Genomic DNA, 97,380 nt, shown 5'->3' on the forward strand with positions numbered 1-97,380 from the left:
GCGGCATCAATCAAGCGACCTTGCAGAGCGTGGATGGGGCGAAACAGTCCGAATCCGCTGCCAGGAACTTGCACGAACTGGGGCAGAAGTTGCGGCAGTTGGTGACGCGCTACAAATTGCCGCAGGAGTTGGATGCCCGACCTTTCGCCAAAGGAGCAACGCTATGAAGCAGAATCAAGAATTACCGCAAGGGAACCAGCAAATAGACTGGAGCAAGGTTCATCGCCGCATAGCCGCCGCGCAGCAATCGCTTGATGCGAACCTTTCCGCAAGCGCAGCGCAAAAGAAAAAGATTCTTGACGAACGCGCCCGCGCACTGGCTATGGAGGCGGAACCCGACGCGCTTGTAGAAGAACTTGAGGTATTGGAATTTGTGCTGGCTTATGAACGCTACGCTGTTGAATCGGCATACATTCGAGAGGTCGTTCCGTTTCAAGGACTGACGCCATTGCCTTGCACACCGCCGTTTGTCGTAGGCATCGTGCAGGCGCGTGGGCAAATCCTCTCGGTCATCAACATCAAAAAGTTCTTAGGTTTCCCACAAACCGGCATCGCCGATCTGCACAAGATCATCATTCTTCACTTTGAGAACATGGAGTTCGGGGTGTTGGCAGATGACATCATCGGCGCGCGTCGCCTGCCAACCGATCAATTGCAAACGTCTTTGCCTGCATTGATACAGATGCAGGAAGCCTATTTGAAAGGCATTACCAGGGACAGAGTGGTTGTCCTCGACGCCAGGAAGTTGCTGTTGAGCAAAAACCTTCTGGTCAACCAAAAGGCGTCTCAAAAGTAGCATTGGGCGGCAAGAGAAACGCTGCCGGAAGAAGCAAGGCTACGCGCAGGTAACCACCGATAGGGATAGAGTAAAATGAGCAGCAGAGAGGAAGAATTTCTCAAACGGCTTTGGGCGACCTTCAGAATTGAAGTTGACGATCACCTTCAAGCGATGTCAGCGGGACTGCTGGAATTAGAAAAGACTGCGGACGCGCAAAAGCAGAAGGAGATTATCGAGGCGGTGTTCCGCGAAGCGCACAGTTTGAAAGGCGCGGCTCGTGCCGTCAACAGCGCGGAGATTGAAGCGGTCTCGGCCTCTTTGGAAAGCGTGTTCGCTGCTTTGAAAGGGAATGAAATCGCGTTGTCTCCGGCGCTGTATGATCTGCTGCATCAGGGCTTGGACAGCATACGGCAGTTCCTCTCGAATAACGAGATGGAAGGCAGCAAATCCGTTAAGCCGAAAACCAACGAACTGATGGCGCTGCTTCAGCGGGCAGCAAAAGGCGAGGCGTTGCCCGAAGCGAAACCTTTGCCCGCTTCACCAGTTGACCGCTCTGCCGCGCAGGCAGAAGAAACGGCTGAAACGCCAGCGCCAACAGATGCAGTGACGAGCGTATGGGGTCAGCCCGAAAGAGCCGAGACTTCAACTTCTGAAGCGATAGCGTCAACGGGAATGACGGAAACGGCTGCGCTGGCGGAAACCGTGAGAATCTCGACCGCCAGGTTGGACGCCCTCTTGCCACAGGTGGAAGAGATGCTCTCGGCAAAACTGGCGCTCGGGCAGAGAGCAGCCGAACTTTCAGAAATCAATGTCGCGCTGGCCTCTTGGAAAAAGCAGTGGTCAAAAATCCCGCCAGTCTTGCGCAAAGTCCACCCGCTGGTTGAACGCAAGACAAACGGAAATTCGTCTACCGAAGCAACCGAATACTTGCCAACGCTCACCGAGTTTCTCGAATGGAACGCCGCTTTCCACCAGTCGCTGGAAGCAAAACTTGCGGCGCTGACCAAAGCCGTCCGCCACGACCACTATGCTCTCAGCAAACAGGTTGATGGGCTGCTTGGCGATGCCAAAAAGATGTTGATGCTTCCCTTCTCTTCGCTTCTGACGGGGTTTCCGAAACTGGTCAGAGACCTGGCGCGAGACCGAGGCAAAGAGGTGGAATTAGTCATTGAAGGCGCGGAGATAGAGATTGACCGGCGCATCCTGCACGAAATCAAAGACCCGCTCATTCACCTGGTTAGAAACGCCGTAGATCACGGCATTGAAAATCCCGACAAACGACAAGCGCGCAACAAACCGCTTCGCGCCCGGCTGCGCATAGCGATCTCTTCAGAAGAAGGCGGCAAAGTTGAAGTCCTGGTTTCCGATGACGGCGCGGGCATAGACTTTGCGGCGGTGCGAGCGGCGGCGCTCAAGAGCGGGCGCTTTGCCAAAGAAGAACTGCAAGCTTTGAGCGCGCAGGAAACATTGTCGCTCATCTTCGACTCAGGCGTTTCCACCAGCCCGATTATCACAGACCTATCGGGGCGCGGACTGGGTCTGGCGATTGTCCGCGAAAAAGTCGAAAAGCTTGGCGGCGGCGTGGCGATTGAAACGCAGCCTGAGGCCGGAACGGTTTTCCGCCTTCATCTGCCCATCACGCTGGCGACCTTTCGCGGCGTACTCATACGCCTGGGCGACCGTACCTTCGTGGTTCCCACAACCAATGTCGAGAGAGTGGCGAGAATCCCTTTGGATAATATCAAGACCGTTGAGAACAAGGAGACGATTCAGCTTGACGAAGAGACCATTTCCTTTGCGCGCCTTCAGGAAGTGCTGGAATTGCCTGGCAATGGCAGGAGAGCGGAAAACGCTGCCTTCATCCCCGTGATGATTCTGTCCTCTGCTGGCAAGCATATGGCATTTGGCGTTGACGAGATTCTCAACGAACAGGAAGTGTTGGCAAAAAGCCTGGGCAAACAACTCTTGAGCGTTCGCAATCTTGCGGGAGCAACCGTGCTGGGGTCTGGTCAGGTCGCGCCGATTCTGGACGTGGCGGATATGATGAACGTTGCGGCGCGCGCGGTCACTAAATCGCTTGCCGCACCTGTTGAAGAATCCGAGGCGAAGCAGGGAGCCATCTTGGTTGTGGACGATTCCATAACCACCAGAGCTTTGTTAAAGAACATTCTCGAATCAGCCGGATACCGCACCAGCACGGCAGTTGACGGCATAGACGCTTTCACCCAACTCAAGACGGAAACCTTTGATCTGGTGGTGAGCGATATTGAGATGCCGCGCATGAATGGCTTTGACTTGACCGAAAAGATTCGCGCCGACAAGCAGCTTGCCGAAATGCCTGTGGTGCTGGTAACGGCGCTGGAAACGCGTGAGGACCGTGAAAGAGGTATAGACGCGGGCGCGAATGCCTACATCGTGAAATCGAGTTTTGATCAGAGCAACCTGCTGGAGGTGATTCAGCGATTGCTCTAGTTGCTGCAACCCGGAGGAAATAAATGATCAGCGTTCTCATCGTCGAAGATTCACCCGTTCAAAGAGAGGCTCTGGCTTACATCCTGAACTCGGCTCCCGATATAGAAGTAATCGGCTATGCCAGCAACGGCGAAGAAGCTGTCGAGGCGTCAAAGCAATACCAACCCAAGGTCATCACGATGGACATTCATATGCCCGGAATGGATGGCTTTGAAACCACGCGCAGAATCATGCGCGAGTCGCCCACTCGCATCGTGATTGTGAGCGCGAGTTGGCAATCTACGGAAGTGGAAAAGTCTTTTCAGGCTATGCAGGCGGGAGCGCTGGCGATCATTGAAAAGCCTCCGGGGTTGGGGCATCCAGATTATGAAAGAGCGGCTCGCGAATTGGTGCAAATCGTCAGACTGATGTCGGAAGTGCAGGTCATCAGACGCCGAGCGCAAAGACCTGACGATGCCAGCACTCCGCTGGTTAGTTCCCAAAGACACACACCGGCTCAGGCGACAAAGAAAATCAAGCTGGTAGCAATTGGCGCTTCAACGGGCGGGCCGCCTGTGCTACAGACGATTCTGGCAGGGTTGCCGAAGAATTTCGCCGCGCCGGTGCTGATTGTGCAGCACATCGGAACGGGCTTTGCTCAGGGGTTTGTCAACTGGCTCACGCACGCCACCGATTTTCCAGTTCATCTGGCAAGCGCAGGCGACACGCTGTTACCCGGTCACGCTTATGTGGCTCCCGACGGGTTTCACACCGGGTTGAATGCCCAAGGGCGGATATCCCTCAGCAAGGACGCGCCTGAAAATCATCTTCGACCTTCCGTGTCCTACAGCTTCCGTTCTGTGGCGCAGATCTGCGGCGGCGAGGTGGTCGGCGTGCTGCTCACCGGCATGGGCAAAGATGGCGCTGAGGAGTTGAAGTTGTTGCGAGAACTAGGGGCTATCACTATTGCGCAGGATGAAGAAAGCTCTGTGGTTTTTGGTATGCCGGGAGAGGCGGTCAAGCTAGAAGCCGCACAGTATGTACTTTCGCCAAATGAAATCATCGCGCTGCTCTGTGAGTTGATTGGCAAAACAACCGTCTAAATCAGACCGCAAGAGATTGGTGCACTGTTCACAGGGCGCTACATATCAAAGTAACGCAAATTTTTTGGCGGTTTTGCAGAGTTCGCAATTGATATTTGTACCAACCTCATAAGTTTCGATTTAGCAGCGTCTTGTTATAAGGGCTTTCGCCTGCTTTTTGCGCTGAAACCTTAGAAGCGATTTGAACAGCTTCTGATTCCTGACGGGAAACGAGGACTTATCATGAAACCGCATAACGAATTCAAGAAAGATACCGTAGAAATACTAATTGCCGAGGATAGCCCCACACAGGCTGAACAATTGAGATACATTCTGGAGAGCCATCACTACAGCGTTGCCATTGCCCGCAACGGCAGAGAAGCGATTGATAACATCACCAATCACAAACCGACGATTGTCATCAGTGACATCACCATGCCGGAAATGGATGGTTACGAGCTTTGTCGGCGCATCAAGGCGAATCAACATCTCAAGGATATTCCGGTCATCCTGTTGACTGCGCTTTCTGATCCGCTGGATGTGTTGAAGGGTTTGGAATGCGGAGCCGACAACTTTATCACCAAGCCCTACGAAGAACGTTACCTGCTCTCACGCATCAACTACCTGCTGGTGAATCGGGAAATGCGCCGCAATCAGTCGCCGCAATTCGGATTGGAAATCTTTTTTGGCGGCGAAAAGCGACTCATCACCGCTGACCGGGCGCAAATCTTAGACCTCTTCATCTCCACTTATGAAGTGGCGCTGCAAAAAAATGAGGAGATGACAGCGGCGCAGGCCGATCTACAGAAATTGAATGAACAACTCGAAGAGAAAGTAAAAGAGCGCACCGCCGCGCTTGAGATTGAAATCGCCGAGCGGGCGCGGGCGCAAGAGGCGCTGCGGCAGGCGGAAGAGAAATATCGCAAAATTTTTGAGAGAGCGGTGGAGGGCATTTTCCAAATCTCGCCGCAAGGCAGATTTATCGCCGCCAATCCGGCGATGGCGCGAATGCTTGGTTACAACTCGCCCGAAGAGTTGCTCGCCTTACCGACCGGCGTACAAGAGCAGTTTTACATAGAACCTGAATCTCAGGAGCAAGTGCGGCACTTGCTGACAGAACAGGGAGTCGCACAAGGAGTAGAATTGCAGATTCGCCGCAAGGACGGAACCAGCATATGGGTGGCAGGCAACGCCCAAGTGGTGCGTAGCGAGAGCGGAGAAGTCATGTACTTTGAAGGCGCGATTGAGGACGTGACCGAACGCAAGGAACTTCAGGAGCAGCTTCTGCATTCGCAAAAGATGGAAGCCATAGGCGTACTCGCTGGTGGCGTGGCTCACGACTTCAATAATTTGTTGACCGTCATCGTCGGCTACGGGCAACTGGCGCTACAGCGACTTAGACCTACAGACCCGTTGTACGAAGAACTCAGCATTATTCTGAACGCCGCCGACCGCGCTTCGATGCTAACCAGGCAATTGTTGGCATTCAGCCGCCGCCAGGTCTTGCAACCGAAAGCGATTGACCTCAACGCCGTGATTGGAGACGTTGAAAAAATGCTGCGACGACTGATCGGCGAGGACATTGATTTCGTTACCCTACTCGATCCGGAAGTGGGGCAGGTTTATGCCGATCCGGGGCAAATCGGACAGGTGTTGGTAAACCTTGTGGTCAACGCCCGGGCGGCAATGCCTGATGGCGGCAAGCTCATCATCGAAACGAGTAATGCTTACCTCAACGAAGAATATGCCCAACATCACGCAGAGGTCACTCCCGGTCAATATGTGATGCTGGCAGTCAGTGACAACGGTATCGGTATGAACGCTGAAACCAAATCCAGAATCTTTGAGCCTTTCTTTACCACCAAACCATCAGGCCAGGGAACCGGTCTCGGACTGGCAACTATCTACGGCATCGTCAAACAGAGCGAAGGGCATATATGGGTCTATAGCGAACCCAGTCAAGGAACCACTTTCAAAATCTATCTGCCCCACTTGCCGGAGACGATTGCGGAGGTAGAGCCATCCGAGCAACCCGCTCAAACTTCGGCAGGTCAGGAAACTATTTTAATTGTCGAAGACGATGATTCCTTGCGGGTGCTGGGGCGCAAAATCCTGACGGCAAGCGGCTACAAGGTGCTGGAAGCCATGAATGGCAATGAAGCGCTGGCACTGGTTGAGGAGTTTAAGGAATCCATTGACCTCGTGGTAACCGATGTGGTCATGCCACATATGAGCGGGCGCGAACTGGCTCATCGTATCAATGCGCTAGCTCCCAAAATCAAAATCCTGCATACTTCAGGTTACACTGATCACGCGATTATGCAGCACGGCGTGCTGGGCAAAGGAACCTTTTTCTTACAGAAACCTTACACCATCGAAAGCCTGACTCGAAAAGTGCGCGAGGTGTTGGATGATAACGAGGGAACGTCTGCGGTTATTTTCCCGTCTGAACTTTCATAGGCGCGTCTCGCGTTTTGCGGAAGCCCAGGGGAAACTGCGCCCCCTCACGGTTGAGCTACTGACCGGCTCATCTCCATTAGCAGCAGGTGTGAGTAGGGGCAAGCTGGTGCCGTGCGACAAGCCGACTGTGCACCTAATGTTTGCTTGACATCATACATTGGCAAAGTAAATAATCGCGGCGCTTTTGCGTTCACAACACAAGACCAAAACGAGGACATCCGGCACATGGATACAAAACAGGAGACACAGCAAAAAGCTGCCTTGAGAGAATGGTTCCGCACTAAATCGCTCGACGCAATTTTGGGTGATGCCGAAGAACCTGAACATAAATTGAATCGCGCATTGGGTCCCGTGCAACTCACGATGTTCGGTATCGGCGCAATTATCGGCGCAGGCATTTTCGCCACCATCGGCACCGCGGCAGCGGGCGATGCCAATCGTCCGGGCGCGGGACCTGCCTTGATGGTTTCCTTCATTATCACGGCTATCGTATGCGGATTCACGGCGCTCTGTTATGCCGAATTCGCTTCGATGGTGCCGATTTCCGGTTCGGCGTACACCTATTCTTACGCGACACTCGGCGAACTCATAGCCTGGGTCATCGGCTGGGATTTAATCATTGAATACGCAGTCGGCAATATCGCCGTCGCCATCAGTTGGGCAAATTATTTCAAAACCTTGTTGAAGGGATTGCACATTCCCGGACTTGCGCCCGATGGCATCAGCATTCCCGACTGGCTGTCGATGGATTATCGCACCGCCGCGAAAATTGTTGACGAAAACGGCATTCAAACGGTGTATCGCGATGCGCCTCATCTTTTTGGACAACCGATTATTTTAAATGTTCTGGCAATTTTCATCGTCGCCGCCATCACCATTATTCTGGTCTGGGGGGTGAAAGAAAGTTCCAGATTTAATGCCATCATGGTTGCCATAAAAATCGTCGTGCTGACTTTCTTCATCGTCGTTGGCATGTTTTATATTCAACCCGCGAACTTCACACCCTTTGCCCCGAATCGTTTCGTCGGCATCAGCGCCGGCGCGGCGATTGTCTTTTTCTCTTATATCGGATTCGATGCGGTTTCGACGGTTGCCGAAGAGACCAAAAACCCGCAACGCAATTTGCCCATCGGCATCATCGCATCGCTGATTATCTGCACAATTTTTTATATCATCGTCGGCGTCGTCTTTTCAGGATTGATTTCCTATCCAGACCTCACCCAAAAACTCGCTACCGAACAGGCGGAACCGTTGACTATGGCGCTTGAACACGCAATGCCCAAAGGCACATCCAACCTCGCCGTCGGTATCGTCGCTTTCGGCTCGGTCATCGCCCACACCGCTGTGTTATTGGTGTTTCAACTCGGACAACCGCGCATCTTCTTTTCGATGGCGCGTGATGGATTGCTGCCCAAAGCCTTTTATAAAGTCCATCCGAAATTCCGCACCCCGCACGTCGCAACCATTTTGACAGGTTTATTCGTCGGCGTGTTCGCTGCTGTCGCCAGCATCGACGAGATGGTTGATTTGACCAACATCGGCACACTGTTCGCCTTCATTTTGGTGTGCGCCGGGATTTTGATTTTGCGCGTGAAAGAGCCTGAGCGGAAACGCCCGTTCCGCGCGCCGGGCGGCATCATGACACCGATTCTCGGCATCATTTCCTGTTTGTATTTGATTTACTTTTTGCCGCCGACTTCGTGGCTTCGCTTTGCCGCGTGGTTGAATTTCGGGTTTGTGATTTACGTTGCATATGGTTCGGTTAAAAGCCGATTAACGGGTATCGAAACCGCAACCAATCCGGCGGCTCACGATGCGAATACGGCGTACACCGGCGCATGGCTTGGCGTTATCGGCACCTTGATGTTGTTATTTATGCGCTGGTTCGATTTGTGGTTGATTGCCAATAAAGACAGTGAACTGCAAGGCTCGCCATTTGCCGCTTCGTTTAATGGTGATGCGTGGTTGGAAAAATCATTGTTTATGATATTACCGCTTACGTTGAATGCCCTGGTGCTTTGCCCAATCGTCATTCGTCGCGCTTTGAATGCCAAACGCGATGCGGCACAATCCGGCAAAGTGACGATGGCTTTGGGCATTGCAGGCGGGTTAGCCATCTTGACGATTATTTATTTGTTTTTAGTCTTCACACATAAACCATAATTCCAGGAGGTAAAATTTTATGGCTTACACTTATGAAGAACTGAAACCCAAAACCCTTGCCGAGCTGCGCGATATTGGCAAAGACATTGTGCAGGGTTATTCGCAAATGAACAAAGAGCATTTGCTCAGGGAGATCTGCAAAGCCCTGAACATTGATATGCACGCTCATCATCAGGTTGTCGGCATCAACAAAACTGACATCAAATCGCATATCAAAGAGTTGAAGGCAAAACGCGATGAAGTCATTGCCGAAGGCAATCACACCGAACTCAAAAAGGTTCGGCGGGCAATTCATCGCCTGAAAAGACAGATTCACAAATCGACGGTTTAGCTTCGCCAGTATTGAAATCCTTTCAAAAGGATAATCGCCAAGTCACCGGATTTGCCAAAGCAGAGGTTGAACAGTTTGGCGCATTTGGCGGCTTGGCGATTCAAAAAATCAAGATGTCGTATTCAGTCCGCAAAAGCTTGCGAATCGTTTATCTTTTGCTAATCGCGGGCATTTTGCTTGTCAGTCAATCAGCCACCGCAACGCTGTCTTTCGCTCAAACCCCGGCAAAAGCCGAATTATCGAAAACCGAATTTGAAATTATCGAAGGCAAATTCCACGACGGACTTGGCACTTTCGCTGAACTGAGTCTCGCTAATGAAATCATCAAAGCCGCGAAACTCGAACAACAACTTTTTGCCACCGCCCGCGCTGAATTGAAAATGCGCGAGGCGATCAATGCGCTTCCCGCATCGCACGCAAGCCGGTCAGTTTTTCCCCAAGAGATTGCCAGCATTCAAAAAGCCACGCGGCAAGGCGCAGCACTTTTACTCAATAAAATCGCGCCTTTTCGCCTGCTCCAGGTTCGTCATACGGCACACGAATTTGCCGATGCCAAAGCCGGGGATTTGCGACTGGAATTCGCCGACCGCGAAGCTTTGCCGGTATCAGTCAAAACCGATAAATCAAAAAAGGTCGCGGTCGCCGAAGGTCAAACGCCGCTCTTTGAAGAGAAATGGGCGAAGCGTTATTTCAATGTTTCAAACGACGAATTGCATCAACTGATTGGCGACCTCGGATTCGAGTCGATGAGCGAGTTGAAAAAATATTATTTGAATGTATCACGCTTGGTTGCAGAAATTCTGATTCGCAAATTGCAACTCACGGATTGCACGCCGACCGATTTTCGCAAAGCCAGACTCGGCGATTTGCAAGCCATGAAATTTCTTCTCAGGCAATTACGCTTTTACAAAAGCGGCAATGACCGAAGCCAGGTAATCATCCTCGACCGCTCGACCGGCGAGGTGAAATGGGAATCGCTTGTCGATGAAATCGGTATTGAAACGCTAACCGCCGATAGAATCTCTTTTTTGCCTGGGCGTCCGCGTGGCGGCAAGCTTATCGCTTCGGAATTCGGCATCAAAATTGACGGGCGCACGGTTGTGTCTTTTCAAATCAAACACCGGCGCGGCAAATATCGCAACACCGCGCAGCAATTTGAATTTTCCGACATCACCACGCGACTCAGGATTTGACCACCCGGACATAATGCAGGTATTCGACGGTTTCACCGCGTTTATACTGGCGTCCGTTGTCGGCTTTGAAACGATTATATTTTTGCGAAAAGGTTTGCGGCTCGCCGCGCAAACTCAAAAGTTCGCGAATATCTTCGAGGCTCATAATCCCTTCGTCGTTATAACTCACCAGAATATGTTTGGTTTGCGCTGCGGTTATCAATTCGCGCATCGCCTCAAGGGCTTCAAGCGGTTTGCAATAACGACTGCGCGGATAATCGCGCATCCCTGTGACGCCGCGAAGTTGTGGCGCATCATAAGCCGCGATGGTTTCCAAAACGTGATAATTTGCGCCGTATTGACGGTGATTATAAGGCGGGTCCAGATAAAGCACATCGCAGGTAATCTGTTTAATCAATTGATTGGCGTCCTGGTTGTAGGCTTTGCAACCCCTAACCCCATTCGTCAGTTCCAGCGGTTTCAACTTTAGCGGCTTGCGGGCGCTGGCTTTGAATTTTTTGAGATACGCGCCATAGACGCTTGCGGTATTGGCGACCTGATCGATGGCTTCAAGCAACGAACAAAGCAGATAAAAGTATTCTCGTTCGTTGATAATTTTTTCCTTGCGCCACCGTTCGAGGGTCTGACGGATGGCGTCAGCGCGTTCGGCATTGTCCTGGGTGTAATAAAAACGATTGCCGCAAGGCGCATAATTTTCGGTAATAAATCCACGTTGCGGCGCAATCTGGTTGATAAAGGAAAGAATCGCTTGAACGCTGTCAACAGCGGGGTTGCGATACCCCATCAAGACTTTTGCATATTGTTTTTCCAGGTTTTTAAATGGCGGCGGTTGATTCAATTCAAGGTAGGCTTTGTTTAAAACATAGGCGTAGTATTGCAAATCATTGGCAATCACCCGCAAACCTTTACGCTTAAAAAATCGTCCGACGGCTGCGGTTCCGGCAAACAGGTCGCAGACAACTTTTTCTTTGCCATCCTGAATTCGACAAAAAACTTTTTCGATGAAGGGTAAGAGCGAAAATTTGGAGCCGATGTAATTCACTGATGGTTTATCTGGTTTGCGATATTGCACGAAGAAGATAGCTTGAAGACGCGAGGGGTTCAAGCGCGTACAGATGCAAATCTACGCTGAGCAACATCCACAGGAGTATTGCTCACCGTAAAAATCATTTTTATTTACGGCTCCTTTGTTGACGGGTTTTCGCGAGACGATTACCATGTTGGCGATTTACAAAGCACAATGAAAGGATTCAGCCTCATGGCACAGATAAACACCATTCTGTTTGCAACCGATTTTTCAGAGAATTCCAACCACGCATTTCCTTATGCTACAGCTCTGGCAAAGGCGTTCAAAGCGAAAATCGTTCTCATGCACGTTGAAGAACCCGGTGAGTCCGACCCGGCAAATCCCGAACACAGCTTTAAATCGTTGGAAGATTATGATGGTGAGGTAGAAACCGAGCGCGTCGTGATTCGCGGTCATGCGCCTTACAAACACATCCTGGAATTATCGCGCAAAAAAAATTGCGATTTGATTGTCATGGCAACGCATGGGCATTCGGCGCTTTCGCAATTTTTTCTCGGCGGCAGCACTGCCGAAGAGGTTTCGCGGTTTTCAACGATTCCGGTCTTTATCGTCAAGACCGGAGAAGATGCAACGCCTGAAAATTACACCGGCAGATTGAAAGAGATTCTCTTTCCCACCGATTTTTCAGAGGCTGCGAAACAGGCGTTTGCGCCTGCGGCAACCTTTGCGAAAAAATTTGGCGCGCATCTGTTCGTGCTGCATTCCATTGAAGAAGACAGTCAGGATTTTTATGCAGAATTAGGTCTTGCGGGCGACAACCTGAAAGCCGATGTCGGAGCCTACCTGCAATCTCACATTGCTTCCCTTCCAGATGCCGATGCAGTCACTTCTTATCACGTCACGGAAGGCAAAGCCGAAAGCGAAATTCTCCAGTTTATCGAAGCCCAGGGCATTGACCTCGTCGCCATCGCCACGCAGGGGCATTCGGGCATTCAAGAGGATTTGATCGGTTCAACCACCGACCGCATCATTCGTCAGGCACCCTGCCCGGTGCTGACGGTTCGCGGATATAACCAATAAGCGGCGCTGAACGAGAACAGGTGGTTTGGCAGATTTCCAGCATAAACTTTCTGACAAGGCACATTCTTATTCAATCGTTCATTCAAGCGATTTCATTGACGACAGTCAAAGTCCGTGTGTAGTATTGCGCGGGTCAATTCTTAGGCAACACAAACTTAAAGACGTTATTAAATTCAAGGTGAACAATAGCTGTTTAAGTACAGGAGTGTTGTTAAACCATCATCAACCAATAAGCAATCAGAGAATTGAGATTGGTTAAACCTTTCTACCAGGAGATAACGGCTATGGAGAGTGAAACCAAAACGGCACCAGCCACACGCGAAGGTTGGGGTTCGCAAATCGGATTGGTGCTGGCAATGGCCGGTAATGCTGTCGGTCTGGGAAATTTTTTGCGCTTCCCGGCGCTTGCCGCCAAAAACGGCGGCGGCACATTTATGATTCCTTACTTCATTTCCCTGCTACTGCTTGGGATTCCGCTAATGTGGATTGAATGGGGAGTCGGGCGATACGGTGGCAAATTCGGTTATTCAACCGCGCCCGGCATGTTTGAAAAATTATGGAAGCATCCGCTGGCAAAATATCTGGGGGCGCTCGGAGTTTTCATTCCTCTGGCGTTTGTCATCTATTACACCTATCTGGAATCGTGGACGCTCGGCTATGCCGTTCTGTCTTTCACCAATCAGATTCCGAGTATCGAAGGGCAGACCCCGCAACAAGCTTTCGATACCATGGGAAATTATCTGGCGACCTATCAGGGCACCAATAACACCTTGCCGTTTTCCGGCACCGTGATGAGTGTGACGTTTTTTATTCTCACCCTGTTTGCCAACATCTTTATCATTTCACGCGGTCTTGCGGGTGGTATTGAAAAGATGGCGAAAATCGGTATGCCGCTATTGATCCTCTTTGCGATTATCGTCGGTATCCGGGTGCTGTCGCTGCCGGGCGCAATGGATGGCGTAGCGTTCGTCTGGAATCCCGATTTTTCAAAAATCACTGATGGCGCGGTCTGGCTTGCCGCCGCCGGTCAAATCTTTTTCACCTTGTCACTGGGCACTGGTTCGATTGAAACCTATGCCAGTTATGTGAAAGAAGATGAAGACATCGTGCTCACCGGACTTGCGACCTCATCGATGAATGAATTCTGCGAAGTCATTCTCGGCGGTTCGATTTCGATTCCGGCAGCCGCAGCCTTTTTCGGTCCCGGCGCGGCAACCGCGATTGCCAACAGCGGCACCTTCAATCTCGGATTTCAAACGATGCCGGCGGTCTTTTCGGGATTGCCAGGCGGCTTTCTTTTCGGCGGTCTGTTTTTCACTCTGCTCTTTTTCGCAGGTATCACCTCGTCGCTTGCGCTGGCGCAACCGGCAATGGCTTTCCTGCAAGATGAACTGAGGATGACCCGTAACAAAGCGGCATTATTGGTTGGCGCGATTATGCTGGTTGCGGCGATTCCCATCATCATGTACCTGCAATATGGTTTCCTTGATGAGTTCGATTTCTGGGCGGGGGCGTTTTTCCTGTTAATTTTCTCGCTGATTGAAACCATTCTGTTTTTCTGGATTTTCGGCAGCAAGCAGGCGTGGTCAGAGATTCGCAAAGGCGAGCAGATGAAACTGCCGCAGTTTTTCTACCCGATTATGAAGTATGTAGTGCCGATTTTCTTAATCATCATTCTCATCAAAGGCGCGATTGATGATATGTTGCCGCGCATCTTCTTTAAAAAATGGGAAGATATGCCGGGTTGGAGCAAAGCCGCCGCCTCGGCTGGCGACCGCCTCGCTTACGAATTCGGATTGGTGGGTCGTCAACTGGTTCCCAATCATGAAGAGGCAGCCAATTTCTGGTATCACTGGGGCGCGCGTATCGAGATGATTGCGATCTATTTCCTGTTTGTTTATCTGGTTTATTACGCCTGGAAAAAATATCGTCGTCCGAGTCCGGAGGGGGTATAGCTTATGGAAATGTTGACAAATACACCGGGGTTCTTTTTTCAGGAAGTCGCGCGACCACAGATGACCACCGGGGGGTGGGTCTTTATCGTCTGCGCATGGTTATTTATTTTGACGCTCACCTTTTACACTTTCTCAAAAATCTTGAGGCAGAAAAAATGAACGGGCGTTAATTGGCTGCGCGATTCGAGAGCATAGTTTTTTCAATCCACAATATGTCGGTATTAAAATAAAAACTGCGGATTGAAAGCACTATGCTCTTTGATTTCATCCCTGCGTCTCAATCTCAAAATGGCAAACGCAAAAACCAAATCCCACAAGAAAAGTGAAACGCCTGCGGCACCTGATGATGTGCGCCAGCTTCTGGAATTGATTATCGGCGAAATCGAAGCTCCGGTTGATATGCAGAAGCTCATCGTCAAAGTGCCACCGACGACCAATTGCATTGCCGAATTGCGCGATTTTTTAAAAGCCAAAGATCGCGCCCATCGTCGCGAAGCTTTCATCAAAACCGAGCCGATGTGGTTTCGTAAATACGGCTGGTTTATGGCAAGAATCGTCATGGTGTTTGGCATACTGGTGATTGTGTATTCGATTATCACGCGCAATACCTCAGCCAACTTTATTTCTGCATTGGTTCTCGGCGCGGCATTTTATTATGGTTTATTGGTTACTTTATCGAACTGGCGCTATCGCGATAAAAATAAACGCCGTCAGCGCCTGCTTGACGAAGAGGGCAAAAACTATCAGCGCGAGATTATTGTGATTGCCGCTTCACTCCTGACGCAGTTCAAAATCGATGCCAGAAATTACCCGATTGCTAAACCGAAAAGCAGCGCCGGTCTTGAAAACCTTGAAGGCAAATATTTTATTCCTCTGCCTTCGGAATAGCTTTTTTGTAGTCCGGTTGCGATATAAAAAAACCACGATTATGCGAGCCTTAAATAATAAAAAAATTTTCGGAATGATTTTAGTGGGCGGATTGCTCATCACTACACAAACGGTTTTCGCAAGCGGTGAACCCGCAGCGGCAGAAGGCGGTCATGGGTTGAACCCACTGGTGCTTGTGGGGGTGGCGCTGATGTTGGTAGTCGCCAAACTGGGCGGCGAAGTATTTGAACGCTTCAAACAACCGGCAGTGCTTGGCGAACTGGTTGGTGGCATCCTCGTCGGCAATCTGACTTTGCTTGGACTGACTTCCATTGAACAACTCAAAAGCAACGAAGTAATCGGCGCGCTGGCTGAAATCGGCGTCATCATTCTGTTATTTGAAGTCGGCTTGGAATCGAATTTACAAGAGATGAAGGAGGTTGGCTGGTCGTCTTTGTTTGTCGCTGTGGCAGGCGTCATCGCGCCGTTTTTTTTGGGCTGGGGAGTTGCCGCCTATTTTCTTCCCAACGAAGCCACGCTCGCACATATTTTTATTGGCGCGACGCTTTGCGCAACCAGTGTCGGCATCACTGCCCGGGTGTTGAAAGATATGGGTAAATTGCAAACCCGCGAATCGCGCATCATTTTGGGCGCGGCAGTGATTGATGATGTACTGGGGTTGCTGATTCTCGCGGTGGTTGCCGGTTCGATTAAAGCCAGCGCCAACGGCGGGGCGCTTGCTGTAAGCGATGTGGCGTTGATTGCCGGAAAATCGCTGGTCTTTCTGATTGGTGCGATTGCGGTTGGTCACTATCTGATTCCGCAGGTGTTTCGCGGCGCGAGCCGTTTGGAAAGTCGCGGTGTGCTGCTGGCGCTTGCCATCGCTTTCTGTTTTTCAATGGCTTGGGTTGCAGCGCTCGTGGGACTTGCGCCGATTGTCGGCGCGTTTGCCGCAGGGCTGGTTTTAGATGAAGCCCATTTTGAATCATTCAATCAACAGGGCGAACGCGACCTCGAAGATTTAATCGCGCCGATCAGCACGGTGCTGGTTCCCATCTTTTTTGTGTTGATGGGACTTAAAGTTGATTTGAAGGCTTTTGCCCGGGTTGAAGTCCTGGGCTTTGCCGCGTGTCTGACCGTAGCAGCGATTATCGGCAAACAGATTTGTTCACTGGCAACTCTGGAAAAAGGCATCAACCGCTTATCCATAGGGCTTGGCATGATTCCGCGCGGCGAAGTCGGACTGATTTTCGCGGGCATCGGCGTCACCTTGATGCTTCCCAACGCGGAAGGCGTCGCCGAACCGGTAATTGGTTCGGCAACCTTTGGCGCAGTGGTGATTATGGTGATTGTCACGACATTGGTCACGCCGCCATTTCTCAAATGGTCGCTCGGCAAGCAGAAAAACTCCCCTAACCCGACGCCATCCGGGGCTTTGGATGAAGTCATCGAAGATAGCATCGAACGAACTTCGAGATAACCAAAGCACTGCAATTTTCAACCCCATACCATTGATTGAACGTCAGCAGAAAAGTTGTAAAAACAACGTCGTAAATTAGCACTTTCTTCCCGCCTTGTTGACTTGGAAAAATTCGCTGTGTAGTATAGCCCACGCCAATTTTCAATGCATTTTATTGAATCCAGCTTTGCTATTGATGTTCATGGTTCGGAGTTTTTATTTCATCGGATAGCTGCGTCCGGCATATTTAATCCCGTGTTAAAAAGGCTGGCAAATTGTTGACTGAACAGCTTCGACTGCACAGCTTCAATCGGTTGTCTAATCGGGAATTCGACAGTGATTGCAGTATTTGGTTCAGGCAAAGAATAGGGGTGTTTCTTAATATATTTTCATCCTGAATCCCGAATAAAATTTTGAATCCAAAATTGGAGGTCATTGAATGGCAAATCAATTGTTTGCTAAAAAACCGCTTGATGTATTGCTTGAGGAGATGAAAGGCGAGCATCGGCTCCGTCGCGTACTTGGTCCAGTACAATTGACTGCGCTTGGCGTCGGCGCGATTATCGGCGCTGGTATCTTTGTTGCAACCGGCGCGGCGGCTCATAACGTCGCCGGTCCGTCATTAATGTTGTCTTATGTGGTTGCCGGTATTACTTGCGTGTTTGCGGCATTGTGTTATGCCGAATTCGCTTCGATGGCTCCGGTTGCCGGTTCGGCGTTTACTTATGCTTACGCCACGCTGGGAGAACTGTTCGCCTGGATTATCGGTTGGGATTTGGTCCTCGAATACGCCGTCGGTTCGGCGACTGTGGCAAACGGCTGGTCGAGTTTTTTCCAGAGTCTGTTGCCGAAAATAGGCATACATTTGCCGGAGGTGATAAGTCGCGCGCCGATTATTTATGATGCCGAAGCTGGGCATTTTGTCAGAACCGGCGGCATTGTCAATCTTCCTGCGGTTATCATCGTACTCATCGTCACCGCCATTCTGGTTAAAGGCATCCAGGAAAGCGCCTCGTTTAACGCTACGATGGTCGCCATCAAAATCGCTGCGGTCTTATTCGTTATTCTGGTCGGCGCATTTTTCATCAATTCCGACAATTGGAAACCATTCGCGCCTTATGGATTCGGCGGGCTGAATATTTTCGGCAAAACCGTTTGGGGCGAAACCGTCGGCGGCAGACCTGTTGGAATGCTGGCGGGAGCCGCAATTATCTTTTTCGCCTATATCGGTTTCGATTCGGTCTCAACCCATGCTGAAGAAGCAAAACGACCGAACCGCGATGTTCCTATCGGTATCGTCGCCTCTTTGCTCATTTGCACAGTGCTTTATGTATTGGTCGTCGCGGTTCTAACCGGCATGGTGAAGTACACCCAGATTGATACGGGAGCCGGTGTTTCAATGGCATTTCAATCAATCGGAATGCAATGGGCTGAGGTCATCATCGCCATTGCCGGTGTTGCCGGTATCACTTCGGTGCTGCTGGTTATGATGTTATCCGCGCCGCGCGTTTTTCTGGCGATGGCGCGGGACGGATTGGTTCCGGCATCGTTTTTCGCAGATATTCATGAGCGATTCCGCACCCCCTGGAAAAGCACGATTCTCATCGGCATTTTTGTGTCAATCGGCGCGGGGTTGCTGCCCATTGACGCTTTGCTTGAAATGACCAATATCGGAACTCTCTTTGCTTTCGCGGTGGTTTGCGCAGCCGTGTTGATTATGCGAAGAACGAATCCTGATGCCGAACGACCATTCCGTTGCCCGATGGTTCCGGTCGTTCCCATTGCAGGCATCATTATGTGTCTGGTGTTGATGTTTTCGCTGCCGTGGCCGAACTGGCTGCGCTTGATTGTCTGGATGGCAATCGGTTTGGTTATCTATTTCCTCTACAGTCGGCATCACAGTTTCATGAAAAGTTATCTCGCGCATGAAATCTCCGCGCACGGGGTTTCCCCCGCCGGGCAACCGATTGATGATATTGTCACCAAAGACGAAACTCATCCCGACGCCAAATCTGAATAACCAGTTGATAAAAGGCAACGAGAGATAAAGGCTCGTTGCCTTTCCTAAAACCTTTCTCGCCTGTCAGGCAAAAACTTACAGAAATTGAACCGGCGGTTGACGCGCCTTTGTTTTGGCGGCTACAATGACGCTTTCTTTGAAACACCTCATTCAAGACAAGGGGAAGTGGCGGAACAGGTAGACGCGATGGTCTCAAAAACCATTGGGATAATCTCCCGTGTGGGTTCGAGTCCCACCCTCCCCACCATCAAACACCGTAGGCAGTCGGCAGCATTTGACTCCTCCGATTTTTATCGGCTACCGACTACCGACGACCCACAACCGCCCTATGAAGAAGTCCGAAATCAGTTTCGATTCCATTCCGGGTTCAGCGCGTTCGGAAATCAGTTTAACCATTTGCCTGAAATGCGCCTTTGATTTTTTTACTAAACAACTCAATCTCACGCCGCGCACAGCCTACTCGGAACTGAAAAAACACCTTCCCGAAGAGACCGATTTCACCGGCGCATCAACTGCCCGCCCGCACTTTTTCAAAACCGCTGAGACCAAAAAATGCCCTTATTGCAAAGCCGCGAAAAAATGGTTTGCAGACTTTCGCGCCATTCGCATTGACGCTCACCCTTCGTTTGAAAAAGAGCGCAAAAAATTGTGGACGGCATTAAAAAAAGCGTCGGAGCGATTCGCCCTGTGGCACCCCGAACGCACTACCATGCAAATTTTTTCCGAATGGCTTGAACGCCTGAACCGGCGCATTGATTTCGCGAATAATCAATGGCTTCTCGACATTGGTATTGAAACCGTTAAACGCTATGCCCCGTCAAACAGTTGGGATGAGGTTTTAGCGGAAGGGGTGCATCGCCTGCAGCTTTCTCATCAGGTAGATGACGAATGGCATTATGAACGGCAATGGCTTTATGTTTCGCCCAGGCTTTACGGCAATGCCTTGATGGTGCAACATCTACTGTCGCGTTCACACTATCATGGCGGGCGCACCTTTGAAGGTCATTTAACGTTGCATGAATTCGTCAATCGCCTGCGAAAAACCGGCTATCTCGCCGTTCAAGACATCACCACGCACGACGCCCAGGAAGCTTTTGAACAGGCGATTGCGCGATTGGTTGAAACCGGCCCGGTTGCTGTATATTATGCCGTTGACCGCAATGATTATCTGGCGCGGCTCAAAGAACTTTACGAAAAACAATTCAAGAATTAGAAAGTCGATATGAAAATCAAATCACTCATTTTTGCAATCATTTTTTCAATTTCCGTATCCGTGCTGGCAATCGCACAGGAAGGGCAACCGGGGTTTGTCATTTTACTCAAAAACGGCAGCGCCGTTCGCGGTCGCACCTTGACGCGCGAAACCTCAGGGCAATTGCGGCTGGCGATGACCGAAACGGCAAGCGGCGAACCCAAAAGTTACGCCATCATTGATGTCGAAGATACGGAATCCATCCGCGCTTCATCAAGCGATACCGATTCGATTCTCATCAAATTACATGGCGGCAGCGAACTCCGCTGCAAAGAGTTTTCCCTGAACGGCAATTCGGTGATTGTAAAACTAGGCACCCAAAGCCGCATCGAAGTCCGTTGGGAAGACATTACTTCCATCAGTTTCAACGGATGATAATTTGCAGAGGCTTGCAAGAATGCCGAATGCTTACTCAAAAACTTCATGCGCCGGACAGTGAAATTGCGGTAACAGCGGCGTGGTCAGCATATCATTTAAGGTGAGAAGCTTTGCTTGATTAAATTTCGGCGAACGATAAATTTCGCTGGTTGTTGTTTCAGGGTCAACCAACCAGTATTCCTGCACACTGTATTTGCGATAAAGCTGGCGTTTGATTTGCCGGTCGCGTTTGGCATTTTCCGTACCGGGCGAAAGAATTTCAATAATCAATTCAGGAGCGCCACATAACTTTTCATCTTGAGATATTTCCGCCAATCGCTCATAGCTGATAAAAACCAAATCGGGAATCACCGCGTCGAACACACTAAAAATAACGCCCGGTGTGGGATAAATTTTTCCTTCAGGAAATTTTTTCAAGTGATTCCCGAAAGCCAAAATCAAATTAGAGGTTATCCCCTGATGATTCAGTCTCGGCGCTCTTGTCACAAGTAATTCCCCTTCTATTAACTCGTAGCGATTGCCGTCATCCGGCAAAGCATCCAAATCATCTACAGTTAATCGCGGGTAAATTTTTGCGACCGTATCTTAATACTCCCAACCTGAACCTATCACAAAAGCGAGTGTGACAAAAGCTGTCGAGCCAGGCTATTCCTTGCATAATCCACTTAAAGTTTCATTCAATTCATCCCATGCCAGCTTGATGGTTTCGTGTGATGTGCGGATATTGCCAATCGCTAATCGCAAGGTAAATTTGCCATTCAATTTAGTGTGCGATAGAAAAATTTTGCCGCGTTCATTGACCCGCGCCATGAGTCTTTCATTCAAGGATTCTAATCCGGCTTCATCACCCTGCAACTCAGGCGGGCAGGCACGGAAACAAACCAGACTGAACGGCACCGGCGCAAGCAGTTCAAATTTATCGCTATCTTTTACCCACGCAGCGAATTCCTGCGCATATTGCAAATGCTGGCGAATTCTTTGCACGACGCCTTCAACGCCGAAATAGCGCAGCACAAACCAGAGTTTGATGGCGCGAAAACGCCGACCGAGTTGCGGGCCATAATCCATGAAGTTTTTAACTTCGTCTTCGCCTTGCGCGGTTCGCAAATATTCCGGCACCAGCGAAAATGCCTGCTTTAAAATATTCATTCGTCGGCAAAACAACACGCTTAAATCCACCGGCGTGAATAGCCATTTATGCGGATTGACGACAAATGAATCGGCACGTTCGCAACCTTCGAGAATCCATTTCATTTCGGGAACAATCGCGGCGCTTCCGGCATACGAAGCATCGACGTGCATCCAGAGGTTTTCTTTTTCGCAAATCTCGGCAACCGCCGCCACCGGGTCAACACTGGTTATTGAAGTCGTGCCAATCGTCGGCACCACACAAAACGGTCGCCAACCTGCCTGGCGGTCTTCTTCAATTGCCGCAGCGAGCGCCTCGGGCAACATTCTGAACTCCGCATCGCAGGCGATTTTTCTGACACTGCGATGTCCGAGTCCCAAAGTGATTGCCGCTTTATCAATCGATGAATGCCCGTGTTCCGAGCAATACAAACGCAGTTTCGCATTTGCGCCATAGAGTCCGTCTTCGCGCACATTCAAATCGGTCACGGCTTCACGCGCGGCGGCAATTGCACACAGGGTTGAAATCGAAGCCGTATCATAAACCACGCCGGAAAAACTACCGGGTAAGCCAATCATCTGACGCAACCAGTTGGTGGTTACTTCTTCGAGTTCAGTTGCCGCAGGCGAAGAGCGCCACAACATGGCGTTGACGTTGAATGCGGCAGCAAACATTTCGCCGAGAATGCCGGGCATAGAACCCGTGACGGAAAAGTAAGCGAAAAATCCCGGATGATTCCAATGTGTCACCCCTTGAACCAGGTGTTTATCAATATCCGCAAGAATATCAGCCATCGGTTCGCCGGTGGTTGGCGCGGCTTGCGGCAGGGCATTTTTTAAAAAATTCGGTTCGACCTGCGCGAGCACCGGATAGTTTTCGGGATGCGCCAAATAGTGGGCAATCCAATCAACCACCTGATGACCGTATTGGCGAAATTCTTCGGGATTCATATCTCCGAAAAAATCGCTTTGAGGTGCAGAGTTTTCAAGCATTTCTTTACTCATTGTTCACCAATAAAAATGAGGACGGTGAAGCGAAAACCTTCAGTCCTCAAAAGCTGAAATCTGATGTATTGACATCAACGGCTGCGTTGCAAAAATTGCAATAGGTTATCATCCGGCTCGCTGCCACTGATGATATTGGCAATCTTCCAGAGGTTTTTATTTTTTACGAGTTCAACATCGACCGGGCGTTCGTCGATGACCTTGCCCTGCTCTTTCCAGATGAAGATGACTTGAATCGTGGCTTTGGCGGCTGATTCGTTGGTATTGCCTATGCGAAAAGTGGTCGGGTATTCCTGCGAATTGGTAAACGGGTCGCCGTTCATCTCCGGCGCTTCATCCGCTTTTGTCGGTTTGCTGACTTCGGCAACCAGTAATTTATAGAGCGTGTCATCCAACCACTTGCGCCTTTGTAAAAGCCCGCGTTTTGAATAATCGAATTTATGCGCGAAATGATAAGCATAAAACGCTTTCACGGTTGCCGTCGCACCGGCTTGAACGGGGTTTGATTTTCCTGAAATCGCAAATGAGAAAAATATTACCAGTAGCAAAGCCCGAATCGTTTTGTGTGTCATTCTTTTTTCCAATTCATTTAACGCGCGAATCATTCACAGCCCAGAAAAGTAACGCCAAAAACCAACCTCCGCCAATGCCGAAAGTAACGATAAAAAAAATAAAAAGCGCAAAATCATCGCCAGTTATTCCTTTACCCGATTTAATAGCAGGCAATATCTGATTGACCATAAGCCAGCCAGTGGCAACCATCACCATGAAACCTATTCTTAAAATCAAAAACCGGATGAAGCCGCGCGCGTTGATTTTTTTCCAATCCTGATTGTTATAAATCACAATCTCACCTTATGCGGTTTCTACTTTTTCAATCCGCGTGTAATCGGCTTTGCGTTTGACAGGCGTAAAACCTTCTTCAATCACCACGTCGCGTAACATCTTTTCGGTCGCTTCGTGATGCGCCCCGGCTTTGGAAATCACGTTCTCTTCAATCATCGTGCTGCCGATGTCGTTGGCTCCATAATGCAACCCCATTCGTCCGACATCCAAGCCTTGCGTGAGCCACGACACCTGTTCATTGGGGATGCTACTTAAATAAAGCCTGCCGATTGCCAACCACCGCAAGTATTCATCCGGCTTGACGCGCTCCGGGTAGAGTTTGCCAATCGCCGTGTTATCGGGTTGCAAGGTCCACGGAATGAACGAAACGAATCCCGGATTGCGCTCCTGCAAGGCGCGGAGTTTTTCCAGATGCAGTAAACGGTGATCACGGTTTTCGCCCATCCCGAACATCATCGTCGCCGTGGTCGCAATCTTCAACAAATGCGCCGCGTCCATCACATTCAACCACTCTTCGCTGTTGCAATGGGTGCGACGTTTGCGGCGAATCTCATCAACCAGGATTTCACCGCCGCCGCCGGGAATCGAATCGAGTCCCGCGTCTTTGAGTTCGCGCAACACGCCTTCGAGTCCAAGTCCGGTGATTTTCGCGAGGTTGTCAATTTCCGGCGGCGAAAAACAATGCAGGTGAATGCCGTAACGTTGCTTGAGTTCGCTGAGCAATCCGGTGTACCAACTGAGCGGCAGGTCTGGATGCAAGCCGCCCTGCATCAACACGCCGCTGCCGCCAAGCGCGATCATCTCTTCGACCTTTTCAAAAATGGTCTGGTAATCGTGAACGTAGCCTTCCGATGAGCCGGGTTTGCGATAAAAGGCGCAGAAATTACACACCGACACGCAGACATTTGAATAATTAATATTGCGGTCAACCACATAGGTGACGACATTATCGGGATGATATTGTTGGCGCAGCGCGTCGGCAAGTTTCCCAAGCGCTTCGGTAGGCGCAAAATCGTCAACGATTCGCCATTCTTCCATCGTTAATCGTTCGCCCGCTGCAATGCGGTTTAACAGTTTTTCAGTTTCAAGGGTTTCGGTAGTTGTTGCACTCATAGATTTCCTCAACGGGATTATATCCAAAAGCCGGAGGTCGGCAAATCGCTGTTCAAATTTTGTTGGACTTGTTGAGAAGCCGTGTGTTAATGATGATTCGCGGGATACTGATTAGAACTTGAGATAATTACGAATGGTTGAATCATACACGCAGGTACACAATGTTTCGCTCATCGTCCAGCCCGGCGACAGTTTTTTTCCGCTGGTTGATGCCATTGACAGCGCGACGCGCTCAATTAAAATGACCATTTTCAGAATGGATGATCCGATTGTCAAAGATGCTTTGAAAAGCGCCGTCACACGCGGCATCAAGGTGCAGACGCTGGTCGCCATCGATTCCAAAGGGTGGATTAAACGCAATAAAAAATTGTCCGACGATCTCGGCAAACTCGGCGTTGAAGTCAAAGCCCAGCGCGCCGAAAAAAAGATTAAACGTTATCACTACAAAATGATGATCGTTGATGAACAAACCTCGTTGATTTTGACCTTCAACCCAACCCAGAAAAACCTGCATTATGCGCGGGATTTCGGCGTGTTGATAAAAGATCAAGGGGTTGCGGCGGAACTCACGCGGCTTTTCGATGCGGACTGGCATGGCGAGAAATTCAAGCCTGCCGATTCCCCGCTGGTCATCAGTCCGCATAATACCCGCGCTCGATTGATTGACCTGTTACGCTCTGCCGAACATACGATTCGCATACTCGATGCCAAGGTCGAAGACCAGCAGGCGCTCGGCGTGTTAATCAAACAGGCGGCAAACGGCATTGATGTAAAAATCATCAGCCGCGATAACGATTACAACCGCCTGATGCCCAATTTTCGCGTGCGGAAATTGGCGAGATATAAACTGCACGCCAAATGTATCGTGGTCGATGGCAAACGCTTTTTTGTCGGCAGTCAGAATTTACGCGAAGTCAGTATGGATTCGCGTCGCGAGGTGGGCATCATCATCGAAGACCACGCCATCGCCCAGAAAATCGAACGAGTTTTTGATGAAGATTGGGCAAACGCCACAGAACGTTTAGCTCCCACGATGGTGAAAGGATTTGACCTGTCAACGTTGTAAAATCAAGATGGTCGAACAGAAGCGCAGTTTTCATAAACAGCGCAAATGGATTTGTCCGCAATGCGGCAAAGCGCGTATGCAAACGCAAAAGCCTTTGAAAATCAAAAGCAGTAAAGGAATTTAAATTTATGACTAAACCCTCAACCGTAAAATATCGCATCGGTGATGAAATCTCTTATGCGCAAGGTTCAGGCGTGCTCTACGGCGAAATCGTGCGCTTGATTGGCGAAGGCGAATCCGGCGCAGTCGAAATTCAATTTGAAAACGGACGCAAAGAGATCAAACCCATTAAAGACAAGGCGCTTCATTTGTTGCGTCGCGCATCGGGGGCGAGCGAAGAGGAAGAGCGCAATAAAAATCGCTCGCGGTTGCGCGATTATGATATTGATGAAGTCATCCGCAGCGAACGTCGCCGCCGCTGGTAATGTGCGCGACCTGCAAAATCAATCTTTAACTGGAAATTTTCCGCTCCCAAATTCATTATTACGTTCGGACAAAAACTGACGTCAGTACGAAGTTCGCAGGCAATCAAAATAAATAAACAATTTTCCCATTACAGGTTTGATGGAATGAGACCTTATTACAGATTTATCTTGACGCTCACAGTTATTTTATTCGGTTCATTTTCGGTTTTTGCCGATAGCATTTATTTGAAAAACGGCGACCGCATCAGCGGCTCAATTCTCAGAGCCGACAATAAATCTCTGGTCATTAAAACCGAGTTTGCCGGAGCCATCACCATTCAAATGGATGCCATTGATAAAGTCGTCACCGACAAAACCCTGCACATCACCTCAAAAGAGGGACAGGCATTTGCCGGGAAGGTGCAATTTCAAGGTCAGAATTTTCAGATACAGACCGCTTATTCGGGCGCTTTTACCTTAACCAGAGATAAAATTTCAACCATTCGCTCCGAAGAAGAACAGGCGAATTATCTAAACGAACTCTATCGTCAAGCACATCCGCGTTTCACCGATTTATGGTCGGGGTCAACCGATTTCGGCATCAGTTTGTCGCGCGGCAATGCCGATGTGACGACGTTTACCACCGGACTCAATGCCTCACGCAAGACTGCCGATAATAAACTCACGACCTATTTCAATATGTTGAAATCGCGCGGCAAATTTAACGGACAAGCGAAAATCGCGGCTGACTCAAACCGCACAGGTATTCGCTATGAAAGCAATCTCACCCCACGAATTTTTTCTTTCGCATCGGCTGATGCTGAAAACAATAAATTACAACGGCTCAATTTGCGTGTCGTTTCATCAGGCGGGTTCGGATTGAAGGTTTTAAAAAATGGGGCAACCAATTTCGATATGTTTTTAGGCGGCGCTTTCAATCAGGAACGTTTTGAAAACGGCATTCGTCGCAAATCCGCCGAATTGAATATCAGTGAAGAATCCTTCCATAAAATTGCCAGTCGCACTTCGTTCAAACAAAAGGCGACCATCTTTCCGAATTTAAAAGACGGCGGCGAATATCGTTTCGCCTTCGATTCAACGATTGTCACGTCATTAACCCGCGTCATCAGTTGGCAGGTGACGCTCAGCAATCGCTACATCAGCAATCCACCGCTGGTTACGTTGAAAAAAAATGATGTGTTGATGACCACGGGATTGCGGGTGAATTTGATTAAGGGGAAATAAATTTTTAATCAGGCAGGTCGATGAGGGTTAATGATGTCGATAAATGACTCATCATTAACGCCCAAACGTCAGATGGTTCATCAGTAGATTGAAAAAATTTCAGCCCCGAGATTTTTCAATCAGAAGGTAAACGATACGCCCGACGCCATAAACCGCAAAAGCAATTGCCAACCAACGAATGGGTTTTAAATAGGTGGCAAGTTTATCGAGGCTTAATGCCCAGTCAAATCGTTTGATCAAGATAAAAATCGCTTTCAACCAGACGAAAATCAGAAAGATAAACAGTGGAATCCCCATCCAGTTCCACTGCAAGGCGCTTTGAACGTTGCCCTTCCCCAGTTCACAAAACGAATGGGTCAGCCCGCAGCCCGGACAAGGGTAGCCGGTTAAATTTTTAAATCCGCAGATCGAAAAATAATCGCCGTTTGGCGTTGCCGGTGCCGGTTTATAAAATACGCTCAAGAGAAAAACCAGGGTCAGTCCGACGAAAATCGTCGTCGCCAATTTCCGGTTCCATAAATCACCTTGCGGTTGGTAATTTTGCGGCTCACTTGATAATGGCAGGTTTGAAATCTCGCCGCTGAGGTTTTCCTGAGCAATCGGGTTGACCGGTATATCCATAACTTAAACTCTCACTTATCCTTTAATTATTTGGCAAACCTGAATAGACCTTGCTATCCGTAAGGTTCTATAAATCTCCGTAAGCGCATCAGTTTCGCCGAATCATTTTTACGCTCGCGGCAACCGCGCTTTCGGCAAAACTTTCAATCAATCTGGCAAATTGCTGCGGATATTCGAGCATCGGCAGGAATCCGCAATCTCTGAGGGTTGCAAGTTTTGCATCATCAGCCAAGTCAAATAGTGTGCGCGCATGGGCGAGAGCCTTTTTGTCTTCGTCACCACAAACCAGGAGTATCGGCAGTTGATTGCCTTTGACAAATTTTTCGAGTGGTGAAGTTTCATAACCTTCTGACGCCGAAAGCGCCGTTTCATATGCGGCGCGCGGACTGAGTTCGGCAAAATCATTAAACAACTGGTCGCGATACTGCGGCGGAGCCTGACGAAATCTGAAAGCCACAAAATTGCGCACCACCGGAAACGAAGCAATGTCGCGAAGCATCAACGATGCCGGGGTAAACACCGCCAAACTTTTAATCGTGTCTTTTGAAAAACTGGCGCGCGGGCTGACAAAAACCATCGCAGCAACATCCTGCGGATGTTTGGTGGCGCAGGCTTCGGCAATCAGCGCGCCCATTTCGTGCGCCACAAATATCGCATCGAAAATATTTTCAGCTTGCAAAATGGCATGTAAATCATCGACGTGGTCTTCGATATTGAATCGCGCCTCAATCGAAGCCGGTTGCGAACGCGCCATTCCGCGAAGGTCGTAAATCAAACAACGATGATTTGCCGCAAGGCTTGCGACTGCCGGTCGCCAGACATCCGCAGACATCGCCCATCCGCTGATGAACACCAGCGGTGCGCCATTGCCTGTCACTTCGTAATAAAGATTGCCGGTCGCGGAATTTAAAATCATCTGGTCATTCATCACCCGGTGTCGATTGTGAACCCTTGAAACATTAAGCTGCCAAAATTCGTTTGGTCAAGCAATCCCTTTAGTGAAAAACTAAGCAGGCACAGAAAATTAAATGGTCACAGGAGAGATGGCGATGACCCGCACATTTAAAATTATCGGATGGGTGTTGATGGCAACCCTGGCCACCGCCGTCACACTGGTTTCTTTGAGATACTTTTTCTTCACGCCTGAAAAGGTTACTGACGCGAATTTTTCAGTGCATTTTTCTGAGCACATCTTCATGTTTTTAACCCATGTTTTCGGCGGCACTATCGCTTTACTCCTTGGCCCGTTGCAATTTTGGGGGAAATTCAGAAACCGGCGATTGAGCGCCCATCGCTGGCTGGGGCGGATTTATTTAATGGGAATTTTGATTGGCGGCAGCGGCGGGCTGTATATGGCATTTGTCTCTTACGGCGGTTTGCCAACCCATATCGGTTTCGGAATGCTTGCTTCACTCTGGTTGACGACGGGGTTTCTCGCTTATCGAACGATTCGTCGCGGCGATACTCAAGCGCATCGCATATGGATGATTCGCAATTACAGTTTAACTTTTGCCGCAGTTACTTTGAGATTATGGATTCCGACTTTTATGGCATTGGGCTTCAGTTTTCTGGAAACCTACACGACTGTCGCGTGGATTGCCTGGGTTCCGAATTTATTAATTGCCGAAATCTATATCAACCGTCGCCAACCTCAAAGTGTAAAAGACCTTTCAATGAGAATCGCGAAAGAGCCATCGGTGACGGTCGAGATTTAAACGCGATATTCTTGACAGCGTTTAAGCCAAATGGCTAACATTCGGGTTCTTTTTTTTCGCTATGACGGTAAGCGATGAAGCATATATGAAAGTGGCGCTTGCCGAAGCCCTACAGGCAGCGGCGGAAGATGAAGTGCCGATTGGCGCAATCGTCGTCATTGATGGTGAAATCAAGGGGCGTGGTCATAACCGGGTAATTCAAAACCATGACCCGTCAGCACACGCCGAAATCGAAGCCCTGCGGGATGCGGCGCGCGCCACTGGCAATTACCGGTTAGTCGGCGCAACGCTCTTTTCAACCATTGAACCCTGCGCGATGTGCGCCGGCGCGATTGTCCAGGCGCGCGTCAATCGCCTGGTTTATGGTGCGATTGATGAAAAAGCCGGGGCGGTTGAAACGCATTTCAACATCTGCACCACAGATTTTTTGAATCATCGGGTCAGCCTGCAAGGGAATGTTCTTGAGGATGAATGTCGTCAGGTGATACAATCCTTCTTTCGCCAAAAGCGGGAAAAGCTGTCAGGGCAACCAACTGAGTGAAATGGCTCTTTGTTAATTAAAAATTTTGCATGCGGAGAGGTGCGAGAGTGGTTGAATCGGGCGGTCTCGAAAACCGTTGTGCTCTTACGGGTACCGTGGGTTCGAATCCCACCCTCTCCGCCACGTCAATTGCGAATTGCAGATTGCGGATTGCGGATTGAAAGATGTTGAATGGTTTTAATCCGCAATCCGCATTTTACAATCCGCAATGGGGAGAGGTGCAGGAGTGGTTGAACTGGCAGCACTGGAAATGCTGTGTACTGGAAACGGTACCGTGGGTTCGAATCCCACCCTCTCCGCCACTCATTGAAGGCAAAAGGCAAAAGTGGCAAGGCAAAAGGCAAAAAGAGGTTTGCTTCTTTAATTGGTTAAAGAGTAATCATACTTTTACCTTTTGATTTTTGCCTTTTGCCCTTTGCCTTCATACTAAAGGTTTGATTCATCTGGCTTCGGACACCGTGCAATCTCGTGGGCGCAAACCCCGCCAGGCCGGGAACGGAGCAACGGTAGCGCTTCACGGATGTGCCGCGGTTACTCCGAAGCCTGATGAGTCAAACCTTTTTGCTTTTAAGCGTTCGGCAAATCCGCCTGCTCAGCCCAGTCCGAAGATAAATTTGAGAATTTAGCGGTTGTTCATTCAGTTTTGGGGATAATTTCTGAAAACCGAGGTCAATCATGAGGCGGTAAATCCTTCCCTTTTTCTTGCAAGCCAACACATCAAACCTTAGACTACAGATTCATCTCGAATAACAATCGTTGCGGGAACTTATGTCTGATTCGCAGGTCATCGCCAGAAAATTTCGCCCACAAACTTTCGACCAGATGGTTGGGCAAGAAGCCATTCGTCGCACCATCGAAAATTCCATTCAATCCGGTCGCATTCATCACGCTTATCTGTTTTCCGGCGCGCGCGGCGTAGGCAAAACCACCACGGCGCGCATCCTTGCCAAAGCCTTGAACTGCGTCAACGGTCCGACGATTGACCCCTGTGGCGTCTGTCCTTCGTGCGTGGAAATCGCCGGTTCGCGTTCGATTGACGTGATGGAGATTGACGCTGCCTCAAACACCGGCGTTGATAATGTGCGCGATGTCATCATCAACACGGTACAGATTTCTCCGGCGCGTGACCGCAATAAAATTTTCATCATCGACGAAGTTCATATGCTCTCGAATGCGGCATTCAACGCGCTGTTGAAAACCCTTGAAGAGCCGCCGCCGCGCGTTATTTTCATTATGGCAACCACGGAACTCCACAAGGTTCCCGAAACCATTCTCTCGCGGTGTCAGGTCTTTGAATTTCGCACCATCACGCTGAAAAAAATTTACGACCAACTGAAAAACATCGCTCAGGAAATGGGCGTCGAAATCAGCGAGAAAGCTTTGCTGGCGATTGCCCGCGCCGGTGAAGGCTCGATGCGCGATGCGCAATCGGCGCTTGATCAAGTCATCAGTTTTGCGGGCAAACAGATAAAAGATGAAGATGTTTCGCTTGCCCTCGGCTTAGTCGATATTGAAACGCTGCATGAGACCATGCTGGCTGTAGGCGAACAAGAGGCGCGAAAATTACTCAACCTGGTTGATGACATGGTCACTCGTGGCTATGACCTGAGAAACTTTTCTCGTGAACTGATGAGCTATATTCGCGGCTTGCTGGTCGTCAAAGTCACAGGCTTTGACGCGGAACTCGTGCAAATGCCCGCAAGCGAAGGTGAAACGCTTACACGCATTGCCGAACGATTTTCCGAGCAGGATTTGATTCGCTTCTTTTCGATTCTCACCAAAACCGAACAAGACATTCGCACCGCTTCGCAACCGCGATTCCAACTGGAAATCGGTTTGATGAAGATGCTGCAATCGCGTCGGCTCTTTTTACTCGAAGATGCAATAAAACAACTCGAAGACCTGTCGGCGCGTCTGGGCGGGCAAGGTTCAAGCGGCATCGGTTCCGCGTCGGGTGGCAAGAGTTTCAGCCCGCCTGCGCCGTCGCGTTCTGCCTCGCCGAGCAAACCATCATCGGGAAGCAAACCGCCGACCAGCTTTGCCAATACGCTTTCGCCACCGGCACAAACCGCAAGCAATTTGTCGGCGGCGCGTCCGCAAACCGCAATCAGCGAAAGCGATTCGCCATTTGCAAATCCTCGAACAACTGAGCCGGTAACTTCGAGCAAACCAACAGCCGTTCAACCACGCGCCGCATCGCTGCCGCCCTGGGAAGATTCCGCGCCCGAAATTAATGATGCATACGAAGATGAATCGGAATCGCTTGCGCAGGATTTTGCGCCGGTAGAAAACGGCAATGAACAAAATGCCATTACTCGATTCAAACATCTGCTCGAAGAGAAAAAGAAGATGATGTTATTGTCGGTTATCAACCTGGCAGAACGCATCAAGGTTTCCGGCGATACGCTTACGATTGTTTATAAACCATCGGACGGTATCTATAAAAATCAGGTGACCTCACGCGACAACAAAAAATTGATTGAAGAGATTTGGCGAGAGATATTGGGCAGGCAGGTAACGCTCGTGGTTTCAGTCGGAGAACCCTCAACAAAGCCTTCGACCGAATTCACCGCACAACCGAAAACCTCTGCGCCGGCTACCCCTTCTGCGGAAGAGCATCCGAAACTTCGCGCGATTGCTGATAAATTCAAAGGCAAGATTGTTGAAATCGTTCCCATTGAAAATAAAAGTTGATGCGCGACCGGTTAATCGTCAAAATAATTATTCACAAAAAATAAATGAAAGGTTCTTAAACTTATGAAATTCCCCGGCGGATTTGATTTAGGCAACATCGGTGAAATGATGAAGCAAGCCAAGCAGATGCAGGAAGACATGAAACGCGAAATGGCGCAGGTGCGTGTCGAAGCGAGCGTCGGCGGCGGCATCGTTTCCGTTTCCATGAACGGCGCCAAAGAGGTGCTTGATGTCAAACTCGACCCCGAAGCTGTAAAAAACGGCGACGCTGAAATGCTCCAGGATTTAATTCTGGCAGCGGTCAACGAAGCCGGTCGCAAAGTTGATGAAGCGATGAAAGGAAAACTCAGTTCAAAACTCGGCGGCATGGGGTTGCCGGACGGACTATTTTAACAAGAATTCGGGATTGGGGGTTCAGTTTGAGCCACAAACTTTTCCTGAATCCTCAATCCCGAATCCTGAATCCTGAATATGCTTGATTACGCTGAACCGGTTACCAAGTTAATCGATGAGTTGAAGCGCTTGCCCGGCGTCGGTCACAAATCGGCGCAACGTATCGCCTTTTATATTCTGCGCGCTGACCGCATTGAAACCGATAAATTGATTGCCGCAATCAATGAAGTCAAAGAGCGCATCGTTTTCTGTTCGGTATGCAACAACCTCACAGACATCGACCCCTGTCGCTATTGTTCAAGCCCGACGCGCGATAAATCAACGATTCTCGTCGTCGAAGAACCCTACAATATTGTGACCTTTGAAAAAACCCGCGAATATAAAGGGCTTTATCACGTGTTGCATGGCGCATTGTCGCCGATTCGCGGCATTCACCCGGATGATTTGAAGATTAAAAATCTGCTGGAACGATTGCGCTCCGATGAAGTGAAAGAAATCATTCTGGCGACCAATCCGAATACCGAGGGTGAAGCGACAGCCAATTATTTGTCGCGGTTGATTAAGCCGCTTGGTGTGCGCATCACGCGCATTGCAATGGGGGTTCCGGTGGGTTCCGACCTCGAATATGCCGATGAAGTGACCATGCACAAAGCGCTCGCTAATCGCCATGAAATGTAGCCTGTCTTCGCTTATCAACCATAAAAGCGCCGCCGGGTTATTGATAACCTGGCGGCGCTTTCCGGTTTAGAACCAGGCAGCGGAGTTATTTAGTCTCTTTAGCAAAGAGGTCTTTGTTCTCATCCTGAATTTTTTTGGCTTTGGCTTCCAGGTCGTCGGCATCTTTTTTGACGGCATCTGACTTTGAAACGACATCCTTCACTTTCGCTTGATAATCGGCTTTGCTTTCGGTATCAAGCAATGCCTTCGGTTCGCCAATCACCACATCAACATACTCGGCGCGTTTTTTCATTTCAGCGCCTTTGGCTTCGAGATACTCTTTGTATTTATCCTGAAGTTTGAATTTGCTGGCTTCAATGAATTTTTCACCGCTCTCTTTATATTTATCTCTGGCTTTTTCAAGTGTAGCGATGGCTTCTTTAGCCTGGGCGCGTGCCGCTTCCAGGTCCTGGTCTTCCTCTATACTGGCAACCGCCTGTTCCATTTTTACTAAAAGCTGTCCGCCTTTCGTCAGGTTTTCATTGGCATCTTTGATTGCGGCATTGGCGACATCAACAACTTTATTGGCTTTGTCGGTTTCATAAAATGTGCAACCAACCAACAGACAAACACCAATCATCGTCACTAAAAACGGTAGTTTTCTTTTCACGACTGGGCATCTCCTTATTTTTAAAGTATGGGTTTATTTTGCGGCGAAGCATCATACTCTGCCAGATGAGATTCAACAAGGTGATTTTGATAGTCAAAGGGGGCGTAGATTTTTGCTTGGTGATTTGCGCCTTTGCAAGCTAAAAGTCATAATAGCGTCTCTGAATTTAGCTGAATCAATCGCTGCACTGGCATCATCCGATTAGCGTTCGGTTCAATTCTAAAAGCTCTTCACCATCCCGTTGAGCCAATCCCTAATCAACCTCATCAAAAGATTAGGATAAGCCTATTGAAAGGCATCACAAGCAATCGAAAAGGAGAAAACTCATGTTTTTGCAAAATATTTTAAACGAACAACTGAGCGGCGACACCATCGGTCAGATGAGTCAGACGCTGGGCGCCGACGAAAGCGCCGTCGGCAATGCCATTCAGGCAGCCTTACCGATGTTAATCGGGGCGCTTGCGCGCAACAGCGCCAATGAAGAAGGCGCGAATTCCCTGCACACGGCTTTATCCAATGACCATGATGGCGGCATCCTCGACAATATCCTCGGGGTTATCGCCGGTGGCGGCACGGATTCTTCGGCAGGCATTCTCGGACACATTTTCGGCGGCAGGCAACAATCGGTCGAACAGGGCATCAGCCAATCAAGCGGTCTGGATGCCGCAACCGTCGCCAGGTTGTTAATGATGCTTGCGCCAATCGTCATGGGCGCGCTTGGCAAGACGCAACGTCAACAAGGATTGGATGCACAAGGAGTCGCCGGTTTGCTTGACCAGGAAAGGCAGCAACAGGAGAGTTCGTCCCCTTTGATGGGCATGTTAGGTCAGTTGCTCGACCGTGACCACGATGGTTCCGCCGTAGATGATATTTTCGGAATGGTCGGTGGACTGTTAAAAAATCGCGGCTAGTTTTTTATTTCAACAGGGAGACGAGAAAATACAAGGGCTTGCAAAAACGCAGGCTTTTTCCCTATGCGAAGTTGTGATTTTAATCTGGGGTTTCTCTCTCCCTCATCTTTTCTCTCAAAGCTTTTTTCTATTCGGGAGCCTCATTCAATCGTTCATACAACAACCGCTTCGCACCTGAACGCCAGTTTTCATTAATGCCGATGCGATAGAGCGGAACCTCTTTTGAAATCGACTCGGCAATCAATTTTGTGGTGGCGTGGAATCGAAATAACGGCGCAACCAGATAAAGCAAGGGCGGCGCATCCTGTATTGCTAACCCTTTGAAGTAACCGCGCCGTTCAAAATCGCCGCGCCGCCTGTGCCAGTCAATGCGAATCCAGTAATCCAACCCTTGAAATGGAAATTCCGCATCTTCACTTATTTTCAGTTCAATCACCACCAATCGCCCTGTGCGGGTTGCGGTGAGTAAATCGATATATGAACGTTGTTCGCCGCGATAGGCAGGCACCTGCGAGTAGACAAATCGCCCATCCAGCGTCGGGTCAATCGCCGTGACCGCTTGGCGAAGGAGGGATTCCAGCCAGCGCTCGCCTTGCAGTCGAAACCGTAAATCATCAAACGCTCTGGCATCAGCGGTGCGCATGTGCGAAATCCCGGCGATTAACTCAAGCAATTCAGGGTAATTTTTATCCGAAAGTTTTTTCCTCGGCAACGATATGCCAAATTCGACTTTCAGTTTTTGCGGGGCAATCCGGGCAAAGGTTAATCCATGAATTGCGAGATATACCCAGCCATTGCGCCGACGGGTGTCGATAGGTTGTAAAGTTTGCTCTTGAAGATTCGCCAAAAAGTTTTGCACCCCTTCGTTGAGCGGTTTACCGTGCGACCAATCGGCGCTTTGCGAAGCGCGTTTGAGGTTATCGAATAAGTCCGCCTGGGCAAATGAGGAAATGGGTTTGATCATTCGTTGTGATTCACCGATTTCAAAAAGCGAAATCGGGATGCCTGCGATTTGCACGTAAACCAATCGTGAAGCAATCGTGAAGGCACGCCCCGCGGGAACCAATAACATCAACCGGTTGATGAGGTTTCCGGTTTGCCGTAAATGATCGAGCCAGATCAACCCGGCGCTCAGGGTTGCATCAACGTGAGAAGATGATTCGTTACTACCAATGGCGACGGCTGCATATCGCTGATGGTTTTCTCTAATGAGCAACCGCGTGTGAATGCTTGAAAAATGCCGCGGGTCATTTCGCTGGGTGATCGTCTTGATAACTTTGAATTCGGGGAAATTCGCTTCAATTAAATCGCCAATCGATTGTGCAAATTCCTGTCGGGTTCCGGCAATTTCTCCCTGTTGATGGTGGCGTTGCATTTCAACTAAACACTCGACCCGACCCAGTTGTTTTGCGCATTGGAATCGTAAGGCATTTGGCGAGATTTCAGCGGACAAGATACGCCAGGAACGCGACCAGCCATCTCCCCAACTTGACAGGATTAACTTTCCAAAAAGCAGTTCAATCTGAGCCTGAGAATTTTTCATTTCTGCGATGAACCGCTGATTTTCATATAATTCAAAATCGCCTTCCAGGAGAAATTTTTCAACATCATATCTGATTTGCGCGAGGTCTTGAGTGGTGGTTTGAGGATACGGTTTTTCCATCATGAAGATTTCAGGGTTATAGTTGACGCTGAGAAAGTCAATTTGTTACTATCACGGTGCATTTGATAAATCAACTGGGGCTATAGCTCAGCTGGGAGAGCGCATGACTGGCAGTCATGAGGTCATCGGTTCGATCCCGATTAGCTCCACTTTAATAATCAACAAGTAAAGGCTACCGAATCGGTAGCCTTTACTGTTTTAATAAGCCTCATACTGATTTTTTTTCTGAACGATCTTTTTAATCATTGCCGGTCGCTGAGATAATGAGTAAAAACGGATGCTTATAGCCGTTTGCAAAACGATTTACTCATGTTGAGGAAGCAGTCTTTGACCGCGTTTCCCGTCATACGCAGTCAAAGACCGCTTCCTCAACAGCGGCTGAGTAAACTCAATCGCAAACCGCTCTAATAGCGGCACGGTTCTCAAGCCCTATCTGGTGTATTTATCGGCACCTAAAAAATGCAGTGACACATAGGGTTCATCACCGATTACCCAGCTGTCATGGGCAATCGGCGGAATATAAAAAACGGTTCCGGGTTCAAGTTCATGCACTTCGCCATTTTGCATCGCAGCCGTGGCTTTGCCGTAGAGCACCATTCCAAGATGCTCTACTTCACAAAACGGCGTACCCGCTATAGGACTGACATCTATTGACCATTTCCATCCCGGCTCATAGGTTGCCTTACCAATCGTCATGCCACCGATATGGATAATTTCAAATCGGCCTTTCTCAAAGTGGCGCACTTCATCCGGGTGTTCAAATTTTTTTAATATTACCTCAAGCATGGGAAGCCTCTCCTTTATCGCAATCCTTGTTCGTGAATCCAGGTTGGATTATGCCTGACGCATTTTAGGTTTATCCAAACAATTTCCAGTTTTCTCCAGGGTTAGGCATCTCGCGGACGTTTCCCTTTTATCGAAGGTTAGATTTTGGAATTGAATTTTTCGGCGTGAATCACGGCAAATAATTGCAAGGTTAAACAGGGGGAAACCGTTTTGCTTTGGTCTGGCAAACTGTCATTAGAAAATTGCCCGCAATGCAGGGATTGATAAAACCTAAATGAGATTTATCAACTGCACCGCTAAAAGCTTGGGGTTTAAAGTCAGCCGAGACATTTTTTATGCGCCCGGCTTATGACGCAATCGAATTGGTTTTCCCCTTCAAAACGTCACGCACTTTGCGCATCAATTCGCCGGGCAAAAACGGTTTCTGCAAAAATGCCAACCCCTCTTTCAACACCCGGTTCAATACCACTGCGTCATCCGTGTAACCGGAAACATAAAGCACTTTGATATCCGGTCGGGTTTTGACGACCTCATCGGCTAAATACCTGCCGTTCATGTAAGGCATGACGACATCGGTTAATAACAGGTTGATGGTTCCGGGATGGGTTTTAGCGATATGTAACGCTTCGACCGTATGATTGGCAACCAGCATGGTATAACCGCTGGCTTCCAGAATTTCGCGGGTCAATTCCCTAACCGCAACATCATCTTCCACAAGTAAAATCGTCCCCGAACCATTTTGCGGCGTCGAACGGATTGCCGCCTGCCGCTCCTGTTCTCTTTGAATCGCGGCAACCGGAAAGAAAATCTTAAATACGGTTCCCTGACCGCATTCACTATCGACTTCGATAAATCCGTTTACCTGTTTGACGATTCCATAAACTGTCGATAGCCCAAGCCCTGTGCCTTTGCCTAAATCTTTGGTGGTAAAAAACGGCTCAAAAATGCGCTTCAATGTCGCTTTTTCCATGCCCATGCCGGTATCAGCAATCTCTAAAACCACATACCTGCCAGCCTCAACCTGAAACGATTCCTTCACATAATTTTCCGTAATCATCAGGTCGTAAGTTTTAATCGTCAAATGACCGCCTTCGGGCATAGCATCACGCGCATTGACTGCCAGGTTCATAATCACCTGTTCAATCTGTCCGGGGTCAGCAAAAATGTTCACCAGATTTTCTTTGGGATTGATATGCAATTCAACATCTTCGCCAATCAATCTGCGCAACATCTTTCCCATCTCAGCAAGCAACGTATTGATGTCGATGACTTTGGGTTGGACGATCTGTTTTCGGCTGAACATCAGCAGTTGTCTGGTGAGTGAAGTCGCGCGTTGACCGGCTTTTTCAATCTCAACGATGTGTTTTCGATTCGGGTCGCTGCTATCAACCCGGCTCAATATCAACTGACTGTAGCCGATCACCGTGGTCAGCAGGTTGTTAAAATCATGCGCTACGCCGCCTGCCAGCACCCCCAAGGCTTCCATCTTTTGCGATTGCCGGAACTGGTCTTCCAATGACCGGCGTTCACTAATATCTTCGGCTATAGTCTGGAGGATTTCCTCGTTATCATCAGGCGAATAAAACGCCATTGCGCTCAGTCGTACAGTCAAGGTTTTCCCGTTGGGGTTCTGCCAATCAACTTCAAAGCCTTGTACTTTTTGTTGTGATTGACAGATTTCGAGCAATCGTTTGTGGTCGTCCGGGTTGCAATAAATATCCTGCAATTTCACCTTCATTAAGGCTTCACCGGATTCATATCCCAACATATCAACCAACGCAGGATTAACGGAAATAAACCTGCCATCAAAGGTTGTTAGAAAAATACCGTAAAGCGCATTCTCATAAATCGAACGGTAGCGCTCTTCGGCTTGCGCCAGCGCCTTTTGCGTCGCTTGTTGTTTGGCATTAGCCTGTTTGAGAACTAAAAACAGGACGAGTCCGGTGATGCCGACAAACAACAGCCCCTTGCTAATTTCAATCATTTTATTCGACCAGATTTCATTCGCTAAAACGCCGTGAACCATGTCGGAGAGAATAATCCATAAACCTCCAATCATTAGATAAATGATTAGTATTTTCGCTGGCGAAAAAGAATTTTTAATGTATCCAGTCATACCGGTATCCCACTTTTAAGTTTGGAGGCGTGAGGCTAGGCAAGTACACAACACCCATCAACTTACGAAAAAATTGAAATGGAAGCCTGTGGGGAGTTATTCGTTTTATAATTTATCAGCGGAAATGCAGATTGCTTGTTCGATGTTTAGTGATGAGCGGAGGTCGATCCATCATTAGACCAGCAACAGATTAACAACCAAAGAAACCAACTTTATTAATCTGCATTCCAAAAACCTATTCAAACACAACTGTGAAATAGAAAATCTTAAAATTTCACAATTGGTTCTCGATTTCCCCAAATATCTAGGTTCTTTTTAATCCTTCCGATTAAAAATTGCAAGACTGATTACAGAAAAACGGCTGGCTGGGAGTTTCCCCTGGATTGACAATCACAATCGCTCCCGGCAATCCATTACACATACGCCCTTTGGCAATAATGGTTGAAAAACCTCCTACAACAGTATCCGGGTCTTTGAATTTTAATTTTTTGGGACTCACACCGCCGACGGTTATCTGCGCGTTAGCCTGAAAGCGGATTCCTTTGATAATCAAACTCAAGGCTCCGGTTTCACTGCGTTCCAAACGGCACTGGTTAATGATGGCTACAGGTGGTGCGGAATCTCCTTCACCGGGAGTTGTCTGGGTATTTCCACAGGTAAACGTAACCTGCACACCCTGTTCATTGCCGAGCGGACAGTTGGCAGGAGTTCCCGGAGGCAAACTCGTCAAATTGCGGCTTGTTCCATTTGGTCCCGTCACATAAATCAAAAATTTCTTTCCGGCATTGGCGTTGCCAAAAGCGAATAACCCATCAATCAAATTTGGCGTCAGCACCACGAAGCGTTTGGCTTGAATAATATTACCCGGATTGCCGACTTCAACGGCGTACACGTCCGTGACATTGATCGTCGTTCCGGTTGAATAGCTTACCTCGCCCGCGCTATCCGTCGAAGCCACAAACGGCAGACTGAAACACGAACCGGGAATCTGAATATTCTGTTCAATCGCGCAATCGCCGCCAGAAGGTGTAGCCGATACCACAACCGGCGCGCGTATGCCGACATCTATCGGACAAGTGGTCTTTTGCGTGTAATCACCAAAGATATTGTCATCACTCGCATTCACTTTTTTAACCAGCGTGAGGCTGACCACGCCGCCGCAACAGGCAAACGGGAAAGCCGTTCCCGGCAATTGCGGACTGAGCGCAGGAATCGTCACCTGGGTGAGCAGACTGTTGACGTGGTTTATATCTTTGAGCGCAATGGTAAAATCCTCTATGCCATCGCCGTTGCTGTCGCAGGAAATAAATCCGCCATTGGGAAAAAACGGACAGCTCACGATGTTCAACTTTACATCGCAAAGCGCATTGATAATGCCACGAGTTGAATCCGGTGAAACCGCTGGCTGATTGGGCGCGACATTGACGGTTCCCGCCGGAAGAATGATTAAGGATGAATCCGGCGCAACCGTTTGTCCATAACTTTGTAAAGTGGAAATACCGAGAACTGAAAAAACCAAACCGAATAGGATGATAGCGACTTTACTTCTCATATTATGAATCTCCAAATTTTCGGTGAGCCGCGCGCATAGACTATGCCATAAAATTCCTCGGTTTGCGATAATTCATTTCCATCTAAAAACGGAATATTATGAAATCATCAACTCAACTCATCGACGCCCTGCGCGATAAAACCCTTGAACAAATCGAACGTCTCGATTCGCTCATTGTCAAAATCCCTGACGACAAACCGGAATGGCAGCCTGTCGATTCGACATTGCCCTTGACCGATTTACTCGGTCATTTGCTCGAATGCCTGGCTGGTTTTTGTGCTGTGCTGTATGCCCTCCGCCCGCGCCAGTTATCGCACTTTCCACATTTAAGAGCGCTTCCGGTCAATCAACCGCGCAAAGCAACCGACGCGCGACAGTTAATGGAAATCTATCGTCAACACCTCGAACAAGGTTTTGCATTGCTCACCGATGATGATTTATCCATCAAAGTATCCACGGTTTTTGTTCCCGCAGGCGAAAGCGTTTTGACCTTACTGCTCGGCAATCTCGAACATCTGCTCAACCACAAGTACCAACTGTTTTTCTATTTGAAAATGCTTGGCGTAGCGGTTGCTTCTCAAGACCTTTATCAATTTCGCGGGGAATGAACCGATGGCTATTTCAACTTTGTAAAAAAACAACTGGGTTCGCCGGTGTGACAGGCTGGACCCGCAGGTTCGACCTGGATTAACAACGTATCGCCATCGCAATCAATGCGAATTGCAACGACGCGCTGGGTGTTGCCGGAGGTTGCGCCTTTGTGCCAGAGTTCACCACGCGAACGGCTCCAAAACCAGGTCTCTGCGGTTTCAAGAGTTTTGGCAAGCGACGCGGCATTCATATAAGCCATCATTAAAACCTCGCCGCTCGCGGCGTCCTGCACGATTGCCGGCACCAAGCCGCGCTCGTCAAATTGCACTGCGGTTATCAGATCATCAGTCATCATCTATCACTCACCCTCCGGGCGATTTGTAAAAAGATGTTAAAAATCCAGGTTGTGCAACCTTCTATCTTTAGTAACCGTTTCCTACACCGTAAAATTCATGTCGTTTTTTGAGTTTGACAGCGGAACCTGATGCAGCTTGTATTAACCATTTCCTGCAAGCAAACTTATTGCCCGAATATCTAAACAGAAAATAGGAGGATTGCGAAATTGAAATTTCTCAACTTAGTGTTTGCAGTCGTTTTATGCGCCGCTGCCGCCTTCGCGCAAAGCGGTAAACCCGAGGTGCAGGCTTTTGGCGGCTTGCTCCCCGATGAACGCGGCAACACCCGTGTGCTTTACTGGCACTCGGTTAAAAATGTTCCCCTCGGACAGTTTGCCATTGATTACGGTCGCCCGCTCTGGAAAAAAGCCTATGACCTGGGATTTGACGCCACCACCAAAGGCAAAACCTGGCGTTTCGGTAACAATTTCTGGACAACCCTCGACACCGCGCTGCCTTTGAAAATCAACGGCAAAGATGTCGCGCCAGGATTTTATTATCTGGGACTGAGTCGTTCAGCCGATGGCGCAACCTGGAATCTGGTCTTCATTGACCCGGCAAAAGCCCGCCAAGCCGGACTCGATGCGTTTATGATTGATAAAGCGCCGGTTGAATTTTCGGTGCCGATTAAATTTGAAAAAGTAACTGATTCAATCGAAAAACTGACCGTCGTCTTACTCGCCTCAAAAGACAACATCAAAGACGTGACATTGAAAATCAACTGGGGAACCTTACAACTCACTGCCCCGATTCAAGTCATTATGTAGTTGGCAACTGAAGGCAGGTTGGAGCTTTTGCTAAAAACAAAAGGCAAATGGTGAACGATAGGCTCTCACCATTTGCCTTTATCATCTGAATCATCTACCCGACCATCAATAAATCACTGTAGCGGTTTGCAAATAAGTTTACTCAGTCTTCGTTGAGAGAGCGGTCAAAGACTGCTTGGTCAACCTCAGTAAATCGTTTATAAACCGCTATAGGGTTATCAACGGCTGCCCGATGAATAATCAATTACCGCACCGGCAAGCCCCGCGCTCGCAAAAAATCTTTGGCGTCGCCGATGGTAAATTCACCGAAATGAAAAATCGATGCGGCAAGCACCGCCGAAGCTTTGCCTTCGCTTAACGCTTCGTACAAATGTTCAAGCTTTCCTGCGCCGCCCGAAGCAATCACCGGAATCGCAACCGCTTCACTGATGGCGCGGGTGAGGTCAATGTCATAACCGTCCTTCGTACCATCAGCATCCATACTGGTAAGCAATATCTCTCCCGCGCCTAATTTTTCTACCTGCTTTGCCCATTCAATTGCGTCTATACCGGTTGGCGTTCTGCCGCCATGCGTGTAGACCTCCCAACCGATAGATTGCGGATTGCGGAGCAGGTTTAAGCTTCCTGCGGATTGCGGATTGTGAGTTGACTCGCTGCCTTCGGTAGATTGCGGATTTATATTTGCCACCGGCGAACTTTCCTGACTGGTAACGGCTTGCGGACTACTTGCCGATGACTCCTGACTCCTGACTCCTGACTCCTGACTTCTTCTTCTTGCATCTATCGCCACAACGATAGCCTGCGAACCGAAGGCTTTCGCGCCTTCGGTAATAATCGCGGGATTTTTGATTGCCGCGGTGTTGACCGAAACCTTATCCGCGCCCGATGCCAGTATGTCGCGCATATCTTCGACGGTGCGAATGCCGCCGCCAACTGTAAAGGGAATAAACACCGAATCAGCGACGCGGCGAACCATATCGCGAACGATGTCGCGACTGTCGGATGATGCGGTGATGTCGAGAAAGACCAGTTCATCCGCGCCTTCGCGGTCATAACGTTTGGCTTGTTCAACCGGGTCGCCCGCATCAATCAAATCGACGAAGCGAATGCCTTTGACGACGCGCCCGGCGTTCACATCAAGACAGGGAATAATTCTTTTTGCCAGCATAGTTGGTTATTCGGACTTTCTTGCAAAGAGATAGGCGCGGCGGCTTTGATATTCGACATCCGGGTAGGGGTCGCGTTCGATGACCTCTTCGATTTGAAATCCCGCAGATGAAAGATAGCCACTCACTTCATCAGCCGTGAACAGATAGAAATCGAGATTGATTGGATTCCCCCACAATTCTTCGACGTGCAACATCTCGTCGCCAACATGAAACGCCAGCAACAATCGTCCGCCGGGTTTTAACACACGATGCATTTCAAATAAAGCTTGCTGGACATCTCCACGCGATAAATTGACGATGGAATAAAATGCCACAAGTCCTGCAAAAGTATGGTCTGCAATCTCAAGCGCCAGCATATCGCCGGTTTGAAAATCGATTGCGGGATTTAATTTTCGCGCCTGCTCGATCATCGCGGGCGACAGGTCGATACCACAGACGGTCACGCTTTGTTCAGATAAATACTTCGCGACGTGCCCCGGGCCGCATCCCAAATCACAGATCAGCCCTGAACCTTTTACCTCCTCGGCAAAGCGGTTCAGCAATTCGCGGTCGAGCGGTTTGTTGTCGAGTTCTTTGAATAAATGTTCGACATAAGTTTCGGCAAGGATGTCGTAACTGGTCTGTACAGCGTCGTGTTCTGGTTTATCCATTGTTTGTGCCCTTCTACTCTATTGCCTCGGAAGCGGCTGCCAGCGCCGCTTTCAGGGTGAAGCGGTTTTCGTAAAGCGCTTTACCGATAATCACCGAATCAACCCCATCGCTTTCAACTTCGCGCAACCGGCGAATGTCATCCAGTGTAGCAACCCCGCCCGAAGCCGTCACCTGCGCGCCGGAAACTCTCGCCAGTTCTGCGGTCAGTTCGACATTCACGCCCGCTAATTTCCCATCGCGCGTGATGTCTGTGTAAATGATGCGCTCGACGCCTTCATCAGCCATCTGTTTAGCAAGTGACATGGCGTCAACTGAGGTGGCTTCTGTCCACCCGCGAGTCGCCACTTCTCTACCCCGCGCATCAATGCCAACAACAATCGCATCGCCGAATTGTTTAACCGCCTGGCGCAAGATCTCAGGGTGTTCTACGGCAAGGGTTCCCAAAATAACAAACCGCGCCTTGAGGTTGGCAATCAGGTTTTCAATATCGGCAAGTGACCGCACGCCGCCGCCGACTTCGACAGGCACAGAAATTTCTTTAGTGATTTGTTGAATGATTTTTTGATTGTCAGAAGTCGCGCCCAAAAACGCGCCATCAAGGTCAACGATGTGAATCAAGGTCGCGCCATCGCGTTCATAATTTCTCGCCACCTCGACCGGGTCGCGGTCATAAACTTTGGCGCTCGCTTCACGCCCTTCAACCAGACGAACACATCGTCCGTTTTTTAAATCTATTGCAGGTATGATTTTCATCATTATTTAATCATCAAGGCGACTCAGGAGGTCATCATATTTATTCATAACATCGAGAGATATTTCCAAAATTTTTGAGTCGATACTGGTAGGAGACATTGTTGCAAAGTTTTTAAGCAACCGCAGACCGGCGTCCTGACTTTTTTCAGGATGAAATTGTACGCCGCACACCAAGCCGCTTGCGCAAATCGACGGGTAGCGAATGCCGTATTCGGTCTTTGCCAAAACAATCGCTTCATCATCGGTTTCGATGTGATAGGAATGCACAAAATAAAAATAAGTGCCTGCGGTCAAGCCTTCGAGCAATGGATGCGGGCGCAAATCTTCAATCTGATTCCAACCGATTTGCGGCACGTGCAAGCCTTCGGGAAAACGCACCACACGCCCGCGCATCAAACCCAGACCTTCATGCACACCGAATTCATGCCCTTCATCGAACATCAATTGCAAACCGACACATAAACCAATCAACGGCTTTTGTTGCCGGGCGGCATCCAAGACCAACTCGTCAAGCCCCGAAGCACGCAACCGATTGGCACACTCGCCAAATGCGCCGACACCGGGCAGCACCAGTTTTTCGGCTTCGCGAATCAATCCTTTATCGCTGGTCACACGGGCATCTGCGCCGACCGCCTGAAAAGCTTTTTCGACGCTTCGCAAATTACCAACTCCGTAATCAATTATCGCTATCATAACTGGTAGTCGGCAGCCAGTAGTCGGTAGTCGGCAATAACTCTTACATCAATCAACTGACTACCGGCTACTGCTAGAGTGTTCCTTTCGTGGACATCACGCCGCTGATGCGTTCGGAAATTCGCGTCGCTTCGGCAAGCGCGCGGGCGGCGGATTTAAACACCGCTTCGATGATGTGATGTTGATTTGCGCCATACAGAACTTCGATGTGCAGGTTGCATTTCAATTCACCGGCAAACGACCGCCAGAAATGCTCGACCAGTTCAACCGATAAATCGCCAATGCGTTCGCGGGTGTTTTGTACACGGTAAACAAAAAATGCCCGCCCGCTTAAATCCACCACGGCTCGCGCCAAGGTCTCGTCCATCGGCACATAAGCCGCGCCATATCGCGCGATGCCTTGTTTATCACCGATGGCTGCCGTAAAGCTTTGTCCCAGAGTGATGCCGATGTCTTCGATGGAATGATGGTCGTCGATGTGCAAATCGCCTTCGCAAGTTACCTCAAGGTCAAACAACCCGTGACGCGCAAAGAGTTCAAGCATGTGGTCAAGAAAGCCGACACCGGTTTTGACATTGGCTTGCCCGCTACCATCGACATTGATTTTCACAACAACATCGGTCTCTTTTGTGGTGCGGCGATTTTCTCCAACTCTAGTCATCATTTCACCTTCGATACAGGTTGGTCATCTGCAACTTGTTCCTCTATTATTTCTAAACCCAACTGCTTGACTACAAATGCCGGTAAAACGGAACGTACCGCGCTTGTGTCAATCAAAGCATCCGCTTCGTAACTTTGCACTTTTTCAGGCGCGAGTTGTCCACGGCGAACCAGCGTCTCATCCGTTGCATTTGTGAATTGTGTTTTCACTCTTACTTCTCCCATCATTTTCAAAACTCCGTTTCCTTTAACGAATGACATTTAATCTTACTACAAGCTCGATTTCATCACTTCTTTAAGCGCAGTAAGCAATCGCTGATTCTCGTCAGGCGTACCCACCGATATTCTTACATAATCCGCGAGCATTGGATATTTGCTCACATCGCGCACCAGAATGTCATGTTCCAGAAGCGCTTCAAAAAGTTCTTTCGGTTTTATGGCGGTTTTTACCACGATGAAATTCGCCTGTGATGGAACCGGCGTTAAGCCTTCGATAGTCGCTAACTCGGCAAACAGGCGTTCACGTTCATTGATAATTTTATCAATCGTCGGTTGAATCAACTCGAAATGTTCGCAGGCAACTTCGGCAGCCGTAGCCGAAAAGAAATTCAAATTATAAGGCAGCGTCGCTTTATGAATTTCGGTTGCGAGTTCCGGTGAAGTGAGTAAATACCCGACGCGAAGCCCTGCCATCGCCATCGCTTTGGAAAAAGTCCTGAGCACAATTAAATTGGGCAATTCTTCAAGCAGCGGCACCACGGTTTTGCCTGAGAACTCCTGATACGCTTCATCGACGACAACCAGCCCGTTGAAATTTTTTGCGAGGTACAGTAAATCCGCTTCATCAACCCGCGAACCCGTCGGGTTATTGGGCGAACAGAGAATCATCACATCCACATCTTTCGATGCGCGATAAATCGCCTCAATATCGAATTGCAACTGATCATCCAACGGCACACTGATTACTTCGCCGCCCATCACTGTGACGATTTGCCGGTAAAGCGTAAAGGTCGGTTCGCAAAGCAACACGCGGGTTCCCTGCCTGACCGATACCATCAAAATCGCCTGAATCAATTCATTCGAGCCATTCCCGGCAAGCGTGCCCTCAGCTTTCCAACCGGCATGTTGGGCAAGCGTTTCCAGCAATTTCGCGGGAACGAAATCGGGATAGCGCGACCAGGCTCTTGCTTGTAATCGCTGTTCGACTTCGCGTTTGATTTCAGCGGGCATATCATAGGGATTTTCATTTTGATTCAACTTCGTGGTTGCCCGGTACGGCGCAAGCGTATAGGCGGTGATGGCGCGCACCGCCGGTTTAATTTTATCAATTGCAGATTGCGGAGTATGCAATTGCGGATTGCGGATTGCGGATTGCGGATTTGCAGATTCGGTTAAGGGCGATTCTTGTTCTTGATTGGCAAATTGTGACGCTGCGCTTTGCGAACTCTCTGTCGAATCAATCCGCAATCCGCAATCCGCAGGAGGCTTAAGCCTGCCCCGCAATGTGATGGCTTGCTTGTGCGCCGTGAGTCCTTCGGCATCTGCCATTGCGGCAATCGCTTCGCCGTTTTGTTTAATCGCCGATTCAGTGTACTCGATGACCGATTGACGTTTGACGAAATCATAGACCCCGAGCGGCGATGAAAAACGCGCCGTGCCAACGGTTGGTAAAACATGATTGGGTCCTGCGAAATAATCGCCGACGGGTTCAGATGACCACGCGCCATAAAATATCGCTCCGGCATTTTCGATTAAGGCGGCGGCGCTTTCGTTATCTGCGGTCATCAGTTCAAGATGTTCGGGCGCAAGTTGATTAATCAGTTCACAACCTTCGGCAAGCGAATCGACCACGAAAATTGCGCCGTAATTGTTGATGGAGGCGGAAGCGATTTCGCATCGTTCGAGTTCGGCAAGTTGCCGGGCGATTTCCTGTTCGACTTCATGGGCAAGCGCAAGGCTCGTGGTCACGCAGATAGCCGAGGCGGCTTCGTCGTGTTCGGCTTGCGCCAGTAAATCCGCTGCCACGAATTTCGGATTCGCACTATCGTCAGCAAGCACCACGACTTCGCTTGGTCCCGCGATGGAATCGATGCCAACGCTGCCGTAAACCAGTTTTTTAGCGATGGCAACATAAACATTGCCGGGACCTGTAATTTTATCGACGCGAGCGATGGATTCAGTACCGTAAGCGAGAGCCGCAATCGCCTGTGCGCCGCCGACGCGATAGACTTCCGAAATCCCCAGCGCATCAATTACCGCAGCGACATTGGCATTTTCCTCAAAGGTGGCGGGCGGCGTGGCAATCGCAAGTCGTCGAACCCCCGCGACCTGTGCGGGCACGACGTTCATGACGACAGATGACGGATAAGCGGCGCGACCGCCGGGAACATATAGACCGGCTGCGGCAATCGGCAAAATGCGTTGACCGAGTTTGGAACCTTCCGGGGTGGTGATGTGCCAATCGTGTTCTTTCTGATGCTGGTGAAAGGTTCTGACGTTTTCAATCGCCTGTTGAAAAGCGGCAACGGTTTTTGCATAAGCTTTTGCGGCTGCCTGTTTGATGAATTCCGGTTCAACACGCAAGGTCGCAGGCGTCAGTTCGCGGTTATCGAATTTTTTAGTGAAATAGATTAACGCCTCATCGCCGCCGCTTCGCACCCCGTCAACGATTTCAGTTACGCGAGCCACCAGTTCAGGATTCAATTGCAGCGCCCGTGATTGAATGCGCGCCAGTGTCGGATTCGCTTGATTCGATTGGTAATTGACGATTTCCATGAATTTTCACTCGAATAGAAAATTGGATTTTAACGAGGCAGGCTCATTTATGCGAGTAAGGATTAGCTGACGGGTTGAATAAAATCACTCCCCCTTTTTTTCATTACAACCCAAAGGCTTTGCTCAGGAATCATAAAATTGTTCATCAACGAACAATTTATCAGGAGGATTTTTAAGGATGCGTGTGTTGGAGTGTGCCCGAAAGCAATTCAATAAAGAATGGCAGATAGCCCTGGCAATCCTTTTCAGTTTATTTATCGGTGGCGTTGCCAGTGCCAAACCTGCAAACAATTTTTCAGCGATTCAAATCAAAAATTTCGGACAAATGGATGAGCGATTTTATCGTGGCGCTCAACCGAAACAGAAAGATTACCAATCGCTTGCCGCCCTCGGAATCAATACCGTCATTGACCTGCGTGATGACCCGGTCAGCTACGAAAAAAGCGCCGCTGAATCGCTCGGTTTAAAATATGTCAACATTCCGATGAGCGATAGCCGCTATCCGAGCGAAGCGCAAATCGAACAATTTTTGAAACTGGTTAATGACCCGACTACCGGAAAATTCTATGTTCACTGCGCGGGCGGTCGCCATCGCACGGGAGTCATCGGCGCGGTCTATCGTTATAATTTTTACAATTGGAATTACGACCAGGTTTACAAAGAGATGAAAGATTACGACTTTTATACACGCTGGGGACACGGCGCGATGAAAGATTATGTGCAGGATTATTGGCAGCGTATACAGACCGGCGCTGTGCATACGCTTGTAAGTCATAATGAAATTTCTTTCTAAACCGGAAACCAAGATATTGGCACACTCAAGGTTGCGAGAATACCCATAAACAAGGCTTCATCACAATATGGAGTGTGCCAGGCTCCTGCATTCCGGTTTAGGCGGTGACCGAAGTGGCAATTTGGAAGAATAATTTCAGGCGGACTGAAATCGGGGAGCAAATTAAATCGAAGGTTGTAAGCCCTGACGAAGCGTGTTGATTAACCCGGCAACCGCTGCACGTTTCAAATGATAACTGGCACGATTGATAATCAACCGGGCAGTCGATTCGGCTATCGTGTCCATCACCACCAGACCATTTTCTTTTAAGGTGCGCCCGGTTTCGACTAAATCGACAATGTGGTCGGAAAGTCCGAGCACCGGCGCAAGTTCGATTGAACCCGACAGCGTTATCAATTCCACAGGCACGCCGCGTTGTTGAAAATAATCGGCGGTAATGCGTGGATACTTGGTGGCAACCCGCGCCGTCGCCAGCAGGTTATAACCCCGTTCGGCGGTTTCTTGTTTTCCGGCTACCACCAGACGACATGCCCCGAAGCCCAAATCGAGCGGCTCGTGAACGTCGGCTGCCGATTCCATCAATACATCGCGTCCGCAAATGCCTGCGTCGGCGACACCGTATTCAACATAGACCGGAACATCTGTGGGTTTGACCAGAATAAAATGATACTGTCCGGTTTCATCGCTGATTAATAATTTGCGTGAATTCAGCGATGCCTCGGAAACCCCGATACCCACCCGCGAAAAAACCGCAAGCGCCGTATCCTGTAATCGTCCTTTGGCAAGCGCGATAGTCAGTTGTGTCATATCTGTAAAGCAAGTGACAGTCGAATTGGTTTATTCCGACTGCTTATTTTTATCTTCCGAATTTCGGATTAAAATTTTTCGCCCTTTTTCGCGGAAGAGATTGGCTTCTTTAAAAGCGGCAATGATGTCGCGACCGGCTTCAATACCGGCCACTTCTTCGGTTTGCGAATCCAGTTGGTCGCGCAACTTTCTGCCAAGCAATTGCGCCAGCCAATCCAGACAAAGCGAAAAGCCAACTGCCGGTTCCGAGCTTCCGAAATTCGCCAGTAAATTGTCGTAACGCCCGCCGCGTCCGAGTTCGGTTCCCAACCCCTGTGCATAAATTTTAAAGGTCAGCCCGGTGTAATAATCGAGTTCACCGACATCGCCCAAATCAATATCAATGCGCGAGTCGATATTCAGGGCTTCGGCAATTTTATAAACCCGTTCGAGGTCATCAAGCGCCGCAACCGATTGTTCATTGGTTACACAGGCTCGCGCTTCGTCAATAATCGTCCCTTTACCGGCAAGCGTCACCAGCTTGCAAAAGATTTCGCGAACCGAGGGTTCGGCATAAGGCGCAAGAAACCTATCGAGGTGTTCGACCTCTTTGCGGTCTATCATCTCACGCAAACTTTTTCGGTTCGCCTCATCCAATGCCAGATTTTCGGCAATGCCTTTGAAAAAATCGACGTGGCTCAAAGTGATGGTGAAGCCTTCCAGTCCCAAACGATTCAAGGCTTCGATCACCATCACCAGCGCCTCGGTGTCGGCTTCCAGGCGATTCGAGCCGATGTGTTCGAGTCCGATTTGATGAAATTCATATTGGCGACCGCCGCGCGGTTCATCCCAGCGAAACACTTCACCCGAATAACAGAGTCGTATGGGGCGCGCAGCGTCGCGAAACCGCGTGGCAATGGTGCGCGCCACCAGCGAAGTCAAATCGGGGCGCAGCGCCAGGAGTTTGCCGTCGCGCCCTGTGAAACGATAGGTCTTTTCGGCTTGCTCTTTGCCCATACCGAGCGCGAACAAATCGGCATAATCGAATATCGGCAAAATGATTTCCGCATAAGACCAGCCTTCAAACACCGCCATGATTTCGCGTTCGATAAAGCGGCGCAAACGGACTTCGCCGTCGAAGATGTATTGCACCCCTGCCGGTATTTTAGAAAGTGATGAAGTCATAAATGTTTATGAACTTTGTAGCATAACAATCCTGAGCGCAAAGGTACAAATCACTGCATTCGCTAAAATTTTCCCGCCACGCCATTCACCTACTTCAGGTTCGGATTCATCGACGCAATGATTGCGTTGAATTTAAACACACCCTGCCCATTCAGTTCACCAATTTAAACAGGGGCTGAACGATATGAGAAAAATAGCCGCACCAGGCGCGGAACCAGGAAAAAATATAATGATAAATGGGCAGGTTGAGCAGGGTTATTGTTTGGCAATGACGCTGCCGAAATTTGATTTTAGGAGTGGAGGTTATTTTTTTCTGTCGCTCCAATAATTTCGCTTTGTTTAAAACCCAGAAGAATTTGTCTCACCCGATTTGCCTGCTTATGCGCATCTTGTGCCTTTTGCAGTAACGTTTCGGTGTATTTTGTATCAACTCCTTTTTCGCCGCTGAGATGTACGCCGAGATGGCGCAGCAACATGGCGCTCTCTTCGATGGCACGCATGGCATTCCACATGGCGTCTTCAACTTTTTCGATTAAATCACCGAAAAGACTATGAAGGGTATAAGCGTGTCCGGTATGACATCGAAATCGTATGGGGTTATTGCCGCTTAATTGCAGCAAAACGCCATGACACTCCGGGCAGGTGAATGAAGAGAAATTTCCCAATTTCAGCACTCCGGCGTCTATCGGATTTACCTCTCTGGAAATGCGATTTTCAATTTCCAGCGCTTCAGGAATCGGCGTCTCCTCGCTTGTTTGTCCGGCGGTCTTCACTAATCGAGCCAACAAGCCAGCCATTTCTGACAGCTTAACGCAATGATCCACCTCGACATTGCTCAGGGCGCTGAGCGGCATTGACGGCGCATAAGCCTCTTCCGGGTTTTGCACGATAGTGGTGCCGCCCATTTGTTTAATCGCTCGCAACCCTGCCGTCCCATCATCCAACCCCCCGGTCAACACGATGCCAATCACGCTTGCGCCAAAGCTTTGCGCAGCGGAACGAAATAAGGGGTCAATCGCCGGACGAAAACGGTTTTCTTTCGGTCCGTGTGAAAGGCTCATGGTATTGGGCGATTCAATCAACAGATGATAATCTGCCGGTGCGACATAGACCTGTCCCGGTAAAAATTTTTCCCTGTGTCTGGCACTGATAACCGGCAAGGCTGCTGCGCGGTCAAGAATTTTTGCCAAAACATTCGGGCTTTGCGTGCTCTGGTGCAGCACGATAAAAATCGTTGCAGGAAAGTTTTGAGGTAAGCCGCCAAGCAATTGATGCAAGGCTTCGATTCCTCCTGCGCTCGCGCCGATGACCACAATATTTTTGTTCATCAAAACTCCGGGCAGGTCAAAATAATTGGAAGAGAGTGAGTAGATTGTTCCAATCGTCAGGGGAACCGTTTTCATTCTAATTAAGAATTGTCTCGGATTCAATTGCCGGGATAGTTCCGAAAAGGCTTTTGCTGTACAGCGTTTCGGGATTGCTTTAAACTGACTTTCATCGTCTTGCCTGAGCTTGAAAACTTCAAGTCGTAAAACAACACCAATGATTCAGGCGATTGTTTTCATTTAAGGAAATTCATATGCCGGAAACTTCCAAAAGTAATAATCGCTCGAAACGCAAAAATAACCGCGACCTTTTTGTCGTCGGACTTGGCGCATCGGCAGGCGGCATTCCCCCCCTGGAAAAATTTTTTGAAAGTCTGCCGCCGGTTCCCGGCATGGCATTCGTGGTTATCCTGCACCTGTCGCCGGAACATGAAAGTAATCTTGCCGCCGTGTTGCAGCGCAAAACTCAGATGCCGGTGATTGAGATTAAAGCGAAAACCAAAATTAAACCTAATGAGGTTTATGTAATTTCACCAAACCAATATCTGGTGATGAATGACGGGTACATAGACCTGAAAACCCCTGAAACCGAAAAGGGGAAACGGGCTGCCATTGACCTCTTTTTTCGCACTCTCGCGGAAGCTTATGACACCCACGCCATCGGTATCGTGCTTTCCGGCACCGGCACAGATGGGACGGTAGGACTTCGCCGGATTAGAGAAAAAGGCGGCATCTCTATCGTTCAGGAACCCCAGGAGGCACAATACAACAGTATGCCGCGAAGCGCCATTGAGGCGGCGGCGGTCGATTTCATTCTGCCGGTTGAACAAATGGCGAACACCTTGGGAACTCTCCGTGAAGCTTCGCGAGAGATTAAAATATTTCCTGAAGGGGATAAATTGCCACGCGCCGCAGAAGCCGATGCGCTTCGTGAAATTCTGGCTTTCCTGCGCGTCCGCACCGGGCATGATTTCAACCACTATAAAGAATCCACCGTGTTGCGGCGCATCACTCGACGAATGCAGGTCAATACTCAGGTGACGCTTGCCACTTATCTGCGTTTTGTTCGTGAACACCCCGCAGAAATTCAGGAACTCCTCAGCGATTTGCTGATTACGGTCACCAATTTCTTTCGCGATGGGGATGCCTTTGAAGCTCTTGAACAAGAGGTCATCCCCAAACTATTTCAGAATAAATCACCCGATGACCCGATTCGCGTATGGGTAGTCGGTTGCGCCACCGGTGAAGAAGCCTATTCCGTTGCCATTCTGCTGATGGAATATGCCGAACAGCATAACCTTGACCGCAACCTACAGGTTTTCGCCACAGACATCGATGAAGAATCAATTAGCAGCGCCCGCGATGCCACTTACCCCGATTCCATTGAAGCGGATGTTTCGGCAGAACGCTTGAAACGCTTTTTTTATAAAGAAGGTCAGCATTACCGCATTCGCAAAGAGATTCGTGAAATGGTGCTGTTTGCGCCGCATAATGTGTTGCGCGACCCGCCATTTTCAAGGCTCGATTTAATCACCTGTCGCAACCTGCTTATCTATCTCAATCGCGAAACTCAGGACCGGGTATTAGAGGTATTTCATTTCGCCTTAAATCCCAACGCCTATCTTTTCTTAGGCTCTTCCGAATCTGCCGATAATCTGCCGGAACTGTTTATTCCGGTGAATAAAAAATTCCGCATCTTTATGCGCAATGTGGTTTCCCACACGCCTTCGCTCGTTCCGCTGATGCCTTTACAAGGACGCTGGGAAATCAAGATGCCGGAAAGTATTCTGCCAAGACGCGGGCAGACTTTTTCATACGGCGATTTACACCAATATATTATCGAACAAACCTCCCCGCCCAGTGTGCTGGTCAATCCGGTCTATGACATTGTGCATTTGAGCGAAAACGCCGGGCGTTTCCTGCGCTTTACCGGTGGCGAACCGTCGCGCAATCTGCTCAAAGTGGTGCATCCCGATTTGCGCCTCGATTTGCGTGCCGCGCTGTTTGCTGCCTCACAGGGACAAACCGCAGAAACCCGACGGGTTCCGATTGCCCTCGACGGGGTCAATCAGTTCGTCAACATCGTCATCCGTCCGATTACCAAACCGGATGCCATACGCGGATTCAATCTGGTGATTTTTGATGTCGATCATGAAGGCGTGGCACTCAAAGAAGAAAAACCGAAAGAGGTTCCCACCAATGAAATGAACACCGTGGTGCGTCAACTCGAAGACGACCTGCAACGCACCAAAGAGCAATTGCGAACCACCATCGAACAATACGAAACCTCGAACGAAGAGTTGAAAGCCTCGAACGAAGAATTACAGGCTATCAATGAAGAGTTGCGCTCAGCCACCGAAGAACTCGAAACCAGTAAAGAGGAGATGCAATCGGTCAATGAAGAATTGACCACCGTCAATCACGAACTCAAAGACAAGGTTGACGAAGTCAGCCGCGCCAATAGCGATTTACAAAACCTGCTCGCTTCAACCGACATCGGCACCATTTTCCTTGACCGCAGACTTTGTATCAGCCGTTATACACCGCGAGTGATGGATTTATTTAACATCATTCCTTCGGATGTCGGGCGTCCGTTTTTTCATCTCACTCATAAACTGGAAAAGAATATTTTGCCGGAAAAAGCCGAACAGGTACTGGAAACCCTGATGCGCGTCGAAGAAGAGATTCGCAGTCAGGGTGGACGTTATTACATTGCCAGAATATCGCCTTATCGCACCCTGGACGATAAAATCGATGGGGTCGCGTTGACCTTTGTTGACATCACCGAACGCAAAAAAACCGAAGAAGCCTTGCGCGAATCCGAACAACTCTTTCGCGCTATCGTCAGTCGAGCAAGCGCAGGAATTACGCGCAGCAATTTAAATGGCGAGTTGACTTTCGTTAATCAGCAATTTTGTGAAATGCTTGGCTACAGCGAAACCGAATTGCTCGGCAAAACCATGTGGCAATTAACCTGTCCAAATCATGTTGAAGAAACTATTCGCTTGTTTAAACAACTGGTCGCTGATGGCACGTCTTTTCAAATCGAGAAATGTCTGCTGAGCAAGGATGGCGCGGAAATCTGGTGCAACGTCATGGTATCGGCAATTCGTGATTCTCAGGGCAAACCGCAATCCGCTGTGGCAGTCATCCACGATATTAATACTCGCCGGAATGCTGAAGAAGCTTTGCGCCTCAGCGAAGAACGCCTGCACCTGATTTTGGATAGCATCACCGACTATGCGATTCTCACGCTCGACAATCAACGCCTTATTAAAAGCTGGAGCACGGGCGCAGTCGCTATTTTTGGTTACACGGATGCGCAAGCTATCGGACAATCTGTCGATATGATTTTTACTCCCGAAGACCGGGAAAATAATATTCCGCAAAAGGAGATTGACGAAGCCTTGACCAGAGGACGCGCTGAAGATGAGCGTTGGCATCTGCGTAAGAATGGTTCGAGGTTTTACGCCAGCGGAGTGATGACGCCGCTTCGTGACAGCGCGAGCGGGGATTTGGTGAAAATTTTGCGCGACCTCACCATTCAGAAAAAAGCCGAAGAGGTATTACAACGTTCGCATGATGATTTGGAGGAACGGATTAAAACCCGCACAGGGGAATTGGAAGATAGCAATCTGGCGCTGAAAAATGAGGTGCAACAACGCATATCCGCCGAACATCAGGTCAAAGGTTTATTGCGCCGCAATATTAATAGTCAGGAACTTGAACGCCAACGCCTTTCTCGTGACCTGCACGACACCCTCGGTCAGCAATTAACCGCTTTGCGTTTAACCATCGAATCGCTGAAAGAACACCTTCAACTGAATCCTGAAATTAAAGGGCAAATCAATCAAATTGAGACCATGCTCCGGCGCTTGGATGCCGAGGTCGATTTTCTTGCCTGGGAATTGCGCCCGGGACCGCTTGTCGAATTGGGATTTGTGACTGCCCTCGAAGGTTTTGTACAGGACTGGTCGAAACATTTTCAAATTCAGGTTGAGTTTCATGCAACCGGACTTACCGGCGTCGAGTTATCCACGGAAATCGAAACTCACCTTTACCGCATCGCTCAGGAAGCCTTGAACAATATCGCAAAGCATGCGAATGCCAGCTATGTCAATGTCCTGCTTGAACGCCGCGACCAATTTGTGGTTCTGGTGATTGAAGATAATGGCATCGGGTTTGATGTCAATGAAAAGAGCACGCTACAGGAAGGGTTGGGACTTTTAAGTATGCGCGAACGGACAGTGCTCATTGGCGGAGAGTTGGATATTGAATCCACTCTCAATGAAGGAACCACGGTTTTTGTCCGTGTCCCTGTGGCATTGAGTTGAGGTGACCGGATGGACAAACTTCGTATCGTTATTGCGGAAGACCACGAAATCGTTCGCGAAGGTTTAAAGGCATTGGTCAATGCGCAACCCGACATGCGGGTCATTGGCGAAGCCAATCATGGATATGAAGCCATTCAAGCGGTAAAAAATTTACAACCGGACATCATTATTATGGATGTCACCATGCCGAAATTGAACGGTCTGGAAGCCACTAAAAAACTCAAGCAGATTTGCCCGCAGGTTAAAATCCTGACCTTAACCCGACACGCCGAAGCCGGATTCATTCAACAACTCCTGCGCGCAGGCGCGGAAGGCTATGTGTTAAAACAGAGCGCCTCTGCGGAATTAATTCGCGCGATACGGGCACTCGGCGCGGGAAATAATTATCTCGACCCGGCGATTACCGGAAAAGTGATGACCGGTTATGCCGGAAAAGAGGTCAAGATTTCGGTTGACCCCAAAAACGCCATAAGCGACCGCGAAGAAGAGATTATTCGACTGGTCGCCTGGGGCTATAGCAATAAAGAGATTGCCAATCGCCTTGAAATCAGCGTGAAAACTGTCGAAACCCATAAGACCAATATCATGAAAAAGCTGAACTTTCGCGGGCGCATCGACATGGTTCGGTATGCATTATTGCGAGGCTGGTTAAAAGATAATTAATACCGCGATAAGCTGCTTACCTTAATGTATCTCTCAGGGAAATCCCTGAGAGACGGTTTATTTCCCTCATAGATTTTTTGTCATCAATGTACGACTATATAGTCTTCTGCCGATCATCATAATCTCCAAATTGAAGTACATCTACGTATGTAGGGGTAGATATCTAAATGCGTAGCCACCGACGAGCAAGGGATATTTTACTGGGTAAATAAAGAAATTCTACCCCTGCGCCACCTAAACCGGAGATTACTAATCATTCATCAGCTAATTGAATTAATGCGTTACCCTGATTTATACAAAACGGAAAGAGATACTAATTCACCCATGACGATAAAAAATTTCAAAGGGCGAATCCTTTTTGTCAATCCTGATTTGGAAACCCAGGAGATGGTTGCGTTGATTGTCAAAGATGCCGGATACGAAATCATTTCGGCATTAAATATTGGCGAAGGGCTGGCGTTGGTCAATCAGGCAAATTTTGATTTAATTCTGCTTGATTGGTTTTTTGAAGATGGGCATGGCATTGATTTATGTCGGCAAATCCGCACCCAGGATCAACACACGCCGATTTTTTTCTATGCCAGCGAAGGGCGACAATCTGAAATCAAAAAAGCGATTAATGCCGGCGCTCAAGGCTTTTTTCTTAAACCGGTGGCGGTTGACCATTTCTTAACCACACTCTCGGAATATCTTGAACGGCGGATAATTTAACTGTAGGTCAGGAAAGCATCTCGCGAATCATTTGGGTGAGTTTTTCTATTTGCAGAGGTTTTTGAATCGCGGCATTGGCTCCGACTTCAAGCGCCTGACTCACCATACCCGTAAGAAACGCCGTCATGACGACGATGGGAGTATGTTTCAGGTCTGGTTGCGCGCGAAGCCTTTTGATCATTTCGATACCATCAATAACTGGCATCTGAATGTCAGTAATAATCAAGTCGGGCTTATCAACCACTGCCAACTCAATGGCGATCTTGCCGTTTTCGGCGCTCAGTACCTCGAACCCTTCGACCTCTAATAGATAGACCAGCAGATCACGCGAATCTATCGAATCTTCTACGACTAATATTCTGGTAGCCATGGTTTAACTTCCCGATTCCCTTGGCTGCGCGTTGCGAAATTATCCACACTTGCGGAATTAAAATTAATCGGATTTAACGAGAGCAAGATGAATGCCAGTAAAAAACGGTCTAAAAGCTGACAATAGGGGGCTAAAATTTTTTACTGGGAAATTAAGCGAGAAAATTTACCGAAAGGGTTGCCTGAAAAACATACGTCGCGATGTATGTTTTAAAAGCAACGGGGCAGTCAATTTTTTAACCTGAATCGGTGATTATTGCGCCAATCGTTTAACCGCATAACGGTCATTGAGTGCCGCCAGCAATTCCGCGCAGGTTTTCTTTAGAACCGGATGAACCATTTCAGGAGCGATTTCGCATAAAGGCTCAAGGACGAATCGTCGCAAGTGCATACGCGGGTGAGGAATCGCCAGACTTGACCGAACCTCCGGGTAAAAATCTTTAATCGCCGTTGAATCGAGCGATTGAAAATGGGCATTTCCGAACAACAACAGGTCAATATCAATTTCGCGCGGCCCATTGATAAATTCCCGTTTGCGTCCAAGGCTTTCTTCAATCTGATGCAATAAGGGCAGGGTCGCATCAGCCAGTATCAATGAAGCCAAATCCACCAGATGATTGCTAAAGCAGAGGTCAATCTGGGTGCGTTGAGATTCACTTAAATTTTTAAAGAACTGTTCGGTGAGCGCCACTTCGATGACCTGATTTAAAAACCAGCCCTGATTTTGGTAACCGACGGGTTCGGTCTCATATTTCGAGGAGGCGGCAACCAATCTAAATCCCAGTTGTATAATCCGCTCGAGGGCTTGGCTGAGGTGGGCTTCGCGGTCGCCCAGGTTGGAACCGAGTGCAATAAAAATTCTGATGTTTGTTTTATCACTCTGCATATTTTCATCCGTTGCAGCTATATTACTAGGCTTATGACGACAATTACAGTCAATAAACGTGGTGTAGAACGTACTCAAAAACGTCACCTGTGGATTTATCGCAGTGACCTCATTGATACGGGTAATGCCGAGTCAGGCGACATCGTTTTAGTGAGCGATACGAAGGGGAAGCTTCTCGGTCAGGCGCTTTACAGTTCGACTTCACAAATTGCTTTGCGATTTATCAGTTTCGACCAGTTAATCATAAACCGTGATTTCTGGCTTGCAAGACTAATCAGCGCCGAACGCCTGCGCCAACAGGTCGTCACCGATGCCAATGCTTACCGGTTGGTTTACGGGGAAAGCGATTTTTTGCCGTCGCTCATCATCGACCGTTTTGCTGATTGTTTCGTTATGCAAACGCTCTCGCAAGGGATGGAGGCGCTCAAACCTTTGTGGGTTGACCTGTTAATTGAGCGTTACCAGCCACGCGCGATTATTGAACGCAATGATGCCAGGGTGCGCGAACTCGAAAGCCTGCCGCGTCAGGTGAGTTTACTTTATGGCGAGTCGCCGGATGAGTTAATTATTTATGAGAACAGGGTGAAATACGGCGTGAGTTTGCTCGAAGGTCAAAAGACCGGCGCGTTTTTAGACCAGAGAGAAAACCGGCTGGCAACAGAAAATTATGCGCGAGGTCGCGCCCTCGATTGCTTTACTTTTCAAGGCGGTTTCGCTCTGCATATGGCAAAGCAAGCCGAGCAGGTAATCGCCGTTGATATTTCCGCAGAAGCAATCAAACAAGCCCGGTGCAATGCCGAATTGAATGAGACTAATAATATTGAGTTCCTTGAAGCCAATGTTTTCGATTTGTTGCACGATCTGGAACGCGCCGGTGAAAAATTCACCTGCATCAATCTCGACCCACCGGCTTTTGCCAAAAATCGCAAAGCTTTGGAAGGCGCGATGCGCGGTTACAAAGAAATCAATTTGCGGGCGATGAAAATGATTGAACCCGGCGGCATCTTAATCACCTCGACCTGTTCACATCACATGAGCGAAGAACTGTTTTTAGCAGTGCTCGCCGATGCAGCGGCAGATGCCGGGCGCAACGCCCAGATACTCGAAAAGCGCGCGCAATCACGCGACCATCCCATTTTGATTGCCATGCCTGAGACCTATTATTTGAAGTGTGTGATTCTGCGGGTTGATTAAGGTCTGTCGTTTTGATTGGCGTGCGAATTTTCCGCCATCATTTTCGCTTCGGGAAATTTTTCCAAGGCTTTCAAAAGCTGGACATCTTCGGCGAGATAAACCTGGTCGCCAGCCTCAGGTCCATAAGCGGCGGTGATAATTTCGCGACGCAGTTGCAGGATGATGTAATTTTTCCGCTCGTTGAATTGCTCTTCGGAAAAATTGAATTGCGAATTGGTGGCGATGAATTGCCGGTAAGCCGCCAGGACTTTTTCATCAACCACAAAATGATTGATGTCATCCTGAGTCAAGTGGCTTTTGTTTTGTGATTCGTTGATTTTGTACTCGCGAAGGTTGGCAATTTGTCCGGCAACCAGTTGGCGAACGAACATGAAAATTCCGTTAAAGATTCGCCCGTTGACCGAATTCTGCGAAAACGATCTCGGCTCTTTGGATTTCACTTCGACATCCGGGGTGATGCCGCCGCCGCCATATACAGACCTGCCGCTATCCGTATAAACCGTGTTTGATTTTTGTGCCGTGGTATTTTCCTGAGCCGTCTCTTTCGGGTGATAGTAATAATCGTAAAAGCTGACGTTGGAATAATCGCGTTGAATCAATCGTCCGGTCGGCGTGTGCCAGCGTTGGGTGGTAAGCGTCAGTCCCGCGCCGTATGAAAGGCGCGTCACACTTTGCACCAAACCTTTTCCGAAACTGGTTTCGCCGACAATCAAGGCGCGGTCATGGTCTTGCAATGCGCCGGCAACCACTTCGGAAGCCGACGCGGTGTTGCCGTTGACCAAAATCACCAGCGGCATGGTTTCCGGTTCATTATTATCGGGCACTTCAAAAACGCGGGTCGGGAAACGCCCTTCGCGTCCGCGCACTTCGAGAATTTTTTGCCCGCTGCGCAAAAATTTCTTGGCAACTTCAATCGCCTGGTCAAGCAAGCCGCCGGGATTGCCGCGCAAATCCAGCACCAGTTGTTTCATTCCCTCTTGTTTGAGTTTGGTGATGGCGGCGGTCAACTCTTCTTCGGTTTTCGCGGCGAAACCTCCTGTGAGTCCGATGTAACCGGTGCCCGGTTGTGAAGTCATAAATGCCGTGCGCACGGTCGGCAATTTCACTTCATCGCGTTTGATTTTTACGGTAATGGGACTGGCGACACCGGCGCGTTCAACGGTTATCTTAACCTCTTCGCCTTTTTCGCCGCGCACATTGTGCAAGACTTTATCCTGATTCCAATCTTCTGCGCTTTGTCCGTTGACCGCAATAATCGCATCGCCATAACGCAGACCGGCTCGATGTCCGGGACCGCCCGGCGTTGCCGACATGATGTAAACCCGGTCGTAGCGTTTGGCGATGGTAACGCCTATACCATAAATGCGGCTTTGTTGTTCGGTTTGTAATTCGTCGAATTCGGCTTTAGTGAAAAAGCTGGAGTGTGGGTCGAGTTGATGAAGCATTTCCTGAATCGAAGCTTTGCTGAGCAGTTCAACATCCGTTTCCCCGGCATATTCTTCGCGCACGGTTTCGAGCGCTTCTTCAAAACCTTTCTTGACATCATCGGTATTGGAGGTTGCCGAAGAGGAAGTTTTAGTCATACGAGAGCGCGATTGATAAAGCCCTCCGATAAGTGATGACAAAACCACGATAATGATGGCGGCAAGCGGCAAAACTTTTTGGTTCATCAAATGACGTACTCCTCAAAATCAGAATAATATAAAAGGAAACCGTTTGTCATCAATTCACGGTCAAGATTTCGTTAAATCCCTTGCGCGATTTAAAGCCAGTCAGGAACCAGCACCAGACGAAATCCCAAATAGGTCCAATCGGAGTTGGTTTCTACATGGTGAACATATGAAAAATCATTTGCCGCATTGCAGCCGACGGCAAAAGCATTGGCATTGCCGAATTCATCGCGATAGGCTCCGAGTTCCAGGCTTTGGGTATGACTCCATTCCCGGTGAAAAACGTTGCCAATCAAATTGAACACCGCAGGCGGGCAGATGGTGACGCGATAGCCCATCGGCATCAAAGCGTGTGAACGCCAGTCTTCATTTATCAAACGCATCAATGAACGCAGTGAAGCGTAATCGTGGGCGAAACGTGTGCCGTTGGTAAATCCGGCTTCGCCTATGAACCCGGCTATCGGGTCAAGCGTCCAATCATGTCCATATTCGGAACCGTAGAAGTGTCTGCCGTGCGGCAGGTAATTGGGTTTTTGGGTAGATTCGACGCCGAGAATCAGCCCTTGATGGCGATGATGCCCGATATTCAACGCTTGTTGACAACTGCTCTGATGGCTTGTGGCTCTGGTGAAATCTTTACCGCACATCGGATACATTCTGGCGATATAGTCGGCATCAAACGGCACGGCTTCTTCTGAAGGGATGACGTGCCATTCGATGTTGAAGCGACGCAAATGTTCAGTGATTTTATCGGTTTCTTCGGGAATGATGGCATTTGGCGAAAGCAAATTGACAGTTTTCGCGATGCCAAAATAATCGCGGAGTTGTTGTTCACGAGAGTTTAAAATTTTCTGCATGGTTGCTCCCTCCTTGCCCGAATGGTTAATCGCTCAGGAACACGCAAGGCGAATCGCCAGTTTGAAACATCTCTTGCTTGACTATCGCTTCAGGCTTTCACTGCAAAAACAAATTGCGTCTGGGTAATCAAGGCAATCAACTTTCCCTCTTCGGAAACAAGGCGCGTCTGCCAGGTCTGACTGCGTTTGCCTTTATGAAGTGGCGTGCATTCACCGATAACCGTTGAGCCAAGGGTTGCCGGACGAAAGAAATTGGTCTTCGATTCGATGGTGGTGGTGGTGTGTCCTTCGGGTAAATTGATTACCGTGGCAACCGCGCCAAGCGTATCGGCAAACGCCATCATCGCGCCACCGTGCAAAATATCACCGACTGTACATAAATCACCGCGGACTTCCAGGCGCGCTTTGACCATATCGGGAGAGGCTTCGAGAAACTCTACGCCTAACAAATCCGGGAAAATGCCTTTGATACGCTCCTGTAAAATTGCGACTAAATTCATCGAGGCTCCTCTGATTGAAATTTTCTGGGGTGATGCTGAATTGATAAAGACGCAATAAAAATGCGCTGCCGGTTGCAAATTGTCAACGCGGGTTGACCTTAAATGCCGAGAAAAATCCTTTCCTCATTCATCAAACTTCGACCTTTCCATAGCGAAAATATTGATAATCTGCGGTTGCTAACCGACCGGTTAGTCGGTTACAATGGGCGGCGTCAAAGCAACGCATCAGCTCTCTAATATAAAATCAAAATGCTTAGGAGGGTCACGTGAACAAAGACATTCGTCGAACCTTGCAAGTCATGTCGCTTTTAGTCGGGTTAATTTCTCTGGTCGCCTTTGCCACCGCCAAGGATAAAGCCAGTGCCTCGACCGCATCCTTCTCCAAAGATGTTGCGCCCATCCTTTATAAACATTGCGTTGAATGTCATCGTCCGGGTGAAATCGCGCCAATGTCTCTACTCACTTATAAAGAGGTGCGTCCGTGGGCGCGTTCGATTCGCGAACGTATCCTAGATAAATCCATGCCCCCCTGGAGCGCCGACCCGAAATACGGTCACTGGGCAAACGACCCTCGCCTGTCGCAAAAAGAGATTGCCACCATCACTTCCTGGGTAGAAGCCGGTGCGCCAAAAGGTGAGGACAAAGATTTACCGCCGACTCCGAAATTCACCGAAGGCTGGACGATTGGCAAACCCGATGTCGTGCTGGAAATGCCCGAAGAATATACCGTTCCGGCAGACGGCACGGTTCCCTATCTCTATTTCTCGATGCCGACGAATTTCACCGAAGACAAATGGGTTCAGGCGATGGAAATTCGACCGGGCAATCGTTCGGTGGTGCATCACGTCATCGCTTATGCACAGGAAGCCAATGTAAAAGACGCCGCACCGGGCAGCGAAGGTGAACTGCGTCGCGGGCGTGTGCATCTCGGCGGCATCACCCCGAATAAAACCGGCATGGTTTTTGGCGATGGCATGGCGCGCTTGATTAAAAAAGGCAGCAACATCGTTTTCCAGATGCATTACACCACCAACGGCACGGTGACCAAAGACCGCACCAAAATCGGATTCGTGTTTGCCAAAAAACCAGCCAGCAAAATGTTGATGACCGGCAATGCCATCAATGGACGATTCGTGATTCCGGCGGGCGACCCCAGTCATGAAGTCAAAGCTACAAAAACATTCGATGAAGATGTGTTGATTACCTCTTTTATGCCGCACATGCATGTGCGCGGTAAAGCCTTCCGCTATACGGCGGTCTACCCCGATGGTCGTTCGGAAATTTTACTCAATGTGCCGCAATATGATTTCAACTGGCAGCACACCTACATTCCGCAAAATCCGATTCTGCTGCCGAAAGGAACCAGGCTCGATTGTGTGGCTTATTTCGATAATTCCGAAAAGAACAAATACAACCCCGACCCGTCGAAAGAGGTGCGTTGGGGCGATCAAACCTGGGAAGAGATGATGATCGGTTGGTTTACTTATGTAAAAGCCGAACCATCGAAAACCAACCCGACACCGGCATCATCCGGTAAATAATCTTTCTCAATTCATCATTCGATATTGTGGTCAGCGATCATTAAAATTGCTGCCCACAATATCTTTGTCATGGCAGGTTCCGTCGCAGTGGAAGTGGCCGATGCCATCAACGATTTCATTCACAACACCATTTTTCTCAAGGAGTCATTAAGCTATGTGGATTCGCAAAGCCCTAAGAGATATGAAAAAAGGCGTTGATTCGCCAATGCCCACCCAGGTGGTCTCAAACGAAGAATTCGAGCCAAGACCGCAAACCCCAAAACAGAAAGAGGTCGAACATTTAATCGGCGAACTTTCGGAAGCTCGCGCCAAAAAACTCGGTATGCCACGTCGCGCGTTTATGCGCACGTCAATGGGCATGGCGACCTGTTTCTTAGCTTCCAATCTCGCTTATGGTAAACGCTACTGGGAAGTCGATGAAGTCGAGACCTGGGAAGCCGCCGCCAATGAAGAGAAATGGCCGAAGAGCGAGTATTTCATCGTCGATGTTCAGGCGCATTTCACCAACGGGTTTGCCATCGGTTTTCGCAACAATGAGTTCATGAAAAACATGGGCTTCGATTTGAAGAACGATGCCGAATCCTATAGCCTCACGACTTTCGTTAAAGAGATGCTCTTTGACAGCGAAACTTCAATCGTAGTGATTTCAGGCGTGCCGACGCTGGAAACCAATCGCGATAAGGACGGCAAAATCCTCGAAGGCAATGCCCGCAGTCGCGGCATCTTACCGAGTTGGTTGATGGCTGAAGCGGCTAAAAAAATCAATGCCCTGGCGGGCGGCACCCAGCGCGCCCTCAATCAAGGCAACCTCGCGCCCAATCACTATTGGGACAAAGTCAACAATAAAGTAGACAAAGCCACAACCCTTGAACAGATGGAACGCGAAATCAAGCAATACAAAATCAGTTCGTGGAAATGGTATTGCCATACCGACCCCGGACGTTCGGGCGGCGGTTTCCAGTTGGACGATGAAAACGCTCAGTGGTTTATGGAGGAATCGCGCAAACGCGGCGTCAAACTCATCAGCGTTCACAAAGGCTATTCCTATCAATCGCGCACCCTTGGTCATTTAGCCAATCCCAAAGACATGGAAAAAGCCGCGCTCAACAATCCCGATTTCAATTTCGTGGTCTATCATTCCGCCATCAAACACGGCAAGAATGAACAGGGGATGACCGGCGAAACCACCTGGCTCGATAAAGACCACAACAACTACGACCCGACCACGGGCGATTTCGAGTGGCATAAAATTTTGATGGACATCAAGAAACGCAATCCGAAAATCAATAACATCTATTGCGAAATCGGCAGTTTCTTTAACACGCTGGCAATCGTCCATCCCGAACTCTGCATGCATGGCATGGGTAAAAACATCAAGTATTACGGGTCAGACCACGTCGTATGGGGAACCGATTGTCTGTGGTGGGGGTCGCCGCAATGGGGCATTGATGCCTTCAAACGTTTCCAGATCACCGACGAATTCTGCGAGAAATTCGGCTACAAGAAACTCACCAAAGAAGACAAAGCGAAAATCTTCGGATTGAATGCCGCGAAACTTTACAAGGTGAATGTGAAAGCCAAGCGCAATCCACTTGCTACTGACGCTTTGGATAAATTGAAAGCCGAGTACATCGACCGTGGCGGCAAGCGTAGCAACGCGGCGTATGGCTGGGTGCGCGCCAGCGATTAATTTGCAAGATTGAAAATTAAAAATATTGCGAGCGGTGATGCACAGGTGGTCGCAAGCGACTTTGTAAACTTACCGCTCGCATTTTTATCTGTAACTCGGCTTTGGCTAAGGCAGTAGCCCGACCGTGAGGGAGGGCGGTAGTGGAAAACGCCCGCGCTGACGCTTGGGCTACTGCCTTAATCTATAGCGAGGTTCACATGCTTACTAAACATCGGTTTCATCTTTTTCTCATCACTGCTCTGCTCGGTTCATTGACGCTTGGCGCTTTCGGATTTCAAGCGCAGGAAACTAAACCCGCTGCGCCGCAATTTCCCGAATCGCATTTTCATCATCTGCATTTAAATGTCCTCGACCCCAAAGCGAACATCGATTTTTACACCTCGAAATTCGATTGTGAAAAAGGTCGATTTGCAGGATTGTTGGATGCCGTGTGGGCGCAAAAATCCTGGGTACTGTTTACCAAAGTCAACGAAGCCCCGAAATCCGACCTCAACTCTGCGGTCTGGCATTTCGGTTGGGGCGCGGAAGATATGAAAGCGACTTATGAAAAACAACTGGCAATGGGAACCAAATTTTTCACGCCGATAACTGACATCAGCGACATCGGCGGCAACACCGGAGCCACAGGGTTGTTTTATTACGCCTATGTTCAAGGTCCCGACGGCGCGCTCATCGAATTGAATACCGCGCGTCATCATCATTTCGGACATATTCATTTGTTCAGCGCCGACCCGATTGCTGCCGCCGAATGGTACAAAAAATATTTCGGCGCAACGGGACGCGCTTCGGCTTCACGTGAACCGCGCATGTATCGCGGCGTGCAAATCGGGCCCAGCGCCTCGCTGATGAAAGACAACGTCAACCTCATCATCTATCCGATTGAATACACCAGGAAAGCCTACCCGGAAGCCTGGAAAGGCAAAACCGAACTTGAATCAACCAAAGGTCACGTTGTCGATCACATCGGTTTCAGTTTCGATAATCTCGAAGAGGCTTTGGACAAGTTGCGCAAAGACGGCGTGAAGGTGACCGATGAAATTCGTTCGGTCGCCGGTGGCAAAATCAAATATGCCTTTATCGAAGGGCCGGATAAGATGCGTATCGAAGTCATCGAAGGTCACGCAAAAAAAGAATAGCCACTCGGCAACGTTTTACCGTATTGACAGGCACAAATGGTTTTCATTATTTTTCGCCTCACGCGAAATTCGTTTTAAAGTTGAGCGGGTCTTTAGCTATCAATTTTCATCGGAGGAATATTTCATGCGACGACTGATTCAAGTCTTGGGTGCAGGTTTGCTCATCCAATTTCTCGCGCTTTCGCTTTTTGCCCAACAGGACAAATTGATTGGCAAATGGGAAGGTAAAATTCAATCCCCGCAAGGTGAACGTCCGACAACCGCCACTTTCAAAAAAGAGGGCGATATTGTTGTGGGAACCATGCCCGGTATGCGCGGTGGCAGCGAACTGAAACTCAAAGACATTAAAGTTGACGGCAACAAAGTCACCGCCAAAGCCGATGTCGAAACCCCGCAAGGGGCGTTTACCATCAACTACAGTTTCACACTCGAAGGCGATGCGATGACCGGGCAGGGCAATGTCGATTTCGGCGGACAAAGCATCGCTTTTGATATAAGTTTGAAACGCGCCAAAGATGAAAGCCAACCAACGCAACCGGCGCAAAGCGCCCAGCCTCAACCACCTGCCGGTCAGAATCCACAACGCCGGTCGAGTGTGCCGCAACCGCAGCAGAAACAATCCATAGACTATTTCGTCGGGCAATGGAGCTATAAATACATCGGGCGGGAAAGCGCGTTTGGTCCAGCGCCGCGCGAATGCACACTGACATTCACCAAACGCGCCGACGGCAAAACGCTTGATGGCAAGACCGAATGTAAAGGCGATAGCGCCTCATTCAAACATTCCGCCGTTCTGGTTTATGATGAGGCGACAAAACAGATGACGCTCACGGAAAAACTGAGCACAGGCATCACCATCAACAGCAAGGGCGATTGGAGCAGTCCGATTTCCATCAAGTTCACCATCGACCCTGTCAAAAGCAAAGGTCAATCGTTACAATTGCGAAGAACGATTTCCATCGTCTCAGCGCATTCTTTCGCGATTGCCGAAGAATTGGCTGAAGACGGTGGACAGTTTGTAAGACTCGGTAGCGCGGTTTTGAGCAAAGCCGGGGCAACTCAATAAGGACGAATTCTTTCATGTTGAAAAAAGCTTGCCTCTTCCTGTTTGTCGCATTTCTCATCTGGGGTTTTACAGATAAAGGTATACAACCAACAATGGGAAAAACCGACCGCATCGTCAATCAATCGGCGGTTATCGAACTCGGCAAACAATTATTCAAAGAGGCGGGCTTCTCTTCTCCGAACGGCGATTTGCCGGCGAGTTGCAATCACTGCCACATGCTTGATGAAGACCCGCAAGGGCTTCGCGCTTATACGGATTTTTTCAATCGCAGTTGGATTTCATTTCGCTCGCAGGACAAACGGCGGTTGGCGCTTCGCAATTCGCCGACGATTTTGGATGTCGGCGCAATGCCGCGATTGCATTATGACGGAGAGTTTGCTTCGCTTGAAGATTTGGTCAAAGGCACACTTTCGGGGCGAACTCTCGGCTGGGTTGCGGGTGAAGAAGCGAAAGCCAAAGAAAATGCCCGCGCCGTGATTTTGAAAAACCAAGCGACCTATGGGCGAAAGTTCGAGCAGGCTTTCGCGGTAAATATAGAAGCGGTAAGCAGTGATGAATTGTTGAACCTGGTGGCGAAAGCGGTTGCCGATTATTGCCGCACTCTGCGTTCGCATAAAAATTCCACTTATGACCAATTCATCGCCTTAAATGGGCTTGAAACCGCACCCGCGAATGGCGAAGACGCCAAAGCCTATGGTCAGCGATTGCTCGAAAAAATCCAGCAATTGGAAACCGAGAAAACTTTGAAACTGACCCCAGGGTTTAATCAATCGGCGCTTCAAGGGTTAAAAATATTTTTCCGCGCGGATAAAGGCAATTGTCTCGCGTGTCACGCGCCGCCCGCGTTTACCGACCATTCGTTTCATAATCTCGGCATCAGTCAACGCGAATATGACCGGCGTCATGGTGAAGGCAAATTCGCCGAGTTAGCGATTCCCGATGTCGCAAGCGCCGCGCGACCTTCGGCGCAGGCGCTGGAAATTCCGCTCGAAGAAAAACCCGGTTATGCCGATTTGGGATTTTGGAATTATGTCGATGTGAAAAATTCTTCGTTACGCAAACCGGGCGAGAGCGACAACCAGTTTCTCAACCGCATGATTGGCACATTTAAAACCCCGACGCTTCGCAACCTGAAATACTCCTATCCTTATTTCCATAACGGCACGCTTTTTACTCTGGATGAGGTGTTAGGTGAAATGCTTCGCCTGAGTGATATGGCGCGCGCCGGGCGTATACGTGAAGGCGACGAAGAGTTGGCAAAAATAAAATTCACCGCCAGCGATATTGCCCACCTGGTGAATTTTCTAAATACCTTAAACGAAGACCTGAACAATCATCGAACCGGCAAATAAACTGTCGGATTGACTGAGCTTCATTTACGCCAAGACTGGTAATTCCGGTTGCGGGTTTCGGTCTGCTTACGCTTCATCTGCCTCGATAACAAAACTATTGAGCTTGAAAAAGCGGCGACCTATAATGAGCCTGCATTAAGAAAACGACTGCGGTAATCGAAATGTCTGCAAACGCATTTCGATAATCATAAAGTCATTGAAAAATTCTTTTTCTTTTATCACCCCTTCTAAACCACCAATCTCCTCCCGAAAAAAATCTCCCCTCCGAAATCTTAAACTTAGGCTTAAACCGGCGTTTTTTCACACATTTTCTCTGTCTGGAAACGCGGATTAAGCGACCTTGAAAAATAAAGACCCGGAGGACTCATGCTTAAACACTTGTCCCAAAATCTCAGTTCGCTTCGCCCCCTGAACTCAGTTAATCACTTCGTTGCCAATTTCAAACCGCCGATTTCCCTCACGCTCATTGCGGTGATGGCGCTTTCGCTCAGTTTACCGGTTGCGGTTAATGCGCAACGCACATCGAGCAATCGAAGCGATTCGCAAACCAAAGCGGTTGTAAATCTTCCGATTGATAAGGCAAGAGAGATTCTCAGCTTGCATTCATTCAATGCCACGCAATATGAGGATCAGGTTTTAATTGACTGGCGCAGTCAATATGAAATCAACACCCTGGGATTTAATGTTTATCGCGAAGCCAATGGCGAACGAACCCGAATCAATCCCTCACTCATTTTAGGCTCAGCACTCAGCACTGGAAATGCCGTGGCACAAGTTACCGATTTTCGTTATGCCTGGAGCGATTCCCCGCGAAGTGCGAAAGGAATCTCTGTTGACAGTTATTGGCTTGAAGCCATCAACCTGCAAGGATTGAGTCAGTGGTTCGGGCCCTTTCCGGTTATCAACGTTTCAAGTAAATCTCCGCTAACCCTGCGCTCGCCGAGCGTGGAAAATTTAATGCAGGTGGAGGCTGGCGGCAGTTCATTTCGTCAGCGACAGGCATCGTTGCTTTCGCTAAATAAAACCGTTCCGTCACTGGAAAACGCCGCACCCGAAACCGGTAAGGATTCTGCCATTCCATCTTTAAAAATAATGATTAAAGAAGAGGGCTGGTATCGTTTAACCCAAGCCGAGATGAGCAATGCCGGTTGGGCAATACCGACGAATTTACAAAACCTGCAACTCTGGGTCGATGGGCAGGAACAGGCAATTAAGGTTTCAAAAAATCAGGATGGAGTGGTGGTTGAATTTTACGCGATGGGAATGGATTCCCCTTATTCGACTACGCGAGCTTACTATTTGGTTGCGGGTTTAACTGCCGGTCAACGCATGGCACAGGCTACGGTTATGGGGACACCCGGTCAGTCTTCCAACTATCGCGCGACGGTACAACGCAAAGACCGTTTTATCTATTTCCAATCCTTGCCAAACGGCGACCAGGAAAATTTCTTTGGCTCATTGATTGGAGGTGCGCCGGTTGCTCAGACCTTGAATGTCAAAAACCTCTGCACTGATGCCGCATCCGGTTATTCGGAATTAACCATCAAACTACAAGGCGTGACCCAGACGCAGCACAACATCAATGTTTCATTCAATGGAACCGCTCTGGGAGTCATCTCGCTCATCAGTACCGGGCAAGGTCAAGCGACTTTTGCGATTCCCAACGCCTTACTGCTCGAAGGACAAAACACCGTCACGTTGATTTCGCAAGGAGGCTGGTCTGACCTCAATCTGGTCGATTCCATCGAACTTACCTACCCGCATCGTTTCTTCGCTGATAACGATGCCATCAAGTTTTCGGGTAAAGGTGGAGAGGCGTTATTAATAGATGGCTTCACCAACCCGGCAGTTTGTGTAGTGGATATTACCAATCCGCAAACCCCGGTTGAGGTTGCAACCAATGTCGTTGCCACAGCCGATGGCAACTTCTGTACGAATGTTAATGTTCCGGGAAGCGGCGAGCACACCTTGATGGCATTAACCGTTGACCGGTTTAAACAGGCGGATTCCTTATACATTGACCACCCTTCATCTTTGCGCCAACGGACGAATTCAGCCGATTTTGTCATCATTACAACCAGCAGTTTAGCGCCAACCTTGGAACCGTTAAAAACGCTCAGGCAAAAACAACGCTTCACCACCCAGATCATTGACATCGAAGACATCTATGACGAATTCAGTTACGGTCAAAAAACCCCGTATGCGATTAAGAGCTTTTTAACCTATGCTCAAAGCTGGAAACACCAGCCCGGATACGTGCTACTGGTTGGCGATGCGTCATACGATCCGAAAGATTACCTCGGCTGGGGCAATACGGATGTGGTGCCAACCAAACTCATCGATTCATTTTTTGCTGAAGCGGCGTCAGACGATTGGCTGGCGGATACCGATGGCGACGAATATGCCGATCTGGCTATCGGGCGGTTACCGGCGCGCAATGTCGAAGAGGCAACCATTCTGGTCGGGAAAATCCTCGCTTACGAGCAACAGACGCCGCTCAATGAAGTTGTGCTGATCAGCGATGCCAATGATGTTTACGATTTTGAAGGCGAATCCGACAGATTAAAAGCGATTGTCGGAACCAGCGCGACGGTCACGCAGATTAAAAAAGGACAAATCGGCGCAACCGCAGCGCGCGCGCAAATACTCGATAAATTGAATCAAGGACCGAAACTTGCGCTCTATACAGGGCACGGGTATGTGTGGAGTTGGCGAGATAATTTAATTACCTCAGACGACCCGCCGTTATTCACCAATCGCGACAGCTACACGGTGTATATCACGCTTGATTGTTTGAACGGCTTCTTCCAGCATCCGCAACTCGACGGCTTGGCTGAAAGTTTTGTGAAATCCGAAGGTGGCGGGGTGGCTGCATGGTGCTCGTCTACCCTTACCTTTGCAGATCAGCAGGATTGGATGGCGACGTCGTTCTTTCAACAGATGTTTGCGCGAAACCGGCATCAATCCCTGATGCTTGGCGATGCCGTTAAACAGGCGAAATCGAATATTACCGATAGGGATGTTCGACTGTCATGGATATTATTCGGTGACCCGACAATGGCATTGAAATAAATTTACCGGAAACCGGGATTCCGAAAATCTTTCGGCAAAGGCTCGCCTTTACCTGAAACAGGCACTAATGGCGCAAATTTTTCAGGTAAAGGCGAGCCTTTTACCTGCCGCACGCACGCGCATCAATTCAATTAAACATTAAATCAATATTAATTATATTTATGTGTTTGACTGAACCCTTGCGGGACGTTACTATGAACAAGAATGTAAGTAAGCACTTACTTACATGAAAAAGAGGGGCGAGGAACAATGACCAGGGGAGATGATCGAAGTCGAAAGGATGTGACCAACAGAACGGCGGTTTTTGATGAAGGCAGAATGTCGAGCGAGGAACGGCGCAAGCAATTGATTCGCGTGGCGCTCACGCTATTTTCAAAGCATGGATTTTGCGGCACCACCACCAAAGAGATTGCCCGAATGGCTGGCGTCAATGAAGCCATTGTCTTTCGGCACTTCCCTTCTAAAGAAACTCTGTATTCAGCCATTCTGGATTACAAAGCCAATGAAGCCGGGTCGGAAGACTGGATTGACGATTTACGCCAATTTACCGACAGCAATGATGATGAAGGACTGATTCAAGCGTTGATTAAGCGCATCGTCGACCATCATCGCAAAGACCGCGATTTTCTCAGATTGATGTTTTATTCGGCGCTTGAAGACCATACCCTGGCACAGCGCTTTCGCGATAAACACGTAACGCCGTTGCACAAGTTTTTACGCGATTACATCATTAAAAGGCAGCGTGAAGGCGCATTCGCCGGATTCAGTCCGAATGCGGTGGTGCGTGCCATCATCGCCTTGCCGCTTTATCATTCGATGGTGAAGTGGTTATTTGAATTTAAATCATTGGATGTGACCGATGCGGATGCCATCGACACATTTCCGAAACTGTTGATTGACGGTCTTCGTAAACCTCCAGGAAAACACCCTAACCCCAAAAAGTCGTCCCATAAAAAAGCGGAGTAGCCTATGTCCATTCGCAACTACAAAACTTATATTTACTTTTGCATTGCTGCATTACTGCTCAGCACTTTGATTTTATCAGGGTGCAAACGCTCGAAATCTGCGGCTTCCAATCAAGGCGTTGCCGAAGCCTCCACAGTTCAGCCGGTGGAAGTTACCACCTCGCAAGCCGTATCGCGTAACGTGCCCATGTTTTTACAGGTAACCGGTAGTTTCAGTGCTGACGAAGCTTCGGATGTCGCGCCGCAAATTTCCGGTCAGGTCGTTGCCACACCGGTTGATGTTGGCGCTTTCGTCAAACAGGGACAGGTGATTGCCCGCCTCGATGATCGGGATGCGCGGTTGCGTTTACAGCAATTGTCGGCTGCCGAACGACAGGCGGAATCGGCATTACGGCAGGCGGAAGCGAAATTGGGCTTGGATAAAAACGGGCAATTCAATGCCAGCGCGGTTCCTGAAGTCATTGCCGCCCGTCAGAATTATGAAGCCGCAGAAGCGCAAGCTAAACTTGCCGAAACCAATGCCAGGCGTTACGAAAATCTGGTGGCGAGCGGTGATGTTTCGCAAATCGTTGCCGACCAGTATCGCACGCAAGCCGACACCGCTCGGGCTCAGGCGAATGCCGCCAAAAAACAGTATGAAGTGGCAATTAATACGGCACGGCAAAACAATCAGGGCATAGCGGTCGCGCAGGCTGCGCTTGAAGCGGCGCGGGCGCAGGTGGCGATTGCGAAAAAAGCCTTAGCCGATACCACGATTGTCGCGCCGCTTTCAGGTTTCGTCAGCGACCGCCCCGTAGCGGTTGGCGAATATGTCACGACGCAATCGAAAATTGCGACCATTCTGAAAAGCAATCCGATTAAATTGAAACTGCAACTGCCGGAAGGCGAAGCTTCAACTGCGCATATCGGCGCTTCGGTGATTGCTACGGTTGCGGCATTTCCCGACCAAGAATTTTCCGGCATTGTCACTGCCGTCAATCCGGCGCTTGATGCGGCATCGCGCACGATTACCGCCGAAGTTGACATCAAGAATCCTGATAATAAATTGAAAGCCGGAATGTTTGCTTCGGCGCGGCTGATTCAACACGGCGGCGGCGAGGGGATTTTCATTCCCACAACCGCTGTAATGAAAGAGGCGAATGAAACATCGGTTCGCATCTATGTGGTTGAAGGCGACACCGCGCGTTTACGAGTCGCCCAAACCGGCGAAACCCAGGGCGATATGGTTCGGATTTTAAAAGGGATGAAATCCGGTGAAACCGTCGCCACCAGCAATCTCGATTTACTCTACGATGGCGCTTTGATTCGTCAAAAGTAAAGGCGTGTTTTGTACTTTATGCTTTGAATATTTGAGAGCCGTATTCTGAATAGGCGATTCAACGACAAACGAAGCACCAAGTACCAAGCACGAAGTACAAAGCACAAAACAGATTGAGGAAATATGCAGAAATTAGCTGAAATTTGTGTTCGTCGTCCGGTGTTTGCCGTGATGTTGATTTTAGCTTTAACCGTCGTCGGATGGTTTTCATACTTGTCGCTCGGCGTTGACCTGTTTCCGAAAATCGATTTGCCGACGATTACGGTTACGGTCGCCAATCCCGGCGCTTCCCCGCAGGAAATTGAAACGGAAATTACCGACAAAATCGAAGCCGCGGTGAATACCATCAGCGGCATTGATGAATTGCGCTCGGTGTCGACCGAAGGCGTGTCTCAGGTCTTCGTCACTTTTCAATTGGAAAAGAACGCTGACGTTGCCAGTCAGGAAGTGCGCGCCAAAGTTGACCTCGTGGTTCCGGATTTGCCGGAAACCGCCAAAGAACCGACCGTGCAAAAACTCGACCAGGATGCCGCAGCGGTTGTTCAAATCGCCGTCTCTGCAAACCGACCGTTGCGCGATGTGACATTCATTGCCGACAAGCAAATCAAAGAACGCATTGAAAGCTTGAACGGCGTAGGTCAGGTGCAGATGGTTGGTAAAGCCGAACGCGAAATTCATGTCTGGGTTGACCCGGATAAATTGCGCGGCTACAACGTCACAGTTCCCGAAGTGGCGGCTGCCGTCCGTCAACAGAATATGGAACTGCCGGGCGGACGTGTCGATGAAGGCGCGCGCGAATTGACGGTTCGCACCATGGGACGCATTGCCGACCCCAAAGATTTCGCGGACATCACGGTCGCCTGGCGCAATGGTTTACCGGTGAAAGTGAGCGACATCGGTTACATCGAAGATGGTCAGGAAGAACAACGCACCCTGGCAAAATTGAACGGCAAACCGACCGTCACCTTGCTGGTGTCCAAGCAATCCGGGCAGAACACGGTTGCGGTTGCGGATGCCGTAAAAGAGCGTTTGGAAGAGATCAAACCGACGCTTCCCAAAGACATCAAAACCGAAATCGTCGGCGACCAGTCCATCTTCATTAAAAATTCTTTAGATAATATTAAAACCCACTTGATTGAAGGCTCACTATTTGCCGCTCTGGTGGTCTTCCTTTTTCTATGGAGTTTTCGTTCGACCTTCATTTCGGCGATTGCTATCCCGACCTCGATTATCGCGACTTTTGCCTTGATGGCAATCATGGGCTACACGCTCAATAACATCACCATGCTTGCCCTCACCTTGATGGTCGGTATCGTCATTGATGACGCGATTGTGGTGCTTGAAAACATCTATCGTTTTATCGAAGAGAAAAACATGTCGCCGTTTCAAGCGGCGATTGAAGGAACAAAGGAAATCGGGCTGGCAGTTATGGCAACCACCATGTCACTGCTTGCGGTGTTCGTGCCCGTCGGTTTTATGGGCGGCATCATGGGACGATTCATGTCGTCATTCGGGTTGACTTCCGCCTTTGCAATTGCGGTTTCTCTGTTGGTTTCCTTCACGCTTACGCCGATGCTTTCGGCGCGTATGCTCAAGAAACCCGATGAGTCGAAAGAAAAAGGTCAGGCGCACGATTCTAAAGAATCGCGATTTTATCGTCCGATTGATCGGACTTATAAATGGCTGCTGGAATGGTCGCTGGCGCATCGCTGGGTGATTGTCACGATCAGCGCGCTGGTGATTATCAGTACCATTCCGCTGTTTATGATGGTCGGTAAAAACTTTTTACCGAATGATGACTCCTCACAATTTGAAGTCACTTTACGAACCCCGGAAGGCACGACGCTTGCCGCGACCTCAACGATTATTGAACGCATCGCCACGGAACTCAGAAGCGTTCCCGGCGTCATCGATACTTTGACCACGATTGGCGGCGGCGGACAAGCGCAAGTCAACAGCGGTTACATCTACGTCAAATTGAAACCGATTGAAGAGCGCGAAGACTCGCAGGATGATTTAATGGTCAGGGCGCGTGAAATTTTAAAGAAATACCCGCCGGAATTGCGCCCCAGCGTGCAACAGGTCGCGGCTTTTTCAGGCGGCGGTTTTCGCAACGCCGACGTGCAATACATCATCAGCGGACCCGATTTGCAAAAGCTCACAGAGTATTCCGACAAGATGCTCGAAAAGATGAAGACCATTCCCGATGCGGTTGACCCCGATACCACATTGATCACCGGCAAACCCGAATTGCGTGTGGAGATTGATCGGGTGCGCGCCGCCGATTTGGGCGTTAAAGTGAGCGACATCGCGCAGGTGTTGAATACGATGGTTGCCGGGCAAGAAGTCGGCAATTACAACGAAGGCACCGAGCAATACACCATTATGGTAAAAGCCACCGGCGAATATCGCACCAGCGCCGAAGGCTTGCAACGCATGATTGTGCCTTCGGCAAAAGGCGGCTGGGTCAGTTTGGATAACCTGGTGAAAGTTATTGAATCAACCGGACCCTCGAATATCGAACGTCAGGATCGCGAACGCCGCGTGATGTTGCTGTGCAACTCGCGTCCGGGCGGTTCGCAATCCACCATCATCGCCGAGATGAATAAATTTGTCGCTGAAATGAAAGTTCCAGCCGAATATAAAACCGGGCTTGCGGGGCGTTCAAAGGAACTCGGAAAAGCCGGTTACTATTTCGGACTGGCATTTTTGTTGGCATTTATCTTCATGTACATGATTTTGGCAGCGCAGTTTGAATCGTTCATCCATCCGGTGACTATTCTTTTGACTCTGCCGATGTCTGTGCCGTTTGGCATCCTGTCGCTTCTGGTGATGGGACAAACCATGAATATCTTTTCGGCGCTGGGAATTTTCCTGTTGTTCGGCGTCGTCAAAAAGAATGCGATTTTGCAGATTGACCACACGAGCACCTTGCGTGCAGCGGGGATGACGCGCTATGCCGCAATCGTTCAGGCGAACCGTGACCGCCTTCGTCCGATTTTGATGACCACGATAGCATTGGTTGCGGGTATGTTGCCGCTGGTGCTTTCACAGGGGGCAGGCGCAGGCACCAGTCGTTCAATCGGTGTTCTGGTAGTTGGCGGACAAACACTTTGTCTGTTGCTCACTTTGCTGGCGGTGCCGGTCTACTATTCGATTTTTGAAGACATCCGCGAAATGACTGCCTGGCAAACCCTGAGCGCCAGAGTCGGTCGCGTCGGCGAATTCGCCAAAGAAACCGTATTGCAACCCGTGATGAATCTGTTTTCACGCAAAACCAAAAAGGAACAATATGTTGACGAAGTTTCAAAAGCATCTGGAGACTAAGGAGAACGACGGCAAAAGGCAAAAGGCAAAAGGCAAAAAGAGATTTGGTTCGCGGGGTTCAAAAAATATTCGAGCCAAACAGTTTTTAGCCTCTTGTATAACCCTCGGTTCATTACTGCCCATAGGGGTTTTGGCTCAGGATGAATGTGAAAATCGCAAACCGGAAGCCGGCAGCATTTTAGCGATGGCAAATGCGAAACCAAGATTTTCGCAGACGGTTCAGGATGTCCCGGCGCGCAATCCCCAGGCTTTACCGCCGATTGAACGGGTTGGCGTCAATGTCAATGACCAGACGCCGATAACCCTTGATGAAGCGATTGCCCTGGCTTTAGCCAATAATAAAGACATCAACTCCTCGCGCATCGATGTTGAACTGGCGCGCTTTGATTTGAATGCCGCCAAAGGCGCATATGACCCGCGCATCGCCGCACAGTCGTATTACGAACATCGCGAAACCGCAACCGCATCGGCAATCAGCGGCAGTGCGAGCGGCAAAATCACCTCGACCGATCAAACCAATGTTGCAACTCTGAGCGGCAATACACCGCTTGCCGGTGGGGTTTATCAAATCGATTTTTCATCATCGCGGCAAACCACAGACAACCTGTTCTCGTCGCTCAACCCGACATTGCCAACCGGCGTCACGCTGACTTATACCCAACCGTTGTTTAAAGGGTTAAGAACCGATGACAATCGCAGACGCATTGAAATCGCCAAGAAAAATTTATCGCTTACCGACTCGCAGTTTCGTCAACGCGCCATCGAAGTCATCACCCGCGTTCAACAGGCTTACTGGGACTTGGTTTTCGCGCTGAAAAATTTACAGGTGCAAAACGATGCGGTAAAACAGGCGCGCACCCAACTCGAAAGCAATCGTCGTCAGGTTGAACAAGGCACCCTTGCGCCGATTGATATTGTTTCGGCAGAAGCTCAACTTACCTTGTTCGAGCAGAATGTTTATATCGCGCAGGAAGGCGTCACCCGCGCCGAAAATACCTTAAAAAGTTTACTCTTGCCGGAACGCACGGCGACTTTGTGGTCGAAAGCTTTAGCGCCGACCACGCCTGTGAGCCTCGACCCGCCGCGAATTGAACTGGATGATGCGATTAAATTGGCGCTCGCCTCGCGCCCGGAATTAGACCAGGTCGCCAAAACCGCAGAGATCAATCGGGTCAATCAGAAATTTTTCAGCGACCAGTTGAAACCCCAGATTGATTTGTTCGGCATTTACACTGCCGCAGGGCTTGCCGGCTCACTTGCCAATCGCGGACCCAATCCCTTCACCGCAGGGACCCTGGCACTCACTGAACGAGTGAATGAAATCTCGAAAGTCCTCGGATTCACGCCGCTGCCGGTTAATAATTCATCGGGCGGAGTTCCCCAGGCGTTTATCGGCGGATACGGACAATCGCTCAATAATTTGTTTGGTTTTGATTTTCCGACGGTTCGCGTCGGTGTGCGGTTTTCCTTTCCCGTCGGCAATCGCACCGCCGAAGCCAACTACGGACGTTCGCTTGCCGAAGGGCGAAAGATTGAAAATCAACGCCAGCAAATCGAACAATCCATCGAAGCCGAAGTTCGCAACACCTTGCAGGCGGTGCGTTCTGCGCAGGCGAGACTGGCATCGGCGGTGGCTTCGCGGGATGCCTCGGAAAAACAGTATGAGAGTGAACAACGAAAATTTCAGGCAGGACTTTCAACCGTCTTTCTGGTCTTGCAACGCCAGCAGGAATTGATTGCCGCGCGCGGTCGTGAAGTTCAGGCGCAGACCGATTTGAACAAAGCGATTGCCGAATTTCAACGCGCCACCGGTTCGACCTTCAAAGCCCACAACATCACGGTGAAAGCGGACAAAACCGCGCCGCAACTGGAACAACATAACCAGCCATAATCCAAGCGCATTAAATTCTCATCAGGAGTACGGAACATCCGTACTCCTGATACAAACAGGCTCAGACCTGAAACTGGCTACAGGAGTCAGTTTCAGGTCTGAGCCTGTTTTTGCTGTCAGCGCTTTATCGCTGCCTCACTGACACAGACAGGAGTTGTTGCGGATGTCGCGGTCAGTAATGCTACAGCGCGTCGTTCCCGGCGGCGTCTGCATATACCCGGAACCACTGTTGGCGCTGCCATCCAATCTCACCAACACCCGGCGGTCTGTTGTATTGTGCGTCAAGGTCCACAAGTTGCCCTGTTTCGTCACACTGCCCTTCCCTGTATAGACCGTTCCGCTACAACAGAAACGATAATCACCGGTGAAGGTATTCCACAACAACACCGTTGTCGATGTCGAATCATCCTGTAAGCAGGCGTTGAACAGGCTAATAGTGAATGAGCAGGTTGCCGGATTGCCCACCGCATCAATCGCCGTGCAAGTGACCGTCGTCACCCCCAGAGCGAAGGTTGAACCCGAAGGCGGGAGGCATGCCATTGTGACACCCGGACAATTATCACTCACGATTGGCGCGGGATAATTCACCACCGCCGTACTGTCTCCGGGTAAGGCAGTAACACGAGTTTGATTCGGTGGACAGCTAAGTTGCGGCGGCTGAGTGTCGTTGACTGTCACTGTAAAACTGCAACTCGGTCCGGCTGTCGTGCCGCAAGTTACGGTCGTCGTCCCTTTCGGGAAGAAGGTTCCGGAGGCGGGGCTGCAACTGACCGTGCCGCACCCTGCGGTCGCCGTCGGCGCAAAGGTGACAACTGCGCCACATTGATTCGGGTCGTTCTCCTTGATGATGTTTGCCGGACAACTGATAACGCAAGGCACTACCGTCACTGTGAATTGGCATTGCGCGGTGTTGCTGCTGGCATCGGTTACGGTGCAGGTTACGGTTGTTGTGCCAACGGCAAAACAGCTTCCCGATGGCGGGGTACAGACTACAGCGTTCGGCGGTAACGGGCAGTTATCTGCGCCCGCAGGCGTAGCGTAGGTGACGTTGACGCAACCCGAACCCGTTAGCACGGTGAGACTGGCAGGACAATTGATCGTCGGATTCTGGGTGTCGTTGACAGTGATGGTAAAACTACAACTTGCCGGATTGCCCGCCGCATCCGCGACCGAACAAGTCACCGTCGTCACCCCTTTCGCAAACGTCGAACCACTGGCGGGCACACAACTCACCGCCCCCACTCCCGAACAATTATCCGTAGCCTGCGGCGTCGTGTAAGTTACCACCGCCGAGCATTGCCCGGCTGTCGTTGGCACAGTGAGGTTCGCCGGACAAGCAATCGTCGGCGCTTGGGTGTCCGTCACCGTTACCGTGAAGCTGCACGAGGCAGGGTTGCCGCTTGCGTCTGTAACATTGCAGGTGACGGTGGTCGTGCCTTGCGCAAAGCTCGAACCCGATGCCGGAGTGCAACTGACCGCGCCGACCCCGGAACAATTATCGGTGGCGGTCGGCGGGGTGTAGGTGACGACTGCTGAACATTGTCCGGCAGTCGCCGGTTGGGTGAGGTTGGCAGGACAAGTGAGGGTTGGCGCTGTCGTGTCATTGACCGTCACCGTGAACGAACAACTTGTCGTGTTGCCGCTTGCATCGCTGACCGAGCAGTTGACCGTAGTAACACCTTTGTTGAACACCGAACCGGATGGCGGCGTGCAGGTCGGTGTGCCTATGCCTGGACAATTGTCGCTCGCGGTCGCGTTGGCATAGGTGACTACGGCTGTACAAACGCCCGCGTCGGTTGACTGTGTCACATTCGCAGGGCAAGTGAGAGTTGGATTCTGCATATCGTTGACCGTGACTGTGAAACTGCACGACGGTCCCGCTGTGGTGGAGCAGGTTACGGTTGTCACGCCTTTGCTGAACACCGAACCACTTGCCGGATTGCACGTAACCGTTCCGCAAGTCCCTGCTGTGGTGGGCGCTGAATAATTTACGACGGCGGTGCAGAGTCCGCTTGCCGTATTCACTGTCACGTTTGCCGGGCAGGTAATCGAACAGGTTGAACTGACGTTCACGGTGAACCCGCAATTGGCTGTATTACCCGCAGCATCCGTAGCTGTGCAGGTCACTGTCGTCGTGCCAACAGAGAAGCTCGACCCCGATGCCGGATTGCAGGTGACGCTTGCGCCCGAACAGTTATCGCTCACCGTTGGCGCTGTGTAGGTGACGGTTGCAGAGCCTGAACCAGGGGCGCTCTCATTGACGTTGATGTTTGTTGGACAAGCGCCAATGATAGGCGCTTGCCCATCCACCACGCGCGCGGTGAAAGCATTGGCGAAGGTGTTGTTCGCGGCATCCGTCACCGTGCAATTGACGGTTGTCACGCCAACGGTAAATGTCGTCCCTGATGCCGGAACGCAAACTACAGTGCCGCCCGCGCAGTTATCGGCAAAGTCTGGCGCTGTGTAATTGACGGTTGCCGAACACTGCCCTGTCGCATTCACCACAACGGGTTTGCATTTGCCAAAACTTCCGGCGTTGTAGATGCTTTGAATCTCCGCAGCCGACAACGCTCTGTCAAAGACTTCGACTTCATCTATCAAACCGTTGAAGAACAACTCGCCCGCGCGACCACCTATGGAAAACGGCACGTTCGAGCCTGCAAGGTTGCCGGTCTTGGCTGTGGAGCCAACCTCTGCGCCGTCGGCATAGACCTTTATCGTTGCGCCGTTATAGACCAGAGCGATATGCGTCCATTGATTGAGCGCCGGGACAACGCCAGTGTTGACAGTGGTCTCTGTGCCACCGGCTTTGATGATGGCGGAGAGTTGCCCGGACTGATAAAGCAATACATAGTCGTTGGCGGCGTTTTGCGACTTGCCTAAGTAGACCGCATCGGTACTTGCCGTCGGGCGAATCCAGCCATCGAGAGTCACTGCCGTACCTGTCAGATTGAGGCTCGCAGAATTGGGCGCGCTGACCAGTGTGGAACCGCTGAAGGAGAATGCCTGCCCGACCTTGCCGGTCGCAAACGCGCCGCCGCTTCCCTGGTTCGCGCCTTGAATATCATTGGCATTGCCGTCGCCGGGCCACCACGAAATCATATTCGCCGGCGGCGTCACGCAACTCTGCGGATTCTCATTGTCGTTGACCGTCACCGTAAACGCACAACTCGGCCCGGTCTGCATCATGCAGGTCACCGTCGTCGTGCCTTTCGGGAAGACCGCGCCAGCGGCTGGCACACAACTCACAGTGCCGCACGAACCTGTAGCCATAGGCAAACTGTAGTTGACCACAGCACTGCACAGCCCGGCATCGGTTGACACTGTGAGGTTCGCGCCGCAAGTGATCGTGCAAGGCGACACCGTCACCGTGAACGCGCATTGCGCGGTGTTGTTCGCGGTATCCGTAGCCGTGCAGGTAACTGTAGTCGTTCCCAGATTGAAGCAAGTCCCTGATGGCGGCACACAACTAACCGTAGCTCCCGGACAATTATCGCTGACCGTTGGTGGCGTGTAGGTGACGCTGGCGCAACTACCGCCTGTCGTGGCATTGATATTAGCCGGACAGGCTCCCAAGGTCGGATTCTGGGTGTCATTGACAGTGATGGTAAACGAACAACTTGCCGGATTGCCCGCCGCATCCGCGACCGAACAAGTCACCGTCGTCACCCCTTTCGCAAACGTCGAACCACTGGCGGGCACACAACTCACCGCCCCCACTCCCGAACAATTATCCGTAGCCTGCGGCGTCGTGTAAGTTACCACCGCCGAGCATTGCCCGGCTGTCGTTGGCACAGTGAGGTTCGCCGGACAAGCAATCGTCGGCGCTTGGGTGTCCGTCACCGTTACCGTGAAGCTGCACGAGGCAGGGTTGCCGCTTGCGTCTGTAACATTGCAGGTGACGGTGGTCGTGCCTTGCGCAAAGCTCGAACCCGATGCTGGAGTGCAACTGACCGCGCCGACCCCGGAACAATTATCGGTGGCGGTCGGCGGGGTGTAGGTGACGACTGCTGAACATTGTCCGGCAGTCGCCGGTTGGGTGAGGTTGGCAGGGCAAGTGAGGGTTGGCGCTGTCGTGTCATTGACCGTCACCGTGAACGAACAGTTCGCCGTGTTGTTGCCGCCATCGGTCGCCGTGCAAGTCACCGTCGTCGTGCCTTGCGCAAAGGTCGAACCTGATGCCGGTGAGCAAATCACGGTTGGCGTGCCGCAATTATCGCTAGCCGTCGGCGTTGTATAGGTCACCACCGCCGAACACTGTCCCGCGTCGGTTGCCTGCGTCACATTCGCTGGGCAAGTGATGGTCGGCGCTTGGGTGTCCGGCGTTACGGTTACCGTCAAGGTAGTCGTTGCAGTCGCGCCGCCGCCATCGGTTGCCGCCAATGTAAACGTGGCAGTCGTAGCGGCGCAACTGGCGCTGATGTTTGCCGTCACTGTGCCGTTGCTGTTGACGATGCCCGATACCGTCACGCCGTTTACGGTAGCCGATGCGCCGCCATTGACCGTCACCGTTACGCCTGCCGCGCCGCTCTCTGCATCGTTGACATTGGCGATGATTGAACTGGACGCAGAGGAGCCTTGCTGCCGACTCGCGCCAACCGCGCTGATCGTCGGCAGGGCGTTGATGATTACCGTGTAAGCCTTGCTGCCTGAACAGCCATTGGCATCGGTCGCGGTAATCGTGAAGTTGAACGTGCCACCAGCCGTAGGCGTGCCGCTCAAGCTTGCGGTCGCCGAAGGTCCCACCGATAAATTCACACCTGTAGGCAGTGTGCCTGTAAACGAATAGGTGTAATTGGTCGAAGACCCGCCACTCGGCGTGATGGTCTGGCTGTACCCTGTGCCTTGCGTGCCGTTCGGCAACGTCGCAGGATTGATCGTGATGGTTGGGCAAGTGACCGTCAAAGTAAAGGTCACGTCGGTTGTGCCGCCCGCCCCGCCGCAGTTATCTACAGCGCGAATGGTGATGGTGTGCGCGCCGCCCGGCGTGGCATTGCTGATTGAAACTTGTCCTGTGCCGCTGTTGACAGAGATTGTGCCGGTGTAGGTCCCCTGATTTTGCAACGAGTACGAAGCAATCGAGCCGTTATCGGTTGCGGTTGCCGCATTGATGGTCGTCGAACTGCCAGCCGCAACCGAGGCGTTGTTATAAGTCAAAGTCGGAGTGCTGTTGTTCGTGACATTGACTTGCAGGTCGCCGGTGCCAGTCGAGATGCCGTCCGATACCTGGAAGCGCACTGTGCCGGTGGTGGCATTGCAATCCGCGCTCACCTGCGCAGTGATTGTCCCGTTCGTATTCGTGATGCCGGTGACAGTGATGCCCGTTGCGCTGCCGCCCGCAATCTGCGTCACGGTCAAACTACCGGCAGCCGTTTCGGCGTCTGAGACGTTGCCGACCGTCACCGCTGCGCCTGCCGGACTGCCTTGCTGTCGCGTGAGGGCTGACGCGGGGGTGAAGTTTGGCGCGCTGTTGGTGTTGGTCAACGAGAAATTGATGACCGTCGCGCCAGTCGCGCTTGCCGCCACGTTGTAGGGACCGCCGCTGTTGGCATTAGCGGTGACGGTTCCCGAAGTCGCCGCGCCGCTCGCAATCGTGGCGGGATTGCCTGCCACCGTGCAGCTTGCGCCGCTCGCGGGTGGGGTGAAAGTGACTTGCCCACCGTTGACTGGCTCGCTGTTGGCAGAAGTCACGGTCACGCTCAATGGACTGGCAAAGGCTGTGCCTGCCGTGGCGCTTTGATTGTTGCCGCTGGCAATCATCAACGTGAAGCCTTGCGATTCAAACGCGCCGATGTCCACGCTGCCGACGCGGGCGCTGCCGCGTTGATCGTTCGCCGGAGCGCCGCTCGACGTGCCTGCATTGATGGCAGGGCTGCCAGGCAGCAAGGCGTGCGTTGGCGTCGTGCCGCCATAACTGCCGAGCGCGGCGAGCAACGGGTCGAGCGGCGAGGCTCCTGTGCCGGTTTGATCTCCGGTCTGGTTAAAGCCTGTCGCCGAGCCGACGTTGCCGATGAAGTTGTGACCGCCGCCCGTAGTGGCGAACGAACCGGTCACATCCGGCACGGTCGTGTTGCTACTGTTGGCGGCAATGATCGAATTGAACACGGTCACTGTTCCCGACGCGCTTTGCCGGTACAGACCGCCTGCCCGGTTCATCCCCGCGGCAGTGTTATTGGTGATGGTTGAGTTGATAATGGTCGCGGTGTTGATGCTCCAGATGCCGCCGCCGTTATTATCGCCGTTGTTCTTGGTATTGCCGGAGATGGTCGAATTGGTGACGGTCAACGTGCCGTTGTTGCTGATGCCGCCGCCGCCACCGCTGCCGCCGGTGAAGTTGCTAATATTGTTCGAGACGGCGCTGTTGATTACGTTCAAGGTATTACCAGCCAGATTGGCAATACCGCCGCCCAAGCTGTCGGCGGTGTTGCCGGTCACGACGCAAGCGGTCACGGTCAACGCGCTGGTGCCACTGTTGACGATACCGCCGCCCGCGCTGGTGGTACTTCCGCCGGTGATGGTCAGGCCGTTGAGCGAGACGGTCGCGCTGCTGATCTGAAAGACGCGACTCAGCCCGCTGCCTGAAATCGTCAACGTATCCGCGCCCGGTCCGTTGATGGTCATGCCTCGATTGATATTGAGTTGACCGTTCGTCAACGTGATGAGCGTGATGCCCCCCGCGAAGTTAATTTGGAGCGGCGCGCACGTCGTGAGGGCATTGGCATCTTCAATCGCGGCGCGCAACGTGCAGACGCCGCCCGCCGTCGCGCAGATGCCATCGCCTGGCATGGCGTCAGGTTCGTCGCCTGCGTTATTGACCGTAAAACTCGTCACGCAATTGACCGTCAGCGTGAAAGTCGCATCGGTCGTCGCGCCGCAATTGTCCGTCGCGCGAATCGTGATCGTATGCGCGCCCACAGGCGAGGGATTGCTGATCGAAGCCACGCCGGACGCATTGACCGAAATCGTGCCGGTATAAGTGCCTTGCGACTGCACGGCATATGAAACGATGCTGCCATTGTCGCTCGCCGTCGTCGGCGGGTTGGTAATCGAACCGCCTGGATTGACTGAAGCCGCCCCGTAAACCAGCGTCGGCGCGCTGTTGGCTGTGACTGTGACATTCAAGGTTGCAGTCGCCGTTAAACTGCCGTCGCTGACCTGCAAGGTGAAGCTGGCATTGGTAGCGGCGCAACTGGCAATGAGGTCCGCCGTGACCGTGCCGTTGGTGTTGACGATATTTGAAAGCGTCACGCCGTTTGACGGGTTGGCGCTGGTCACGGTGACAATCAAGCTCCCCGCCGCCGTTTCCGTATCGCTGACCGTGGCGATTTGCGAATTGGAAATCGGCGAGCCTTGCTGTCTGGAAACGCCCGCTTGCGCGGTGATGCTGGGTGGGGCAATGACCGTAAAGCCGTTGCTTGTCCCAGTGTGACCGCTGCCGTCGTTGACGCTGATGGTTCTGCCTGTGCCCGCTGCCGATACGCTCACATTCTGCGCGCGCGCGCCCGCTGTGAAAGCTCCTGATGTCGTCGGGTTGATCGTCCCGGCGGTCGTACTTAAATTCACTGTGCTGACAAATCCGGTCACGGTGTTGTTGTTGGCGTCCTGCGCAGTAATGGTGATGTTGAACGCGATCCCTGTGGTCTGTTGAGCGATATTGCCAATCGCAAAATGATGCACTGCGCCGGGGTTGACGGTGAAGGTGTTGCTCGTGCCTGTATGGCTGCTGCCGTCATCAACACTGATGGTCTTGCCGGTTCCAGATTGCGTGACGGTCACGCTTTCGGTGCGCGCGCCGCCGGTGAATGCTCCTGATGTGGTTGGCGTAATCGTTCCGGCAGTGGTGTTGAGATTCACTGTGCCGGTGAAACTCGTCACCGTGTTGTTGTTGATGTCCTGTGCTGTCAACGCGATGTTGAATGCCGTGCCTGCGTTTTGCGGGCTGCTGATCGTGGCGATCGCAAAATGATGCAACGCGCCCGCGTTCACAGTGAAGCTATTGCTTGTGCCTGTATGCCCACTGCCATCATCAACAGAGATGGTCTTGCTTGCGCCCGCTTGCGTCACGGTCACGCTTTGATTAAGTGCGCCACTCGTAAAGGCGCTCGACGTGGTCGGGCTGATCGTCCCGGCGGTTGTGCTCAGGTTGACCGTGCCGGTGAAACTCGTCACCGTGTTGTTGTTCACATCCTGCGCCGTGAGCGCAATGCTAAACGGCGTACCGGCGGTCTGTGCGCTGATGTTGCCAATCGCGAAGTGATGCAGCGCTCCGGCATTGACGGTGAAGGTGTTGCTCGTGCCGGTTTCAGTCCCGGCGGTGCGTGTGACGGTGATGGTTTTGCTCGCGCCCGCTTGGGTCACGGTCACGCTTTGCGTCCGTGTGCCGCTGGTGAATGCGCCTGAAGTCGTTGGGCTGATCGTTCCCGCCGTGGTGCTCAAGCTAACCGTGCTGGCGAAGCTGGTGACGGTGTTGTTGTTCGCATCCTGCGCGGTGAGCGAGATATTAAACGCAATGCCTGCGGTCTGCGTGCTGATCGCGCCAATTGCAAAGTGATCGAGCGCGCCCGCGTTCACAGTGAAAGTGTTGCTCGTGCCGCTGTGCCCACTGCCATCATTCACTGTGATGGTTTTACCCGTGCCTGACTGGGTCACGGTGACGCTCTGGGTGAGCGTGCCGTTGGTGAACGCGCCGGAGGTTGTCGGGCTGATTGAACCTGCGGTCGTGCTCAAATTGACTGTGCCGTTAAACCCAACCACTGTGTTATTCGAGGCATCCTGCGCGGTGATGGTGATGTTGAACGGCGTACCCGCCGTCTTCGCGCCGCTGATCGTGCCAATCGCGAAATGATCCAGCACCTGCGGGTTAATCGTCAGGGTATAATTGATCACACCGCCAATGCCCGTGTCATCCAGGGCGATCAGCGAAAACTGAAAAGTGCCGCTTTGAGTGGGCGTGCCGGACAAATCATGGTTTCCCGCATCGAAGGTCAGCCCTGCCGGTAAAGTCCCTGATAATATCCAGGTGGTGAAATTGTCACTGATGCCACCGGTGGCTGAAAAAGTCTGCGTTGGATAGGCGGTTCCTACCGTCCCGGTTGGTAGCGACGTGGGAGTGATGGTCACATTGTTTTCAAACGCGCCGATGTCGAATGCAGCGCCTGAGGGGCGCGCAATGCCGCGCTGATCGGTCGTCGGCGCGCCGCTGCTGGTTCCTGCATTGAGCGCGACGCTGGTCTGGGTAAGCGCATACGTCAGTGTCGTGCCGCCGTAGTTATTCAAAGGTCCCAGACCAGCGTTGGTGACGCCAACTTGATTATTGTTCACCCCGTTGGCTAATCCGCCTGCGCCGCCGATGCCGATCAGGTTGTAGGAACTGGAGGCGCTGACCGTGCCGCCGGTGACGGTGATGTCCGACTGGCTGCCGCCGTTTTTGGTGTTGTTGGCGATGATGGTGTTTTTGAGCGTCACGGTTCCTGCCGATATACCCAGTCCGCCGCCGCTGCTGCCAACATTGGTTTGCTGGTTCTGCGAAATCGTGCAATTGGTGATGGTGTTGGTGGTCACCGAAGTGTCGAAGGATATGCCGCCGCCGGTGACGGCTGCCTGGTTGACTGAGAACGTGCTATTGGTGATTGAAAGCGAGCCTTGCAACGCGCCGCCGTTCAAAATGGCAATGCCGCCGCCGTTAATGTTCGTCGAGTTGCCGATGAAAGTTGAACCACTGACCGTCAACGCCCCATAGCTTGCGATGCCGCCGCCGTCCAGCGTGCTGGTGTTATTGCTGATCGTGGAATCGGCAATCGTCAACGTTCCGGTATTCGCAATGCCGCCGCCCTCATTAACCGCCGTATTATTGCTTATCAAGCAACGTGTCACTGTCAGTATTCCCTGATTGCTGATGCCGCCGCCCTCTGCCGCCGAGTTCCCTTGCGTAATTTTCAATCCGACAAGTCCGACGGTTGTCGCAGAGCCAATCTGGAAAACCCGGAAGCTGTTATTGCCGCTGATCGTCAATGAACTCGAACCAGGACCTAAGATAAACATATTCGAGCTAATAGTCGGGAAGGCGCTGGACAGGTTGATGAGTGATGGCGATGGCAGATTGAATGAGATGAGGGCGTTGGTCGTCGTATTGGCTTCCTGAATCGCCGCGCGCAGCGAACAAACCGACGCCGCCGTCGCACAAAGACCATTGCCAATATTGTTATCTGGATTGTCGCCAGTATTGGTGACGATAAAGTTCACTTCAACCGCGCCGATGTCTACTGTGCCGTTCAAAGGACGCGACGCGCCCCGTTGGTCGGTCACAGGAGCGCCGATATTGCGACCGCCATTCAACGCCGGACTATTGCCCAGCGGCGGCGCGGTCTGCGTCAACCCGCCGTAGTTGCCCAAAGGCGCAAGCAAGGCATCGGTCGCGCCGACGTGATTGCCGTTTACGCCATCGGTAAAGCCCGTGTTTCCGGGCGAACCGATCATGTTGTTGAAAGAGTTTGCCAGGTTGATTGAGCCGCCACTGCCAATATCGAGATCTGACTGGTTGCCGTTGGGATCGAGATTGCCGGCAATGATAGTGTTGATAAATGTCGCCTGCTGAAACAGAACATCAATGCCGCCGGTCGCGCTGGCAACGTTTTTACTGAAGGTGCAATTCTGGAAGGTGCCGCCGGCGCGCAATTCAGCAGCGCCACCGAAGGTCGCAAAGTTGTTATAGAAGGTGCAGTTGGTTACCGTCAGGTTGGTCGTGCCGGTTCCCCCGTGCAGCGCGCCACCCGCGCCGCCGCCGTTGGCAGCATTGTTGACGAATGTCGAATCGGTGATGGTCATCGCCAAGCCATTGTGTTTAACCGCGCCGCCCTGCGCGGTATTGGTACTCATATTATTACTGAACGTGCAATTGGTGATGTTCATCGTCGCGCCGTTATTGCGCACCGCGCCGCCGTCAAACGTCGCCTGGTTGTGGTCAAACACACAATTGATGAGGTTCACCGTCGTCGTACTGCCACTAGCATCAATCGCGCCGCCCTGGTTCACCGTGTTGCCGTTTGCCATCGTCAGGTCTTGAATCGTGGCGGTGACCCCGTTATTGGTTGTCATGATCTGCACGCTGTTATTGCCGCTGATGGTCAACAGGCTTGTGCCGGGACCATCAATGGTGAGGTTGTTATTGATGGTCGGCAGCGAACTCGTCAGGGTGATCGTCCCCGTCACACTGAAAGTAATCGTATTGGTTCCGCCTGCGGTGTTCGCCTGGGTGATGCAATAACGCAAAGTCCCGGCTGTGCCTGAGCCGGTGTTGGTATCCGCAAGACTGTTGACCGTGTAAATAGTGGCGACGGCATTTGGCGCTTGCGTGCCGCCGGGATTTTGCCCGTCTAAAAAAGTTGTCGCTTCCTTGGTCGCCAACAGCGAGCTGGCGTCCGCCAGGCGGTTCATTCTCGTTATCGTCGATAAGAACAAAAAGATTAAGATAATTCCAGAAATAAGCAATCTTGCGGATTTCGGTGAGGGGATCATGCAAGCTCTCCTATGAAGAAATGTTCGCGCCTGTGCCAAACTCTTCTTCAAGCTGGCTGGCGATTTTACGTAGTTAATCCTTTATCTAAACCTGGAGCCGATTGCGGCTCTCAATCATCGGGCTTTGCGAATTGCCGAACTCAGGTTTCAGTATCTAAAAGCGCTCGGTTATGGTCGTTGACGAATCGTTCAAGGCTATTGAGACAGACCAACAGTCTGCCGTCTGTGGTCTCTTTGAAATGCAGTTGCTGATTTTCGACGGCGCGATAGAGCGCGCGGGCGCTCACTTTGATAATCGCCGCAGCCTTTTCTGCCGCGACCATTTCGACTTCACCAGCGCATTCTTCGCACCACAGTTGGCATTTGCCTGTCGGTTGGCGCAGTACCCAGACCTCTTCTTTAGTCACGGTTATGCGTGTTGTTTTGCGTTTTACCAAAACTCTCCAAGGGATTGCCTAAAGCAATTGGCTATGGCTTTGTCCATCTATTCGGCTGATGCTACAATGCACGCTTGCGAATTCAGCCCCCGTCGCCTTTTCAAGACTTGATCAAGATAGGCAACAAACCCAATAAAAGTCCTTAAGAAAGGGTTAAGAATCTCCTAAGAATTCCCTAAGACTTGTATGGATAATGGTTTAAGGCGAGTTTACCAGTTCGGTTCCTTCCGACTTAACGTAAACCAATTACTACTTTCCCGTAATGGCGAAAGCGTGCCACTACCACCGAAAATCTTTGAGATTCTGGTGGCGCTGGTTGAAAACAGCGGGCGGGTTCTGGATAAAGAAGAACTGATGCGTCGCGTCTGGCCTGACACCTTCGTTGAAGAAAACAACCTGACCGTCAGTATGTCTGCTTTACGCAAAGCCCTGGGCGATGGAACAGAGGGGTTGAAGTATATTGAAACCGTACCGCGACGCGGCTATCGTTTCGTCGCAGAGGTCTCTCAGTTGATGGATGAAGAGACCGCTATGCTGCTCGCCAGGCAAACCGTCTCCAGTATCACCATAGAGGAAGAAGAAGAGATCGTTGGCGTCGTGGTTAATGAGCCGGTGGCGCAGCAATTGTCGGAAGCAAGGGTTCCCGCACTGCCTGCCGCGTTGACGCCGCGCCGCTTCACGCGCCCGGCAAAGTTGTTTCTGGGGGCTTTGCTTGTGGTCGTCATCGCGGCAATCGCTCTCCTGTGGTTCGCCCTCAGACCCAAACCGATTCAAACCATCAGCGATGTGCATTCGATAGCCGTGCTGCCGTTTCAGACGCTCGGCGCGACAGGCAACGATGAAGCGTTGGAGTTAGGGCTGACCGATGCGTTAATTACCAAACTCAGCAATCTCAATCCGGTAATTGTGCGCCCGACCAGCGCCATTCTCAAATATGCCAACTCAACCGAGAAGCTTTCGGTTATCGGCAAGGAACTCAACGTCGAGGCGCTGCTCGAAGGTCGCGTGCAACGCTCAGGCGACCGCATACGCATCACCGTTCAACTGGTGCGAACCCAAAACGAATCGCCGGTGTGGGCGGAAAGTTTTGATGAGCATTTCACCAACATCTTCACCGTGCAGACAGCCATTTCGGAAAAAGTCTCCAGAACGCTGGCGGTGCAACTGACCAGCAACCAACGCCAGCAACTACAAAAGGACTACACGCAAAACACCGAGGCTTTTCAGTTGTATCTGAAAGGGCGCTATTTCTGGAATAAGCAGAATGCCGAGAATCTAAAAAAAGCGACTCAGTATTTTCAACAGGCTATAGAGGTAGATCCGACTTATGCGCTGGCTTATGCCGGACTGGCTGACTGTTACATCGTTTCGGGTACGCCGCAGATGTTGCTGGGAGTAATCTGGGACAAGGATTATATTCAGAAAGCCAGGTTTGCCGCACAAAAAGCCCTGGAAATAGATGATACACTCGCCGAAGCTCACACCTCGCTGGGCGCTACGCTGGCTTTTAACGGTGACGATCTGGGCGCGCACCACGAATGGGATCACGCCATTGAACTCAACCCCAATTACGCAACCGTGTACAGTTTTTACACGATTGATTTAATTGGCGACGGGCGACTGAACGAAGCATTGGAAAAGATTAACCGAGCGATTGAAATTGATCCCTTATCGGTGACTATCAATACCAATCGCGGCTTTGTTCTTCACCGTTTGCGCCGTCAGGACGAAGCTGTCGAACAGTTCAAAAAGGCACTCGAAATGAACCCTGATTTTGTGCGGGCACACTGGGGATTAGGGTTGGCTTATGAAGCAAAAGGCATGTACAGAGAAGCTATCACCGAGTTTGAGCGTTGTGTCACTTTGTCAAACCAGGGAATGGTGACGCTGGCGGCATTGGCACATGTCTATGCCGTATCCGGGCAGCGTCCGGAAGCGCAGAAAATTCTTGACCAGTTACTGGAGATGTTCAATCAAGGGCGCGCTTCGGCTTATTATCTGGCGGCAGTCTACGTCAGCCTGGGTGACAAAGAGCGCGCCTTATCCCTGCTTGAACAACATAAAGACTCTCTTCCTTTGGGGCTATTAAAAGTGGATGCGTATTTCGACCCGTTGCGCCAGGAGCCGCGTTATATCAAGCTGTCGCAACCTGAATAGAAGATTGAGGCACCATAAAAAAAGGGCTGGATAAATTCCAGCCCTTTTGGTTTTTGCAATCTGAAACCAATCATCAGGGAGTGGTTCCCGGTCGCCGGTTATTGGGTAAAACACAGTTACAGGCATTGTTGGTGATATTACTGTCGGTAATCACACACACCTGCGAACCCGGCGGCGCTTGTAAAATCGCCATCCCGGTATTCGTCGCTTTGTTCACATTCACCAATAAGCGCCGATCTGCGGGATTATGCGTCAGGGTGATCAAACTTCCCTGTTTCTTGATCGTGCCTTTGCCGAAGTATTTATCGACGCCACAACAGAACACATAATCGCCCGTCAGGCTGTTGAATAACAACACCCGGCTGGCGTCGCTGTTATCCTGAATGCAGATGTCAAAGGTCGTTACTACGAATGCACAACTGGCGGTGTTGCCGCTGCCATCGGTCGCCGTGCAACTCACCGTCGTCACGCCTAAGCCGAAACAACTCCCCGATGGCGGCACACACACCACACTCTCGCCAGGACAGTTATCACTCACTTGCGGCGCCGGGTAGTTCACCACCAC

The 97,380-nt window shown here is 50.4% G+C and carries 72 protein-coding genes, 4 tRNA genes, 1 other RNA gene and 1 pseudogene; 46 read left to right on the forward strand and 32 right to left on the reverse strand.

Annotated features, from left to right (window positions below; translation table 11 throughout):
- Positions 1–163: 163 nt before the first annotated feature.
- From AB1757_10250 to AB1757_10280, 7 genes are all read left to right on the forward strand, one after another.
- Positions 164–796: a chemotaxis protein CheW gene (locus AB1757_10250; GenBank protein ID MEW6127410.1), complete on the forward strand. Its 633-nt coding sequence runs from the start codon at positions 164–166 to the stop codon at positions 794–796.
- A 75-nt stretch (positions 797–871) separates the two neighbouring features.
- Positions 872–3,250, forward strand: coding sequence for a hybrid sensor histidine kinase/response regulator (locus tag AB1757_10255; protein ID MEW6127411.1), 2,379 nt, complete (start codon positions 872–874; stop codon positions 3,248–3,250).
- Positions 3,251–3,273: 23 nt separating this feature from the next.
- The gene (gene cheB, locus AB1757_10260) at positions 3,274–4,332 is read left to right on the forward strand and encodes a chemotaxis-specific protein-glutamate methyltransferase CheB (protein ID MEW6127412.1); all 1,059 of its coding nucleotides are present in this window, start codon (positions 3,274–3,276) and stop codon (positions 4,330–4,332) included.
- A 222-nt stretch (positions 4,333–4,554) separates the two neighbouring features.
- Positions 4,555–6,771, forward strand: coding sequence for a response regulator (locus tag AB1757_10265; protein MEW6127413.1), 2,217 nt, complete (start codon positions 4,555–4,557; stop codon positions 6,769–6,771).
- Positions 6,772–6,996: 225 nt separating this feature from the next.
- Positions 6,997–8,934 carry an amino acid permease gene (locus AB1757_10270; GenBank protein ID MEW6127414.1) on the forward strand — a complete coding sequence of 646 codons (1,938 nt, stop codon included), beginning with the start codon at positions 6,997–6,999 and terminating at the stop codon, positions 8,932–8,934.
- A 19-nt stretch (positions 8,935–8,953) separates the two neighbouring features.
- Complete coding sequence (locus tag AB1757_10275) at positions 8,954–9,265, forward strand: hypothetical protein (protein MEW6127415.1); 312 nt, start codon at positions 8,954–8,956, stop codon at positions 9,263–9,265.
- Between the two features lie 11 nt (positions 9,266–9,276).
- Positions 9,277–10,458: a hypothetical protein gene (locus AB1757_10280; protein ID MEW6127416.1), complete on the forward strand. Its 1,182-nt coding sequence runs from the start codon at positions 9,277–9,279 to the stop codon at positions 10,456–10,458.
- On the opposite strand, the gene AB1757_10285 is transcribed toward AB1757_10280, so the two are convergent.
- The gene (locus AB1757_10285; GenBank protein MEW6127417.1) at positions 10,448–11,500 is read right to left on the reverse strand and encodes a DNA adenine methylase; all 1,053 of its coding nucleotides are present in this window, start codon (positions 11,498–11,500) and stop codon (positions 10,448–10,450) included. The genes AB1757_10280 and AB1757_10285 overlap by 11 nt on opposite strands.
- A 216-nt stretch (positions 11,501–11,716) precedes the next feature.
- Here AB1757_10285 and AB1757_10290 point away from each other — a divergent pair, with 216 nt between their 5' ends.
- From AB1757_10290 to AB1757_10325, 8 genes are all read left to right on the forward strand, one after another.
- Positions 11,717–12,565: a universal stress protein gene (locus AB1757_10290; protein MEW6127418.1), complete on the forward strand. Its 849-nt coding sequence runs from the start codon at positions 11,717–11,719 to the stop codon at positions 12,563–12,565.
- 284 nt (positions 12,566–12,849) lie between these two features.
- Entirely contained in the window at positions 12,850–14,520 is a 1,671-nt protein-coding gene (locus AB1757_10295) for a sodium-dependent transporter (GenBank protein MEW6127419.1), read from the forward strand.
- 288 nt (positions 14,521–14,808) lie between these two features.
- The gene (locus tag AB1757_10300; GenBank protein ID MEW6127420.1) at positions 14,809–15,408 is read left to right on the forward strand and encodes a hypothetical protein; all 600 of its coding nucleotides are present in this window, start codon (positions 14,809–14,811) and stop codon (positions 15,406–15,408) included.
- A gap of 16 nt (positions 15,409–15,424) precedes the next feature.
- The gene (locus tag AB1757_10305; GenBank protein ID MEW6127421.1) at positions 15,425–16,867 is read left to right on the forward strand and encodes a cation:proton antiporter; all 1,443 of its coding nucleotides are present in this window, start codon (positions 15,425–15,427) and stop codon (positions 16,865–16,867) included.
- 418 nt (positions 16,868–17,285) lie between these two features.
- Complete coding sequence (locus AB1757_10310) at positions 17,286–18,866, forward strand: amino acid permease (GenBank protein ID MEW6127422.1); 1,581 nt, start codon at positions 17,286–17,288, stop codon at positions 18,864–18,866.
- 159 nt (positions 18,867–19,025) lie between these two features.
- Positions 19,026–19,113, forward strand: a tRNA-Leu gene (locus tag AB1757_10315).
- An 81-nt stretch (positions 19,114–19,194) separates the two neighbouring features.
- The gene (locus tag AB1757_10320; protein ID MEW6127423.1) at positions 19,195–20,079 is read left to right on the forward strand and encodes a hypothetical protein; all 885 of its coding nucleotides are present in this window, start codon (positions 19,195–19,197) and stop codon (positions 20,077–20,079) included.
- A gap of 9 nt (positions 20,080–20,088) precedes the next feature.
- A complete protein-coding gene (locus AB1757_10325; protein ID MEW6127424.1) occupies positions 20,089–20,493 on the forward strand; it encodes a hypothetical protein in 405 nt (134 codons plus the stop codon).
- A 33-nt stretch (positions 20,494–20,526) separates the two neighbouring features.
- On the opposite strand, the gene AB1757_10330 is transcribed toward AB1757_10325, so the two are convergent.
- The 5 genes from AB1757_10330 to AB1757_10350 form a co-directional block, all read right to left on the reverse strand.
- Positions 20,527–21,039, reverse strand: a complete 513-nt coding sequence (locus tag AB1757_10330; GenBank protein ID MEW6127425.1) for a Uma2 family endonuclease — start codon at positions 21,037–21,039, stop codon at positions 20,527–20,529.
- Positions 21,040–21,141: 102 nt separating this feature from the next.
- Entirely contained in the window at positions 21,142–22,629 is a 1,488-nt protein-coding gene (locus tag AB1757_10335) for a pyridoxal-dependent decarboxylase (protein MEW6127426.1), read from the reverse strand.
- Between the two features lie 74 nt (positions 22,630–22,703).
- The gene (locus AB1757_10340; protein MEW6127427.1) at positions 22,704–23,201 is read right to left on the reverse strand and encodes a DUF3828 domain-containing protein; all 498 of its coding nucleotides are present in this window, start codon (positions 23,199–23,201) and stop codon (positions 22,704–22,706) included.
- A 13-nt stretch (positions 23,202–23,214) separates the two neighbouring features.
- Complete coding sequence (locus tag AB1757_10345; protein MEW6127428.1) at positions 23,215–23,397, reverse strand: hypothetical protein; 183 nt, start codon at positions 23,395–23,397, stop codon at positions 23,215–23,217.
- 87 nt (positions 23,398–23,484) lie between these two features.
- Positions 23,485–24,588 (reverse strand): CofH family radical SAM protein, encoded by a 1,104-nt coding sequence (locus AB1757_10350; protein MEW6127429.1) that lies wholly within the window; start codon positions 24,586–24,588, stop codon positions 23,485–23,487.
- 133 nt (positions 24,589–24,721) lie between these two features.
- Between AB1757_10350 and AB1757_10355 the strand changes: the two genes are divergently transcribed.
- The 3 genes from AB1757_10355 to AB1757_10365 all read left to right on the forward strand — a co-directional run bounded on the left by AB1757_10355 (position 24,722) and on the right by AB1757_10365 (position 27,303).
- The gene (locus tag AB1757_10355; GenBank protein MEW6127430.1) at positions 24,722–25,654 is read left to right on the forward strand and encodes a phospholipase D-like domain-containing protein; all 933 of its coding nucleotides are present in this window, start codon (positions 24,722–24,724) and stop codon (positions 25,652–25,654) included.
- Positions 25,655–25,782: 128 nt separating this feature from the next.
- Positions 25,783–26,079: a hypothetical protein gene (locus AB1757_10360; GenBank protein MEW6127431.1), complete on the forward strand. Its 297-nt coding sequence runs from the start codon at positions 25,783–25,785 to the stop codon at positions 26,077–26,079.
- Positions 26,080–26,223: 144 nt separating this feature from the next.
- Complete coding sequence (locus AB1757_10365) at positions 26,224–27,303, forward strand: DUF481 domain-containing protein (GenBank protein MEW6127432.1); 1,080 nt, start codon at positions 26,224–26,226, stop codon at positions 27,301–27,303.
- A gap of 99 nt (positions 27,304–27,402) precedes the next feature.
- Here AB1757_10365 and AB1757_10370 read toward each other — a convergent pair whose 3' ends face one another.
- Entirely contained in the window at positions 27,403–27,924 is a 522-nt protein-coding gene (locus tag AB1757_10370) for a DUF2752 domain-containing protein (protein MEW6127433.1), read from the reverse strand.
- Positions 27,925–28,012: 88 nt separating this feature from the next.
- A complete protein-coding gene (locus tag AB1757_10375) occupies positions 28,013–28,840 on the reverse strand; it encodes an alpha/beta hydrolase (protein MEW6127434.1) in 828 nt (275 codons plus the stop codon).
- A gap of 133 nt (positions 28,841–28,973) precedes the next feature.
- On the opposite strand from AB1757_10375, the gene AB1757_10380 reads away from it, so the two are divergent.
- The 8 genes from AB1757_10380 to recR all read left to right on the forward strand — a co-directional run bounded on the left by AB1757_10380 (position 28,974) and on the right by recR (position 33,945).
- Positions 28,974–29,639: a DUF2306 domain-containing protein gene (locus tag AB1757_10380; protein ID MEW6127435.1), complete on the forward strand. Its 666-nt coding sequence runs from the start codon at positions 28,974–28,976 to the stop codon at positions 29,637–29,639.
- A gap of 61 nt (positions 29,640–29,700) precedes the next feature.
- On the forward strand, positions 29,701–30,180 hold the full coding sequence (tadA, locus tag AB1757_10385; protein ID MEW6127436.1) for a tRNA adenosine(34) deaminase TadA: 480 nt from the start codon (positions 29,701–29,703) through the stop codon (positions 30,178–30,180).
- 33 nt (positions 30,181–30,213) lie between these two features.
- A tRNA-Ser gene (locus AB1757_10390) sits at positions 30,214–30,303 on the forward strand.
- A gap of 89 nt (positions 30,304–30,392) precedes the next feature.
- Positions 30,393–30,482: transfer RNA gene (locus AB1757_10395), tRNA-Ser, on the forward strand.
- 145 nt (positions 30,483–30,627) lie between these two features.
- Positions 30,628–30,725: signal recognition particle sRNA small type (ffs, locus tag AB1757_10400), an RNA gene on the forward strand.
- A gap of 223 nt (positions 30,726–30,948) precedes the next feature.
- On the forward strand, positions 30,949–32,874 hold the full coding sequence (gene dnaX / locus AB1757_10405; GenBank protein MEW6127437.1) for a DNA polymerase III subunit gamma/tau: 1,926 nt from the start codon (positions 30,949–30,951) through the stop codon (positions 32,872–32,874).
- Positions 32,875–32,937: 63 nt separating this feature from the next.
- Entirely contained in the window at positions 32,938–33,267 is a 330-nt protein-coding gene (locus tag AB1757_10410) for a YbaB/EbfC family nucleoid-associated protein (protein ID MEW6127438.1), read from the forward strand.
- A gap of 78 nt (positions 33,268–33,345) precedes the next feature.
- Entirely contained in the window at positions 33,346–33,945 is a 600-nt protein-coding gene (gene recR / locus AB1757_10415; protein ID MEW6127439.1) for a recombination mediator RecR, read from the forward strand.
- An 85-nt stretch (positions 33,946–34,030) separates the two neighbouring features.
- Here recR and AB1757_10420 read toward each other — a convergent pair whose 3' ends face one another.
- Positions 34,031–34,594 (reverse strand): hypothetical protein, encoded by a 564-nt coding sequence (locus tag AB1757_10420; GenBank protein ID MEW6127440.1) that lies wholly within the window; start codon positions 34,592–34,594, stop codon positions 34,031–34,033.
- 326 nt (positions 34,595–34,920) lie between these two features.
- Here AB1757_10420 and AB1757_10425 point away from each other — a divergent pair, with 326 nt between their 5' ends.
- The gene (locus AB1757_10425; protein MEW6127441.1) at positions 34,921–35,505 is read left to right on the forward strand and encodes a DUF937 domain-containing protein; all 585 of its coding nucleotides are present in this window, start codon (positions 34,921–34,923) and stop codon (positions 35,503–35,505) included.
- Between the two features lie 127 nt (positions 35,506–35,632).
- On the opposite strand, the gene AB1757_10430 is transcribed toward AB1757_10425, so the two are convergent.
- Positions 35,633–37,171: a hypothetical protein gene (locus tag AB1757_10430; protein MEW6127442.1), complete on the reverse strand. Its 1,539-nt coding sequence runs from the start codon at positions 37,169–37,171 to the stop codon at positions 35,633–35,635.
- Between the two features lie 73 nt (positions 37,172–37,244).
- On the opposite strand from AB1757_10430, the gene AB1757_10435 reads away from it, so the two are divergent.
- Positions 37,245–37,317 (forward strand) — tRNA-Ala (locus tag AB1757_10435).
- Positions 37,318–37,597: 280 nt separating this feature from the next.
- Here the strand turns inward: AB1757_10435 and AB1757_10440 are convergent.
- From AB1757_10440 to AB1757_10450, 3 genes are all read right to left on the reverse strand, one after another.
- Positions 37,598–37,954 (reverse strand): cupin domain-containing protein, encoded by a 357-nt coding sequence (locus tag AB1757_10440; GenBank protein MEW6127443.1) that lies wholly within the window; start codon positions 37,952–37,954, stop codon positions 37,598–37,600.
- Between the two features lie 346 nt (positions 37,955–38,300).
- The gene (locus AB1757_10445; GenBank protein MEW6127444.1) at positions 38,301–40,070 is read right to left on the reverse strand and encodes an ATP-binding protein; all 1,770 of its coding nucleotides are present in this window, start codon (positions 40,068–40,070) and stop codon (positions 38,301–38,303) included.
- A gap of 328 nt (positions 40,071–40,398) precedes the next feature.
- The gene (locus AB1757_10450) at positions 40,399–41,622 is read right to left on the reverse strand and encodes a hypothetical protein (protein ID MEW6127445.1); all 1,224 of its coding nucleotides are present in this window, start codon (positions 41,620–41,622) and stop codon (positions 40,399–40,401) included.
- A gap of 98 nt (positions 41,623–41,720) precedes the next feature.
- On the opposite strand from AB1757_10450, the gene AB1757_10455 reads away from it, so the two are divergent.
- On the forward strand, positions 41,721–42,230 hold the full coding sequence (locus AB1757_10455; GenBank protein ID MEW6127446.1) for a DinB family protein: 510 nt from the start codon (positions 41,721–41,723) through the stop codon (positions 42,228–42,230).
- 14 nt (positions 42,231–42,244) lie between these two features.
- Here AB1757_10455 and hisI read toward each other — a convergent pair.
- Positions 42,245–42,565: pseudogene (gene hisI / locus AB1757_10460) on the reverse strand (phosphoribosyl-AMP cyclohydrolase).
- A 210-nt stretch (positions 42,566–42,775) separates the two neighbouring features.
- Between hisI and AB1757_10465 the strand changes: the two are divergent.
- On the forward strand, positions 42,776–43,375 hold the full coding sequence (locus tag AB1757_10465) for a DUF2911 domain-containing protein (GenBank protein ID MEW6127447.1): 600 nt from the start codon (positions 42,776–42,778) through the stop codon (positions 43,373–43,375).
- A 244-nt stretch (positions 43,376–43,619) separates the two neighbouring features.
- Here AB1757_10465 and hisF read toward each other — a convergent pair whose 3' ends face one another.
- The 7 genes from hisF to hisD all read right to left on the reverse strand — a co-directional run bounded on the left by hisF (position 43,620) and on the right by hisD (position 50,076).
- Positions 43,620–44,543 (reverse strand): imidazole glycerol phosphate synthase subunit HisF, encoded by a 924-nt coding sequence (gene hisF / locus AB1757_10470; GenBank protein MEW6127448.1) that lies wholly within the window; start codon positions 44,541–44,543, stop codon positions 43,620–43,622.
- A 6-nt stretch (positions 44,544–44,549) separates the two neighbouring features.
- Positions 44,550–45,194 carry a class I SAM-dependent methyltransferase gene (locus tag AB1757_10475; protein ID MEW6127449.1) on the reverse strand — a complete coding sequence of 215 codons (645 nt, stop codon included), beginning with the start codon at positions 45,192–45,194 and terminating at the stop codon, positions 44,550–44,552.
- A 13-nt stretch (positions 45,195–45,207) separates the two neighbouring features.
- Positions 45,208–45,951 (reverse strand): 1-(5-phosphoribosyl)-5-[(5-phosphoribosylamino)methylideneamino]imidazole-4-carboxamide isomerase, encoded by a 744-nt coding sequence (gene hisA, locus AB1757_10480; GenBank protein ID MEW6127450.1) that lies wholly within the window; start codon positions 45,949–45,951, stop codon positions 45,208–45,210.
- 3 nt (positions 45,952–45,954) lie between these two features.
- On the reverse strand, positions 45,955–46,641 hold the full coding sequence (gene hisH / locus AB1757_10485; protein ID MEW6127451.1) for an imidazole glycerol phosphate synthase subunit HisH: 687 nt from the start codon (positions 46,639–46,641) through the stop codon (positions 45,955–45,957).
- Between the two features lie 73 nt (positions 46,642–46,714).
- Positions 46,715–47,302: an imidazoleglycerol-phosphate dehydratase HisB gene (hisB, locus tag AB1757_10490; protein ID MEW6127452.1), complete on the reverse strand. Its 588-nt coding sequence runs from the start codon at positions 47,300–47,302 to the stop codon at positions 46,715–46,717.
- Positions 47,302–47,529 (reverse strand): hypothetical protein, encoded by a 228-nt coding sequence (locus tag AB1757_10495; protein MEW6127453.1) that lies wholly within the window; start codon positions 47,527–47,529, stop codon positions 47,302–47,304. Before AB1757_10495 ends, hisB begins: the two co-directional genes overlap by 1 nt.
- Before the next feature lie 42 nt (positions 47,530–47,571).
- Positions 47,572–50,076 (reverse strand): histidinol dehydrogenase, encoded by a 2,505-nt coding sequence (gene hisD, locus AB1757_10500; GenBank protein ID MEW6127454.1) that lies wholly within the window; start codon positions 50,074–50,076, stop codon positions 47,572–47,574.
- Between the two features lie 178 nt (positions 50,077–50,254).
- Here hisD and AB1757_10505 point away from each other — a divergent pair, with 178 nt between their 5' ends.
- Positions 50,255–50,869, forward strand: coding sequence for a hypothetical protein (locus AB1757_10505; protein MEW6127455.1), 615 nt, complete (start codon positions 50,255–50,257; stop codon positions 50,867–50,869).
- Positions 50,870–51,031: 162 nt separating this feature from the next.
- Here AB1757_10505 and hisG read toward each other — a convergent pair whose 3' ends face one another.
- The 3 genes from hisG to AB1757_10520 form a co-directional block, all read right to left on the reverse strand.
- The gene (gene hisG / locus AB1757_10510) at positions 51,032–51,676 is read right to left on the reverse strand and encodes an ATP phosphoribosyltransferase (protein MEW6127456.1); all 645 of its coding nucleotides are present in this window, start codon (positions 51,674–51,676) and stop codon (positions 51,032–51,034) included.
- 30 nt (positions 51,677–51,706) lie between these two features.
- A complete protein-coding gene (gene hisZ / locus AB1757_10515; GenBank protein MEW6127457.1) occupies positions 51,707–52,840 on the reverse strand; it encodes an ATP phosphoribosyltransferase regulatory subunit in 1,134 nt (377 codons plus the stop codon).
- Positions 52,841–53,130: 290 nt separating this feature from the next.
- Positions 53,131–54,168 (reverse strand): chemotaxis protein CheB, encoded by a 1,038-nt coding sequence (locus AB1757_10520; protein ID MEW6127458.1) that lies wholly within the window; start codon positions 54,166–54,168, stop codon positions 53,131–53,133.
- A 251-nt stretch (positions 54,169–54,419) separates the two neighbouring features.
- On the opposite strand from AB1757_10520, the gene AB1757_10525 reads away from it, so the two are divergent.
- The 3 genes from AB1757_10525 to AB1757_10535 all read left to right on the forward strand — a co-directional run bounded on the left by AB1757_10525 (position 54,420) and on the right by AB1757_10535 (position 59,873).
- Entirely contained in the window at positions 54,420–58,499 is a 4,080-nt protein-coding gene (locus tag AB1757_10525; GenBank protein MEW6127459.1) for a CheR family methyltransferase, read from the forward strand.
- A 9-nt stretch (positions 58,500–58,508) separates the two neighbouring features.
- The gene (locus AB1757_10530; protein ID MEW6127460.1) at positions 58,509–59,162 is read left to right on the forward strand and encodes a response regulator transcription factor; all 654 of its coding nucleotides are present in this window, start codon (positions 58,509–58,511) and stop codon (positions 59,160–59,162) included.
- 324 nt (positions 59,163–59,486) lie between these two features.
- Positions 59,487–59,873, forward strand: a complete 387-nt coding sequence (locus tag AB1757_10535; protein MEW6127461.1) for a response regulator — start codon at positions 59,487–59,489, stop codon at positions 59,871–59,873.
- Positions 59,874–59,880: 7 nt separating this feature from the next.
- Here AB1757_10535 and AB1757_10540 read toward each other — a convergent pair whose 3' ends face one another.
- Positions 59,881–60,243, reverse strand: coding sequence for a response regulator (locus AB1757_10540; GenBank protein ID MEW6127462.1), 363 nt, complete (start codon positions 60,241–60,243; stop codon positions 59,881–59,883).
- 252 nt (positions 60,244–60,495) lie between these two features.
- Positions 60,496–61,128 (reverse strand): 2-amino-4-hydroxy-6-hydroxymethyldihydropteridine diphosphokinase, encoded by a 633-nt coding sequence (gene folK / locus AB1757_10545; GenBank protein ID MEW6127463.1) that lies wholly within the window; start codon positions 61,126–61,128, stop codon positions 60,496–60,498.
- A gap of 33 nt (positions 61,129–61,161) precedes the next feature.
- Here folK and AB1757_10550 point away from each other — a divergent pair, with 33 nt between their 5' ends.
- Positions 61,162–62,322 carry a class I SAM-dependent rRNA methyltransferase gene (locus tag AB1757_10550; GenBank protein ID MEW6127464.1) on the forward strand — a complete coding sequence of 387 codons (1,161 nt, stop codon included), beginning with the start codon at positions 61,162–61,164 and terminating at the stop codon, positions 62,320–62,322.
- On the opposite strand, the gene AB1757_10555 is transcribed toward AB1757_10550, so the two are convergent.
- The 3 genes from AB1757_10555 to AB1757_10565 all read right to left on the reverse strand — a co-directional run bounded on the left by AB1757_10555 (position 62,319) and on the right by AB1757_10565 (position 65,349).
- On the reverse strand, positions 62,319–63,992 hold the full coding sequence (locus AB1757_10555; GenBank protein MEW6127465.1) for a S41 family peptidase: 1,674 nt from the start codon (positions 63,990–63,992) through the stop codon (positions 62,319–62,321). The two genes, AB1757_10550 and AB1757_10555, sit on opposite strands and share 4 nt — an antisense overlap.
- Before the next feature lie 92 nt (positions 63,993–64,084).
- Positions 64,085–64,849, reverse strand: a complete 765-nt coding sequence (locus AB1757_10560) for a hypothetical protein (protein ID MEW6127466.1) — start codon at positions 64,847–64,849, stop codon at positions 64,085–64,087.
- An 89-nt stretch (positions 64,850–64,938) separates the two neighbouring features.
- Positions 64,939–65,349, reverse strand: coding sequence for a PaaI family thioesterase (locus AB1757_10565; GenBank protein ID MEW6127467.1), 411 nt, complete (start codon positions 65,347–65,349; stop codon positions 64,939–64,941).
- Between the two features lie 266 nt (positions 65,350–65,615).
- On the opposite strand from AB1757_10565, the gene AB1757_10570 reads away from it, so the two are divergent.
- The 10 genes from AB1757_10570 to AB1757_10615 all read left to right on the forward strand — a co-directional run bounded on the left by AB1757_10570 (position 65,616) and on the right by AB1757_10615 (position 82,707).
- Positions 65,616–66,890, forward strand: coding sequence for a thiol-disulfide isomerase (locus AB1757_10570; protein MEW6127468.1), 1,275 nt, complete (start codon positions 65,616–65,618; stop codon positions 66,888–66,890).
- Positions 66,891–67,044: 154 nt separating this feature from the next.
- On the forward strand, positions 67,045–68,580 hold the full coding sequence (locus tag AB1757_10575) for an amidohydrolase family protein (protein ID MEW6127469.1): 1,536 nt from the start codon (positions 67,045–67,047) through the stop codon (positions 68,578–68,580).
- A gap of 140 nt (positions 68,581–68,720) precedes the next feature.
- Positions 68,721–69,716, forward strand: coding sequence for a VOC family protein (locus tag AB1757_10580; protein ID MEW6127470.1), 996 nt, complete (start codon positions 68,721–68,723; stop codon positions 69,714–69,716).
- Positions 69,717–69,840: 124 nt separating this feature from the next.
- Positions 69,841–70,782: a hypothetical protein gene (locus AB1757_10585; protein ID MEW6127471.1), complete on the forward strand. Its 942-nt coding sequence runs from the start codon at positions 69,841–69,843 to the stop codon at positions 70,780–70,782.
- 14 nt (positions 70,783–70,796) lie between these two features.
- Positions 70,797–72,134: a cytochrome c peroxidase gene (locus AB1757_10590; GenBank protein MEW6127472.1), complete on the forward strand. Its 1,338-nt coding sequence runs from the start codon at positions 70,797–70,799 to the stop codon at positions 72,132–72,134.
- Positions 72,135–72,500: 366 nt separating this feature from the next.
- Positions 72,501–75,206, forward strand: coding sequence for a C25 family cysteine peptidase (locus AB1757_10595; protein ID MEW6127473.1), 2,706 nt, complete (start codon positions 72,501–72,503; stop codon positions 75,204–75,206).
- Between the two features lie 282 nt (positions 75,207–75,488).
- The gene (locus AB1757_10600) at positions 75,489–76,172 is read left to right on the forward strand and encodes a TetR/AcrR family transcriptional regulator (GenBank protein ID MEW6127474.1); all 684 of its coding nucleotides are present in this window, start codon (positions 75,489–75,491) and stop codon (positions 76,170–76,172) included.
- Between the two features lie 3 nt (positions 76,173–76,175).
- Positions 76,176–77,489, forward strand: a complete 1,314-nt coding sequence (locus AB1757_10605; protein ID MEW6127475.1) for an efflux RND transporter periplasmic adaptor subunit — start codon at positions 76,176–76,178, stop codon at positions 77,487–77,489.
- Positions 77,490–77,612: 123 nt separating this feature from the next.
- Positions 77,613–80,816, forward strand: coding sequence for an efflux RND transporter permease subunit (locus AB1757_10610; protein MEW6127476.1), 3,204 nt, complete (start codon positions 77,613–77,615; stop codon positions 80,814–80,816).
- Positions 80,782–82,707 (forward strand): TolC family protein, encoded by a 1,926-nt coding sequence (locus tag AB1757_10615; GenBank protein ID MEW6127477.1) that lies wholly within the window; start codon positions 80,782–80,784, stop codon positions 82,705–82,707. Before AB1757_10610 ends, AB1757_10615 begins: the two co-directional genes overlap by 35 nt.
- A 135-nt stretch (positions 82,708–82,842) precedes the next feature.
- Here the strand turns inward: AB1757_10615 and AB1757_10620 are convergent, their stop codons facing one another.
- Complete coding sequence (locus AB1757_10620) at positions 82,843–94,140, reverse strand: HYR domain-containing protein (GenBank protein MEW6127478.1); 11,298 nt, start codon at positions 94,138–94,140, stop codon at positions 82,843–82,845.
- Positions 94,141–94,361: 221 nt separating this feature from the next.
- Positions 94,362–94,658 (reverse strand): hypothetical protein, encoded by a 297-nt coding sequence (locus tag AB1757_10625; GenBank protein ID MEW6127479.1) that lies wholly within the window; start codon positions 94,656–94,658, stop codon positions 94,362–94,364.
- A gap of 273 nt (positions 94,659–94,931) precedes the next feature.
- Here AB1757_10625 and AB1757_10630 point away from each other — a divergent pair, with 273 nt between their 5' ends.
- Complete coding sequence (locus AB1757_10630; GenBank protein MEW6127480.1) at positions 94,932–96,815, forward strand: tetratricopeptide repeat protein; 1,884 nt, start codon at positions 94,932–94,934, stop codon at positions 96,813–96,815.
- A gap of 73 nt (positions 96,816–96,888) precedes the next feature.
- On the opposite strand, the gene AB1757_10635 is transcribed toward AB1757_10630, so the two are convergent.
- Positions 96,889–97,380: HYR domain-containing protein (locus AB1757_10635; protein ID MEW6127481.1), on the reverse strand; the 492-nt coding region annotated here is incomplete at its 5' end.

The sequence above is a fragment of the Acidobacteriota bacterium genome (assembly GCA_040754075.1).
Lineage (GTDB): Bacteria > Acidobacteriota > Blastocatellia > UBA7656 > UBA7656 > JBFMDH01.

Excerpts from the sequence above, each read along its gene's own strand:
- AB1757_10250 (MEW6127410.1), top strand. The coding sequence starts at position 164 with ATGAAGCAGAATCAAGAATTACCGCAAGGGAACCAGCAAATAGACTGG.
- AB1757_10255 (MEW6127411.1), top strand. The coding sequence starts at position 872 with ATGAGCAGCAGAGAGGAAGAATTTCTCAAACGGCTTTGGGCGACCTTC.
- cheB (MEW6127412.1), top strand. The coding sequence starts at position 3,274 with ATGATCAGCGTTCTCATCGTCGAAGATTCACCCGTTCAAAGAGAGGCT.
- AB1757_10265 (MEW6127413.1), top strand. The coding sequence starts at position 4,555 with ATGAAACCGCATAACGAATTCAAGAAAGATACCGTAGAAATACTAATT.
- AB1757_10270 (MEW6127414.1), top strand. The coding sequence starts at position 6,997 with ATGGATACAAAACAGGAGACACAGCAAAAAGCTGCCTTGAGAGAATGG.
- AB1757_10275 (MEW6127415.1), top strand. The coding sequence starts at position 8,954 with ATGGCTTACACTTATGAAGAACTGAAACCCAAAACCCTTGCCGAGCTG.
- AB1757_10290 (MEW6127418.1), top strand. The coding sequence starts at position 11,717 with ATGGCACAGATAAACACCATTCTGTTTGCAACCGATTTTTCAGAGAAT.
- AB1757_10295 (MEW6127419.1), top strand. The coding sequence starts at position 12,850 with ATGGAGAGTGAAACCAAAACGGCACCAGCCACACGCGAAGGTTGGGGT.
- AB1757_10300 (MEW6127420.1), top strand. The coding sequence starts at position 14,809 with ATGGCAAACGCAAAAACCAAATCCCACAAGAAAAGTGAAACGCCTGCG.
- AB1757_10310 (MEW6127422.1), top strand. The coding sequence starts at position 17,286 with ATGGCAAATCAATTGTTTGCTAAAAAACCGCTTGATGTATTGCTTGAG.
- AB1757_10320 (MEW6127423.1), top strand. The coding sequence starts at position 19,195 with ATGAAGAAGTCCGAAATCAGTTTCGATTCCATTCCGGGTTCAGCGCGT.
- AB1757_10325 (MEW6127424.1), top strand. The coding sequence starts at position 20,089 with ATGAAAATCAAATCACTCATTTTTGCAATCATTTTTTCAATTTCCGTA.
- AB1757_10335 (MEW6127426.1), bottom strand. The coding sequence starts at position 22,629 with ATGAGTAAAGAAATGCTTGAAAACTCTGCACCTCAAAGCGATTTTTTC.
- AB1757_10340 (MEW6127427.1), bottom strand. The coding sequence starts at position 23,201 with ATGACACACAAAACGATTCGGGCTTTGCTACTGGTAATATTTTTCTCA.
- AB1757_10345 (MEW6127428.1), bottom strand. The coding sequence starts at position 23,397 with ATGGTGATGGTTGCCACTGGCTGGCTTATGGTCAATCAGATATTGCCT.
- AB1757_10350 (MEW6127429.1), bottom strand. The coding sequence starts at position 24,588 with ATGAGTGCAACAACTACCGAAACCCTTGAAACTGAAAAACTGTTAAAC.
- AB1757_10355 (MEW6127430.1), top strand. The coding sequence starts at position 24,722 with ATGGTTGAATCATACACGCAGGTACACAATGTTTCGCTCATCGTCCAG.
- AB1757_10360 (MEW6127431.1), top strand. The coding sequence starts at position 25,783 with ATGACTAAACCCTCAACCGTAAAATATCGCATCGGTGATGAAATCTCT.
- AB1757_10365 (MEW6127432.1), top strand. The coding sequence starts at position 26,224 with ATGAGACCTTATTACAGATTTATCTTGACGCTCACAGTTATTTTATTC.
- AB1757_10370 (MEW6127433.1), bottom strand. The coding sequence starts at position 27,924 with ATGGATATACCGGTCAACCCGATTGCTCAGGAAAACCTCAGCGGCGAG.
- AB1757_10375 (MEW6127434.1), bottom strand. The coding sequence starts at position 28,840 with ATGATTTTAAATTCCGCGACCGGCAATCTTTATTACGAAGTGACAGGC.
- AB1757_10380 (MEW6127435.1), top strand. The coding sequence starts at position 28,974 with ATGACCCGCACATTTAAAATTATCGGATGGGTGTTGATGGCAACCCTG.
- tadA (MEW6127436.1), top strand. The coding sequence starts at position 29,701 with ATGACGGTAAGCGATGAAGCATATATGAAAGTGGCGCTTGCCGAAGCC.
- dnaX (MEW6127437.1), top strand. The coding sequence starts at position 30,949 with ATGTCTGATTCGCAGGTCATCGCCAGAAAATTTCGCCCACAAACTTTC.
- AB1757_10410 (MEW6127438.1), top strand. The coding sequence starts at position 32,938 with ATGAAATTCCCCGGCGGATTTGATTTAGGCAACATCGGTGAAATGATG.
- recR (MEW6127439.1), top strand. The coding sequence starts at position 33,346 with ATGCTTGATTACGCTGAACCGGTTACCAAGTTAATCGATGAGTTGAAG.
- AB1757_10425 (MEW6127441.1), top strand. The coding sequence starts at position 34,921 with ATGTTTTTGCAAAATATTTTAAACGAACAACTGAGCGGCGACACCATC.
- AB1757_10430 (MEW6127442.1), bottom strand. The coding sequence starts at position 37,171 with ATGATGGAAAAACCGTATCCTCAAACCACCACTCAAGACCTCGCGCAA.
- AB1757_10440 (MEW6127443.1), bottom strand. The coding sequence starts at position 37,954 with ATGCTTGAGGTAATATTAAAAAAATTTGAACACCCGGATGAAGTGCGC.
- AB1757_10445 (MEW6127444.1), bottom strand. The coding sequence starts at position 40,070 with ATGACTGGATACATTAAAAATTCTTTTTCGCCAGCGAAAATACTAATC.
- AB1757_10450 (MEW6127445.1), bottom strand. The coding sequence starts at position 41,622 with ATGAGAAGTAAAGTCGCTATCATCCTATTCGGTTTGGTTTTTTCAGTT.
- AB1757_10455 (MEW6127446.1), top strand. The coding sequence starts at position 41,721 with ATGAAATCATCAACTCAACTCATCGACGCCCTGCGCGATAAAACCCTT.
- hisF (MEW6127448.1), bottom strand. The coding sequence starts at position 44,543 with ATGCTGGCAAAAAGAATTATTCCCTGTCTTGATGTGAACGCCGGGCGC.
- AB1757_10475 (MEW6127449.1), bottom strand. The coding sequence starts at position 45,194 with ATGGATAAACCAGAACACGACGCTGTACAGACCAGTTACGACATCCTT.
- hisA (MEW6127450.1), bottom strand. The coding sequence starts at position 45,951 with ATGATGAAAATCATACCTGCAATAGATTTAAAAAACGGACGATGTGTT.
- hisH (MEW6127451.1), bottom strand. The coding sequence starts at position 46,641 with ATGATAGCGATAATTGATTACGGAGTTGGTAATTTGCGAAGCGTCGAA.
- hisB (MEW6127452.1), bottom strand. The coding sequence starts at position 47,302 with ATGACTAGAGTTGGAGAAAATCGCCGCACCACAAAAGAGACCGATGTT.
- AB1757_10495 (MEW6127453.1), bottom strand. The coding sequence starts at position 47,529 with ATGATGGGAGAAGTAAGAGTGAAAACACAATTCACAAATGCAACGGAT.
- hisD (MEW6127454.1), bottom strand. The coding sequence starts at position 50,076 with ATGGAAATCGTCAATTACCAATCGAATCAAGCGAATCCGACACTGGCG.
- AB1757_10505 (MEW6127455.1), top strand. The coding sequence starts at position 50,255 with ATGCGTGTGTTGGAGTGTGCCCGAAAGCAATTCAATAAAGAATGGCAG.
- hisG (MEW6127456.1), bottom strand. The coding sequence starts at position 51,676 with ATGACACAACTGACTATCGCGCTTGCCAAAGGACGATTACAGGATACG.
- hisZ (MEW6127457.1), bottom strand. The coding sequence starts at position 52,840 with ATGACTTCATCACTTTCTAAAATACCGGCAGGGGTGCAATACATCTTC.
- AB1757_10520 (MEW6127458.1), bottom strand. The coding sequence starts at position 54,168 with ATGAACAAAAATATTGTGGTCATCGGCGCGAGCGCAGGAGGAATCGAA.
- AB1757_10525 (MEW6127459.1), top strand. The coding sequence starts at position 54,420 with ATGCCGGAAACTTCCAAAAGTAATAATCGCTCGAAACGCAAAAATAAC.
- AB1757_10530 (MEW6127460.1), top strand. The coding sequence starts at position 58,509 with ATGGACAAACTTCGTATCGTTATTGCGGAAGACCACGAAATCGTTCGC.
- AB1757_10535 (MEW6127461.1), top strand. The coding sequence starts at position 59,487 with ATGACGATAAAAAATTTCAAAGGGCGAATCCTTTTTGTCAATCCTGAT.
- AB1757_10540 (MEW6127462.1), bottom strand. The coding sequence starts at position 60,243 with ATGGCTACCAGAATATTAGTCGTAGAAGATTCGATAGATTCGCGTGAT.
- folK (MEW6127463.1), bottom strand. The coding sequence starts at position 61,128 with ATGCAGAGTGATAAAACAAACATCAGAATTTTTATTGCACTCGGTTCC.
- AB1757_10550 (MEW6127464.1), top strand. The coding sequence starts at position 61,162 with ATGACGACAATTACAGTCAATAAACGTGGTGTAGAACGTACTCAAAAA.
- AB1757_10555 (MEW6127465.1), bottom strand. The coding sequence starts at position 63,992 with ATGAACCAAAAAGTTTTGCCGCTTGCCGCCATCATTATCGTGGTTTTG.
- AB1757_10560 (MEW6127466.1), bottom strand. The coding sequence starts at position 64,849 with ATGCAGAAAATTTTAAACTCTCGTGAACAACAACTCCGCGATTATTTT.
- AB1757_10565 (MEW6127467.1), bottom strand. The coding sequence starts at position 65,349 with ATGAATTTAGTCGCAATTTTACAGGAGCGTATCAAAGGCATTTTCCCG.
- AB1757_10575 (MEW6127469.1), top strand. The coding sequence starts at position 67,045 with ATGTGGATTCGCAAAGCCCTAAGAGATATGAAAAAAGGCGTTGATTCG.
- AB1757_10585 (MEW6127471.1), top strand. The coding sequence starts at position 69,841 with ATGCGACGACTGATTCAAGTCTTGGGTGCAGGTTTGCTCATCCAATTT.
- AB1757_10590 (MEW6127472.1), top strand. The coding sequence starts at position 70,797 with ATGTTGAAAAAAGCTTGCCTCTTCCTGTTTGTCGCATTTCTCATCTGG.
- AB1757_10595 (MEW6127473.1), top strand. The coding sequence starts at position 72,501 with ATGCTTAAACACTTGTCCCAAAATCTCAGTTCGCTTCGCCCCCTGAAC.
- AB1757_10605 (MEW6127475.1), top strand. The coding sequence starts at position 76,176 with ATGTCCATTCGCAACTACAAAACTTATATTTACTTTTGCATTGCTGCA.
- AB1757_10610 (MEW6127476.1), top strand. The coding sequence starts at position 77,613 with ATGCAGAAATTAGCTGAAATTTGTGTTCGTCGTCCGGTGTTTGCCGTG.
- AB1757_10615 (MEW6127477.1), top strand. The coding sequence starts at position 80,782 with ATGTTGACGAAGTTTCAAAAGCATCTGGAGACTAAGGAGAACGACGGC.
- AB1757_10620 (MEW6127478.1), bottom strand. The coding sequence starts at position 94,140 with ATGAACCGCCTGGCGGACGCCAGCTCGCTGTTGGCGACCAAGGAAGCG.